General features: G+C 70.6%; 102 protein-coding genes, 1 pseudogene and 2 riboswitches (2 of these 105 running past the window's edge). Of the genes and pseudogenes, 33 read left to right on the forward strand and 70 right to left on the reverse strand.

The genetic code is table 11. The features are described 5' to 3' along the window. A protein-coding gene (locus tag ACQHII_RS15190) for a glycoside hydrolase family 3 protein (RefSeq protein ID WP_427919807.1) crosses the window boundary here: on the reverse strand, positions 1-1,323 show its 5' end (the start). It extends 1,689 nt beyond the left edge of the window; the window shows 1,323 of its 3,012 coding nt (coding positions 1-1,323); it begins with the start codon at positions 1,321-1,323; its stop codon lies off the left edge, out of view. Positions 1,324-1,457: 134 nt separating this feature from the next. Here ACQHII_RS15190 and ACQHII_RS15195 point away from each other — a divergent pair, with 134 nt between their 5' ends. Continuing rightward, a complete protein-coding gene (locus tag ACQHII_RS15195; RefSeq protein WP_427919808.1) occupies positions 1,458-3,326 on the forward strand; it encodes a ricin-type beta-trefoil lectin domain protein in 1,869 nt (622 codons plus the stop codon). An 8-nt stretch (positions 3,327-3,334) separates the two neighbouring features. Further along, positions 3,335-3,829 (forward strand): hypothetical protein, encoded by a 495-nt coding sequence (locus tag ACQHII_RS15200; protein WP_427919809.1) that lies wholly within the window; start codon positions 3,335-3,337, stop codon positions 3,827-3,829. A 12-nt stretch (positions 3,830-3,841) separates the two neighbouring features. On the opposite strand, the gene cimA is transcribed toward ACQHII_RS15200, so the two are convergent. The 11 genes from cimA to ACQHII_RS15255 all read right to left on the reverse strand — a co-directional run bounded on the left by cimA (position 3,842) and on the right by ACQHII_RS15255 (position 17,242). Beyond that, on the reverse strand, positions 3,842-5,446 hold the full coding sequence (gene cimA, locus ACQHII_RS15205; RefSeq protein WP_427919810.1) for a citramalate synthase: 1,605 nt from the start codon (positions 5,444-5,446) through the stop codon (positions 3,842-3,844). A 334-nt stretch (positions 5,447-5,780) separates the two neighbouring features. After that, positions 5,781-6,857: a hypothetical protein gene (locus ACQHII_RS15210; RefSeq protein ID WP_427919811.1), complete on the reverse strand. Its 1,077-nt coding sequence runs from the start codon at positions 6,855-6,857 to the stop codon at positions 5,781-5,783. After that, positions 6,854-8,128 carry a TolB family protein gene (locus ACQHII_RS15215; protein WP_427919812.1) on the reverse strand — a complete coding sequence of 425 codons (1,275 nt, stop codon included), beginning with the start codon at positions 8,126-8,128 and terminating at the stop codon, positions 6,854-6,856. The genes ACQHII_RS15210 and ACQHII_RS15215 overlap by 4 nt, the downstream gene beginning before the upstream one ends. A 121-nt stretch (positions 8,129-8,249) precedes the next feature. Beyond that, the gene (locus ACQHII_RS15220; RefSeq protein ID WP_427919813.1) at positions 8,250-8,849 is read right to left on the reverse strand and encodes a TetR/AcrR family transcriptional regulator; all 600 of its coding nucleotides are present in this window, start codon (positions 8,847-8,849) and stop codon (positions 8,250-8,252) included. Positions 8,850-8,874: 25 nt separating this feature from the next. After that, on the reverse strand, positions 8,875-9,888 hold the full coding sequence (locus ACQHII_RS15225; RefSeq protein ID WP_427919814.1) for an agmatine deiminase family protein: 1,014 nt from the start codon (positions 9,886-9,888) through the stop codon (positions 8,875-8,877). 17 nt (positions 9,889-9,905) lie between these two features. Next, positions 9,906-11,603, reverse strand: coding sequence for an urease subunit alpha (locus ACQHII_RS15230; protein WP_427925314.1), 1,698 nt, complete (start codon positions 11,601-11,603; stop codon positions 9,906-9,908). Then, on the reverse strand, positions 11,576-12,256 hold the full coding sequence (ureA, locus tag ACQHII_RS15235) for an urease subunit gamma (protein ID WP_427919815.1): 681 nt from the start codon (positions 12,254-12,256) through the stop codon (positions 11,576-11,578). The genes ACQHII_RS15230 and ureA overlap by 28 nt, the downstream gene beginning before the upstream one ends. Positions 12,257-12,347: 91 nt before the next feature. Next, on the reverse strand, positions 12,348-13,664 hold the full coding sequence (locus ACQHII_RS15240) for a KamA family radical SAM protein (RefSeq protein ID WP_427919816.1): 1,317 nt from the start codon (positions 13,662-13,664) through the stop codon (positions 12,348-12,350). A 16-nt stretch (positions 13,665-13,680) separates the two neighbouring features. Next, positions 13,681-14,751 carry a hypothetical protein gene (locus ACQHII_RS15245; RefSeq protein WP_427919817.1) on the reverse strand — a complete coding sequence of 357 codons (1,071 nt, stop codon included), beginning with the start codon at positions 14,749-14,751 and terminating at the stop codon, positions 13,681-13,683. A 95-nt stretch (positions 14,752-14,846) separates the two neighbouring features. Beyond that, positions 14,847-15,935, reverse strand: a complete 1,089-nt coding sequence (locus ACQHII_RS15250) for a branched-chain amino acid aminotransferase (RefSeq protein WP_427919818.1) — start codon at positions 15,933-15,935, stop codon at positions 14,847-14,849. A 263-nt stretch (positions 15,936-16,198) separates the two neighbouring features. Further along, on the reverse strand, positions 16,199-17,242 hold the full coding sequence (locus ACQHII_RS15255; RefSeq protein ID WP_399117121.1) for a 3-isopropylmalate dehydrogenase: 1,044 nt from the start codon (positions 17,240-17,242) through the stop codon (positions 16,199-16,201). A gap of 142 nt (positions 17,243-17,384) precedes the next feature. Between ACQHII_RS15255 and ACQHII_RS15260 the strand changes: the two genes are divergently transcribed. Then, positions 17,385-18,944, forward strand: a complete 1,560-nt coding sequence (locus ACQHII_RS15260) for a purple acid phosphatase family protein (RefSeq protein ID WP_427919819.1) — start codon at positions 17,385-17,387, stop codon at positions 18,942-18,944. Between the two features lie 58 nt (positions 18,945-19,002). On the opposite strand, the gene ACQHII_RS15265 is transcribed toward ACQHII_RS15260, so the two are convergent. From ACQHII_RS15265 to ACQHII_RS15285, 5 genes are all read right to left on the reverse strand, one after another. Continuing rightward, the gene (locus ACQHII_RS15265; RefSeq protein ID WP_019068673.1) at positions 19,003-19,134 is read right to left on the reverse strand and encodes a hypothetical protein; all 132 of its coding nucleotides are present in this window, start codon (positions 19,132-19,134) and stop codon (positions 19,003-19,005) included. Between the two features lie 267 nt (positions 19,135-19,401). Continuing rightward, positions 19,402-19,941: a GNAT family N-acetyltransferase gene (locus tag ACQHII_RS15270; protein WP_427919820.1), complete on the reverse strand. Its 540-nt coding sequence runs from the start codon at positions 19,939-19,941 to the stop codon at positions 19,402-19,404. An 89-nt stretch (positions 19,942-20,030) separates the two neighbouring features. Further along, the gene (locus tag ACQHII_RS15275; RefSeq protein ID WP_427925315.1) at positions 20,031-20,879 is read right to left on the reverse strand and encodes an alpha/beta fold hydrolase; all 849 of its coding nucleotides are present in this window, start codon (positions 20,877-20,879) and stop codon (positions 20,031-20,033) included. Between the two features lie 50 nt (positions 20,880-20,929). After that, the gene (gene pruA, locus ACQHII_RS15280) at positions 20,930-22,561 is read right to left on the reverse strand and encodes an L-glutamate gamma-semialdehyde dehydrogenase (RefSeq protein ID WP_427919821.1); all 1,632 of its coding nucleotides are present in this window, start codon (positions 22,559-22,561) and stop codon (positions 20,930-20,932) included. A gap of 50 nt (positions 22,562-22,611) precedes the next feature. Beyond that, positions 22,612-23,538 (reverse strand): proline dehydrogenase family protein, encoded by a 927-nt coding sequence (locus ACQHII_RS15285; protein WP_427919822.1) that lies wholly within the window; start codon positions 23,536-23,538, stop codon positions 22,612-22,614. A 154-nt stretch (positions 23,539-23,692) separates the two neighbouring features. Between ACQHII_RS15285 and ACQHII_RS15290 the strand changes: the two genes are divergently transcribed. Then, entirely contained in the window at positions 23,693-24,889 is a 1,197-nt protein-coding gene (locus ACQHII_RS15290) for a PucR family transcriptional regulator (protein WP_427919823.1), read from the forward strand. A 39-nt stretch (positions 24,890-24,928) separates the two neighbouring features. On the opposite strand, the gene ACQHII_RS15295 is transcribed toward ACQHII_RS15290, so the two are convergent. Continuing rightward, positions 24,929-25,216 (reverse strand): DUF6355 family natural product biosynthesis protein, encoded by a 288-nt coding sequence (locus tag ACQHII_RS15295; RefSeq protein WP_427919824.1) that lies wholly within the window; start codon positions 25,214-25,216, stop codon positions 24,929-24,931. Between the two features lie 119 nt (positions 25,217-25,335). Here ACQHII_RS15295 and ACQHII_RS15300 point away from each other — a divergent pair, with 119 nt between their 5' ends. Further along, a complete protein-coding gene (locus ACQHII_RS15300; RefSeq protein WP_427919825.1) occupies positions 25,336-26,571 on the forward strand; it encodes an MFS transporter in 1,236 nt (411 codons plus the stop codon). Positions 26,572-26,728: 157 nt separating this feature from the next. On the opposite strand, the gene ACQHII_RS15305 is transcribed toward ACQHII_RS15300, so the two are convergent. Further along, positions 26,729-27,304 (reverse strand): TetR/AcrR family transcriptional regulator, encoded by a 576-nt coding sequence (locus ACQHII_RS15305; RefSeq protein ID WP_427919826.1) that lies wholly within the window; start codon positions 27,302-27,304, stop codon positions 26,729-26,731. 110 nt (positions 27,305-27,414) lie between these two features. Between ACQHII_RS15305 and ACQHII_RS15310 the strand changes: the two genes are divergently transcribed. Then, on the forward strand, positions 27,415-28,977 hold the full coding sequence (locus tag ACQHII_RS15310; protein ID WP_427919827.1) for an MFS transporter: 1,563 nt from the start codon (positions 27,415-27,417) through the stop codon (positions 28,975-28,977). Positions 28,978-29,197: 220 nt separating this feature from the next. Here ACQHII_RS15310 and serA read toward each other — a convergent pair whose 3' ends face one another. The 6 genes from serA to ACQHII_RS15340 all read right to left on the reverse strand — a co-directional run bounded on the left by serA (position 29,198) and on the right by ACQHII_RS15340 (position 39,156). After that, positions 29,198-30,787: a phosphoglycerate dehydrogenase gene (gene serA / locus ACQHII_RS15315; RefSeq protein WP_019068661.1), complete on the reverse strand. Its 1,590-nt coding sequence runs from the start codon at positions 30,785-30,787 to the stop codon at positions 29,198-29,200. 229 nt (positions 30,788-31,016) lie between these two features. Continuing rightward, complete coding sequence (gene ilvC / locus ACQHII_RS15320) at positions 31,017-32,015, reverse strand: ketol-acid reductoisomerase (protein ID WP_019068660.1); 999 nt, start codon at positions 32,013-32,015, stop codon at positions 31,017-31,019. 111 nt (positions 32,016-32,126) lie between these two features. Then, positions 32,127-32,654 carry an acetolactate synthase small subunit gene (gene ilvN / locus ACQHII_RS15325; protein ID WP_019068659.1) on the reverse strand — a complete coding sequence of 176 codons (528 nt, stop codon included), beginning with the start codon at positions 32,652-32,654 and terminating at the stop codon, positions 32,127-32,129. Positions 32,655-32,674: 20 nt separating this feature from the next. Continuing rightward, complete coding sequence (locus ACQHII_RS15330; protein WP_427919828.1) at positions 32,675-34,528, reverse strand: acetolactate synthase large subunit; 1,854 nt, start codon at positions 34,526-34,528, stop codon at positions 32,675-32,677. A 237-nt stretch (positions 34,529-34,765) separates the two neighbouring features. Continuing rightward, on the reverse strand, positions 34,766-37,741 hold the full coding sequence (locus ACQHII_RS15335) for a putative bifunctional diguanylate cyclase/phosphodiesterase (protein WP_427919829.1): 2,976 nt from the start codon (positions 37,739-37,741) through the stop codon (positions 34,766-34,768). A gap of 455 nt (positions 37,742-38,196) precedes the next feature. Beyond that, positions 38,197-39,156 (reverse strand): 2-hydroxyacid dehydrogenase, encoded by a 960-nt coding sequence (locus tag ACQHII_RS15340; protein ID WP_427919830.1) that lies wholly within the window; start codon positions 39,154-39,156, stop codon positions 38,197-38,199. Positions 39,157-39,232: 76 nt separating this feature from the next. Between ACQHII_RS15340 and ACQHII_RS15345 the strand changes: the two genes are divergently transcribed. Further along, positions 39,233-40,231: an aldo/keto reductase gene (locus tag ACQHII_RS15345; RefSeq protein WP_427925316.1), complete on the forward strand. Its 999-nt coding sequence runs from the start codon at positions 39,233-39,235 to the stop codon at positions 40,229-40,231. 331 nt (positions 40,232-40,562) lie between these two features. Then, complete coding sequence (locus tag ACQHII_RS15350; protein ID WP_427925317.1) at positions 40,563-41,714, forward strand: PQQ-dependent sugar dehydrogenase; 1,152 nt, start codon at positions 40,563-40,565, stop codon at positions 41,712-41,714. On the opposite strand, the gene ACQHII_RS15355 is transcribed toward ACQHII_RS15350, so the two are convergent. The 17 genes from ACQHII_RS15355 to ACQHII_RS15435 form a co-directional block, all read right to left on the reverse strand. Beyond that, positions 41,671-41,892 carry a DUF6191 domain-containing protein gene (locus ACQHII_RS15355; protein WP_427925318.1) on the reverse strand — a complete coding sequence of 74 codons (222 nt, stop codon included), beginning with the start codon at positions 41,890-41,892 and terminating at the stop codon, positions 41,671-41,673. The two genes, ACQHII_RS15350 and ACQHII_RS15355, sit on opposite strands and share 44 nt — an antisense overlap. Before the next feature lie 46 nt (positions 41,893-41,938). Further along, the gene (locus ACQHII_RS15360) at positions 41,939-45,028 is read right to left on the reverse strand and encodes a helix-turn-helix transcriptional regulator (protein ID WP_427925319.1); all 3,090 of its coding nucleotides are present in this window, start codon (positions 45,026-45,028) and stop codon (positions 41,939-41,941) included. A 113-nt stretch (positions 45,029-45,141) separates the two neighbouring features. Then, entirely contained in the window at positions 45,142-45,327 is a 186-nt protein-coding gene (locus ACQHII_RS15365) for a hypothetical protein (RefSeq protein WP_427919831.1), read from the reverse strand. Positions 45,328-45,525: 198 nt separating this feature from the next. Further along, on the reverse strand, positions 45,526-46,173 hold the full coding sequence (locus tag ACQHII_RS15370; RefSeq protein WP_427919832.1) for a hypothetical protein: 648 nt from the start codon (positions 46,171-46,173) through the stop codon (positions 45,526-45,528). 35 nt (positions 46,174-46,208) lie between these two features. Then, positions 46,209-46,784 carry a GNAT family N-acetyltransferase gene (locus tag ACQHII_RS15375; protein WP_427919833.1) on the reverse strand — a complete coding sequence of 192 codons (576 nt, stop codon included), beginning with the start codon at positions 46,782-46,784 and terminating at the stop codon, positions 46,209-46,211. Next, positions 46,762-49,005, reverse strand: a complete 2,244-nt coding sequence (locus tag ACQHII_RS15380) for an MMPL family transporter (protein ID WP_427919834.1) — start codon at positions 49,003-49,005, stop codon at positions 46,762-46,764. The genes ACQHII_RS15375 and ACQHII_RS15380 overlap by 23 nt, the downstream gene beginning before the upstream one ends. Before the next feature lie 206 nt (positions 49,006-49,211). Continuing rightward, on the reverse strand, positions 49,212-49,505 hold the full coding sequence (locus tag ACQHII_RS15385) for a hypothetical protein (RefSeq protein ID WP_427919835.1): 294 nt from the start codon (positions 49,503-49,505) through the stop codon (positions 49,212-49,214). A gap of 181 nt (positions 49,506-49,686) precedes the next feature. Then, entirely contained in the window at positions 49,687-51,201 is a 1,515-nt protein-coding gene (gene gatB / locus ACQHII_RS15390) for an Asp-tRNA(Asn)/Glu-tRNA(Gln) amidotransferase subunit GatB (RefSeq protein ID WP_427919836.1), read from the reverse strand. Between the two features lie 15 nt (positions 51,202-51,216). Next, the gene (locus ACQHII_RS15395) at positions 51,217-51,459 is read right to left on the reverse strand and encodes a hypothetical protein (RefSeq protein WP_355920893.1); all 243 of its coding nucleotides are present in this window, start codon (positions 51,457-51,459) and stop codon (positions 51,217-51,219) included. After that, positions 51,456-52,958 (reverse strand): Asp-tRNA(Asn)/Glu-tRNA(Gln) amidotransferase subunit GatA, encoded by a 1,503-nt coding sequence (gene gatA / locus ACQHII_RS15400; protein ID WP_427919837.1) that lies wholly within the window; start codon positions 52,956-52,958, stop codon positions 51,456-51,458. Before gatA ends, ACQHII_RS15395 begins: the two co-directional genes overlap by 4 nt. 5 nt (positions 52,959-52,963) lie before the next feature. Beyond that, complete coding sequence (gatC, locus tag ACQHII_RS15405) at positions 52,964-53,260, reverse strand: Asp-tRNA(Asn)/Glu-tRNA(Gln) amidotransferase subunit GatC (protein ID WP_007384860.1); 297 nt, start codon at positions 53,258-53,260, stop codon at positions 52,964-52,966. Between the two features lie 202 nt (positions 53,261-53,462). Further along, on the reverse strand, positions 53,463-55,724 hold the full coding sequence (locus ACQHII_RS15410) for a putative bifunctional diguanylate cyclase/phosphodiesterase (protein WP_427919838.1): 2,262 nt from the start codon (positions 55,722-55,724) through the stop codon (positions 53,463-53,465). Positions 55,725-55,994: 270 nt separating this feature from the next. After that, on the reverse strand, positions 55,995-58,187 hold the full coding sequence (ligA, locus tag ACQHII_RS15415) for an NAD-dependent DNA ligase LigA (protein WP_427919839.1): 2,193 nt from the start codon (positions 58,185-58,187) through the stop codon (positions 55,995-55,997). Between the two features lie 15 nt (positions 58,188-58,202). Then, entirely contained in the window at positions 58,203-59,210 is a 1,008-nt protein-coding gene (locus ACQHII_RS15420; protein ID WP_427919840.1) for a methionine synthase, read from the reverse strand. Positions 59,211-59,333: 123 nt separating this feature from the next. Further along, entirely contained in the window at positions 59,334-59,747 is a 414-nt protein-coding gene (locus ACQHII_RS15425) for a hypothetical protein (RefSeq protein WP_427919841.1), read from the reverse strand. Continuing rightward, a complete protein-coding gene (locus ACQHII_RS15430) occupies positions 59,744-60,442 on the reverse strand; it encodes an SDR family oxidoreductase (RefSeq protein WP_427919842.1) in 699 nt (232 codons plus the stop codon). The genes ACQHII_RS15425 and ACQHII_RS15430 overlap by 4 nt, the downstream gene beginning before the upstream one ends. 7 nt (positions 60,443-60,449) lie before the next feature. After that, positions 60,450-60,989, reverse strand: a complete 540-nt coding sequence (locus ACQHII_RS15435; protein WP_427919843.1) for a TIGR00730 family Rossman fold protein — start codon at positions 60,987-60,989, stop codon at positions 60,450-60,452. 51 nt (positions 60,990-61,040) lie between these two features. Between ACQHII_RS15435 and ACQHII_RS15440 the strand changes: the two genes are divergently transcribed. After that, positions 61,041-61,364 carry a DUF427 domain-containing protein gene (locus tag ACQHII_RS15440; protein WP_427919844.1) on the forward strand — a complete coding sequence of 108 codons (324 nt, stop codon included), beginning with the start codon at positions 61,041-61,043 and terminating at the stop codon, positions 61,362-61,364. A gap of 51 nt (positions 61,365-61,415) precedes the next feature. After that, entirely contained in the window at positions 61,416-62,195 is a 780-nt protein-coding gene (locus tag ACQHII_RS15445) for an alpha/beta fold hydrolase (protein ID WP_427919845.1), read from the forward strand. A gap of 24 nt (positions 62,196-62,219) precedes the next feature. Here ACQHII_RS15445 and mnmA read toward each other — a convergent pair whose 3' ends face one another. After that, positions 62,220-63,350, reverse strand: a complete 1,131-nt coding sequence (gene mnmA, locus ACQHII_RS15450; RefSeq protein ID WP_427919846.1) for a tRNA 2-thiouridine(34) synthase MnmA — start codon at positions 63,348-63,350, stop codon at positions 62,220-62,222. 60 nt (positions 63,351-63,410) lie between these two features. Between mnmA and ACQHII_RS15455 the strand changes: the two genes are divergently transcribed. Both ACQHII_RS15455 and ACQHII_RS15460 read left to right on the forward strand, forming a co-directional pair. After that, a complete protein-coding gene (locus ACQHII_RS15455) occupies positions 63,411-64,082 on the forward strand; it encodes an N-acetylmuramoyl-L-alanine amidase (protein ID WP_427919847.1) in 672 nt (223 codons plus the stop codon). Between the two features lie 213 nt (positions 64,083-64,295). Beyond that, positions 64,296-65,861, forward strand: coding sequence for a multicopper oxidase family protein (locus ACQHII_RS15460; protein ID WP_427919848.1), 1,566 nt, complete (start codon positions 64,296-64,298; stop codon positions 65,859-65,861). Positions 65,862-65,978: 117 nt separating this feature from the next. Here ACQHII_RS15460 and ACQHII_RS15465 read toward each other — a convergent pair whose 3' ends face one another. From ACQHII_RS15465 to ACQHII_RS15475, 3 genes are read right to left on the reverse strand one after another with little or no spacing between them, the layout of a single operon-like run. Next, positions 65,979-67,142 (reverse strand): cysteine desulfurase family protein, encoded by a 1,164-nt coding sequence (locus tag ACQHII_RS15465; protein ID WP_427919849.1) that lies wholly within the window; start codon positions 67,140-67,142, stop codon positions 65,979-65,981. A gap of 52 nt (positions 67,143-67,194) precedes the next feature. Continuing rightward, complete coding sequence (locus tag ACQHII_RS15470; RefSeq protein WP_427919850.1) at positions 67,195-67,479, reverse strand: DUF4190 domain-containing protein; 285 nt, start codon at positions 67,477-67,479, stop codon at positions 67,195-67,197. Between the two features lie 44 nt (positions 67,480-67,523). Continuing rightward, positions 67,524-67,691 (reverse strand): hypothetical protein, encoded by a 168-nt coding sequence (locus ACQHII_RS15475; protein WP_019068631.1) that lies wholly within the window; start codon positions 67,689-67,691, stop codon positions 67,524-67,526. A 142-nt stretch (positions 67,692-67,833) separates the two neighbouring features. Between ACQHII_RS15475 and ACQHII_RS15480 the strand changes: the two genes are divergently transcribed. After that, complete coding sequence (locus ACQHII_RS15480; protein ID WP_427919851.1) at positions 67,834-68,466, forward strand: TetR family transcriptional regulator; 633 nt, start codon at positions 67,834-67,836, stop codon at positions 68,464-68,466. A gap of 78 nt (positions 68,467-68,544) precedes the next feature. On the opposite strand, the gene ACQHII_RS15485 is transcribed toward ACQHII_RS15480, so the two are convergent. Next, a complete protein-coding gene (locus ACQHII_RS15485; protein WP_427919852.1) occupies positions 68,545-68,907 on the reverse strand; it encodes a hypothetical protein in 363 nt (120 codons plus the stop codon). 140 nt (positions 68,908-69,047) lie between these two features. Next, positions 69,048-70,025 carry a helix-turn-helix transcriptional regulator gene (locus ACQHII_RS15490; protein ID WP_427919853.1) on the reverse strand — a complete coding sequence of 326 codons (978 nt, stop codon included), beginning with the start codon at positions 70,023-70,025 and terminating at the stop codon, positions 69,048-69,050. Between the two features lie 78 nt (positions 70,026-70,103). Between ACQHII_RS15490 and ACQHII_RS15495 the strand changes: the two genes are divergently transcribed. Next, positions 70,104-70,691 carry a TIGR03086 family metal-binding protein gene (locus ACQHII_RS15495; RefSeq protein ID WP_427919854.1) on the forward strand — a complete coding sequence of 196 codons (588 nt, stop codon included), beginning with the start codon at positions 70,104-70,106 and terminating at the stop codon, positions 70,689-70,691. Positions 70,692-70,995: 304 nt separating this feature from the next. On the opposite strand, the gene ACQHII_RS15500 is transcribed toward ACQHII_RS15495, so the two are convergent. Further along, a complete protein-coding gene (locus ACQHII_RS15500) occupies positions 70,996-71,859 on the reverse strand; it encodes a thioesterase family protein (RefSeq protein ID WP_427919855.1) in 864 nt (287 codons plus the stop codon). Between the two features lie 152 nt (positions 71,860-72,011). On the opposite strand from ACQHII_RS15500, the gene ACQHII_RS15505 reads away from it, so the two are divergent. Continuing rightward, positions 72,012-73,250 carry an alpha/beta hydrolase gene (locus ACQHII_RS15505; RefSeq protein WP_427919856.1) on the forward strand — a complete coding sequence of 413 codons (1,239 nt, stop codon included), beginning with the start codon at positions 72,012-72,014 and terminating at the stop codon, positions 73,248-73,250. On the opposite strand, the gene ACQHII_RS15510 is transcribed toward ACQHII_RS15505, so the two are convergent. Next, a complete protein-coding gene (locus ACQHII_RS15510) occupies positions 73,144-73,815 on the reverse strand; it encodes a trimeric intracellular cation channel family protein (RefSeq protein WP_427919857.1) in 672 nt (223 codons plus the stop codon). The genes ACQHII_RS15505 and ACQHII_RS15510 overlap by 107 nt on opposite strands. A gap of 23 nt (positions 73,816-73,838) precedes the next feature. Further along, positions 73,839-75,230, reverse strand: a complete 1,392-nt coding sequence (locus ACQHII_RS15515) for a M1 family metallopeptidase (protein WP_427919858.1) — start codon at positions 75,228-75,230, stop codon at positions 73,839-73,841. 281 nt (positions 75,231-75,511) lie between these two features. On the opposite strand from ACQHII_RS15515, the gene ACQHII_RS15520 reads away from it, so the two are divergent. Next, a complete protein-coding gene (locus ACQHII_RS15520; protein ID WP_427919859.1) occupies positions 75,512-76,033 on the forward strand; it encodes a hypothetical protein in 522 nt (173 codons plus the stop codon). 91 nt (positions 76,034-76,124) lie between these two features. Here ACQHII_RS15520 and ACQHII_RS15525 read toward each other — a convergent pair whose 3' ends face one another. The 8 genes from ACQHII_RS15525 to ACQHII_RS15560 form a co-directional block, all read right to left on the reverse strand. Next, positions 76,125-77,417: a dipeptide ABC transporter ATP-binding protein gene (locus tag ACQHII_RS15525; RefSeq protein ID WP_427919860.1), complete on the reverse strand. Its 1,293-nt coding sequence runs from the start codon at positions 77,415-77,417 to the stop codon at positions 76,125-76,127. Between the two features lie 17 nt (positions 77,418-77,434). Beyond that, on the reverse strand, positions 77,435-78,532 hold the full coding sequence (locus ACQHII_RS15530) for an ABC transporter ATP-binding protein (RefSeq protein WP_427919861.1): 1,098 nt from the start codon (positions 78,530-78,532) through the stop codon (positions 77,435-77,437). Next, positions 78,529-79,527, reverse strand: a complete 999-nt coding sequence (locus ACQHII_RS15535) for an ABC transporter permease (RefSeq protein ID WP_427919862.1) — start codon at positions 79,525-79,527, stop codon at positions 78,529-78,531. The genes ACQHII_RS15530 and ACQHII_RS15535 overlap by 4 nt, the downstream gene beginning before the upstream one ends. 111 nt (positions 79,528-79,638) lie before the next feature. Further along, positions 79,639-81,435, reverse strand: coding sequence for an ABC transporter substrate-binding protein (locus ACQHII_RS15540; RefSeq protein ID WP_427919863.1), 1,797 nt, complete (start codon positions 81,433-81,435; stop codon positions 79,639-79,641). Between the two features lie 69 nt (positions 81,436-81,504). Further along, entirely contained in the window at positions 81,505-82,512 is a 1,008-nt protein-coding gene (locus tag ACQHII_RS15545; protein WP_427919864.1) for an ABC transporter permease, read from the reverse strand. A gap of 570 nt (positions 82,513-83,082) precedes the next feature. Then, a complete protein-coding gene (locus ACQHII_RS15550; RefSeq protein WP_427919865.1) occupies positions 83,083-83,874 on the reverse strand; it encodes an enhanced serine sensitivity protein SseB C-terminal domain-containing protein in 792 nt (263 codons plus the stop codon). A gap of 152 nt (positions 83,875-84,026) precedes the next feature. Then, complete coding sequence (locus ACQHII_RS15555; protein WP_427919866.1) at positions 84,027-84,812, reverse strand: enhanced serine sensitivity protein SseB; 786 nt, start codon at positions 84,810-84,812, stop codon at positions 84,027-84,029. 64 nt (positions 84,813-84,876) lie between these two features. Further along, positions 84,877-85,566: an AAA family ATPase gene (locus ACQHII_RS15560; protein ID WP_427925320.1), complete on the reverse strand. Its 690-nt coding sequence runs from the start codon at positions 85,564-85,566 to the stop codon at positions 84,877-84,879. A 149-nt stretch (positions 85,567-85,715) separates the two neighbouring features. Next, a riboswitch (glycine riboswitch) is annotated at positions 85,716-85,815 on the forward strand. Continuing rightward, a riboswitch (glycine riboswitch) is annotated at positions 85,816-85,934 on the forward strand. A 34-nt stretch (positions 85,935-85,968) separates the two neighbouring features. Here ACQHII_RS15560 and gcvT point away from each other — a divergent pair. The 4 genes from gcvT (at position 85,969) to ACQHII_RS15580 (ending at position 90,371) form a co-directional block, all read left to right on the forward strand. Further along, entirely contained in the window at positions 85,969-87,111 is a 1,143-nt protein-coding gene (gene gcvT, locus ACQHII_RS15565) for a glycine cleavage system aminomethyltransferase GcvT (protein WP_427919867.1), read from the forward strand. A gap of 110 nt (positions 87,112-87,221) precedes the next feature. Beyond that, on the forward strand, positions 87,222-87,602 hold the full coding sequence (gene gcvH / locus ACQHII_RS15570; RefSeq protein ID WP_427919868.1) for a glycine cleavage system protein GcvH: 381 nt from the start codon (positions 87,222-87,224) through the stop codon (positions 87,600-87,602). A 14-nt stretch (positions 87,603-87,616) separates the two neighbouring features. Continuing rightward, on the forward strand, positions 87,617-88,891 hold the full coding sequence (gene glyA, locus ACQHII_RS15575) for a serine hydroxymethyltransferase (RefSeq protein ID WP_427919869.1): 1,275 nt from the start codon (positions 87,617-87,619) through the stop codon (positions 88,889-88,891). A 112-nt stretch (positions 88,892-89,003) separates the two neighbouring features. Beyond that, the gene (locus ACQHII_RS15580; RefSeq protein ID WP_427919870.1) at positions 89,004-90,371 is read left to right on the forward strand and encodes an L-serine ammonia-lyase; all 1,368 of its coding nucleotides are present in this window, start codon (positions 89,004-89,006) and stop codon (positions 90,369-90,371) included. A gap of 62 nt (positions 90,372-90,433) precedes the next feature. On the opposite strand, the gene ACQHII_RS15585 is transcribed toward ACQHII_RS15580, so the two are convergent. From ACQHII_RS15585 to fabG, 3 genes are all read right to left on the reverse strand, one after another. Continuing rightward, positions 90,434-90,673 carry a hypothetical protein gene (locus ACQHII_RS15585; protein ID WP_427919871.1) on the reverse strand — a complete coding sequence of 80 codons (240 nt, stop codon included), beginning with the start codon at positions 90,671-90,673 and terminating at the stop codon, positions 90,434-90,436. A 379-nt stretch (positions 90,674-91,052) separates the two neighbouring features. Beyond that, complete coding sequence (locus ACQHII_RS15590) at positions 91,053-91,376, reverse strand: hypothetical protein (RefSeq protein ID WP_427919872.1); 324 nt, start codon at positions 91,374-91,376, stop codon at positions 91,053-91,055. Between the two features lie 49 nt (positions 91,377-91,425). Then, positions 91,426-92,130: a 3-oxoacyl-ACP reductase FabG gene (fabG, locus tag ACQHII_RS15595; protein WP_427919873.1), complete on the reverse strand. Its 705-nt coding sequence runs from the start codon at positions 92,128-92,130 to the stop codon at positions 91,426-91,428. Between the two features lie 312 nt (positions 92,131-92,442). On the opposite strand from fabG, the gene ACQHII_RS15600 reads away from it, so the two are divergent. From ACQHII_RS15600 to ACQHII_RS15610, 3 genes are all read left to right on the forward strand, one after another. After that, positions 92,443-93,330: a helix-turn-helix domain-containing protein gene (locus tag ACQHII_RS15600; RefSeq protein WP_427919874.1), complete on the forward strand. Its 888-nt coding sequence runs from the start codon at positions 92,443-92,445 to the stop codon at positions 93,328-93,330. 27 nt (positions 93,331-93,357) lie between these two features. Further along, positions 93,358-94,329: an MBL fold metallo-hydrolase gene (locus tag ACQHII_RS15605; protein WP_427919875.1), complete on the forward strand. Its 972-nt coding sequence runs from the start codon at positions 93,358-93,360 to the stop codon at positions 94,327-94,329. Between the two features lie 769 nt (positions 94,330-95,098). Further along, positions 95,099-96,277: a cytochrome P450 family protein gene (locus ACQHII_RS15610; RefSeq protein WP_427919876.1), complete on the forward strand. Its 1,179-nt coding sequence runs from the start codon at positions 95,099-95,101 to the stop codon at positions 96,275-96,277. A 23-nt stretch (positions 96,278-96,300) separates the two neighbouring features. On the opposite strand, the gene ACQHII_RS15615 is transcribed toward ACQHII_RS15610, so the two are convergent. Beyond that, positions 96,301-96,948 carry a LysE family translocator gene (locus ACQHII_RS15615; RefSeq protein WP_427919877.1) on the reverse strand — a complete coding sequence of 216 codons (648 nt, stop codon included), beginning with the start codon at positions 96,946-96,948 and terminating at the stop codon, positions 96,301-96,303. A gap of 151 nt (positions 96,949-97,099) precedes the next feature. On the opposite strand from ACQHII_RS15615, the gene ACQHII_RS15620 reads away from it, so the two are divergent. The 3 genes from ACQHII_RS15620 to ACQHII_RS15630 all read left to right on the forward strand — a co-directional run bounded on the left by ACQHII_RS15620 (position 97,100) and on the right by ACQHII_RS15630 (position 101,810). Beyond that, positions 97,100-98,449: a PLP-dependent aminotransferase family protein gene (locus tag ACQHII_RS15620; RefSeq protein ID WP_427919878.1), complete on the forward strand. Its 1,350-nt coding sequence runs from the start codon at positions 97,100-97,102 to the stop codon at positions 98,447-98,449. Positions 98,450-98,478: 29 nt separating this feature from the next. Next, on the forward strand, positions 98,479-99,414 hold the full coding sequence (locus ACQHII_RS15625) for a LysR family transcriptional regulator (RefSeq protein WP_427919879.1): 936 nt from the start codon (positions 98,479-98,481) through the stop codon (positions 99,412-99,414). A 329-nt stretch (positions 99,415-99,743) separates the two neighbouring features. Continuing rightward, entirely contained in the window at positions 99,744-101,810 is a 2,067-nt protein-coding gene (locus tag ACQHII_RS15630; protein ID WP_427919880.1) for an eCIS core domain-containing protein, read from the forward strand. A 64-nt stretch (positions 101,811-101,874) separates the two neighbouring features. On the opposite strand, the gene ACQHII_RS15635 is transcribed toward ACQHII_RS15630, so the two are convergent. Together ACQHII_RS15635 and ACQHII_RS15640 are read right to left on the reverse strand one after the other, a co-directional pair. Beyond that, positions 101,875-102,162, reverse strand: a complete 288-nt coding sequence (locus ACQHII_RS15635) for a hypothetical protein (RefSeq protein WP_427919881.1) — start codon at positions 102,160-102,162, stop codon at positions 101,875-101,877. 53 nt (positions 102,163-102,215) lie between these two features. Next, positions 102,216-102,572 (reverse strand): PRC-barrel domain-containing protein, encoded by a 357-nt coding sequence (locus tag ACQHII_RS15640; protein ID WP_427919882.1) that lies wholly within the window; start codon positions 102,570-102,572, stop codon positions 102,216-102,218. Positions 102,573-102,704: 132 nt separating this feature from the next. On the opposite strand from ACQHII_RS15640, the gene ACQHII_RS15645 reads away from it, so the two are divergent. Further along, the gene (locus tag ACQHII_RS15645; RefSeq protein ID WP_427919883.1) at positions 102,705-103,595 is read left to right on the forward strand and encodes an aminoglycoside phosphotransferase family protein; all 891 of its coding nucleotides are present in this window, start codon (positions 102,705-102,707) and stop codon (positions 103,593-103,595) included. On the opposite strand, the gene ACQHII_RS15650 is transcribed toward ACQHII_RS15645, so the two are convergent. Beyond that, the gene (locus tag ACQHII_RS15650; protein ID WP_427919884.1) at positions 103,592-104,578 is read right to left on the reverse strand and encodes an LLM class flavin-dependent oxidoreductase; all 987 of its coding nucleotides are present in this window, start codon (positions 104,576-104,578) and stop codon (positions 103,592-103,594) included. The genes ACQHII_RS15645 and ACQHII_RS15650 overlap by 4 nt on opposite strands. A gap of 132 nt (positions 104,579-104,710) precedes the next feature. On the opposite strand from ACQHII_RS15650, the gene ACQHII_RS15655 reads away from it, so the two are divergent. The 4 genes and pseudogenes from ACQHII_RS15655 (at position 104,711) to ACQHII_RS15670 (ending at position 109,855) form a co-directional block, all read left to right on the forward strand. Continuing rightward, positions 104,711-106,882 (forward strand): McrB family protein, encoded by a 2,172-nt coding sequence (locus tag ACQHII_RS15655; protein ID WP_427919885.1) that lies wholly within the window; start codon positions 104,711-104,713, stop codon positions 106,880-106,882. Beyond that, positions 106,879-108,150 (forward strand): McrC family protein, encoded by a 1,272-nt coding sequence (locus tag ACQHII_RS15660; protein ID WP_427919886.1) that lies wholly within the window; start codon positions 106,879-106,881, stop codon positions 108,148-108,150. The genes ACQHII_RS15655 and ACQHII_RS15660 overlap by 4 nt, the downstream gene beginning before the upstream one ends. 69 nt (positions 108,151-108,219) lie before the next feature. Then, positions 108,220-109,261, forward strand: a pseudogene (locus tag ACQHII_RS15665) (phosphatidylinositol-specific phospholipase C domain-containing protein). A 36-nt stretch (positions 109,262-109,297) separates the two neighbouring features. Then, a complete protein-coding gene (locus tag ACQHII_RS15670; RefSeq protein WP_427919887.1) occupies positions 109,298-109,855 on the forward strand; it encodes a GH25 family lysozyme in 558 nt (185 codons plus the stop codon). Between the two features lie 7 nt (positions 109,856-109,862). Here the strand turns inward: ACQHII_RS15670 and ACQHII_RS15675 are convergent, their stop codons facing one another. The 4 genes from ACQHII_RS15675 to ACQHII_RS15690 form a co-directional block, all read right to left on the reverse strand. Continuing rightward, positions 109,863-110,312 (reverse strand): hypothetical protein, encoded by a 450-nt coding sequence (locus ACQHII_RS15675; protein WP_427919888.1) that lies wholly within the window; start codon positions 110,310-110,312, stop codon positions 109,863-109,865. 62 nt (positions 110,313-110,374) lie between these two features. Further along, the gene (locus tag ACQHII_RS15680; RefSeq protein WP_427919889.1) at positions 110,375-111,073 is read right to left on the reverse strand and encodes an NADPH-dependent F420 reductase; all 699 of its coding nucleotides are present in this window, start codon (positions 111,071-111,073) and stop codon (positions 110,375-110,377) included. A 34-nt stretch (positions 111,074-111,107) separates the two neighbouring features. Further along, on the reverse strand, positions 111,108-111,677 hold the full coding sequence (locus tag ACQHII_RS15685; protein WP_427919890.1) for a GNAT family N-acetyltransferase: 570 nt from the start codon (positions 111,675-111,677) through the stop codon (positions 111,108-111,110). 46 nt (positions 111,678-111,723) lie between these two features. Continuing rightward, complete coding sequence (locus ACQHII_RS15690; RefSeq protein WP_427919891.1) at positions 111,724-112,401, reverse strand: FadR/GntR family transcriptional regulator; 678 nt, start codon at positions 112,399-112,401, stop codon at positions 111,724-111,726. A 192-nt stretch (positions 112,402-112,593) separates the two neighbouring features. Here ACQHII_RS15690 and ACQHII_RS15695 point away from each other — a divergent pair, with 192 nt between their 5' ends. Together ACQHII_RS15695 and ACQHII_RS15700 are read left to right on the forward strand one after the other, a co-directional pair. Next, positions 112,594-114,192, forward strand: coding sequence for a 2-isopropylmalate synthase (locus ACQHII_RS15695; RefSeq protein ID WP_427919892.1), 1,599 nt, complete (start codon positions 112,594-112,596; stop codon positions 114,190-114,192). Then, positions 114,189-114,745: the 5' portion of an ABC transporter ATP-binding protein gene (locus tag ACQHII_RS15700; RefSeq protein ID WP_427919893.1), read on the forward strand. It continues 295 nt past the right edge of the window; only the first 557 of its 852 coding nucleotides appear in the window; the start codon lies at positions 114,189-114,191; the stop codon falls past the right edge of the window. Before ACQHII_RS15695 ends, ACQHII_RS15700 begins: the two co-directional genes overlap by 4 nt.

Genomic DNA, 114,745 nt, shown 5'->3' on the forward strand with positions numbered 1-114,745 from the left:
GCCGATGTTGTGCGGCATGATCGTGGCGCCGGCCAGGTTGTTGTGGCCGTGGACCGCGTCGACGCCGTAGATCAGCGGGATCTGGAACCGCGTTGCCTGCGCCCGGAGTTGGAACGAGTCGATCATCTTCGCCCAGGCCGCCGCGGTGTTGGGCGTCGGGGTCGAGCCGCCGCCGGAGAGCAGGGAGCCGAGGTCGTAGGTGGCGATGTCGGCGCCCGTGCCGATGCCGCCGCGTTCGGCCTGGGTCATCTGCCCGGCCTTCTCCTCCAACGACATGCGCTTGACGAGGTCGGCGACACGCTTCTTGATGGGCAACTTGCTGTCCAGGTACGGGAGTCCGTGCGCGTCGATGACGACCTGGGGTGTCTCGGCCGGGGCCTTGGCGCCGGTGACCGTGAGCTTCAGCGGGATCGTCTCGGCGTTCTCGGCGGACCTGTCCTTGAGGGTGCGGACCGTGACGGTCCGCGTGGTGCCGGACGCGGTGCCCGCCGGGAAGATGAGCGTGCCGGAGACCGGGGTGTAGTCCTTGCCGGCCTCCGCGGTGCCGCCGTCGGAGGTGTAGGCGACGGTCACCGGGTCGTCGATCGGGACGGCTCCGGTGGTGGCGACGGTGACCTTGACCGTGGCCGTACCGCCCTCCTTCACCGGGTAGACGGCCGAGTCGGTGACGACGGAGGCGCGCAGCGACTGATCCGCCCTGCCGTACAACTCGACGTCGTCCATGGCGAACTGGCTGTGGATGCCGACCGGGAGGGTGACCGCGTAGCCCCACATCTGGGTGAGGCCCAGGACGTGGTCGATGCCGCCGACGGGCTGGTAGTCCGTGCGGTAGACGAAGTTCGTGAACGGGATCTCGATCTGCTTCCACCCCGTGAAGTCGTCCGTGAAGGACGTCGTCCACAGCTCGGAGGCCTCGCCGTTCGCGCCGCCGTCCTTGATCTCGAAGTTGGTCGACTTGCCCGTGTTCTGGCCGTCCCACCAGAAACGGATGCCCTGGTGGGCGGACCAGTCGTGGGCGGGCTCGGTCGCGGCGAAGTCGTGGGTGAAGCCGCCGTAGCCGCTGATGTCGTAGGTGCCGCTGAGTACCTTGTCGCCCTCGGGGGCGTCCGGTCTCGCGGTCAGGGCCAGCTGGGGCGGGTCGTCGTTGTCGCTGCCCCAGGTGAAGATGCCCTCCGCGGGCTGGCTCGCGAAGGGCACCTCGCCCTCGAAGCGGTCGACGGGGGTGGGGGCGGGATCGGCGGCGGCTGCCGCCTGGGACACGGCGGCCGGTGACAGCAGCGCGGCGCACAGGGCGGTGGAAACGAGCAGGGCGGTTCTTGGCATGGACCTTCCCTCGGCTCTGGAGCTCTGGTTCACTCTGGGTTCGCACAGTTCACTCATGACTTAGATCACGCCGTGAGTTAACTAACGGCCCGCAGACCCGTCAAGACGTCTCGTCAGGAAGGGCTAACGCATCCATGTCCAGGAGAACCCCCCGCACGGCCCGGCTGCTGCTCGCCGGGCTGCTCTCCGTGGCCGGCTTCACCGCGGCCGTACCACCCGCGCACGCGGCCGGTGAGCAGGTCACGGCCTGGCTCACCACCACCGACGACGCCGCCGGACGCCATGTCACGCGCGGCCTCCAGGCCCAGACTCCGTTCGCCTTCTCGTCCGGGACGGGCGGCAGCGGCGAGAACATCACCGTCGACGAGAACACCCGCTACCAGACCTTCACCGGCGGCGGGGCGTCCTTCACGGACACCGCCGCCTGGCTGATGAACAGCAGCGGCGCACTGTCGGCGGCGACCCGCAACGCGACGATGACCAAGCTGTTCTCGCCGACGGACGGGATCGGGATGTCGTTCCTGCGCAACCCGATGGGCGCCTCGGACCTGGCGCGGTACGGGTACACGTACGACGACGTGGCCTCCGGCGCGACCGACCCGAACCTCACCTCCTTCTCGATCGCGCACGACCTGGCGGACGTCGTCCCGCTGACCAAGCAGGCGCTCTCCCTCAACCCCTCTCTGACTGTCATGGCCTCGCCATGGACGGCACCCGCGTGGATGAAGGACAGCGGCTCGCTCAACGGCGGCTGGCTGAAGGCGGAGGACTACGGCACCTACGCCGACTACTTCGTCAAGTACCTCCAGGCGTACAAGGACCAGGGCGTTCCGGTCTCGTACGTGACCGTCCAGAACGAGCCGACCTGCTGCTCCGGGTACCCGTCGATGAGCTGGAACGCGTCCGGGCTGGCGTACTTCACGAAGAGCGAGCTGCTCCCGAAGCTCAACGCGTCCGGCCTGACGACGAAGGTCCTCGCGCACGACTGGAACTGGGACGTCTACGACTCCTACGCGGCGGCGACGGTCGACGACGCGGCGGTGCGCTCGAACCCCAACTTCGGCGGGATCGCCTGGCACGGCTACGGCGGTGACGTCACCAAGCAGACCACCGTGCACAACCAGTACCCCACCCTCGACGCCTTCGGTACCGAGCACTCCGGCGGCACCTGGATCGCCAACCAGCAGCGCGAGGACATGAACAACATCATCGACTACACCCGCAACTGGGCGAAGTCGGTCACCAAGTGGTCGCTGGCCGTGGACCAGAACATGGGCCCGCACAACGGGGGTTGCGGCACCTGCACGGGTCTGATCACCGTGCACAACGGTGACGGCGCGAGCGGGACCGTCGACTACACCGTCGAGTACTACACGATGGGCCAGCTGACGAAGTTCGTCCGGCCGGGCGCGCAGCGGATCGCCTCGACGGCGTCCACGAACGTGCCGAACGTCGCGTGGCGCAACCCGGACGGCTCGAAGGCGCTGATCGCGTACAACGACGCGTCCACCGCGAAGACCGTCACCATCAACTGGGGCGGCCAGCACGCGACTTACTCCCTCCCCGGCAAGACGTCGGCGACCTTCACCTGGACGGGCACGCAGTCCGGCGGGGGCGCCCGGACCGGCGCGTTCGTGGGCCTGGCGAGCAAGTGCCTTGATGTGGCCGGTGCTTCGACCACCAACGGCACCGCCGTCCAGCTCTACGACTGCAACGGCTCGACCGCCCAGCAGTGGACCGTGGGCACCGACGGCACGGTGCGCGCGCTCGGCAAGTGCCTCGACGTGACGTCGGCCTCGACCGCCGACGGGGCGAAGGTGCAGTTGTACGACTGCAACGGAACCGCCGCGCAACAGTGGTCGTACAACTCCGCGACCGGTGATGTGGTGAACACGGCGGCCAACAAGTGCCTTGACGTGACGGGCAATTCGTCGACGAACGGGACGCGGGCGCAGATCTGGACCTGCACGGGAGCCGCCAACCAGAAGTGGCATCTTCAGTAGGGGAGTCCATGAAACGTACGCGGGGGACGGCGGCCGTGCTGGGCACGGTCGCCGGTGCGTTGGTGTTGAGCGGGTGCGGGGCCGAGGACCTGCCGCTGGTCGCGGTGGAGCGTGACGCGCACGGGGGCTACACGGCGGTGCTGCGGCCGTGCGGCGACGACCTCATCCAGGGGCTCGCGCTCGTAGGGGCCCCGGCCGGCACGGAGTCCGAACGGAACTACTCGGGCTGGCGTGTGCCCGGCAAGCGGCACGGCACCGACGCCGAGTTCCCGCTCTTCACACCGCCGTCCGCCTGGCGGGCCCGCGCCACGGGACCGCAGCGACTGGTGCCGGACTACATGTACCAACTCGTCTTCGGCAAGGCCGAGTTCAACTACGAGTACTCCGGCGTCGTCACGTTCACCGCCAGGAATCTGTCCGCCCTCGAACCCGGCCAGGTCTGGGCCGACGACAAGGCCATGAGCCTCGGCGAGTTCGAGAAGCTCGCCGAGGACTCCTGCTGAACCGGCCAAGGCCTACTTGGCGGGCTCGACGCCGGCGCGGAGGAGGCCGTAGGTGTACGCGTCCTCCAGGGCCTGCCAGGACGCGGCGATGACGTTCGCCGCGACGCCGACCGTCGACCACTCGCCCGAGCCGTCGGACGTGGAGATCAGGACGCGGGTGGTGGAGGACGTGCCGTGGACGCCTTCCAGGATGCGGACCTTGTAGTCGACGAGGTCGAGCTTGGCGAGCTGGGGGTAGATCTTCTCCAGCGCGACGCGCAGGGCGCGGTCGAGGGCGTTGACCGGGCCGTTGCCCTCGGCGGTGGCGACGATGCGCTCTCCCTTGGCGTACAGCTTGACCGTGGCCTCGTTGGCGTGGCTGCCGTCGGGGCGGTCCTCGACGATCGCGCGCCAGGACTCGACCTGGAAGTAGGAGCGGGCCTTGCCCTCCGCCTCGGCGCGAAGAAGCAGTTCGAAGCTCGCGTCGGCCGCCTCGTACGTGTAGCCCTTCAGCTCGCGTTCCTTGACTCGGTCCACCACCCGGCCGACCAGTTCGCGGTCGCCGCTGATGTCGACGCCCAGCTCCTTGCCCTTCAGCTCGATCGACGCGCGGCCGGCCATGTCGGAGACCAGCATCCGCATGGTGTTGCCGACCTGCTCGGGGTCGATGTGCTGGTACAGGTCCGGGTCGACCTTGATCGCGGAGGCGTGCAGGCCGGCCTTGTGCGCGAAGGCCGATACGCCTACGTAGGGCTGGTGCGTGGAGGGGGTGAGGTTCACGACCTCGGCGATCGCGTGCGAGATGCGGGTCATCTCGCGGAGCTTGCCGTCGGGGAGGACCTTCTTGCCGTACTTCAGCTCCAGGGCGGCGACGACAGGGAAGAGGTTGGCGTTGCCGACGCGCTCGCCGTAGCCGTTGGCCGTGCACTGGACGTGGGTCGCGCCCGCGTCGACGGCGGCGAGGGTGTTGGCGACCGCGCAGCCGGTGTCGTCCTGGGTGTGGATGCCGAGCCGGGCTCCGGTGTCGGCGAGGACGGTGGCGACGACCGCCTGGACCTGCGCCGGGAGCATCCCGCCGTTGGTGTCGCAGAGGATCACGACGGACGCGCCGGCCTCCGACGCCGTACGGACGACGGCCTTGGCGTACTCGGGGTTGGCGCGGTAGCCGTCGAAGAAGTGCTCGCAGTCGACGAAGACGCGGCGGCCCTGGGCGACCAGGTGGGAGACGGTGTCGCGGACCATCTCCAGGTTCTCGTCCAGGGTCGTGCGCAGGGCCAGCTCGACATGCCGGTCGTGGGACTTCGCGACCAGGGTGATGACCTCGGCGCCGGAGTCCAGGAGGGCCTTGACCTGCGGGTCCTCGGCGGCCTTGGCGCCGGCGCGGCGGGTGGCACCGAACGCGACGAGCTGCGCGTGCTTGAACTCGATCTCCTGCTGGGCGCGGGCGAAGAACTCGGTGTCCCGCGGGTTGGCGCCCGGCCAGCCGCCCTCGATGAAACCGACGCCGAAGTCGTCCAGGTGCCGGGCGATGGCCAGCTTGTCCGCGACGGTGAGGTTGATGCCCTCCCGCTGCGCGCCGTCACGCAGGGTCGTGTCGAAGACGTGGAACGCATCGTCGAGTGCGCTGGTTTCCGTCATGGTGTCTGGCTCCTGAGGATCTGAATCTCGGTCTGTACCGGAATGACCGGCTCCACCGTCCCTCAATGATCCCTCGCACTGCTTTCCCGGCTGAAGGTGGGCCAGAAAAGCGAAAAACCCCTCGCGGGTGCGAGAGGTCTGCGCGCGGGTCGAGAGACGACGGTGATCGCCCGTACCTGGTCGTACGAGGCGGTCACTGCGGACCGGCGCGCCTGCTGCCAATAATCGTGGCGAACGAGAACACGGGGGCAGTCTGGCACAGACCGCCCCCGCCCTCACCGTCCGTCTCATGATGCGAACAGTGTGCTGTTCGGCCCAGGCACCGGCTCGGCTGTCAGCCCAGGTGCCGTACGAACACGTCGGACGTGCCGTTGGTGTCGCCGGGCACCAGGTCGCCGGCGTCGGAAGTGAACACGACGGCCCGTCCATGCCGGGTGACGGAGCCCGGGACGGCGGTCGAGCCGGGCGGGGCGACGGTGTGCCGCGTGCCCGTCCCGGAGTCGAGCAGGACGAGCCCGGTGTCCTCGGCGAGCACGACGTACCGGAGCGAGAAGTCGGCGGCGTCGGCGCTCCCGGCGGCGATCGACCGCACCCGCCCGGTGCGCAGATCCCGCACGTACACGCCCGAAGTCCCGTCCTCCGAGGTGGAGTTGAACAGCACACGGCGGCCGTCGGCGGAGATCTGGACGAGACCCGTCGCGCCTCCCGTGTCGATCCTGGTCGTGACCCCCGAGGCACGGTCCTCGGCGTAGACGTGGACGGTCGTCGCCCGGTCGGTGCGGACGAGGACGCCGTACGCGACGGTGCGGCCGTCGGCGCTGAGCGAGGCGCCCGTGATCATGCCCTCGGGCGGGACCGGCGAGATCTGGTCGTCGGTGCCGGCGGCCAGGTCGCGGACGTAGAGGACGCGGGCGTACTGGTCCCCGTGCCGATTGCCGATCGTGTACGCCACCTGCCGGCCGTCGGCGCTGATCGCCGCGGCCTCGCCCAGCTCGTAGAAGGCGGTGTCGGGCGGCTGCGCGGGCCACAGCTGCCGGGTCTCGCCGGTCGCGCGGTCGTAGACGTACGGCTTCGGGTAGCGGTCGCCGTTCGAGTACGCGACACGGCGGCCGTTCGCGCTCAGCATCGGGTGGGTCGTGTACTGAAGGTCCTCGGGGACCTGGGTCAGCGCGCCGGTGCGCAGGTCCTTGACGTGGAGGCTGGTGTTGTAGCCGCCCGTGGGGTCCGCGGTCGCGAAGAGGACGTGCCGCCCGTCGGCGCCGACCGTGCCGCCGTACGACGCGGACGGCAGCTGGACACCTCCGCCGTCGGTGCTGACCCGGGCGGTGCCGGCGGGCGCGGCCTGCGCCGGGCCGACCGTCAGGGGGAGCGCCCCGGCCAGGGCGGCGCCGAGGAGCAGTCGTCTCCTCACTTCGCCTCCAGGTGTCGTACGAAGATGTCGGCGACGCCGTTCGTGTCGCGCCGGACGAGGTTCGTGGCCGTGGAGGAGAAGGCGGCGGTGCTGCCGTCCGCGTCCAGGGCCACGGCGTCCGAGGGGCCGTCGGCGGCGCCGGTCACCTGCTGGACCGCCCCGGTGCGCAGGTCCTTGACGAAGATGTCGGCGACGCCGTCCGTGTCGCCGGGGACGAGGTTCGTGGCGCTCGAACCGAACGCCGCGTACCGGCCGTCGGCGCTCAGGCTCACGCCGTAGCTGGCCCCGTCGCCCTGGGTGCCGTCGGCCGCGGTGCTGAGGCGGACGGTGGTCTGCTTGGCCCGGTCGAAGAGGAACACGTCGGTCGTCTTGTCGGTGTCGCCGGGGACGAGGCTGTCGACGTTGGAGGAGAAGGCGACGAGGCGGGTGTTCGCGCTGATGGACGGCCCGAACGAACTGCTCTTGTAGACGAAGCGGGTGGGGATGCTGATCTGCTCGGTGACGCCCTTGACCCGGTCGCGGACGTACACGTTCTGGGCGTGGGTCCAGTCGTGCGCCGGGTCCAGGTGGGCCGCGGTCGTGAACGCCACATAGCGGCCGTCCGTGCCCAGCGCGGGCTGGAGCGCGTCACCGTCGCCCTGGGCACCACTGGTGGTGAACTGGACCAGTTCGTCACGGCCGGTCCTGCGGTCGTGGACGACCACGTCCTCCCGGCCGTTGGTGTCGCCGGGCACGGTGTCCGGGGACGCGGTGACGTAGGCGACGTAGCGGCCGTTCCCGCTGATGGTGGGCGCGCTGTTGAGGTGGGGCGCCGGGGTGGACGGCGCGTGGCCGTGGCTGACGCGTTCGGTGCGGCCGGTCCGCAGGTCGCGGAGGTAGATGTCGTCGGCGCCGTTCGTGTCGCCCTTCGCAAGCGCGGCCGGAGTGACGAAGACGAGGTACCTGCCGTCCGCGCTGAACGCCGACCGGTCCACGATCGGTCCCTGCGCGACGCGCACGGTACGGCCGGTGCGCAGATCGCGGACGAAGAGGTCGGTAACGCCGTTCCGGTCGCCCGGGACGAGGTTGGTCGCGGCCGAGGCGAACGCCACATAGCGGCCGTCGGCGCTGATCGCGGGCGCGGTGGAGGCGCCGTCGGCCTGGCTGCCGCGGGCGCCGGTGCTGATCCGCTCCAGGCGGGGCGCGTGCGGTGCCGAGAGCGCCGGGGCGGCGGCGCCCAGCGCGAGGAGCAGCGCGGCTCCCACGGAAATGCTTGAGGTGCGTGTGGACATGAACATGGTTCCCCCCGAAACCTTGTCTTTCCCCCGGTCCCGCACCGGGGACTCACCAGGATGCAAGCGCACCGGGCACCCCGGGTCAATGCGCTCGTCTGCGTACAACCCGGGCGCACCTTCAGGCGTCCGCGAGAAGCCCTTCCTCCACGAACTCCCTTACGTGGCCGAGAACTTGTGCCCGGTCCGTGCCGCGCAGGCCGATCGCGACGTGGATGGAGAAGCCGTCTAGGAGGGCGCGGAGGCGGGTGGCGAAGCGGTCGGGGTCGACGGGGCGGAACTCGCCGCGCGAGATGCCCTCCGCGATGAGGGCGACGAGGTCGCGGTGCCAGACGCCCTCGATGGCGGCCTGGCGGTCGCGGGCCTCGTCGTCGGCGTTCTGCGAGCGGTTCCAGACCTCCAGCCAGAGCGTCCAGTGCGGGTCGCGGTGACCGTCGGGGACGTACAGGTCGACGTAGGCGTCCAGGCGTCGGCGCGCGGAGACCGTACGGGTCAGCAGGCGTCCGCGTTCCGCGCCGAGCCTGCCCTCGCTCCATTCCAGGGTCCGCAGGAGCAGTTCGTCCTTGGAGCGGAAGTAGTAGAGGAGATGACCGCTGCTCATGCCGACCTCGCGGCCGAGCGCCGCCATGGTGAGCTGTTCCAGGCCGCGTTCGGCGATCATGCGCATGGCTGCGGCGAGGACCTCCTCGCGCGGCGGCGCGTTCTTCCGCGCACCGGCCATCGCCCGACTCCCTCTCCCTCGGTCCTCAGACCTTCGGCTGCTGTTGTGTGACGCAGTGGATACCGCCACCGCCCGCGAAGATCGTACGGGCGTCCACCAGCGTCACCGTCCGCTCAGGGAAGAGGCCCCGGAAGATACCGGCCGCGATCTCGTCCTGCGGGTCGTCGAAGGCGCAGAGCACGACCCCGCCGTTGCAGAGGTAGTGGTTGATGTAGGAGTAGTCGACCCAGTGGCCGTCGGCCTCCAGCACTGTCGGCGCCGGAACCTCCACGACCTCCAACGGGCGGCCCTTCGCGTCGGTCTCGGCCCTCAGCAGCGCCAGGTACTCCTGGGAGCGGGCGTGGTCCGGGTGGGCCGGGTCGCGCTGGCTGTGGACCAGTACGGTGCCGGGGCGGGCGAAGGCCGCGACGATGTCGACGTGACCCTGGGTGCCGTAGACGCCGTAGTCACCGGTCAGGCCGTGCGGGAGCCAGATCGCCTTTGTGGTACCGAGGTTGGCGTGGATCTCCGCCTCGACCTGCTCGCGCGCCCAGCCGGGGTTGCGAGCGGCGCCGAGCTGGACCGTCTCGGTGAGCAGGACCGTGCCCTCGCCGTCGACGTGGATCGCGCCGCCCTCGTTGACGAGCGTGCTGCTCAGGGCCGGCACACCAGCCAAGTCCGCGACATGGCGCGCGACCTTGGAGTCGTGCTCCCAGCGGGCCCAGTCCTGGGCGCCCCAGCCGTTGAACGTCCAGTCCACGGCGGCCAGTCGAGAGCCGTCGGTGACGAACGTGGGGCCGATGTCCCGCATCCAGGCGTCGTCGAGGTCGCGCTCGACCAACTCGACGTCCGGGCCCAGCAGTTCACGCGCCGACCCGCCCTGGCCCGGACCGTGCACCATCGTCACCGGTTCGAAGCGGCGTACGGCACGGGCCACGGACGCCCAGGCGGCGCGGGCCTCCGTCAGCTCCTCCTCGGTGGCGAAGGTGGGGTTGGGTCCGGGCCAGGCCATCCAGGTGCGCTCGTGCGGGGCCCACTCGGGGGGCATGCGATAGGTCATGGGGAACTCCGGGGGGCCTAGAGGAAGTAGAAGCGGTTGAGGGAGACGGACTCGGCCGGCTCGGAGCGGATCGGCTCGCCGTCCAGGGTGACCAGACCGGTGCGCTGGTCGACGTCGACCGCTCCGGTACGGGAGTTGAGGCGCAGGTCGGCGGGGCCGATGCCGCGCGTGCCGCGAACTGCCACGCGTCGGCGCCGAGTCGGCATGGAGTCACCGCCCTGGTCCAGGGCGGCCTGTGCGACGAACGCCACGGAGATGTCGGCGGGGGTGCTGCCGTGGGCGCCGAACTGCGGTCCCAGGACGAGGGGTTCGCAGGTGTCGGTCGCCGCGTTCGGATCGCCGACCACGCCGTACGCCGGGAAGCCGGACTTCAGCACCAGCTGCGGTTTCGCGCCGAAGTACTCGGGCCGCCACAGCACGATGTCGGCGAGCTTGCCGACCTCCAGCGACCCCACCTCGTGCGAAAGACCGTGCGCGATCGCGGGGTTGATGGTCAGCTTGGCGATGTAGCGCAGGACGCGCTCATTGTCGTGATCAGAGGATGGCGCACCGAACTCCGCCTTCATCTTCCCGGCCATCGCGAACGTACGGCGGACCGTCTCCCCCGCCCTGCCCATGCCCTGCGCGTCGGACGAGGTGATGCCGATCGCGCCCAGGTCGTGCAGCACGTCCTCGGCGCCCATCGTCCCGGCGCGGATACGGTCGCGGGCCATCGCGGCGTCGCCGGGCAGGTCGGTCTTCAGGTCGTGGACGGAGACGATCATGCCGTAGTGCTCGGCGACAGCGTCCCGGCCGAAGGGGAGGGTGGGGTTGGTGGAGGAGCCGATGACGTTCGGAACTCCCGCCATTTTCAACACATTTGGTACGTGTCCGCCGCCGCAGCCCTCGATGTGGAAGGCGTGGATCGTGCGGCCCTCCAGCACGCGCAGGGTGTCCTCGACGGACAGGCACTCGTTCAACCCGTCGCTGTGCAGGGCGACTTGGACGTCGTGCTCCTCGGCGACCCGCAACGCGGTGTCCAGCGCGCGGGTGTGGGCGCCCATGTCCTCGTGCACCTTGAAGCCGGACGCGCCCCCTTCGGCCAGCGCCTCAACGAGCGGGGCCGCGTCGGACGACGAACCCCGGCCCAGGAAGCCGATGTTGACCGGCCAGGCGTCGAAGGCGTTGAAGGCGTGCCTCAGTGCCCAGGGCGAGTTGACTCCGACGCCCCACACCGGGCCGAACTCCTGCCCGATGATCGTGGTGACCCCGGAGGCGAGGGAGGCCTCCATGATCCGCGGCGACAGCAGATGGACATGGGTGTCGACGGCACCGGCGGTGGCGATGAGCCCCTCGCCGGAGACGATGGACGTACCGGTGCCGACGACGACGTCGACCCCGTCCAGGGTGTCGGGGTTGCCGGCCCGCCCGATCGAGCAGATCCGTCCTTCCCTGATCCCGATGGACACCTTCCGGACACCCTGCACGGCGTCGATCACGACCACATTGCTGACGACCACATCGCAGGTCTCGCGCACGGCGGCGGCCTTGAGGTGCAGTCCGTCGCGGGCCGTCTTGCCGAAGCCGGCGAGGAACTCGTCGCCGTAGCGCTGCGCGTCGGACTCCACGCGGATCGTCAGGCCCGAGTCGCCGAGGCGGACGCGGTCGCCGGCGCGGGGGCCGTGGGTGGCGGCGTACTCGTACGGGTTCACAGCTCGACTCCCAGGTAGCCGCAGGCGGTTGCCCGGCGCAGGGCTTCTTCCTTCGCGCCCGGCGCGTCCAGCGGCCCGTCGACCAGCCCGGCGAAGCCGATCGCGATCCGCTCGCCGCCGATCGGCAGCAGGCCCACCTCGGCGCTCTCGCCAGGGCCGAAGCGGACGGACGACCCGGCGGGTACGGCGAGCCGCATGCCGTAGGCCTCGGCGCGCGGGAAGTCGAGGCGCGGGTTGGCCTCGAAGAAGTGGAAGTGGGAGGTCACCGAGACGGGGACGGTCGCGGTGTTGGTGACGGTGACCCGGACGACCGCCTCGGGCTCGGCGTGCGCGGGGCCGGGGAGGAGCGCGCCCGGGGCCTCGCCCCCGAGTCCCCCGCCGATGGGATCGGAGACGACCGCGAGCCGCGAACCGTCGTCGAAGACGGCCTCGACATGCACCTCGGTGACGACATCGGCGACGCCCGGCAGGACGTCGTCGGGCCCCAGCACCGACCGGCCACGCTCGATCGCGAGAGCGAGCCTGAGGCCGTCCCGAGCCGCCTCGCACACCGTGTCCGCGATCAGCGCGGTCGCCTCCGGCACATTGAGCCGGAGCCCGCGTGCCTTGCGGGCACGGGCCAGCTCGGCGGCACCGAAGAGCAGCAGGCGGTCGCGTTCGGTGGGGGTGAGCCGCATGGGGGTCGTCCCTTCGTTTAGAGCAGCACTCTAAACTCGGGGTGCGGAAAAAGGAAACAGGTCCGTTTGAAGTGCTTAGATGCCTGCGATGTCAGCTTGTGCGGTGCTCTAGCCAGGGCAGCCCCGGCAGGAACTCGCTCGCCCCGAACGCCGGCCTCAGGTCCGTGAACCACGTCGCCGTCTCGTCGTAGGCCGCGAAGAACGGGCGGTCCACGAGGTCCGGGTTCCGGGCCTGGATCAGATGGAGGACGAAGACCTTTTCGCCGGCCACCTCGGCGACGCCGTCGACGCAGACCTTCCCGGGCATCGCGGACATGACCGGGCCGCGGACCGTGCGGGCCAGGCCGGAGACGCGGGCGTAGGCGTCGCGGAAGATCTGGTGGCCGCGGGCGAGCGGGACGCCGAAGTAGCCCTGGGGGCCGGTGTCGCGTTCCACGAACTGGTAGTACGGCACGGCGCCGAGCGTGGTCGTCTCGTCCCACAGTTCGGCCCAGGCCTCGGCGCTGTCGTTGATGCCGGCCACCAGCGGGCCCTGACAGCGGATCACCGCGCCCGTGCCGCGTACCCGGCGCATCGCCTCCCGTACGACCGGCGGGCGCAGCTCCTGCGGGTGGGTGAAGTGGGCCATCAGGGCGAGGTGACGGCCGCTCGCCACCACCTTCTCGAAGAGGCGCAGCAGGTCGTCGGCGTCGCGGTCGGTCGTGAAGCGGTACGGCCAGAACGCGAGGGACTTGGTGCCGATGCGGACCGAGCGGATCGTGTCGATGTCGAGGAGGGGGTCGACGTAGCGGCTCAGGACCTCGGTGCTCATGACCAGCGGGTCGCCGCCCGTGATGAGCGTGCTGGTGACCTCCGGGTGGGCGCGGAGGTACGCGGACGTGGTCGCGATGTCGTCGGTGGCGATGCGGAGTTCGGACTCGCCGACGAACTGGGGCCAACGGAAGCAGTACGTGCAGTAGGCGTGGCAGGTCTGGCCCTGGCGCGGGAAGACCAGCACTGTTTCCGGGTACTTGTGCTGAAGGCCCTCCAGCCGCTCGCCCTCGTGCACGGGCACGTTGGCGTCGAGCTGGCCCGAGGGGTGCGGGTTGAGCCGCATCCGGATCTCGTGGGCCGTGCGCAGGACCTCGGCCTTCGGCGCCTCCTGGGAGAGGAGGTCGGCCATCTGCTTGAGGTCGGGTTCGGGCAGCATCCCGGCCTGCGGGAACGTCAGCCGGAAGATCGGGTCGTCCGGGACCGCCGACCAGTCGATCAGCTCGTCGACGACGTAGCTGTTCGTGCGGAAGGGCAGGACCGAGGAGACGGCGCGGAGGGCGTGCCGTTCGGTGGCCGGGAGGGACACGCGCTGAAGCAGTCCGTCCAGGTCACGGGGCGTGAAGGCGCGAAAGCGGGGGTGGTGCGCTGAGCTCATGTGTGCCGGGGCCCTCTTATTCCGTGACCAGGACCGTAGGCGGCCGCAGTTCCACGAAGGCCGCCGCCTGCGCATCGTACTTCTCCGTGAAGTGGTGGATGAGCCGCCCGTGCAGCTCGCTGCGGTCGTCGACCACCATGACCTCGTACGCCTCGCCCGGGCCCAGCACCCCGCTGTGGGCGGAGAGTTGGTCGAGGCGGCGGCGCGCCAGGTAGGTGACGAGGTCGGGGGCCTCGACGTACAGGCGGTCCTCGACGTAGACGAAGCGGCAGCTGAACTCCCGCCGCCCGTCGGCCGCGTCGACCAGGGTCACCGGCAGATGGGTGAAGCGGTCCATCGGTTTGCCCTGCTGCCACAGCTCGTCGAAGCGCTGCTCGACGAAGGTGCCGAGCGGGGAGCGGACGGCGACCTCCAACTGGACGCCCTCGCCGGAGAGTCGGCCGACGGTGAGGAAGGAGACGAGACAGCGCTCGTCCCAGCGGTAGAGGGTGACACCGGGGGAGGTCGAACAGAGCCGTACCTCCAGCAGCGTCCTGGAGTGCTCGTCGAGCCGCTGCGCGAACCGGTCCAGGGTGCGCAGGTTGCGCATGATGTCGCGGCGGATGTCGGCGCTCTGCTCGCCGAGTTCGCGCCCGCGCAGGATCACCGCGAGGGAGTCGGGGTCCAGGAGCAGGATCTGCACCCGGGCGCCGTGTGCGGTGGCCGAGCGGACACCGCGGAAGAGGCGCTCGGAGAACTGCGGGCCGAAGAGGTTGGAGAAGGTGTCGAGGACCTTCACGTTGGACGTGGAGCCGTACACCTGCGCGGCGAACCACTCGTAGTCGAGCCGGGTGTGTTCGCGGACCCGGCCCTCCTGGGCGCGGGAGATCAGCGGGCCGATCACGAAGACGGTGACGACCACGCCGACCAGGTCGGTGCCCAGGTTGAGGGAGAGGTTCTCGGCGTAGCTGTCCATCGTGCCGGCCCGCCAGAGCAGGAGTCCGGCGACGGCGGCGAGCAGCGCGAGCACCGTGAGGCTCTGCGGGCGGCGCGGGGTGCGTAACGCGCGCAGCAGCCAGCGCAGCCGCGGTATCGGCCCACCACTCACCGCGTCCCCTCCCCCGTGTTCCCGTCTCCTGCGGAATCAGTGGATACCCGCACGGGGGAGGCGATACGCGTCGAACCGGTGTCCGGCCGCCGGGCTCAGCCCAGGGGGTGCATCCAGCCGTGCTTGTCGACCACGTCACCGCGCTGGATGTCGAGCAGCGCGCCGCGCAGGCGCAGGGTGACCTCGCCGGGCTCGCCGCCCGACTGCTGCCACTCGGCGCCGGTGCGCTTGACCGTGCCGACCGGGGTGATGACCGCGGCCGTGCCGCAGGCGAAGACCTCGGTCAGCGTGCCGTTCTCCGAGTCGCGCTGCCACTGGTCGATGGAGATACGGCCCTCCTCCGGCTCGTAGCCGAGGTCGCGGGCGAGGGTGAGGAGGGAGTCGCGGGTGACGCCCTCCAGGATGGAGCCGGTGAGGGTCGGGGTGACGATCCTGTTGCCGTACACGAAGTACAGGTTCATGCCGCCGAGTTCCTCGACCCACGTGCGCTCGACCGCGTCGAGGTAGCAGACCTGGGCGCAGCCCTGCTCGGCGGCCTCGGCCTGGGCGAGGAGGGAGGCGGCGTAGTTGCCGCCGGTCTTGGCGTCGCCCATGCCGCCGGGGACGGCGCGGACGTGGTCCTCGGAGACCCAGATGGAGACGGGCTTCACACCGCCGGGGAAGTAGGCGCCGGCCGGGGAGGCGATGACGAGGAAGAGGTACTCGTTGGCGGGCTTCACGCCCAGGCCGACCTCGGTCGCGATCATGAACGGGCGCAGGTACAGGGACTCCTCGCCGCCGTGCGCCGGGACCCAGTCGCGGTCCTGCTGGACCAGCACGTCACAGGCCTCGATGAACGTCTCGACCGGCAGCTCGGGCATCCCGAGGCGGCGGGCGGAGGTCTGGAAGCGGCGGGCGTTCTTCTCGGGGCGGAAGGTGGCCACCGAGCCATCGGCCTGGCGGTAGGCCTTGAGGCCCTCGAAGATCTCCTGCGCGTAGTGCAGGGTCATGTTCGCGGGGTCGAGGGAGAGCGGGCCGTACGGCACGAGCTGGCCGTCGTGCCAGCCGCGGCCCTCGGTCCACTTGATCGTCACCATGTGATCGGTGAAGTGGCGGCCGAACCCGGGGTTCGCCAGAATCGCGTCGCGCTCGGCGGCGGAAAGTGGCGAGGCCGAGGGCTTGAGCTCGATCGTGGGCGTCGTCATGAGTGGTTGTCCTTCACCGGTTGTGTGTGACGGGCCGCGCTCACGCCCTCGACTGCCAGTGGCCAGTGTTAGGACGTCCGAGCATTCCCTCATTCCGCGGCTCCGCGTTCGATTATCGCGCGTGGTGGACCGTGGACGAAAACGGCGTGAATGCGACCCAGGGATGATGGTGGCACCCGGCGGGGACGTAAGAAAAGCCGCCGGGTGCATGTGCGACCCGGCGGCTTCGAAATACTGCGAGAGATTTCTAGTGGTGCGGCGGGTCAGCCGGCTACTCGTACGGCGAGCGCGTCGCCGATCTCGGTGGTGCTGCGCGCGGGCTTGCCGGTGCGCTCCGCGAGGTCGGCGGAGACGGCCTCCTCGATGCGCACGGCCTCGGCCTCGTAGCCGAGGTGGCGCAGCAGGAGGGCGACGGACAGGACCGTGGCGGTGGGGTCGGCCTTGCCCTGGCCCGCGATGTCCGGGGCCGAGCCGTGCACGGGCTCGAACATCGAGGGGAACTCGCCGGACGGGTTGATGTTCCCGCTCGCGGCGACGCCGATGCCGCCGGAGACGGCCGCGGCGAGGTCGGTGATGATGTCGCCGAAGAGGTTGTCGGTGACGATCACGTCGAAGCGGGCCGGGTCGGTGACGAGGTAGATCGTCGCCGCGTCGACGTGGATGTAGTCGGTGGTGACCTCGGGGAACTCGGCCGCGACCTTGTTGAAGACGTTCGTCCACAGGTGGCCCGCGAAGGTCAGCACGTTGTTCTTGTGGACCAGCGTGAGCTTCTTGCGCGGACGGGCCTGGGCGCGGGCGAAGGCGTCCCGGACGACCCGCTCGACACCGAACGCGGTGTTGACGGAGACCTCGGTGGCGACCTCGTGCTCGGTGCCCTTGCGGATGGTGCCGCCGTTGCCGGTGTACGGGCCCTCGGTGCCCTCGCGGACCACGACGAAGTCGATCTCCGGCTCACCGGCGAGAGGGGTCGCCACACCCGGGAGCAGCTTGCTCGGCCGCAGGTTGACGTGGTGGTCGAAGGCGAAGCGGAGCTTCAGCAGGAAACCGCGCTCAAGGACCCCGGACGGAACACTCGGGTCACCGATCGCGCCCAGCAGGATCGCGTCGTGCGGCTTCAGCGCGGCCAGGTCGGCGTCGGTGAGGGTCTCACCGGTCGCGTGGTAGCGGCGGGCGCCGAAGTCGAACTCCTTGGTCTCCAGCTTCACGTCCTGCGGAAGGACGGCGGAGAGGACCTTGAGACCTTCGGCCACGACTTCCTGACCGATGCCGTCACCGGGGATCACTGCGAGATCGATGCTGCGAGACATGCCCGACACCGTACTCCGCGTCCCATGGGATGACACCGGGTGTCCATGATGCGGACGCGCCTCGGCCACCGGCGTCGGCCGTTCGACGTACGTTCACCCTTACGCATGGCGCCCGTTGGACTTGTGGGGGAGCTTCATCGACATGGAGACACCTGACGTCGGCATCCCGGAGCACCTCGCGGTCCGGATGAGCATGGCCGAGCAGTACGAGTACCTGCGCACGAAGCTCACCAGGCGCCGCACGCTGGTGACGGCGGGCGCGGTGGCGGCGGGCGGGTTGCTCGCGGGGTGCGCCGGCAAGAGCGGCACCGACGCAAAGGCAGCGAACCCCGCCACCTCGAAGGTGCCCGGCGCGGTCGTCACCCCCTTCGGCCGCCATCTCGCCTTCGGCACCGACCCGAAGACGGAGATGCGGATCTCCTGGCAGGTGCCGTTCGCGGTCAAAAAGCCCTACGTACGCGTGGGGTCGAAGCCCGACGACCTCAGCCGGAAGATCACGGCCGAGATCCGCGACCTGCACACCCCGGGCCTGACCGGCGTCCGCCCCGCCGTGGAGCAGTACTACGTCCACGCGGCCCTGGACGGCCTCCACCCCGGCACGACGTACTACTACGGCGTCGGCCACGAGGGCTTCGACCCGGCCGCCCCGGCCCACCGCTCGACGATCGGTTCGTTCCGTACGGCGCCGGGGAGCCCGGAGAGGTTCGTGTTCACGGCCTTCGGCGACCAGGGCGTGAGCAACGCGGCCGCCGCCAACGACCATGTGATCCTGCGCGAGAACCCCGCGTTCCACCTGCACGCCGGTGACATCTGCTACGCCGACACCAACGGGCAGGGCAAGACGACGGACGGCTACGACCCGACGTACTGGGACCTCTTCCTCAAGCAGAACGAGGGCGTCTCCCGGACCGTCCCGTGGATGGTGACGACCGGCAACCACGACATGGAGGCCTGGTACTCCCCCGACGGCTACGGCGGCCAGCTCGCCCGCTGGTCCCTCCCGGACAACGGCTTCGACCCGTCGCACGCGCCGGGCGTGTACTCCTTCGTCTACGGCAACGTCGGCGTCGTGGCCCTCGACGCGAACGACGTGTCGTACGAGATCACCGCCAACCTCGGCTACACGGGCGGGAGGCAGACGAAGTGGCTGGACAGCAGGCTGCGGGACCTGCGGGCGGCCAGGGGGGTCGACTTCCTCGTCGTCTTCTTCCACCACTGCGCCTACTCGACCTCCGCGCACGCCTCGGACGGCGGGGTACGGGCGGAGTGGCTGCCGGTGTTCGCTCAGCACCAGGTGGACCTGGTGATCAACGGGCACAACCACGTGTACGAGCGGACCGACGCGATCAAGAACGGCGCGGTCGGCCGGGCGGTACCCATCGGCACGTCCACCGATCCGACGAAGGACGGGATCGTCTACGTCACGGCGGGCGGCGGCGGCCGGGATCTGTACGGCTTCCCGGCGGGCGTCAAGGAGAGCTACGAGGGGCACGTCACCCGGCACGGGACGGTCGACACCATGCAGTGGGCGAAGGGCCAGCACAGCCAGGCCGAGACGGTGGAGTGGTCACGGGTGCGCTACCGGGGCTTCTCCCTCCTCTCGGTCGAGGCGGAGAGCGGCAGCACGCCGAGGCTCAGGGTGTCGGCGCTGGACCAGAACGGCAGGCGCATCGACCACTTCGAGGTGCGGCGCGGTCGCTGAGACCGCGCCGCACCCCGTGCGGGCGCGGCTCCCGGCTTTTAAGTGGTGTTACTGCGGCTCAGTGGCCGGTCTCGCCGCCGTTGTCCCGGCGGTCGAGGGCGCGCTGGAGGGCGGCGGCGGCGTTCTTGCGCTCGGACTCGCTGGTGCGGGTCACGTGGCGGACGCGGCGGCGGACGGTCGTCTCGGCCATGGAGAATCGACTCCTTCGATGATTCCTGGAGTGCTGAAGGGGGTTACGAGACGCCGGAGGGGGCGGGGAGCCACGGACCACAGGGGTTGCCTGCGCGGTGTCCGGCTCACGACCGCCATTCGCTTGGTCTAGCGAGACGTTCGGCTTCTACAAAGCTAGGACAGGACCGCGCATCTGTCTCCACAATTACTCGGACTTCCTACTATCTGAGACGGTGAAACGAGTCACGCGGCGTTGACCTGCGGTTTCGCAGAACGCGGCGAGGCGTCAGAGCACGTCCCCGTCCCGCCAGTCGAAGAGGAGATCGGCGTCGAGGTCGAGGGGCCCGGCGAGCGCGGGGCGGACGTAGGTGCTGTCCTCCTCCTCGGGCAGATGGACGATGCCGTCCGGGCCGAGCGCGGAGATCTTGCCGCCCCACAGCCGCCAGCCGCGCGCGGTGTAGAGACGGGCGCCGTCGTCGCTGGCGCCGAGCAGGCCGACGTCGTAGGCGTGGTCGACGATCCGCTCCAGCTCGGCCATGATCCGGCCGCCGTGGCCCCGGCGCCGGGCGTCGGGCCGTACGCCGACCCCCTCGACGTATCCGACCCGCAGCCAGCGCCCCCGATAGCGCACCCGGCGCATGACGACCGAGCCGTGCGCGACGAGCCCGTCCTCGTCGGCGAGCAGGGCGTGGAGGCCGCCGAGGCCGTGCTCGAAGTCCTGGTCGGTGAGGTCACCGGCGAAGGCGGCGTCCAGCAGCGCGCGGGCGGCGCGGAGGTCGGCCGGGGTGAGGTCGGCCGTGTGGGCGGTGCGCATACGGATGGTCACGGGGTCAGTATCGGAGACGCGGGGGCGGGGCGTGAACGTCATCGCCGCATCGCTGTCATGAGCGCGTTGACGCTATGAGCGCGTTGAGGTCATGAGCGCATTTCGCTCAGCACCGCCTCACGGAACCCGTGCGGGTCCTCGACCCACGGATGGTGCCCGGCGCCCGCCAGGGTCACCCGCCGCACCCGGGGCAGCGCCCGCTCCAGCGAGTCGACGGCCGAACGGGGGCGGATGTCCCGCTCTCCGTCGACGATGAGCACGGGGAGGTCGAGAGCCTCGCAGGCGGCGTACAGGGCGGGGGTGCCGGCGGTCTGTCTCGCCTCGGCGTTCAGGGCTTGGTTGCAAGGGGAGTTGATGGGGAACCACGGGTCGGCCATCCGCTCCGCGTACTCGACCGCCCGCTTCCGGTCCACGAACTCGGCGGACCACTGGAGCACGGCCCGTTCACGGCTGTCGCCGGGCAACTCCCGCCAGCGGGCGAGCCGCCCGGGGTCTTCGCCGAGGCGGGCGAGGAGGTTCGCCTCGTAGGCGCCGTGCCAGTCGGTGTCCGGTCCGATGCCGGTGCCGCTGACGTAGACGAGCCCGGCGACCCGGTCCGGGTGGGCGAGCGCGTGGTGCAGGGCGAGCGAGGCGCCCCAGGAGTGGCCGAGCAGCACCGGCCGCTCCAGCACGAAGTGCCGTCGTACGGCGTCGAGATCGGCCACGAACCGTTCGGTGGTCCACGGGCCCGCGCACTGCCCGGACCGCCCGCAGCCGCGCTGGTCCCAACGGACCACCGCGGTAAGGGAGTCGAACATCCCGGCCACGTCCTCGGACATGTCCCAGAGTCCGGGTCCGCCGTGGCACAGCACCAGGGGCGGGGTGTTGGGCGTGCCACGGCCGGACCGGGAGGCCCACAGCCGTACTCCGTCGTCCGCCACAACCGCCGTTTCCTGCATACGGGTTGGGGTCATGACGGGGAGTCTGCCGGTTGCGGGCGCCCTGTGGGTCAGCCCATGTGCGGGTAGGTGTAGTCGGTCGGTGCCACCAGGGTCTCCTTGATGGCGCGGGTCAGGGTCCAGCGCATCAGGTTCTGCGGGGCGCCGGCCTTGTCGTTGGTGCCGGAGGAGCGGCCGCCGCCGAAGGGCTGCTGGCCGACGACGGCGCCGGTGGACTTGTCGTTGATGTAGAAGTTGCCGGCCGCGTAGCGCAGCTTCTCCATCGTGTAGGCCGCCGCCGCACGGTCGTTGGAGATGACCGAGCCGGTGAGGGCGTAGTCGGACACCGACTCCATCTGGGTCAGCATCTCGTCGTAGTTCTCGTCCTCGTAGACGTGCACGGCGAGGAACGGGCCGAAGTACTCGGTGGTGAACACCTCGTTGGCCGGGTCGCTGCACTCCACGACGGTCGGGCGGACGAAATAGCCCACCGCGTCGTCGTACGAACCGCCCGCGACGATCGTGCAGTTGGGGTCCGCCTTCGCGCGGTCGATGGCCGCCTTGTTCTTGGCGAAGGCGCGCTCGTCGATGACCGCGCCGATGAAGTTCGACAGGTCGGTGACGTCACCCATGGTCAAGTAGTCGACCTCGGCGGCGAATTCCTCCTTGAAACCGGAGTTCCAGATCGACGCGGGGATGTACGCGCGGGAGGTCGCGGAGCACTTCTGGCCCTGGTACTCGAAGGCGCCGCGGGTCAGCGCCGTCTTCAACACCGCGCGGTCGGCGCTCGGGTGGGCGACGACGAAGTCCTTGCCGCCGGTCTCGCCGACGAGGCGCGGGTAGGAGCGGTACTTCTCGATGTTGGTGCCGACCGTCTTCCACAGGTACTGGAAGGTCTTGGTGGACCCGGTGAAGTGGATGGCGGCGAGGTCGCGGTGCTCAAGGGCCACCTTCGACACCTCGATGCCGTCGCCGGTGACGAGGTTGATGACACCCTTGGGGAGCCCCGCCTCCTCCAGCAACTGCATGAGCAGCACGGCGGAGTGGGTCTGCGTCGGCGACGGCTTCCAGACCACGACATTGCCCATCAGCGCGGGCGCGGTCGGCAGGTTGCCCGCGATGGCCGTGAAGTTGAAGGGCGTGATCGCGTAGACGAAGCCTTCGAGCGGGCGGTGGTCGAGGCGGTTCCAGACGCCCGGGGAGTTCGCCGGGGGCTGCTCGGCGAGCAGGTCGCGGGCGTACTTGACGTTGAAGCGCCAGAAGTCGACGAGCTCGCAGGGACAGTCGATCTCAGCCTGCTGGGCGGTCTTGGACTGGCCGAGCATGGTGGAGGCCGCGAGAGTCTCGCGCCAGGGGCCGGAGAGCAGTTCGGCCGCGCGCAGGATGATCGCGGCGCGGTCGTCGAAGGACATCGCGCGCCAGGCGGGCGCGGCGGCGAGGGCCGCGTCGATCGCGTCCTGGGCGTCGTCCTGGGTGGCGTTGGCGTAAGTGCCCAGCCGCGCCTTGTGGTTGTGCGGCTGGACGACATCGACGCGCTCGCCGCCGCCCATCCGCCGCTCGCCGCCGATGGTCATCGGCAGGTCGATCGGGTTCTCGGCAAGCTCCTTGAGCTTGACCTCCAGACGGGCGCGCTCGGGCGAACCGGGCGCGTAGCCGTGCACCGGCTCGTTGACGGGGGTGGGGACCTGGGTCACAGCGTCCATGGGATCCGTAACTCCTTTTACGTGAGCGGGTGTTGGGGTCGATCCCCGGGTCAGCCCTTGGTGAGGGTCGAGCGGGCGAAGAAGAGGAGGTTGGCCGGCTTCTCCGCGAGACGGCGCATGAAGTAGCCGTACCAGTCGGTGCCGTAGGCGGTGTAGACGCGCATGCGATGACCCTCGGCGGCGAGTCGGAGGTGCTCGTCGCTCCTGATCCCGTAGAGCATCTGGAACTCGTACTCGTCGAGCTTGCGGCCGGCTCGCCGGGCCAGTTCCTGCGCGATGGAGATGAGGCGCGGGTCGTGGGACCCGATCATCGGGTAGCCGGAACCCTCCATCAGGATCCGCAGAATCCGGACGTACGCCTTGTCGATCTCGTGTTTCTGCTGGTAGGCGACCTCGGCGGGCTCCTTGTAGGCGCCCTTCACGAGCCGGACGCGGCTGCCTGCCCCGGCGAGGCGGCGGGCGTCGGACTCGGTGCGGAAGAGGTAGGCCTGGATGACGCACCCCGTCTGCGGGAAGTCCTTCCGCAGCTCCTCGTGGATCGCGAACATCGAGTCGAGGGTGGTGTGGTCCTCGGCGTCGAGCGTGACGGTCGTACCGATGGCGGCGGCGGCCTCGACGACGGGCCGGACGTTGGCGAGAGCCAGCTCGTGACCGCCGTCCAGCGCCTGCCCGAACATGGAGAGCTTGACGGACATCTCGGCCCGGGTACCCAGTTCGAGCTCCGCCAGCCGGCCGACGAGCGTCAGATAGGCGTCACGGGCGGCGGCGGCCTGCTCGGGGGTGGTGATGTCCTCGCCGACGACGTCCATCGTCAGCTCCAGGCCCTTGGCGGTCAGGTCCTGGACGATCGGCACGATCTCGTCGACGGTCTCGCCGGGGATGAAGCGGTCCACGACCTGCTTGGTCACCGGCGCCGCCGAGATCAGCCGACGCATCTGTTCGCTGCGCGAGGCGGCGAGAATCACGGGACCCAGCACGGGGAACCTCCAAGCGGTCGGACATAAGGGGAACCACCGTGAAACCTAGGGTTGTCTCCGATCGTCGGCCATCGACAGCTGTCACGCATCCGTGCCGCAGATCTCAGACAGATGTATGAAGGCGGCACAGGACCGGCACGGATTCGGCGGGGGAATGCGCGAGAATGCCCGGGTGACATCCGATTCCAGAGGCGACTACCAGGAGCTCGTCGACGAGATCTCCGAACTGCTCGGCGCCCCGGCGACCCTGGAGAACCGCGACTTCGAGCTGATCGCCTTCGGGGCCTACGACGGCGAGGGCGACCTGGACCCGGCCGCCCTGGACCCGGTCCGCACCCGCTCGATCCTCACCCGGCGCTCCACGGCGGCGATCCGCACCTGGTTCGAGGGCTTCGGCATCACCCGGGCGACCGGCCCGGTCCGGATCCCGCCCACCCCCGAGGCGGGTGTCTACCGGGGCCGTATCTGCCTCCCGGTCCGCCATCGGGGCGTCGTCCTCGGCTACGTCTGGCTCCTGGCCGACGACCCGGGACCCACCGCCGCGCAGCTGGACGCGGCCATGGAGGTGACGTCCCGGATCGGCGCGCTGCTCGCGGACGAGGCGCAGCACGGGGCGGATCTCAGCCGGGAGCTGCGGGCGGTGCTGACCGCCGAGCGCGGCTGGCAGGGCGACATGGCGGTGGCGGCCCTGCGCACGGCCCTCGGCACCCGCGGCGACGGCCCGTACACGCTGGTGTGCGTCGCCCCTTGGCCGTCCGCCGACCCGGACGACGCCCCGTCCGCCCGCACGGTGCCGCACGCGACGGCGCTGTGCACGATCCCGTGGGGCCCGGCGGAGCAGCAGTGCCTGGCGGTGCTGGTACGACTGCGGTCGACGGACGCGGGGAGCCCGGCGGAGGCGGCGGCGGCCCGCCTCCTCAAGGACGGCCCGCCCGGCGCCCACCGCGCGGCGGGCGTCGCCCGTCCCCGCACCGGCCTCACCGACCTCGCCACCGCCTGGCAGGAAGCCACGGCGGCGGCCCGCACCGCCCTCGCGGAACCCCGCTTCGCCCCGGTCGCCGACTGGTCCCGCATCGGCCCGTACCGCCTCCTGACCAGCCTCCCCCCGGACTCCGCCCACGACCCCGCCGTGGCCCCCCTCCTCTCCCCCGCCCACCACGAACTCGCCCGCACCGCCGAGGTGTACCTCGACCGCGCGGGCCAAGCGGGGCGCACGGCGGCCGAGTTGGGGATCCACCGCCAGACGCTCTACTACCGCCTGTCACGGGTAGAACAGCTGACGGGTCTTGACCTGGACGACGGGGAGGACCGGTTGTTGCTGCACATGGTGTTGAAGGGGGCTCGGCTGTAAGGCAGTTGGGGGCAACCGGCTACTGGGCGACGCGACGCGTCAGCAGGTCCGCCCGACGTAGTACGCGCCCTGGATCCTGCGGGCGGAGCCCAGCCAGGTCGTACCGGGCCTGACGCACGCCTCGTGGTCGCGCGCCCGGGCGACCCGGACCTTGATGACGACATGCGAGCCGTCCCTGGTGCAGTGGCGGTAGTAGGCGTCGGTACTGGTCTTGTAGAAGCCGCAGGGGGCGGGGGACGCGGGGGGGGCGGCGGCCACCGTGCCGACCGAGGTGAGCACGAGGGCGCCCCACGATCGCCGCGCCGGCCGGTGCGGTTGCTCGAACATGGCCCCACATCGCCGACCGCGGCGGGAGGTGCTGTCCGGCGGAACGCGGCCGGCCGACCAGTCCACCCGCCCCGGATTGGAGCTGCCGGGCACCCCGGCCGGATTCTAGTGTCGATGCCATGACCACCGGCCAGACCTCCGGCTCCCCGACCCCCGCGACACCCAACTGCCCCTCCTCCAAGGCCACTTCGGGCAGTCGTCCCCCACTCCTCACCCGACCCCTGCTCCTCCGCTTCGTCAGCGTGGTCGGCGCCAGTCTCAGTTTCTTCCTGCTGCTCTCGGTCGTACCGGCGTATGCCGCCGAGCGCGGCGGCGGGGGCGCGGCGGGGCTCGCGACCGGGTCGTTGATGCTCGCGACGGTGCTGGGTGAGCTGGTCACGCCCCGGCTCGTCGACCGCTTCGGGTACCGACTCACCCTGATCGCAGGGCTGTTGCTGCTCGGCGCCCCGGCCCTGGTGCTGACCGTCTCCGACAACACCGCGTGGGTCGTCGCGGTGTGCTTCGTCCGCGGGCTCGGCTTCGCGCTGACGATCGTCGCGGGCGGCGCCCTGACCGCGTCGCTGATCCCGGACCAACGCCGGGGCGAGGGGCTCGCGTTGGTGGGCCTGGTGTCCGGCGTACCGTCACTGGTCGCGCTGCCGCTGGGCCTGTGGCTGGCCGAACACCTGGGCTTCGGGCCGGTCGCCGTCGCCGGGGGCCTCGCGGCACTGACCGCGGTCCCCTTCGTCACCGGCCTGCCGGACCGGGCGAGCGGGGCCGACCGCCCCGATGAGCCGATGGGTGTCGTACAGGGCCTGCGAACAGCCGCTCTGCTACGGCCGGTTGTGGTCTTCGCGGCCACCGCGACCGCGGCCGGAATCATCGTGACGTTCCTGCCGCTGGCCGTACCGTCGGCGTCCGCCGGAGTCGTCGCGGTGGCGCTGTTCACGCAGACCGCGGCCTCCACGGCGACACGCTGGCTGGCGGGCCGCCACGGCGACCGGCACGGCAGCGGCCGGCTCGTGCTGCCCGGGCTGCTCCTGTCGGCGGCCGGCGTCCTGGTCATCGCCCCGACCGCGGACCCGGTCGCCGTCGTCACGGGCACCGCCCTGTTCGGCGCGGGCTTCGGCATCACCCAGAACGCCACGCTGACCCTGATGTACGCCCGTTCTTCCGCCGCCTCGTACGGCACGGTCAGCGCGCTGTGGAACCTGGCCTACGACGGCGGAATGGGCGCTGGCGCGGCCGGCTTCGGCATCACGGCCGACCTGACCGGCTACCCGTGGGCCTTCGCACTGACCGCGCTGCTGATGCTGGTGGCGGTGGCACCGGCGGTACGGGACCGGCGGCGCGAGGGCCCGGCCGCGGCCGGATGACCCACCAGGTCGGCGCGCCTCGCGCACGCCCTCCGGCGCCGGCCGGAGCCCCACGGAGAGCGCCCCCATCGGGCCGAGCGTCCGGCGGGCGGCGGGCGGCGGGCGGCGGGCGGCGGGCGGCGAGACCGGCGCTCCGGGCCGACGAACAACCAGCGCATCAACCCACCCTCCGCGCCCCCTCCAGCAGTTGGCGAAGCCCCTCCGTGAGCCTGTCCGCATCCGGCGCCGTCTTCGGGTCGAAGGTCCACTGCATGATGAGCCCGGACATCACGACCATGTAGAACGAGCCGAGCGTGTCGGCGGTCTCGTCCGAGACCTCCTCCTCCGGCACGCCCATGAGCAGGGAGACCAGCCCCCGGCCGCCCTCGCGCTGTGCGAGCGCCAACTGGTCGCGGGCCTCCGGCAGTTGGTCGCCCATCGCCATGATCTCCCCGCTGAGCCGCCACATCGAGCCGGGCCGGCGGAGGGAGTCGACGACGTTCGACCACACCTCCCGGAACCGCTCCAGCGAGCCGGGCGCCCCTTCGAGTCGGTCGCCCCACTCGAAGGACATGTCGTCCACCAGCGAGACGTAGGCCTGCGCGAGCAGCGCGTCCTTCGAGCCGTAGTGGTAGCCGATGGACGCGAGGTTCGTCCCCGACTCCTTCACGATGTCGCGCGCCGTGGTGCGCGCGAACCCCTTCTCCAGCAGGCAGCGCTTCGCGCCTTCGAGCAGATCCTCACGGTGTCCCATGCCCGCCACCCTACCGTCGATTCATACAACCGTCCCATACACATGACTTACACGACCGTTCTATACAAGCGTTCTAGACAACCGTTTAATACGCGCGTACATTCACCGTCATGACGAACTCACCGAGCTCGACGAACCCCGCGAGCACCTCCAACTCCCGTGCCGGGCGCCGCGAATGGACCGCCCTCGGCGTCCTGATGCTCCCGCTGCTCCTCGTCTCCATGGACGTCTCCGTCCTCTACTTCGCCATCCCGGCGATCAGCGCGGACCTGGAGCCGAGCGGCACCCAGCAGCTGTGGATCTTCGACATATACGCCTTCGTCCTGGCCGGCCTGCTGATGACGATGGGCTCGATCGGCGACCGCATCGGCCGCCGCCGGCTCCTCCTGATCGGCGCGGCGGCGTTCGGCGCCGCGTCCCTCATCGCCGCCTACGCGAACAGCGCCGAGACCCTGATCGCCGCCCGCGCGGTCCTCGGCATCGGCGGCGCGACCCTGATGCCCTCGACGATGGCGCTGCTGCGCACGATGTTCACCGACCCCGGCCAGCGCGCGAAGGCGATCGGTCTGTGGTCCGGCGTGATGACCGCCGGTGTCGCGCTCGGCTCGGTGCTGAGCGGGGTGCTGGTCCAGTACTTCTGGTGGGGCTCGGTCTTCCTGATCAACCTGCCCGCGATGGCCCTGCTCCTGCTCATCGGCCCGTTCCTGCTCCCCGAGTCGAAGAACCCGTCCCCCGGCCGCTTCGACTGGCCGAGCGTCCCGCTGTCGCTCGCCGCGGTCCTGCCCGTGATCTACGGCCTCAAGGAGATCCCGTCCGAGGGCTGGCACGTGCAGTACGTCGTCTCGATCACGGTCGGCCTGCTCTTCGCGACCCTGTTCGTCCACCGCCAACGCACGACGGCGTCCCCGATGATCGACCCCACCCTGTTCCGGGCCCGAGGCTTCGCCCCCTCGGTCATCCTCAACCTGGTCTCCGCGTTCGGGATGATGGGCTCGGCCTTCTTCACCACGCAGTACCTGCAGTCGGTGCTCGGCAAGAGCCCGCTGGAGGCGGCCCTGTGGGCACTGCTCCCCTCGGTGCCGATCGGCATGGCGGCCCCGCTCGCAACGACCCTCGTCCAGAAGGGAGTCGACCGCGCCTACGTCGTCGCGGCCGGCTTCGCGACCGCCGCCTGCGGCTACGGCATGCTCGCCGTCACCGGCACCGACGCCCTCTGGCCGGCCCTGGCCGCCGCCGGTGTCCTCGCCTCCGGGATCGTCATGGTGATGTCCCAGATCATGGACCTCGCGATGGGCAGCGCACCGGTGGAGAAGGCGGGCGTCGCGTCCTCGCTGATGGAGACGGGCGCGGAGTTCGGCGGCGCGCTGGGCATGGCGGTCCTCGGCTCCATCGGTACGGCCGTCTACCGCCACGGCATCCCGGCCTCGGCCCCCGCCCCGGCCCACGAGACCCTCGGCGGCGCACTGGCCGTCGCCCGCCGGCTGCCGGGGCACGCGGGAGATGCCCTGACGGCGACCGCACGACAGGCCTTCACCGACGGCATGCACGGCGCGGCGATCGCGGGCGCGGCCCTGCTCCTGGGCGCGGCCTTCGCGGCGGCGCGGACCCTGCGGGGACTGCGGGTGCAGGAGCCGGAGCCGGTGGCGGCGAAGCCGCAGGAAGCACAGGCGTGATGCCCCAACACACAGAAACGCCGGGCGGGTTGAGGATCCTCTCCTCGACCCGCCCGGCGTTCACGTACAAACACGACCGGCACGACTCAGCCCGTCCGGCGCCTTCTCAACACGGGCCGGCAAAATCCAGCCCGTCCGGCGTTTGAGGACGAGGCCCCTTCAGGGCCGATCGGGGGTCTGGGGGCGGAGCCCCCAGCACCACCTCAACACCAGACCAGGATCAGACGAGGTTCACCGAGCGAGCCGACGTCGCGCCGATCTCCTCGGCCACCTCCGCCAGCACACCCGCGGCAACCGTGTCGTCGACCGTCAGAACCGCCAACGCCTCGCCGCCCGCGACCGACCGCGACACCTGCATCCCGGCGATGTTGATCCCGGACTCACCGAAGATACGACCGACCGTGCCGACAACCCCGGGACGGTCCTCGTACCGCAGCACCACCATGTGGTCGGCGAGCGCGAGGTCGACGTCGTAGTCGCCGACCGCGACGATCTTCTGGAGGTTCTTGGGACCGGCCAGCGTGCCGGAGACCGCGACCTCCTCGCCGCTGCTCAGCGTGCCGCGCACGGTGACGACGTTGCGGTGGTCGGCCGACTCGGAGCTGGTCGTCAGCCGTACCTCGACGCCGCGCTCCTGCGCGAACAGCGGGGCGTTGACGTACGACACGGTCTCGTCCACGACGTCCTCGAACACGCCCTTGAGCGCGGAGAGTTCGAGCACCTTGACGTCGTGCTGGGTGATCTCGCCGTAGACCTCGACGTCGAGGCGGACCGCGACCTCGCCCGCGAGCGCGGTGAAGATGCGGCCGAGCTTCTCGGCGAGCGGGAGGCCGGGCTTGACGTCCTCGGCGATGACACCACCCTGGACGTTGACCGCGTCGGGGACGAGTTCACCGGCGAGCGCGAGGCGCACCGACTTGGCGACCGAGACACCGGCCTTCTCCTGGGCCTCGTCCGTGGAGGCGCCGAGGTGCGGGGTGGAAACGACCTGGTCGAACTCGAAGAGCGGGGAGTCCGTGCAGGGCTCCTTCGCGTACACGTCGAGGCCGGCGCCGGCGACGCGGCCCTCCTTGAGCGCGGAGTACAGCGCCTCCTCGTCGACGATCCCGCCGCGGGCCGCGTTGACGATGCGGACGGTCGGCTTGACCTTGCGCAGCGCCTCGTCGCCGATCAGACCGACCGTCTCGGGGGTCTTGGGCAGGTGCACGGTGATGAAGTCGGAGACTTCGAGCAGCTCGTCCAGCGACAGGATCTTGACGCCCATCTGGGCGGCGCGCGCGGGCTGGATGTAGGGGTCGTAGGCGACGACCTTCATCCCGAACGCGGACATGCGCTGCGCGACGAGCGCGCCGATACGGCCGAGGCCGACGACGCCGAGGGTCTTCTCGGCCAGCTCGACGCCCGTGTACTTGCTGCGCTTCCACTCGCCGTTCTTCAGCGCGGCGTTGGCCTGCGGGATGTGGCGCGCGGTCGCCAGCAGCAGACCGCAGGCCAGCTCGGCGGCGGTGACGATGTTCGAGGTGGGGGCGTTGACGACCATCACGCCGGCCTTGGTGGCGGCGGAGACGTCCACGTTGTCCAGGCCGACGCCGGCTCGTGCGACGACCTTCAGCTTCCGTGCGGCGGCGACCGCTTCGGCGTCGACCTTGGTGGCCGAACGGATCAGGATCGCGTCCACGTCGGCGATCGCGGGGAGCAGCTCGCCCCGGTCGGCGCCGTTGCAGTGCCGGATCTCGAAGTCCGGGCCGAGGGCGTCCACCGTCGCGGGCGACAGCTCTTCAGCGATGAGTACGACAGGTTTCGAGCTCACGTGAGTCCTCACAAGTCCATTGCGTGCGGACGGCCGTCCCGACGGCCGCAGGCGGTGGAGGGGCTAGCCGCGGAGACGCACGACGCTGTGGGCCTGACGCGTATTAGTACGGCAGTGTAGTGGCGCGGCGAGGGTCGTCTTACGCCTCTGCGGAAGGATCACCCGTCCGTGACCGGACGGGTTGGACAAAGGGGCCGGAGCACTCGCTCCGGCCCCTCGGCCTCAGGACTTACGCCTCTTCGTCGACCCAGCTCATCAGCTTGCGGAGCTGCTTGCCGGTGGTCTCCAGCAGGGACTCGGCGTCCTTCTGCTTGTACTCGTTGTACTTCTTCAGGCCGCCGTGGTACTCGGCCATCCACTCGCGCGCGAAGGTGCCGTCCTGGATCTCGGCGAGGACCTGCTTCATGGTGGCCTTGGTCTCGTCCGTGATGATCCGCGGGCCGGTGACGTAGTCGCCCCACTCGGCGGTCTCGGAGATCGACCAGCGCATCTTCTCCAGGCCGCCCTCGTACATGAGGTCGACGATGAGCTTCAGCTCGTGCAGGCACTCGAAGTACGCGATCTCGGGCTGGTAACCGGCCTCGGTCAGCGTCTCGAAACCGGCCTTGACCAGCGCGGCCGTACCACCGCAGAGAACGGCCTGCTCACCGAACAGGTCGGTCTCGGTCTCCTCGGTGAAGGTGGTCTTGATGACGCCGGCGCGGGTGCCGCCGATGCCCTTGGCGTACGACAGCGCGAGCGCGAAGCCGTTGCCGGTCGCGTCCTGCTCGACGGCCGCGATACACGGAACGCCGCGGCCCTCCTCGTACTGGCGGCGCACGAGGTGGCCCGGGCCCTTGGGGGCGACCATGCAGACGTCGACGCCGGCCGGCGGCTTGATGAAGTCGAAGCGGATGTTCAGGCCGTGACCGAAGAACAGCGCGTCGCCGTCCTTGAGGTTGTCCTTGATGGACTCCTCGTAGACCTGGGCCTGGATCGGGTCCGGGACGAGGATCATGATGACGTCGGCCTCGGCGGCGGCCTCGGAGGGCGTCACCACGCGCAGGCCCTGCTCCTCGGCCTTCGCCTTGGACTTGGAGCCCTCGTGCAGACCGACTCGGACGTCGACACCCGAGTCACGGAGCGACAGCGCGTGGGCGTGGCCCTGGCTGCCGTAGCCGATGACCGCGACCTTGCGGCCCTGGATGATGGACAGGTCGGCGTCGGCGTCGTAGAACAGCTCGGCCACTTTGGGTTCTCTCCTTGGTGTGCAGGTGTTGCGTCCCACCGTATGACGGCGGGCGGAATCGAAGTTCGGGGGTCTCGGAATGCGGGCGGCCGGGGCCGCCCGCAGACGGTGCTACGCGGAGCGGTCGAGCGCGCGCAGCGAGCGGTCGGTGATGGAGCGGGCGCCGCGGCCGATCGCGATCGTGCCGGACTGGACCAGCTCCTTGATGCCGTACGGCTCCAGCATCTTGAGCATGGCGGTCAGCTTGTCGCTGGAGCCGGTGGCCTCGATGGTGACGGCCTCCGGGGAGACGTCGACGGTCTTGGCGCGGAACAGCTGGACGATCTCGACGATCTGGGAGCGCGTCTCGTTGTCGGCGCGCACCTTCACCAGAACGAGTTCGCGCTGAACGGCGGAACCCGGCTCCAGTTCGACGATCTTCAGCACGTTGACGAGCTTGTTGAGCTGCTTGGTGACCTGTTCGAGCGGGAGTGCCTCGATCACGTTCACCACGATCGTGATGCGGGAGATGTCGGGGTGCTCGGTGACGCCGACGGCGAGGGAGTCGATGTTGAAGCCGCGCCGGGAGAACAGGGCGGTGATCCGGGCGAGGACACCCGGCTTGTTCTCGACCAGGACGGAGAGCGTGTGCTTGGACATTTCTCTGTGGTCTCTCTCGCTCAGTCGTCTTCGTTGTCGCCGAAGTCGGGGCGGACGTCCCGGGCGAACATGACCTCGTCGTTGGAGGTGCCGGCGGCGACCATCGGCCACACCATGGCGTCCTCGTGGACGATGAAGTCGATCACGACGGGGCGGTCGTTGATCGAGTTTGCCTCCTCGATGACCTTGTCGAGGTCGTCGGGGGACTCGCAGCGGATCGCGTAACAGCCCATCGCCTCCGACAGCTTGACGAAGTCGGGGATGCGGGTGCCCGCGCTCGGCTGCTTGCCGTCCGCCTCCGGGCCGCTGTGCAGCACGGTGTTGGAGTAGCGCTGGTTGTAGAACAGGGTCTGCCACTGACGGACCATGCCGAGGGCGCCGTTGTTGATGATGGCGACCTTGATCGGGATGTTGTTCAGGGCGCAGGTGGTGAGTTCCTGGTTGGTCATCTGGAAGCAGCCGTCGCCGTCGACCGCCCAGACCGTGCGGTCCGGGGCGCCGGCCTTGGCGCCCATCGCGGCCGGGACCGCGTAGCCCATCGTTCCGGCGCCGCCGGAGTTGAGCCAGGTGGCCGGCTTCTCGTACTGGATGTAGTGCGCGGCCCACATCTGGTGCTGGCCGACGCCCGCCGCGAAGATCGTTCCCTCCGGGGCGAGTTGGCCGATGCGCTCGATGACCTGCTGGGGGGAGAGCGAGCCGTTGTCGGGCTGCTCGTAGCCGAGCGGGTAGGTCTCGCGCCAGCGGTTGAGGTCCTTCCACCAGGCGCTGTAGTCGCCGGTGTGGCCCTCGCTGTGCTCCTTCTGGACGGCCTGCACCAGGTCGGCGATGACCTCGCGGGCGTCCCCGACGATCGGCACGTCGGCGGCGCGGTTCTTGCCGATCTCGGCCGGGTCGATGTCGGCGTGGACGATCTTCGCGTACGGCGCGAAGCTGTCCAGCTTGCCGGTGACGCGGTCGTCGAAGCGGGCGCCGAGGGCGACGATCAGGTCGGCCTTCTGCAGCGCGGTGACGGCGGTGACCGCACCGTGCATGCCCGGCATTCCCACGTGCAGCTCGTGGCTGTCGGGGAATGCGCCGAGCGCCATCAGGGTGGTGGTGACGGGCGCTCCGGTGAGTTCGGCGAGGACCTTCAGCTCGGCGGTGGCGTGGGCCTTGATGACGCCGCCGCCGACGTAGAGGACGGGCCGCTTCGCGGCGGTGATCAGCTTGGCGGCCTCGCGGATCTGCTTGGCGTGCGGCTTGGTCACCGGGCGGTAGCCGGGCAGGTCCATGACCGGCGGCCAGGAGAAGGTGGTCTTCGCCTGGAGGGCGTCCTTCGCGATGTCGACCAGCACCGGGCCGGGGCGGCCGGTGGAGGCGATGTGGAAGGCCTGCGCGATGACGCGCGGGATGTCCTCGGCCTTGGTGACCAGGAAGTTGTGCTTGGTGACCGGCATCGTGATGCCGACGATGTCCGCCTCCTGGAAGGCGTCCGTACCGATCGCCTTGGACGCGACCTGCCCGGTGATCGCCACGAGCGGCACCGAGTCCATGTGCGCGTCGGCGATCGGCGTCACCAGGTTGGTGGCACCGGGGCCGGAGGTCGCCATGCAGACGCCGACCCTGCCGGTGGCCTGCGCGTAGCCGGTGGCCGCGTGACCCGCGCCCTGCTCGTGCCGGACCAGGACGTGACGCACCCGCGTCGAGTCCATCAGCGGGTCGTACGCCGGAAGGATCGCACCGCCGGGGATGCCGAATACCGTGTCGGCCCCGACTTCCTCAAGAGAGCGGATGAGGGACTGCGCGCCCGTGACGTGCTCGGGGGCGGACGGCTGTCCTCCGGATCGGGGCCGCGGCTGCGGATGGGCCCCGGTGGCCTGCTCGGTCATCGTCATTCTCTTCTCGATGCTGAGGGTTTTTGCGAGGTTTGTGCGGGGTTCTACTGCTGCACGACTCGATCCTGTGCAACAAAAAACCCCTCGTGCCGTGAGGCAAGCGAGGGGAGCGCGCCGGGTGCGGTCGCTGGGAGTTCCGGGTCCGTCCGGACGTCACCAGCTTCAGCCGACGCGCTTTCCAAGTACGAGAATTCGGGTGCGCATGGCATTGACCCTCCCCCCGGCACGCACCGACTGTCAAGTGGGTGGGACGGGAGTCTCATTATGTGAGCGGAGGGCTGTTCCGCCCCCGAAAACGACGGGCACACCACTGGTGTACACCCCCGCGGCGCCGCCCGCGAACGCGGGCTCCGCCGGGCCGTGCGGCACCGGATAGTGGCCGCAGGACAGGGCCCGGCGCAGCCGGTACTCGTCGAGCGGTCCGGAGAAGGCCATGCCCTGCCCGTGCGTGCAGCCCATCGCGCGCAGGGCGACCACCTGTTCCGGCAGGTCGACCCCGTCGGCCACGGACTGGAGCCCGAGGTCCCCGGCGATCCGCAGCAGCCCGCTGGTGATCTTGTGCAGCCGCGCGGACTCGACGACTCCCTCCACCAGACTGCGGTCCAGTTTCAGTACGTCGACGGGGAGCCGCCGCAGCGTCGTGATGGTCGCGTAGCCGCTGCCGAAGCCGTCCAGGGCGATCCGGACGCCGAGCCGCCGCAGGGCGGTCAGGCGTCGCTCCAGCTCGTCCAGGGAGACCCTCGGGTCGGTGTCGGACAGCTCGACGACCAGGGAGCCGGACGGCAGCCCGTGCCGGGTCAGCAGGGCCTCGATCGAGCCGAGCGGCATCGACTTGTCCAGCAGCCGCCGGGCGCTCATCCGCACGGCCACGGACACGGCGGGCCCGGCCGCGAGACGCTCGGCGGCCTGCTCCACGGCCTCCTCCAGCATCCAGCGCCCCAGCTCGGCGGTCTTGTCGCTGTCCTCGGCCACCCGCAGGAACTCGGCCGGCGTGAACAGCACCCCTTGCGAGGACCGCCAGCGCGCCTGCGTGGAGACCGACGTGATCCGGCCGTCCGTCAGCGACACCACGGGCTGGTGCAGCAGCGCGAACTCGCCGTCGTGCAGCGCGGCCCGCAGCCGCGTGGCCAGCTCCGCCTTCCGTACGACGTCCTGCTGCATCTGGGGGGCGTACAGCTCGACCCGGCCCTTGCCGGCGCCCTTCGCGCGGTACATCGCGAGGTCGGCGTTGCGCAGCAACTCCCCCGCGCCCAGGCCAGGTTCGGCGAAGGCGACGCCGATGGAGGCGGCGACACGGACATCGTTGCCGTCGATCAGATACGGCTGGGACAGGGTGATGCGCAGGCGGTCGGCGAGTTCCATGATGTGCCGCTCGCGGGCGGCCCGGTCCCGGGTGCCGTCGCCGACGATCAGGGCCGCGAACTCGTCGCCGCCGAGCCGGGAGGCGGTGTCGCCGTGCCGGACCGCGCCGTCGAGCCTGCGGGCGGCCTGGATGAGGAGTTCGTCGCCGGCCTGGTGGCCGATGGTGTCGTTGACGGCCTTGAAGCCGTCGAGGTCGATGAAGAGGACTGCCGTGCCGCGGTCGGTGGAGCGGCGGCCGGACAGGGCCTGCTGGACGCGCCGGGTGAACAGGGCGCGGTTGGGCAGGTCGGTGAGCGGGTCGTGCTCGGCGTTGTGCTGCAACTGCGCCTGGAGGCGCACGCGTTCGGTCACGTCCCGGCTGTTGAAGATCAGGCCGCCGTGATGGCGGTTGACCGTCGACTCGACGTTCAGCCAGCCGCCGTCGCCGGAGCGGAAGCGGCACTCGATACGGGTGTTGGACTCCTCGAAGGGGCTGGCGGCGAGGAAGCGGCGCACCTCGTGCACCACACAGCCGAGGTCCTCGGGGTGGATGAGCGAGGCGAGCTCGTTGCCGACGAGCTCCTCCGCGGCCTTGCCGTAGACACCGGCGGCGGCCGGGGAGACGTAGCGCAGGATGCCGTTCGGGGCGGCGATCATGATGACGTCGCTGGAGCCCTGGACCAGGGAGCGGAAGTGGTTCTCCTTCTGGGCCAACTCCTGGGTGAGGGTGATGTTGTCGAGCAGCATGATGCCCTGGCGGACCACGAGGGCGAGCACCACACAGCCCGCGGTGATGAGCACCACGCGATCGGGGCTGCGGCCGTTGAGGACGTTGTAGAGGATCCCCAGCGTGCAGACGGCGGCGGCGAGATACGGGGTGAGCGCGGCCAGCGAACCGGCGATGGGCCGGGTGGCCGGATAGCGGCCGTGGTCGGCGCCCGGCGCGGCTGCCGGGTGCTGGACGCCGGTGCGCTGTCCGGGCCGGTGTTCGTGCACCACGCGCGTGTGCCCGTCGTCCTCGGGCCGGGTGTGCCGGGGCGCGGCCCACGGGGCGTAGGCGAGGAGCAGCGAGCCGGCGAACCAGCCCGCGTCGAGCAACTGGCCCGAGTGGTAGTTGTTGTGGAGCAGCGGCGAGGTGAACAGGGCGTCGCACATCACGGTCAGGGCCAGCGCGCCGATCGCGGTGTTCACGGCGGTCCGGTTGACCGAGGAGCGCCGGAAGTGCAGCGCGAGCACCATGCTGACCAGGGCGATGTCGAGCAGCGGGTACGCCAGGGAGAGCGCGGTGTGGGCCACGCTCGGCCCGTCGAACTTGGCGGCCTGGGCCAGCGCGAGGCTCCAGGACAGGGTGAGCAGCGAGCCGCCGATCAGCCAGGCGTCCAGCGCCAGACAGACCCAACCGGCCTTGGTGACGGGCCGTTTGGCCAGCACCAGGAGGCCTACGATGGCGGGCGGCGCGAAGCACAGGAAGAACAGGTCGGCGAAGCTGGGGCTGGGCACGGTGCGCTCCAGGACGACCTCGTACCACCCCCAGACTCCGTTGCCCAGTGCCGCCATCGCCGAGGAGAGCGAGAACAGCAGCCAGGCGGGTCGAAAGCGGATACGGCGGTTTCGCGCGTAGAGGAAGCAGGAGACGGCGGCGGTACCGGCCGCCGCGCTGAGCCCGAAGTCGCCCATGATCAGGGCGACTTGGTGCGATCCCCAGTCGAGCGCGGAACCGACGGCGTATCCCGCGCACACCAGGGCCAGGACGAGTTGCTGGACCAGGCCCCAGCCGCCGGAGGACGGCGGTCGTGGCGGCCGCGCTCCCGGTGAAGTCCGGTCCCGGAGCGCCCCGTTGAGGGTGGTCGTCGCAGACGGTGGCGCACTCACCGGGCCCTCCCGGTCCGTGTCGCTCCCCGGTCCCGCGGGCCCCGGTGCGCTGGATGGGCGTGCCTGCGGCGGCTGTTGTGCCTGCGGTGGTGATGACTGGGGTGACTGTGCCGACCACCCTGATCGCTGCGGCTGCCGTGACCGCCGTGGTTGTCGTGACAGCCGTGGTGGCCGCGTCTGCGCGCGGCGGTGCGCCAGGGTCGCCGTCGGCGGCCCCGCCGCGTCGGATCGCTCGTCCATAGGCCGTGCATCGCCCGTCGCCCCCCTCACAGTCTGAAATGTCCGTCCCCGGCGCCGAACGGTGCGCGGCGCAGCCCCTGCCGGGACGATACACCAGTCTCGTCACTCAGGGACATAGTTCCTCTACGCTCCGTGACGACCAGCGGAGATGCGTGCACGCCCCGCTTCCGGAAGGTTGCGGAGGGTACCGGAAGCGGATTGCACGCCTGTTGCGACTACTCAGTTGGTCCTGTCGTAAGGATCACGTTCCGCAGCGGCTCCTGGTTCACGAACCGTCCCAACTGCTCCACAACCAGACGCTTCGCACGCGGCAGGAACGCCGACGTGGGCCCGCCGACGTGCGGACTGATCAGCACGCCGGGCGCCTGCCACAACGGGTGCCCCTGGGGCAGCGGTTCGGGGTCGGTGACGTCCAACGCGGCGGTGATACGGCCGCTTTCCAGCTCCGCGAGCAGCGCCTTGGTGTCCACGACGGGACCGCGGGCCACGTTGACCAGCAGCGCCCCGTCCTTCATCCGGGCCAGGAACTCGGCGTCGACCAGGTGACGCGTGGTCTCCGTGAGAGGCGTGGACAGGATGACGACGTCCGCGTCCGGGAGCAGGGCGGGCAGTTCGGTGAACGGGTGCACCGGTCCGCGCTCCGTGGTGCGACCGGAGCGCGCCACGCGCGCCACCCGCGCGAGCTCGAAGGGAGTGAGCCGGTCCTCGATGGCCGCGCCGATGGCGCCGTAGCCGACGATGAGGACGGAACGGTCGGCGAGCGCCGGGTGGAAGTCGCCCTGCCAGCGCTCCTGTTGCTGGGCCCGCACGAACTGCGGGATGCCGCGCAGCGAGGCGAGGGTCAGCGCGAGCGCGAGTTCGGCGGTGCTCGCCTCGTGCACGCCGCGGGCGTTGCACAACCGCACTCCCGGGACGATGGAGGAGAGGCTCGAGGTCATGTCGTCGACACCGGCCGTCAGCGTCTGGATGACCTGGAGATTCCGCATGTGCGCCAGTGGCCGCGTCTTCACGGGGTGACGCTTCATGTACGGCACGACGTACAGAACGCAGTCCGCCGGGTCGCCGGGGAACTCCTGATCGCCCTCCTCACCCCCGTCCCAGAACAGGTAGTTGGGCCCCTCGGGGAGCCCTTCGATCTCCTCCGGCGGGATGGGCAGCCACACGTCGACAGTCATGGTCAGGAGGCTATGTCAGGGCCACGCGCGCGCAGAGGTTAGGTTGGTGGGCCAGGAGAGGGAGGGTCACGAGCAGGTGGAGCGCAGGACGATCGGCGCGGGGGCGCTCTCGATGGGGGCCGTCGGGCTCGGCTGCATGCCGATGAACTGGGCCTACAGCGGGTCGCGGCAGCGGGGCGACGAGTCGGTCAGGGCCGTGCACCGGGCGCTCGATCTGGGCATGACGCTGCTGGACACCGCCGACATGTACGGCCCGTTCACCAACGAGCTTTTGTTGGGGCGGGTGTTGAAGGAACGGCGGCGGGACGCGTTCGTGTCGACCAAGGTCGGCCTGCTGGTCGGCGAGCAGCACATCGTGGCCAACGGCCGCCCCGGCTATGTGAAACGCGCCTGCGACGCCTCGCTGCGCCGCCTCCAGACCGAGGTGATCGACCTCTACCAACTGCACCGCGCCGACCCCGAGGTACCGGTCGAGGAGACCTGGGGCGCGATGGCAGACCTCGTACAGGCAGGAAAGGTAAGGGCGTTGGGCATGTGCGCGGTCGGCGCCCGCTCGGCGCGCCGGCCCGGGGCGCGCCTGCATGACGGAACGATCCGCCAACTCCAGCGTGTACAACAGGTGTTCCCGGTGACGGCGGTGCAGGCCGAGCTGTCGGTGTGGTCGACGGAGGCGCTGGACGCGCTGCTGCCGTGGTGCGCGGCGCGCGGGGTCGGTTTCCTGGCCGCGATGCCGCTCGGCAACGGCTTCCTCACCGGCACCCTGACCCCGGGCGAGGGCTTCGAACCGGACGACGTGCGCGCCCGCCACCCCCGCTTCACCGCCGAGATGACCGCCGCGAACCAGCCGATCGTGGCCGGGCTGCGCAGGGTGGCCCGCCGCCACGGCCCCGAGGTCACCCCGGCCCAGGTGGCCCTGGCCTGGGTGCTGGCGCAGGGCCCGCACGTGGTGCCCGTGCCGGGCACCAAGCAGGAACGCTGGGTGACGGAGAACGCGGGAGCGGCGGAACTGCGCCTCACTCCGGAGGACCTCACGGAGGTGGCGGAACTGCCGGCGGCACAGGGCTCCTGGGACTGACCGGGCGTACGCGGGAGAGGCGCTGCCTGAGGCGCTCGCCCCCTGGGACTATCGGGCAGACACGGGACAGAGACAGCCCAGGCGCTCGCCCCCTGAGACTGGCCGGGCATACGCGGAACAGGGACTGCCTCAGGCGCCCGCCCCCTGGGACTGGCCGTCGTACACATGCCAGGGACCGCCGGCGGACGGGCACCCCTGCGCCCCGGAACCAAGCGCGTGACAGGGCTCGATCCTGCGTCGGTCGTCGGTGATCGGGAACCCGTCCGGCGTGAGCGGTGTATGACAAGTAGAACCCGCCCGTCGAAGGGACCTGATCGTGCAACGTCGAGTCGTGTCGGCCGCCCTGGCCGTGACCGCGCTCCTGCTGACGGCCGGCTGCTCCTCCGGCGGCGAGGACCCGCGCTACGGCACACCCACGCCCTCGGGCAGCGCCAGTACGGCCACGGGGTCGTCGTCCTCCGGACAGCCCGCCGCGCGGATCCCGCCCGCCAAGGGCACCGTGAAGGTGCTGCGCACGGTCACCGAGGGTCTGAACACCCCCTGGGGCCTGGCCCCGCTGCCCGACGGGAACCTCCTCGTCTCCTCCCGGGACAACGGCACGATCACCCGGATCACCGAGAAGACGGGCCAGAAGACCGAGCTGGGCACGGTCTCCGGGTTCTCCCCCGCGGGCGAGGGCGGTCTCCTCGGCATCGCGCTCTCCCCGGACTACGCCTCGGACCACATGGTCTACGCCTACTTCACCTCGGCCTCGGACAACCGCATCGTCCGCATGCTGTACGACCCGAAGAAGCCGGCCGGTGAGCAGCTGGGCGCCCCGGACACGATCTTCAAGGGCATCCCCAAGGGCTATATCCACAACGGCGGCCGGATCGCCTTCGGCCCGGACGGCATGTTGTACGCGGGCACGGGCGAGAGCGGTCAGCGGGGCCTGGCGCAGGACAAGAAGTCCCTGGGCGGCAAGATCCTGCGGCTGACCCCGGAGGGCGACCCGGCGCCGGGCAACCCGTTCCCGGACTCGCCGGTGTACACCTACGGCCACCGCAATGTGCAGGGCCTGGCCTGGGACTCCAAGCAGCGGCTGTTCGCCTCGGAGTTCGGCCAGGACACCTGGGACGAGCTGAACGCGATCACTCCGGGCGACGACTACGGCTGGCCGAACGCGGAGGGAAAGAGCAGCGACTCCAAGTACCACAACCCGATCACCCAGTGGCACACCGACGACGCCTCCCCCAGCGGTATCGCCTACGCCGAGGGCTCCATATGGATGGCGGGCCTGAAGGGGCAGCGCCTGTGGCGCATCCCGCTGGACGGCACCAAGGCGTCGGCCGCCCCGCAGGCCTTCCTCACCGGCGAGTACGGCCGTTTGCGCACGGTGGTCTCGGCGGGCGGCGACAAGCTGTGGCTGGTGACCAGCAATACGGACGGGCGGGGCACGCCTAAGTCGGGGGACGACCGGATTCTGGAGCTTCAGGTGTCGTAGCGGGCGCGTCGGCGTCATCGGCCGAGGGGTCCGGCAGGCGGACGACGACCTTGCCGGACTCCAGGTCTATCGGCCCGCGTCCGGGGTCGCCGTCGGCGACGTCGACCCTGGTCATCTCCAGGCGGTTGCGCTCGTCCTCGGTGTGCTTGCGGCCCGGTGAGAACAGTTCCTCGAACATGTTGAACACGGCGCCTCCCCTGGCCCGGTCTCCTACAGCGTACGACTCATCCGGCCGAACGCACGGTGAGCGGGTCGGGCGGGAACAGCCCCAGCCGGTGGGCCACGGCCGCCGCCTCGCCCCGGCCGGAGACGCCGAGCTTGCCGAGGATGTTCGAGACGTGGACGCTCGCGGTCTTCGGGGAGATGAAGAGTTCCTCGGCGATCTGCCGGTTGGTGCGGCCGGCGGAGACCAGGCGCAGGACGTCGCGCTCCCGGCTGGTGAGGCCGAGTGCCTCGACGGGGTCGGCGGAGACGGCTCGTGGCGCCGGGACCCTGGTCAGCGTCAGCCGGGCCCGCTGGGCGAGCAGGGCGACGGAGTCGGCGAGCGGGCGGGCGCCCAGGTGCTCGGCGACGGCGCCGGAGAGCCGGAGGAGTTCGGTGGCGCGGTCACGCCGGTCGTCACCGCTGCCGCCGTCGGTGCCGGATTCGCCGCCTCCGGTTTCGGACAGGAGCGCCTCGGCCAGGCGGTGGCGGACGCGGGCGAGGTCGTAGGGGCGGTCGAGGCGCTCGAAGGCGGCGACCGCCTCGGACCAGTCGTCCGGGGTGGAGCGGCCCTCGGCGCGCAGCAGTTCGGCGCGCAGCCAGCGTTCGTGGGCCTGCCAGACGGGCGCATTGGTGGCGACGCGTTTGGCGGCCTCCCGGATGCGTTCGAGGATCTTGGGGCGGCCGGGGTCGGCGGCGGGCAGGCCGATGGCCTGGGCCTCGGAGACGGCGGCGGCCACCAGCAGGGGCCAGGTCTCGAAGTGGGTGCCGGGCCGGAAGCCGGAGTCCAGGACCTGTTCGAGGGTGGCGCGGGCGTCGAGGAGGCGGCCCTCGGCGGCGGCGACCTGGATCTCGATCCGCTCCAGGGGCTGGTGGTGCTGGGGTGCGACGTCATGGGTGCCGAAGTGCTCGCGGGCGGCGGCCAGTTGGCGGCGGGCCTCGGTCACCTCGCCCCGGGCGAGGGCGAGTTCGGCCCGAAGGCGGGCGTGGAAGCCGCGGGGCTTGGAACTCTGGCCCACCCGCTCGGCCTTGGTCGCGGCCTCGGCGGCCTCGTCCCAGCGGCCCAGGGTGAAGAGGGACTCGGCGAGGTTGCCCCAGATCCAGGCCTCCTTGTCGAACTGGCCGAACTTCTTGGCGAAGGCGAGCCCGGTCTCCAGGATCGGCACGGCCTCGCGGGAGCGGCCGACGGTTTCGAGGGAGGACGGGAGGTTCACATAACTGCGGCCCGCGACACTGGAGATGCCCTCGGCGACCGTCCGTTCGTTCACCTCGACCAGCTCGGCGAGGCCCGCCTCGACATCGCCGGAGGCGACCATGAGGCCGGCCAGGGTGAGGCGGGCGTCCATCTCGATCTCGCGGGCGCCCACCATGCGCGCGTACTCGACCGCGCGCTCGGCGGCCACATAGGCGTCCGGTCCCGGCACGTGCACCATCGACCAGCCGGCGACCTTGGCCAGTACCTCCGCGTGCACCTCGGAGGGCGGCAGACCGCGTACCAGTTCCTGCGCGGAGGCGAGTTCCGACCAGCCGTCGCCGCGTCCCTGGTGCCGGATCAGGACGGAGCGCTGCACCCAGAACCAGGCGGCCCGCAGCGGGTCCCCCTCGTCGTCGATGAGGTGCAGGGCCCGCTTGGTGATCTTCAGGGCGCGTTCGCGCTCCCCGCTGAGCCGCCCGGCCACGGCGGCCTCCGCCATCAGGTCGAGGTAGCGCAGGGGTGTGGTCTCCGGGTCGCAGCCGCAGGCGGGATACACCTCGGCGTAGTCGACGGGCCGCAGTCCGGCGCGCACCTCGTCGGGGACGGTGTCCCACAGCTCCATCGCCCGCTCCAGGAGCCGCAGTTGCTCGGAGTGGGCGTGCCGGCCGCGGGCCGCCACGGAGGCGTCCAGGACGGCGGGGAGGGCCTTTGCGGGGTCGTGGGCGTGGTACCAGTAGCTCGCCAGCCGCATGACGCGCTGGTCGGCCGGGACGAGCGTCGGGTCGGCCTCCAGGGCTTCGGCGTAGCGGCGGTTGAGGCGGGAGCGCTCGCCGGGCAGCAGGTCGTCGCCGACCGCCTCGCGGACCAGGGAGTGGCGGAAGCGGTAGCCGTCGCCGCCGGGCGCGGCCTGGAGGATGTTGGCGCCGACGGCCGCCCGCAGCGCCTCGATGAGGTCGTCCTCGGCGAGCCGGGCGACGGCGGCGAGCAGTCGGTACTCGACGGTGGAGCCGCCCTCGGCGACGATCCGGGCGACCCGCTGGGCGCTCTCGGGCAGTGACTCGACCCGGACGAGGAGCAGGTCGCGCAGGGAGTCGGTGAGGCCCGTGCGGCAGCCGTCGTCGGCGGCGACGGCGAGTTCCTCGACGAAGAACGCGTTGCCGTCGGAGCGCCGGAAGATCTCGTCGACCTGGGCCTGGTCGGGCTCGGCGGCGCGGATGCCGGCGATCTGGCGGGCCACTTCCTGCCGGTTGAAGCGGCCGAGCTCGATCCGGCGGACCGTGCGGAGCCGGTCGAGTTCGGCGAGCAGGGGGCGCAGCGGGTGGCGGCGGTGGATGTCGTCGGCGCGGTAGGTGGCGAGGACGAGGAGGCGGCCGGTGCGCAGGGTGCGGAACAGGTAGGCGAGGAGGTGGCGGGTGGAGGCGTCGGCCCAGTGCAGGTCCTCCAGGGCGACGACGACCGTGCGCTCGGCGGCGACACGCTCCAGGAGGCGCGCGGTGAGTTCGAAGAGGCGGGCCATGCCCTCCTCGTCGCCGCGGCGGGCCCGGTGCGCGGTGGGGGTCTCCGCCAGCTCGGGGAGCAGCCGGGCGAGTTCCTCCTCCTGGCCGGCGGCGGCCCTGGACAGTTCGGCGGGCAGTTCGCGGCGCAGGGCGCGCAGGGCCGTGGAGAAGGGAGCGAAGGGCAGTCCGTCCGCGCCGATCTCGACACAGCCGCCGAGCGCGACGACGGCGCCCCGGCGGCAGGCGGCCGTGGCGAACTCCTCGACCAGCCGGGTCTTGCCCACGCCGGCCTCGCCGCCCAGCAGCAACGCCTGCGGCTCGCCCGCGGCAGCGCGGGCGAGCGCGTCGTTCAGCGTGTCCAGTTCATCGGCCCGGCCGACGAAGACCGGACTGACGGACCTGGTCTCCACGGTCCCGAGGATGTCACGCGGGTCTGACAACGCGGCACTCGTTTTCGGGAGGGCGGTCGCGGGGAGGAGCGCCCCGCCGGCCCGCCGGGCGGGCGCCGTGCGGCCGCCCTCCCGTGTCCGTCCGGTCACGAGGCGCGGGCGAACAGGTGCCTGCGCGGGCGTTCGGTATGCACCTCGCTCTCGGTGACCTGCCCGGCCTGCTCGCGACGGGCGGCACGGGCGCCGCGCACGGCCTCGCGGGCCAGCCGCTCGTTGGCCGCCTGCCGGCGGAGTTCGGCGGAACGGAGCTGGTGCATCTCGTACTCGTACATCTCAAGTCCCTTGGTGGAGGCGGTTTTTCGGGCTTCGCTTTCTGCGATGCCTCAACCTTCGTCTCCAAGGGGGGTCCGCCACATCGGGAGAGTTCCGCATCTTGCGGGACCGGGAGGGCCTTAGACGTGCGTAAGGGGCCCCAGGTCCTCCGTAAGGTGCTTACGGAGGACCTAGGACCCCTGATGAACTGCGGTGACTCAGCTGCTCGCGGAGGGCAGGCTGAGCAGGACGTCGGTGTACTTCAGGACGGCCAGGAGCAGGCCTACGACGCCGAGCGCGACGCCCGCCCAGGAGACCGACTTGATCCAGGTGGCCTGCGGCTTGCCGGGGGCACCGAAGGCGGGCCGGACGAGGGCGCCGACGCCGACGAGCAGGCCCACCAGGGCGAAGATGCCGGCCCACAGCGCGGTGGTGTGCCAGGCGTCGCCGTAGACCTCCTTGATCTGCGTCGCGACGCTCGCGGTGGAGGAGGTCGAGAGCTGGCCCTTGAGGGTCTCGCGGGCGGCGGCGACGGAGCCGATCCAGCCGCCGGAGAGCGAGATGAAGCCGAGCGCGGCGGACACGACGGCGGCGGCACCCTGGCCGACGCCGGCGGAACCTTCCGGTTCCTCCAGTCCGAGCTTCGCGAGCTCGGCCGCGTACTCCTCCTCGGTGAGGTCGTCCTCGTCCTCGGAGGCCTCGGCCTCGGTGGCATCCGCGTCGGCGGACTCCTGCTCGGTCACTTCCTCGTCGGTCTTGGTGACATCGGTCTTCGTCACATCGGTCTTGGTGACGTCGACGGTTTCCGCGTCGCTCTTCACCTCGGGGGCCTCGTTCGCGGCCTCGTCAACAGTCTTGGTACCCATGGTGCGCACGGTAGGGGTGGTTTCTGAGAAGTTCCTTAAAGATCGGCCCCCGCCGCACGCGCGCGTGCCTCGCGCCACTCGGGTGCGAGCACGGACCACACCTCGGTGTCGTGCCGCAGGCCCCCGTGGGGGTGTGACTGGCGAAGGATCCCGTCCCTGGTCATGCCCATGCGGCGGGCAACATTCAGGCTCTTCTCATTGCCTGCGGCGGCATGCCATTCGACCCGGTGGATACCGCGCTGTTCGACGGCGAAGTCGATAAGAATCCGTATCGCGCGCGTGATCAGTCCGCGCCCGGCAGCGGCGGGTTCGAGCCAGCAGCCGACCTCGCAGTTGCCCTGGTCGGCGTGGAAGTTGAGGAAGAGGACACCGCCGACGAGCTTGCCGTCCAGCCAGATGCCGTGCAGGGACGCGCTGTCGGCGGCGCGCAGGTCGGCGTAGCGCTGGAGCATGGCCCGCGCGGACTCGACGTCCGTCTCCTTGGAGCCGAAGGAGATGTACTGGCCGATGAACTCCCGGCCGCGGTCCAGGTGGGCGAGGAACTCCTCGGCGTGCCAGGGCTCCAGGGGACGCAGTTCGGCCCCGTCGTCACCCAGGGATATCGCGTACATCCTGCTCCCGCTCCTTCGCCAGTACGTCCGCCACCTCGGCGTCCGTCGCAGCGGCCAGCCTCTCATGGGCGGCGCGGCACTCGGGGGGCTCGATGCTGATGCGGGGCAGGACGCGGTCCAGGCGGCGCGGCAGCCACCAGTTGGCGCCGCCGAGCAGGTGCATGAGGGCGGGCACCAGCAGCGTACGGAGGACGAAGGCGTCCAGGGCGACGGCGGAGGCGAGCGCGATGCCGAACATGGCGATCACGCGGTCGCCGCTGAGCACGAAGGCGAGGAAGACCGAGATCATGATGACGGCGGCCGAGTTGATGACCCGGCTGGTCTCGGCGAGGCCGACGCGGACGGCCCGGCGGTTGTCGCCGGTTTCCAGCCATTCTTCGTACATCCGGCTGACCAGGAAGACCTGGTAGTCCATGGAGAGCCCGAAGAGGACCGACACCATGATCACGGGGAGGAAGGGTTCGATGGGCCCGGCCCGGCCGAGGCCGAGGAACTCGCTCCCCCAGCCCCACTGGAAGATCGCGACGACGACTCCGAAGGCGGCCGCCACGGCGGCGACGTTCATCGCGGCGGCCTTGAGCGGGATGCCGACGGACCGGAAGGCGAGCAGGAGCAGCACACAGCCGAGCGAGATGACGACCCCGACGAACAGCGGGAGCTTGCCGACGATCACGCCGGCGAAGTCGTCGTAGCTGGCCGTCACCCCGCCCACGTGGATGTCCAGCGAGGTGCCCGTCTCGGCACGGGGCAGTACCTCGGTGCGCAGCCGGTCGACGAGATCGCTGGTCCGCCGGGACTGCGGTGCCGAGTCCGGTACGACGGTGAAGTACCCGGTGGAGCCGCCGGCGTCGTAGGTCACCGGGGTCACGGAGGCGATGCCCTCGGTGGTGCGGAGGGTGGCGTCGAGGTTGTCGAGGGCGAGCTTGTCCTCGGCGCCGTCGATCTTCGTGACGAGCGTGAGCGGGCCGTCGACGCCGGGGCCGAAGCCGTCCGCGAGGAGGTCGTAGGCCTGGCGGGTGGTCGACGTCTTCGGGTCGTTGCCCTGGTCGGAGGTGCCCAGGTGGAGCGAGAGCGTCGGCAGGGCGAGGACGGTGATGACGGCCAGGGCGAGGGCGCCGAGGAGTTTGGGGTGGCGTTCGACGAACGCGGACCAGCGGGCGGCGAGCCCGGTGGGCAGCTCCGGCTCGGGTCCGTGTTCGGCCAGCCGGCGCCGTTCGCGGCGGCTGAGGGCGCGCGGTCCGATGAAGGACAGCAGGGCCGGGAGCAGGGTCACGGAGGCCGCGACGGTGAGCATCACGGTCAACGAGGCGGCGATGGCGACCCCGTTGAGGAAGCCGAGCCGCAGGATCAGCATGCCCAGGAGGGCTATGCACACCGTGGCGCCCGCGAAGACGACCGCGCGTCCGGTGGTGACGACCGCGTTGGTGACCGACTCGGTGACGGACAGTCCGCGTTTCAGTCCGCGCCGGTGCCGGGTCACGATGAACAGGGCGTAGTCGATGCCGACGCCGAGCCCGACCAGCATTCCGAGCATGGGCGCGAAGTCGGCGACGGTCATGGCGTGTCCGAGCAGCACGATCGCCGCGTAGGCGGTGCCGACGCTCACCAGGGCGGTGCCGATGGGCAGCAGCGAGGCGGCGAGCGAGCCGAAGGCGAGGAACAGCACGAGGGCGGCGACGGCCACCCCGACGATCTCGGCGGTGTGCCCGCTCGACGACTCGGTCAGCCCGATGGCGCTGCCGCCCAGTTCGACCTGGAGCCCTTCGGTCTCGGCGGCCTTCGCGGCGCGGACGACCGCCTGCGCCTCGGACTTGTCGATGTCCTCGGCCTGGTGCGCGAAGGTGACGGTGGCGTACGCGGTCCGCCCGTCGGCGCTGATCCGGCCGGTGCCCTGCCCGTCGTACGGGCTGACTACGGAGGCGACTCCGGGCAGACCGGAGATCTTGTCCAGGGCCTCGGTCATGGTCTGTTCGACGTCGGCGGCGCGGACGGAGCCGGGCGAGGTGCGCCAGACCACGGTGTCGCTGTCGCCGCCGAGGCCCGGGAAGCTCTCCTTGAGCAGCTGAGTTGCACGGCCCGACTCGGTGCCGGGGGCCTCGTAGTCGTTCGAGTACGCCGAGCCGGTGACGGCGGCGGCAGCGGTGACCCCGCCGAACGCGAGGAGCCACAACAGGACGGCGGCGAGGCGGTGCCGAACACACCAGCGGGCAAGGGCTGCCACGAACGTGCTCCCGGGGATGGCGAATTGTGGATCTTTGACCGGGAGAAATCGTTCAAGGGATGAACAGCCCGCAAAGAACGCATGAGCAATACGCGGCCCACTCTCGCAGCCGAAAGTGATCGTTGATGACGTTCGAGGGCTTCATCGCCGGAGTGGGAGCGAGATCACAGGACAGTAACGGCGACTCTGTCACCCCGGAAGGCGCCTCAGTCGAACTGGTCCCCCAGCGCCATCACCATCGCGCCGACGACCAGCAGCCACAGCGCCCGTCTGGTACGGCCACGGGAGCCGAGCACCGACGCGAGCGCGCACAGCGCGGCCCCCACCGCATAGGCGGCCGGGACCAGCACCGGTTCGGAACCGGTGGCCCGGAGCACCGCCGCGGCCACACCGGCCAGGGCCAGCACGGCACCGGTCAGGGCCGCCGTCCAACGGGCCCGCCGCGCGTCCAGTGCGGGATCGTCGAAGTCCGGTGTCTCGGATTCTCCGCGTCCGTCCATGGCGGGCGAGAGTAGCGCGTCCTCCTGAGAGACCTCGTGCACGGCCAACCGACGTCCTCCACAATCTCGTTGCTCTCCCACAGGAAGCTACGCAGAACCGGAGGGGCCCGTTCACCGAACATCCCCGGGGGACGCATCTCACTCGATGCGTCCCCCGGGGATGTCGATTTCCTACGGCGGCTCAGCCCTCGCTGACGCCCAGCTGCTCAAGGACGAGTTCCTTGACGCGGGCCGCGTCGGCCTGACCGCGGGTCGCCTTCATGACGGCGCCGACCAGGGCACCGGCCGCGGCCACCTTGCCGCCGCGGATCTTGTCGGCGATGCCCGGGTTGCCGGCGATGGCCTCCTGGACGGCGGTGGTGAGGGCGCCTTCGTCGGAGACGACCTTCAGACCGCGCTTCTCGACGACCTCGTCCGGGGTGCCCTCGCCGGCGAGAACGCCCTCGATGACCTGGCGGGCCAGCTTGTCGTTCAGCTCACCGGCGGTCACCAGCGCGGTGACCCGGGCGACCTGCTCCGGCGTGATGGGCAGCTCGTCGAGCGCCTTGCCCGACTCGTTGGCGCTGCGCGCCAGTTCACCCATCCACCACTTGCGCGCGGAGGCCGCGTCGGCACCCGCGTCGATCGTGGCGACGATCGGGTCGATGGCACCGGCGTTGAGGATCGACTGCATGTCGAACGCGGAGATCCCCCACTCCTCGGTCAGCCGGTTGCGGCGGGCCAGCGGCTGCTCGGGCAGCCCGGCGCGGATCTCCTCGACCCACGCGCGCGAGGGGGCCACCGGCACCAGGTCGGGCTCCGGGAAGTACCGGTAGTCCTCCGCCTCCTCCTTCACGCGGCCCGAGGTCGTCGACCCGGTGTCCTCGTGGAAGTGGCGGGTCTCCTGGATGATCGTGCCGCCGGAGTTCAGCACCGCGGCGTGGCGCTGGATCTCGTAACGGGCGGCACGCTCCACGGAGCGCAGCGAGTTGACGTTCTTGGTCTCGCTCCGCGTGCCGAACTTCTCGCGGCCGTGCGGGCGCAGCGACAGGTTCACGTCGCAGCGCATCTGCCCCTGCTCCATGCGGGCCTCGGACACCCCGAGCGCCCGGATCAGCTCGCGCAGCTCGGCGACGTACGCCTTCGCGACCTCGGGAGCGCGCTCGCCCGCACCCTCGATCGGCTTGGTGACGATCTCGATGAGCGGGATGCCGGCGCGGTTGTAGTCCAGCAGCGAGTGCGAGGCGCCGTGGATACGGCCCGTCGCGCCGCCGACGTGCAGCGACTTGCCGGTGTCCTCCTCCATGTGGGCGCGCTCGATCTGCACCCGGAAGGTCTCGCCGTCCTCCAGCTGGACGTCGAGGTAGCCGTTGAAGGCGATCGGCTCGTCGTACTGGGAGGTCTGGAAGTTCTTCGGCATGTCCGGATAGAAGTAGTTCTTCCGGGCGAAGCGGCACCATTCGGCGATCTCGCAGTTCAGCGCGAGGCCGATCTTGATCGCGGACTCGACGCCGATCGCGTTGACGACCGGGAGCGCGCCGGGCATGCCGAGGCAGGTCGGGCAGGTCTGCGAGTTCGGTTCGGCGCCCAGTTCGGTCGAACAGCCGCAGAACATCTTGGTCTTGGTGCCGAGTTCGACATGGACCTCAAGGCCCATGACGGGGTCGTACGACGCGAGAGCGTCCTCGTACGACTCCAGGTCGGTCGTGGTGGTCACGGTGAACTTTCCCTCTCAGCCCAGCAGGACGTCGTCGTCGCCCAGCCGCTTCAGCTCGCGGTACAGGATGGCGAGGCCGGTGACGATCGCGACGGCGGAGACCGTGGCGTCGATCAGACGGAGCGTGTCGTGCTCGGTGCGCGCCTTCTTGATCTGCTTGGCGACACCCAGCGCGCCGAACGCGGTGGTGGCCATCGACACATAGGTGCCGGACTTGGACTTCTTGAAGCCCTTGGCCTTCGACAGTGCGTTGCTCACAGCGACGGTGCCTCCTCAAGCAGCGGGTGGCCCCACTTTTCCACGAAGGCGGCCTCTACGGCGGCGCCGACCTTGTAAAGCCGGTCGTCCTTCAGCGCCGGGGCGATGATCTGGAGCCCGACCGGCAGGCCGTCCTCCGGCGCGAGACCGCAGGGCAGCGACATGGCCGAGTTGCCCGCCAGGTTCGTCGGAATGGTGCACAGGTCCGCGAGGTACATCGCCATCGGGTCGTCGGCACGCTCGCCGATCGGGAAGGCGGTGGTCGGCGTCGTCGGCGACACGATCACATCGACGCTCTCGAACGACTTCTCGAAGTCGCGGGTGATGAGCGTACGGACCTTCTGGGCGGAGCCGTAGTAGGCGTCGTAGTAACCACTCGACAGCGCGTACGTGCCGAGCATGATGCGGCGCTTGACCTCGGGGCCGAAGCCCGCCTCACGGGTGAGGGAGGTGACCTCCTCGGCGGAGTGCGTGCCGTCGTCGCCGCTGCGGAGGCCGTAGCGCAGGCCGTCGAAACGGGCGAGGTTCGACGAACACTCGGACGGCGCGATCAAGTAGTACGCCGACAGGGCGAGGTCGAAGGACGGGCAGTCCAACTCGACGATCTCGGCGCCCAGTTCCTTGAGGACCTCCACGGCCTCGTCGAAACGCTGGATGACACCGGCCTGGTAGCCCTCGCCGCGGAACTGCTTGACGACACCGACGCGCATGCCGGCGACACTGCCGTTCCGGGCGGCCTCGACGACCGGCGGGACCGGGGCGTCGATGGACGTGGAGTCCAGCGGGTCGTGCCCGGCGATGACCTCGTGCAGCAGCGCCGCGTCCAGGACCGTACGGGCGCAGGGCCCGCCCTGGTCGAGGGAGGAGGAGAACGCGACCATCCCGTAGCGGGACACGGCCCCGTACGTCGGCTTGACGCCGACCGTGCCGGTGACGGCGGCCGGCTGGCGGATGGACCCGCCGGTGTCGGTGCCGATCGCGAGGGGCGCCTGGAAGGAGGCGAGCGCGGCGGAGGAACCGCCACCGGAACCGCCGGGGATCTTGGTGAGGTCCCACGGGTTGCCGGTGGGCCCGTACGCACTGTTCTCGGTGCTGGACCCCATGGCGAACTCGTCCATGTTGGTCTTGCCGAGGATGACGACGTCGGCGGCCTTGAGCCGCTTGGTGACCGTCGCGTCGTACGGCGGGATCCAGCCTTCGAGGATCTTGGAGCCGACGGTCGTCGGGATGCCCTCGGTGGTGAAGATGTCCTTGAGCGCGAGCGGAACGCCTGCGAGGGGGCCGAGTTGCTCACCCCGGGCGCGCTTCTCGTCGACGGCGCGGGCCTGCGCGAGGGCACCCTCACGGTCGACGTGCAGGAAGGCGTGCACCTTCGCGTCGACCTCCTCGATCCGCGCGAGGTGGGCCTCGGTGACCTCCACGGCCGTGAGCACGCCGGACGCGATGTTCGCGGCGGTCTCGGCGGCGGTGAGCCGGATGATGCTGCTGTGGTCCGTCATGGTGATTAGTCCTCCCCCAGGATCTGCGGCACCTTGAAACGCTGCTGCTCCTGGGCCGGGGCGCCGGAGAGCGCCTGCTCGGGGGTGAGCGAGGGACGGACCTCGTCCGCGCGCATGACGTTCGTCAGCGGCAGCGGGTGAGAGGTCGGCGGTACGTCTTGGTCGGCGACCTCGCTGACGCGGGCGACCGCGCCGATGATGTCGTCCAGCTGTCCCGCGAAGTGCTCGAGCTCTTCGGGCTTCAGCTCCAGACGCGCCAGCCGGGCGAGGTGGGCGACCTCCTCGCGCGTGATGCCAGGCATGCAGCGTTCCTCTGGGGTGAGTGTGTGTGGTTTGGGGCCAATCCTATGGGGCAACACCGGGTACCCGGTAAACGGTTTGATCGGCCACATCACAACAGGGCTAAGGGGCAACCCCCTAGGGGCGCGGGGAACTGCGCGACCGGCCACGACGCGCCCGCAGCCGCGAACGGACAGAAGCCCCCACCCCTGTAGGCGCAAGCAGTCAGCCGATCCGCTCAGGATCGTCCGCCGCGGCCGCCGGCAGCGCCGCCCGCGGCCGCTGCCACCCCCGAGACCCCCGCGCCAGCAACCACGCCGTCATGTCCTCCGGAGGCATCGCCGCGGCGACCAGCCACCCCTGTACGGCGTCGCAGCCCAGGTCCCGCAGCCGCTCCCACGTCTCGTCGTCCTCGACACCCTCCGCGACGACGAGCAGCCCGAGCGAGTGCGCGAGATCCACCGTGCACCGCACGATCTCCGCGTCCTCCGTGTCCACCGCGAGCCGCGCCACGAACGACCGGTCGATCTTCAACTCGCTGACGGGGAGCCGCCGTAGATGCACGAGGGACGAGTACCCCGTGCCGAAGTCGTCGAGGGACATCTTGACGCCGTGGCCGGTGAGGCCGTTGAGCGTGTCGGCGGCGCGCTGGGGGTCCTCCAGGAGGACGTGTTCCGTGATCTCCAGCTGGAGCGACCCCGCCGGGACCCCGTGCCGGGCGAGGCGCGCGGCGACCGAGCCCGCGAAGCCGGGGGTGTGCACATCGCGCGGGGAGACGTTCACCGCGACCGGCACGAACAGGCCCTGGGCGCGCCATCGGGCGACCTGGGCGAGGGCCGTGTCGAGGACGTACTCCGTCAGATGGGGCATCAGTCCGGACGACTCGGCGATCGCTATGAACTCGTCCGGCGGCACCTTCCCGCGCTCCGGATGCACCCATCGCACCAGTGCCTCAAGACCCGCGACCTGGCCGTCGAAGCGGACCTTGGGCTGGTAGTGGACCTGCACCTCGTGCGCGTCGAGGGCACGGCGCAGATCGCCGAGGAGGCCGAGCCGGTCGGGGGTGTTGGAGTCCCGCTTGGACTCGTAGACCTCCACACCCGTACGGTCCCGCTTCGCCTGGTACATCGCGACGTCCGCCCGGCGCAGCATGCCCTCGGCGTCGAGGGCGTGGTCGGGGAAGACGGCGACGCCCGCACTGGCCTCCAGGACGAGCGTGAGCCCGTCGAGGTCGAGCGGGGAGCTGAGCGCGGCGACGAGGTTGCGGGCGACCCGGGTCGCGGACGTGGTGGAGTCGGCGACGGGCAGCAGGACGGCGAACTCGTCGCCGCCGAGCCGCGCGGCCTCCGCCCCGCGCGGCAGCGCCACCCGCAGCCGGTCGGCTATCTGCAACAGCAGCCGGTCACCGGCAAGATGACCGAGAGTGTCGTTGACCGATCGGAAGCGATCGAGGTCGATCAGCATGAGCGCGGCCTTGGCGCCGATGCGTTCGGCGTCGTCCAGGGCGGTCCAGATGCGCTCCAGGAGCCACTGCCGGTTGGGCAGCCCGGTCAGCGGGTCGCGCAGTTGCTCCTCGGCCCGGGCGCGGGCCATCCACAGGGTGGAGTCGAGGGCGATGAGCGGGATCGAGAAGAGGGGCAGCAAGACCGGCTGGGCGATCGCGACCACACAGATCAGCGGGGCGATGCCGAGCAGGGCGACCGCGACAAGGCCCTGTCTGAGCAGGGCGGTGCGGGCGACGGTGGGCAGTCCGCCGTGGCGCGGGGCGTGCAGGTACCAGAGCAGGGTGCGGGTGACGGCCAGATAGGCCAGGGCGACCAGGATCACTTCGGGGGCGGTGTAGACCGTCCAGGTGTCCGGGTTCCAGGGCTTCTCGACGGACGGCACCCGGCCGAACGCGCCGAGCACGAGCGCTCCGGCGGCTATGCCGAGGATGTCGACGGCGCCGTGCAGTACGCCCTGTCGCCAGCGGTTGCGGCGGGCTATGCCGACCAGGACGACGACGGTGAGGCTGACCATGCCGGCGGCGACCCAGCCGTAGAGCAGCAGGACACCGAGGGTGAGGGCGGCGCCCGAGCCGGTGCCGCCCCACCAGCGGGCGCGGCCGAGGGCGACCAGGTGGCCGACGATGATGCCGGTGAGGACCGCCAGCGACCAGCCGACGGTGCCGGACGGGAAGAGCGCGTGGTCGCCGGTGAACGCCCGGAAGAAGCCAGCGCCCAGGACGAAGCCGGCCGCGGCCACGACCGCCGTGGGCAGCGCGGGCCAGTTGAGATGGCGTCCGGTCTCGCCGCCCGGCAGTGGGGAGGCGTGGCCGGCGGAGAGTGGTGCGTCGTGGCGCGCGTCCGGTGTGGAGTACTGTCCGGTGGCGCGCGGCTGGGCTCTGCCCGGACGCTCCACGGGGCGCGCTCCCGGGCGGCTCCCCCGCCAGGCGCCGGTGAGCCGGCGCAGGAGTGAGTCCGGGGGGGCGCTCTCGGTCGGTTCCATTCCCGTCCCTCTCACAGCCGGCGGTGCCCACGCCACGCGGTCCGATGCCCGACTTCCATCACCGGTACCGCGTTTGGAAAACCCTTCCCCTTGCTCACCAAGAGCAGGGGGTTGCCCCAACCGCAGCTGGGCACGGCAGGTGCACACCTCAACAGTAGGCCGCAGAAGGCTTCCACGGGCAGCGGTCGTAGACGGTTGCCCGAATGCGACCCGGCCACCCGTATGCATCTGGTATGCGCCGATCGGGTGGCCTTCAACCGCTGCTCCTCGCTACTCCTCGGCCGGAAGCGCGACTTCGGCGGCCGCCTCGGGGCCCTGTTCCAGCAGAACGGTGAAGCCGTCCTCGTTCAGAACCGGCACCTTGACCTGCATCGCCTTGTCGTACTTGGAACCAGGATTGTCACCTACGACGACGAAAGACGTCTTCTTCGAAACAGAACCGGTCACTTTCGCTCCCCGGCTCTGCAGGGCGTCCTTCGCCCCGTCCCTCGTGAAGTGTTCGAGTGTGCCGGTCACGACGACGGTCAGCCCTTCGAGCGGACGCGGGCCCTCGTCCTCGGCGGAACCCTCGTCCTCCATCCGGACCCCGGCGGCCCGCCACTTGCGGAGGATCTCCTGGTGCCAGTCCTCGGCGAACCACTCCTTGAGCGAGGCGGCGATGATCGGGCCGACGCCCTCGGTGTTCGCCAGCTCCACCTCGTCGGCCTGCTCGATACGCTCGATCGAGCGGAACTCGCGGGCCAGCGCCTCGGCGGCGACCGGGCCGACATGACGGATCGACAGCCCGGTGAGGATGCGGGCGAGCGGGCTCTCCTTGGCCGCCGCGATGGTCTCCAGCATCGCCAGCGCGTTCTTCTTCGGCTCGCCCTGCTGGTTGGCGAAGACCGTCGCGATCTTCTCCTCGCCGGTCTTCGGATCGCGCTTGGGCAGCCCGCTGTCCTGGTCCAGGACGTACGCCTTGATGGGCAGCAACTGCTCGATGGTGAGGCCGAACAGGTCGCCCTCGTCCTTCAGCGGCGGGTCGGCCGGCTCCAGCGGCTTGGTGAGGGCGGCGGCCGAGACATAGCCGAAGTGGTCGATGTCCAGCGCCTTGCGGCCGGCGAGGTAGAAGAGCCGCTCCCTCAACTGGGCAGGGCAGGTACGGGCGTTGGGGCAGCGGAGGTCGATGTCGCCCTCCTTCATCGGCCGCAGCGGGGTCCCGCACTCGGGGCACTCGGCGGGCATCACGAACTCCCGCTCGCTGCCGTCGCGCAGATCGGCGACCGGGCCGAGGATCTCCGGGATCACGTCACCGGCCTTGCGCAGCACCACCGTGTCACCGATGAGGACGCCCTTGGCCTTGACGACCTCCTGGTTGTGCAGCGTCGCGAACTCGACCTCCGAGCCGGCCACCGTCACCGGCTCGACCTGGGCGTACGGCGTGACCCGGCCCGTACGGCCCACGCCCACCCGGATGTTGACGAGCTTGGTGTTGACCTCCTCGGGCGCGTACTTCCACGCGATCGCCCAGCGCGGGGCGCGGGAGGTGGAACCGAGGCGTCCCTGGAGGGGAATCTCGTCGAGCTTGACGACCACGCCGTCGATCTCGTGCGCGACGGAGTGGCGGTTCTCGCCGTAGTACCTGATGAACTCCCGTACGCCGTCGAGGTCGTCGACCACCCTGTTGTGCGTGGACGTGGGCAGGCCCCAGGTATGCAGCAGGGCGTACGCCTCGGAGAGACGGGTGAGGGGGTCGAAGCCCTCCAGGGCTCCGATGCCGTGCACGACCATGTGCAGGGGGCGGGAGGCGGTGACGCGCGGGTCCTTCTGGCGCAGTGAACCCGCCGCCGCGTTACGGGGATTGGCGAAGGGCTTGTCGCCGGCCTCGACCAGGCGGGCGTTGAGCTCCTCGAACTTCTCCATCGGGAAGTAGACCTCGCCGCGGATCTCCACGAGGTCGGGCACGCGGTCGCCGGTCAGCCGGTCCGGGATCTCCGCGATCGTCCGCACGTTGGGCGTGATGTCCTCGCCCGTACGGCCGTCGCCGCGGGTCGCCGCGCGCGTGAGGCGGCCGTGCTCATACGTCAGGTTGACGGCGAGGCCGTCGACCTTCAGCTCGCACAGGAAGTGGTGGTCGGAGGCGCCGACGTCCTTGTGGACACGCTCGGCCCAGGCCGCCAGCTCCAGGTCGTCGAACGCGTTGTCCAGGGAGAGCATGCGGGAGGGGTGGACGACGGAGGTGAACTCCGTCTCGTACGCCCCCGCGACCTTCTGCGTCGGGGAGTCCGGCGTGCGCAGCTCCGGATACTCCTCCTCCAACGCCTCCAGAGAGCGCAGGAGTTTGTCGAACTCCGCGTCGCTGACGACCGGAGCGTCGTTCACGTAGTAACGGAAGCGGTGCTCCTCGATCTGCTCAGCGAGGTGCGCGTGCTTCTCCCGTGCCGCTGCGGGCACCGCCGTCTCCGCTTCCTTGTCGCCGGCCACCGTGTTGTCCTTCCGTCACTCAGGGTTGTCCGCGAGGGATCTCGCCGCCCGGACGCAGTGGGCGAGAGCCTTGCGCGCGTACTCGGGGGAAGCCCCCGCGAGTCCGCACGCCGGGGTGATGGTGACCGCCTCCGCGAGCAGTCCCGGTCGCAGCCCCAGCCTGCGCCACAGCGTTCTGACACCCATGACGCTACCGGCAGGGTCTGACAATGCGGTGTCCGTGCCCGGCACGACACCGGCGAAGAGCCGGGTGCCGGCCTCGACCGCCTCGCCGATCACGTCGTCGTCACGCTCGGTGAGGAGCGAGAAGTCGAAGGAGACGCCGGCCGCGCCCGCCCGGCGCAGCAGGGCGAACGGCACGTCCGGCGCGCAGGAGTGGACGACGACCGGGCCGTCCGCGTGCACCCCGACGACCTCGCGGAGGGTGCTCTCGACGAGTTGGCGGTCCACGGCGCGGTAGGTGCGATAGCCGCTGGCGGACCTGACCTGTCCGCGCAGCACGCCGATCAGGGACGGCTCGTCGAGTTGCAGCACGATCTGGGCGCCCGGGACACGGCGTCGGACCTCGGCGAGGTGGTTGCGCAGGCCTTCGGCGAGCGAGCCGGCCAGGTCCCGGCAGGCGCCGGGGTCGGAGAGCACGGCCTCGCCGTTCCTCAACTCCAGCGCGGCGGCCAGTGTCCAAGGCCCCACGGCCTGCACCTTGAGCGGCCCCTCGTACCCCTGCGTGAACTCCTCGAACGCGTCGAGGTCCTCCCCCAGCCACGCCCACGCCCGCTTGGTGTCCCGCCCCGGCCGGTCCCCGATCCGCCAACCGCTGGGCTCCACGCGCGCGTACACGTCGACGAGCAGCCCGGCGGTCCGCCCGATCATGTCCGCACCGGGCCCCCGCCCGGGCAGCTCGGGCAGAAACGGAAAGTCCTCGAAGGCCCCGGCAGCGGTCTTCGCGGCCTCCCGGGCATCGCTGCCGGGCAGGGAACCCACACCGGTGGCCGGACCGAAGCTGAACTGGCTGTTGTTGCTCACCCCGGAAGACTACGGAACCCTCCGGGGGCCGGGCTCACCCCTGGGGGCTCCGCCCCCAGACCCCCGGAACCTTGCCCGCCCACCACCCGACTCGGTTGCTTGAATGGTTCACAGGTCCGGACTTCAGCGCATCCGGACCCCGTACCGTTCCAAGAACCCGACCAGCCCCTCCGGATCCGCCACCTCCAGGTTGTTCCAGAATCGGCGGCGCTCCCAAGAGACGTCCGTCAGGCCGTGCACACTGCCCGCGCCGATGAACTCGCCCTCGGCGTCGAGCAGGGCGATGGTCACGCTGCCGAAGCAGCGGCAGATGCCTTCTATGAACGTGCCGGTCGTGGTGAGAGCGCGCAACTCCGCGAGTCCCTCGGCGTCGAACACCTCACCGATCAGGCCGCGTTCGGAGAGCGGCCCGCCGTTGTCGCCGCCTTCGAGGACCACCGCGGCCTCCGTGCGCCCCCACACCTCGTCGAGCCAGCCCCGGACCTCCGCACCTTTCTCCCCGCGCGATCGCTCCGGCCCGGTCGCCTTCCTGGTCACCTTCCCGGCCGCACCGTCAGGTCGTTGACCTCCGCGTCCGCCGGCAGGTCGATCGCCATGAGGATCGTCGTGGCGACGGACTCGGGGTCGATCCACTGGGCGGGGTCGTAGGCCTTGCCCTCCTGCTGGTGGACCTTGGCCTGCATGGGGCTGGCGGTGCGGCCGGGGTAGACCGAGGTGACGCGGACGCCGCCCGGGTGTTCCTCGTGGCGGAGGGAGTCCGCCAGGGCCTTCAGGCCGTGCTTGGAGGCGGCGTACGCGGACCAGTCGGCGCTCGCCCGCAGTCCCGCGCCGGAGTTGACGAAGAGCACGTGGCCGCGGGCCGCGCGGAGTTGGGGCAGGAAGTGGCGGGTCAGTTCGGCGGGGGCGACGAGGTTGACGTTGAGCTGGTGGTGCCAGGTCTTCGGGGTCAGCTCGCCCACCGGGCCCAGGTCGACCACCCCGGCGATGTGCAGGAGCGTGTCCACCCGGTCGGGCAGGCTCTGGTGGGAGAACGCCCAGCTGAGCCGGTCGGGGTCCGCGAGGTCACCGACCAGGGTGCGCGCCCCGGGATACGTCGCCGCCAGTTCCTTCGCGCGGCCCGCGTCGCGCGCGTGGAGCACGAGGTCGTCCCCACGCGCGTGCAGACGGCGGGCGACGGCCGCGCCGATGCCGGAACCGGCCCCGGTGATCACATGTGTAGCCATGCCCGCCATGCTCGCATCACCCGATGCCCTGACTCTCCTCCAGGTAGGCCAGCGCCCCCACCGGCTCCTCCGCGAAGAACACCAGGTCGGTGAGCGGGACGGGCAGGAACCCCTCGTCCTCCATGCGCCGGAACTGGGTCTTCAGGCCGTCGTAGAAGCCCGCCGTGTTGAGCAGGACCACCGGCTTGTCGGTGTGGCCGTGTTTCTTCAGCTCCAGGATCTCCGTCGCCTCGTCCAGCGTCCCGGTGCCGCCCACCATGACGACCACGGCGTCGGCCTTCTCCAGCAGCAGCTTCTTTCGTTCGGCGAGGTCGGCCGCGATCACCATCTCGTCGGCGCCCGCGCGGGTCTTCGCGGCCAGGAAGGTCACCGAGACGCCCACCAGCCGTCCGCCGGCGGCCTGTACGCCGTCTGCGACCACCTTCATCAGGCCGACGTCCGAACCGCCCCAGACGAGGGTGTGCCCGCCTTTGCCGACGAGTTCCGCGAACTCCCGCGCGGGGCGCGTGTAGCGCTCGTCCAGGTCGGCGGCGGAGAGAAAGACACAGATCTTCATGTCCGTCACCGTACGCGGGAAGAACCGGGGGCCCGCGAGTGCTTTTCCGGTATGGCTGACGGACACACGATCACGATCGAGCAGGGCGACCAGCGGGTACGCGTCGTCCACGGCGACCAGGTGCTGGCGGAGAGCGACCGCCCCCTCGTCCTGAAGGAGACCGGCTGTCCCGTGCGCTACTACCTCCCCCCGGAGGACGTACGCCTGGATCTCCTGACCCCCTCCGAGACCCACACCCACTGCCCCTTCAAGGGCGACGCCTCCTACTGGTCGCTCCCGGACGCGACCGACCTGGTGTGGGCGTACCCCGACCCCAAGCCCGACGTGGCGCAGATCAAGGACCACCTCTGCTTCTACGAAGTAGAAGTGTTGTGAGCGGAAGTGTTGTGACCGATTAGTCCGGCGCCCTGCGGCAGTCTCCAGGGCATGGACAAGAAGACTGTTTCGCGCGACGGCACCGCCGTCGCGTACGAACGCATCGGTGCGGGCCCGCCCGTCGTCCTGGTAGGTGGCGCGATGACGACGGGCGACGGCCTGCTGCCGCTGGCCGCGCAGCTCGCGCACCGGTTCGGGGCCGTCCCGTACGACCGCCGGGGCCGGGGCTCCAGCGGCGACACGGCGCCCTTCGCGGTGGCCCGGGAGGTCGAGGACCTCGCGGCGCTGATCGACGCCGTGGGCGGCGGTGCGGCGCTCTACGGCCACTCGTCGGGCGGTGCGCTGGTGCTGCACGCGGTGGCGAGCGGCCTGCCCGTCACCCAAGTCGCCCTCTACGAGCCGCCGTTCGCCCTCGACGCGTCCGGCGCCAAGGAGCGCGCCGAGTACACCGGGCGGCTGACGGAACTGCTCGCCGAGGGGCGTAACGGCGACGCCGTCGAGCTGTTCATGGCGCTCACCGGCGCGCCCCCGGAGATGGTCGAGGGCGCCCGCCGCTCCCCCATGTGGGCCGGCATGGAGGCCATCGCCCCGACCCTCGCCTACGACGACGCGGCCATGGGCGACGGCCTGGTCCCGGTGGACCGGCTGGCGTCGCTGTCCGTCCCGGTCCTCACGATCGCGGGCGGCGCGAGCGCGGAGTGGATGCGGGAGGCCGCGCGGGCGGTGGCGGACGCGGCGCCGGACGGGACGTATCGCACGCTGGACGGCCAGACCCACATGGTGGACCCGACCGTCCTGGCGCCGCTGCTCACGGAGTTCTTCGCACAGTGACCGGCGGGGCGACTCCCCGAAGGGTCAGGCCATCGCCGTCGCCGCGCGCGTGGTCGTCGCGATCGTCGCCGAGCCCACCACGCGCGTGTCGTCGTAGAGCACGATCGCCTGTCCGGGGGCCACGCCCCGTACCGGCTCGGTGAACGTCACCTCCAGGGTGCCGTCGACGAGTTCGGCGGTGACCTCGGTCTCGCCGCCGTGGGCGCGGAGCTGGGCGGTGTAGGTGCCGGGGCCCGAGGGGGCCGTGCCGCACCAGCGCGGCTTGATCGCCGTCAGCGCGGCTACGTCCAGGGCGGCGGCCGGGCCGACCGTCACCGTGTTGTTCACCGGGGAGATGTCCAGGACGTAGCGCGGCTTGCCGTCGGCGGCCGGGGTGCCGATGCGCAGGCCCTTGCGCTGGCCGATGGTGAAGCCGTAGGCGCCCTCGTGGGAGCCGACGACCGTGCCGGACTCGTCGACGATGTCGCCCTCGGCCTTGCCCAGGCGGTTCGCGAGGAAGCCCTGGGTGTCGCCGTCGGCGATGAAGCAGATGTCGTGCGAGTCGGGCTTCTTGGCGACCGCGAGGCCGCGGCGCTCGGCCTCCGCGCGGATCTCGTCCTTCGTGGTGACGGTGTCGCCGAGCGGGAAGAGGGCGTGCGCCAACTGCCGCTCGTCCAGGACGCCGAGGACGTAGGACTGGTCCTTGGCCATGTCGGAGGCGCGGTGCAGTTCGCGGGTGCCGTCCTCGTTGACGATGACCTGGGCGTAGTGGCCGGTGCAGACGGCGTCGAAGCCGAGGGCGAGCGCCTTGTCGAGGAGCGCGGCGAACTTGATCTTCTCGTTGCAGCGCAGGCAGGGGTTCGGGGTGCGGCCGGCCTCGTACTCGGCGACGAAGTCCTCGACGACGTCCTCGCGGAAGCGGTCGGCGAGGTCCCAGACGTAGAACGGGATGCCGATGACGTCGGCGGCGCGGCGGGCGTCCCGTGAGTCCTCGATGGTGCAACAGCCACGCGCGCCCGTGCGGAACGATTGCGGGTTCGCGGAGAGCGCGAGGTGGACGCCGGTCACGTCGTGGCCGGCTTCGGCGGCGCGGGCGGCGGCGACGGCGGAGTCCACGCCGCCGGACATGGCGGCGAGTACGCGAAGGGGGCGGGGGCGCTGCGAGGTCTCAGTCATAACCCTTCCAGGGTACGGGTCGCCGGGAACCGGGACCCGCGAGTATCCGTTGAAGATCGCATGGGGGAGACACAGGGCGGGCACACGGAGACGGCGCGGGGGGTCACGGGCCGGCGGGCGCTGCTGATCGGCGGCGCCGCGGCCGCCGTGGGGACGGCGGCGCTGGCGCGGGACGAGCTGGCGCGGCTGTGGTGGCGGCTGCCCGGGGTGGAGAAGCCGCGGGTGGCGGGCGCGGTGGACTTCCGGGGCGCGCAGTGGGTGGCTGCGTCCCCGGCGAACTACCGGCGGGCGGACCGGCCGGACGACTACGGGATAGACATGGTGGTCGTCCATGTGACCCAGGGCAGTTTCCGCGGCGCGGTGAAGGTCTTCCAGGATCCGGCGCACGGGGCGGCGGCGCACTACATCGTGCGCAAGGACGGGCACATCACGCAGATGATCCGCGAGATGGACGTGGCCTTCCACGCGGGCAACCGGGAGTACAACGAACGCAGTGTCGGCATCGAGCACGAGGGCTTCGTGGAGGAGGCCTCGTCGTTCACCGACGCGATGTACGCGTCCTCCGCGCGGCTGACGGCGGGGATATGCCGGCGCTACGGAATCCCGGTCGACCGGAAGCACGTCATCGGGCATGTGGAGGTGCCGGGGACCGATCACACGGACCCCGGAAGGTACTGGGACTGGGACCGGTACATGGCGCTCGTAAGGCGGGCACACCGGACAGGCGTGTGACTCGGGTCACACTTGCTTTGGCTATGAGTCGTTTCAGTTACGACGGTGTCCGATGCGTCCCCTGCTCGGGATGTGACCTGGGGTACGCCAACTCGCCTTGTGTTGCAGGGGAGTTGTGAAGGGATCGGGCGCGCTTACCTTTCACAGATTGCTGTGCTGACTGCTAACTACCCCTCAGTTTTTACACAGGCCTTAGGTCAAATCTCTGGCGCCATGACACACACCAGCGAGCCCGCGTCCGAAGCGGGCAACGACACCAAGGGCAACCACCGCAAGTCAACGGCCGAGAAGCGCGAGCACAGCAAGGGCGGTGCGGCCCGGGGCAAGGGTGTGCACCGGCGCAAGTTCCTCGGCGGGATGGCCGGGGCCGGCATCGCGGCGGTGGCCGCCGCCGGAGGTGCCTTCTCCCTGCTGAACGACGCGGCGAAGAACAAGGCGTCCGCGGCGGACACCACCCTCACCATCCCGGACCTGCTGGAGGGCACCACCTCCGACGGCACCACCACCTTCACGCTGGAGGCGAAGACCGGCACCCACGAGGTCATCTCCGGCGTCACCAGCAGCACGATGGGCTACAACCAGGACTTCCTGGGCCCGACCATGAAGTGGACCAACGGCGACGTGGTCCTCCTCAACATCACCAACGACATCGGCGAGGACACGACGGTCCACTTCCACGGCGCCCACGTGCCCGCGAAGATGGACGGCGGCCCGCAGGTCGCCTTCGCGGACGGCGAGACCTGGTCCCCCACGTTCACGGTCAAGGACCCGGCCACCACGCTCTGGTACCACCCGCACGCCCTGGGCACCACCGCCAAGCAGGCCGTGCACGGCCTCGCCGGGATGATCATCGTCGAGGACTCCACGGACGCCTCGGCCGCGCTGCCCAGCGACTACGGCGTCGACGACATCCCGCTCATCTTCCAGTCCCTGGCCGTCGACACCGACGGGGACATCAAGTACGACGCGGCCGGCTACCGGCTGAGCACGACCACCTTCCCCCTCCTGGTCAACGGCACCAACGTGGACTCCACCACGCTCGGTTTCACCGCCACCAAGACCCGGACCCGGTTCCGCGCGCTGAACGCCTCGCCGTCCGACATCATCGTGATCCAGCGCAGCGACGGCGGCACGCTCACCCAGATCAGCACCGACCAGGGCTATCTGACCGAGGCCACCGAGGTGACCACGATCCGCCTGGTGGCCGGCGCCCGTGCCGAATTCACCATGGACCTCACCGCTGACGCCACCCTCCAGGCCGTCATCACCACCGGCTGGATCCGCGGCGGCAGCGGCACGTACGACTTCCTCGCGATCACGGCCAGCGGCTCCGACACCCCGGACGACCTGCCCAGCACCCTCAACACCATCGACCGCTACGACACGAGCGACTTCACCGCCCGGACGATCACCCTGGGTCAGAACGGCGCGACCATGCTGATCAACGGGTCGGCGGGCACGACCATGGCCGCGATGGCGATGATCAGTACGACGGTCGGCTCGAAGGAGATCTGGACGATCCAGAACTCCACCCAGCTGGAGCACTCGTTCCACCTGCACGACGTGCCCTATCAGCTGATCTCGATCAACGGCGAGGATCCGACCGGGGTCCAGCTCGGCTGGTACGACACCTACGAGGTGGTCGGTGGCGGTTCGATCAAGATCGCCATGGAGTTCACCGACTTCTCCGACGACACCTATATGTACATGCTCCACTGCCATCTGCTGCAGCACGAGGACGAGGGCATGATGGCCTCCCTCATGGTGACGGACTCCTAGTTCCGCAGGGAGCGCGGTTCCCCGGTGTCCCGCGTCGGCCTCCCCCGTGGACGCCGGACACCTGTTGCCGGGGAGAGTCGGCGGACTCTCCCCGGTTCTTCGCGTGTGCGGGTCGGATCAGGTCAGCCCGGCGGCGCGGGCCCGTTCCACCGCCGGGGCGATCGCCTTCGCCACGGCCTCGACGTCGGCCTCCGTGGAGGTGTGGCCCAGCGAGAAGCGCAGGGTGCCGCGGGCCAGTTCCGGGTCGGTGCCGGTGGCGAGCAGGACGTGGCTGGGCTGGGCGACGCCCGCGGTGCAGGCCGAGCCGGTGGAGCACTCGATGCCCTGGGCGTCCAGCAGGAGCAGCAGGGAGTCGCCCTCGCAGCCGGGGAACGTGAAGTGGGCGTTGGCCGGCAGCCGGTTCACCGGGTCGCCGCCGAGGATCGCGTCGGGGACCGCCGTGCTGACGGCCGTCACGAGGTTGTCGCGGAGGGCGCCGATCTCGTGGGCGAACCACTCGCGCTGCTGCGCGGCGAGCCGGCCGGCGACGGCGAACGAGGCGACGGCGGGGACGTCGAGGGTCCCGGAGCGGACATGGCGCTCCTGGCCGCCGCCGTGCAGGACGGGTACAGGGGTGTACTCGCGGCCCAGCAGCAGGGCGCCGATGCCGTACGGGCCGCCGATCTTGTGGCCGGAGACCGTCATCGCGGCGAGGCCGGAGGCGGCGAAGTCGACCGGGACCTGGCCGAAGGCCTGCACCGCGTCGGCGTGCAGCGGTACGCCGAACTCCTGCGCCACGTCGGCGAGTTCACGGACCGGCAGGACCGTACCGATCTCGTTGTTGGCCCACATCACGGTGGCCAGGGCGACGTCGTCGGGGTTGCGGGCGATGGCCTCGCGCAGCACCTCGGGGTGGACACGGCCGTAGGAGTCGACCGGGAGGTACTCGACGGTGGCGCCCTCGTGCTCGCCGAGCCAGTGGACGGCGTCCAGGACGGCGTGGTGCTCTACGGGGCTGGCCAGTACCCGGGTGCGGGCCGGGTCGGCGTCGCGGCGGGACCAGTACAGGCCCTTCACCGCGAGGTTGTCGGCCTCGGTGCCGCCGGAGGTGAACACCACCTCACTGGGGCGGGCGCCGAGCGCTTCGGCGAGGGTCTCCCGGGACTCTTCGACCGTACGGCGGGCCTTGCGGCCGGCGGCGTGGAGGGAGGAGGCGTTGCCCGTGGTGCTCAGGTGGGCCGTCATCGCCTCGACTGCCTCGGGAAGCATCGGGGTGGTCGCGGCGTGGTCGAGGTATGCCATGGTGCCGCCGATTCTACGGTCCCCGGCAGGCACCCCGAAGGGGCGGGCAGGGCTAGAAGTTCCAGGAGACCGTGCTGTCGAGCTGCATGAAGGCGACGAGGACCAGCAGATCGGCGATGCCGAGTCCGAGGCCGAGGAGGGCCCGGCCGCGGCGGGTGGTGCCGCGCCAGAGGGCCGCGCCGGCCAGGGCGATGGCGATCGGGCCGAGGAAGACGTTGAGGACGAGCAGACCGACGAGGCCGAGGATGAAGGACGCGACGGCCATCCCGTCGGCGTCACGGCGGCCGGTGGCCTTGAAGTCGGTGCTGCTGCTGGTTGCCGGTGCGGTGAGTTGCATGGTGGTTCGGCTCCCGAGGATCGGGTGGGCGGATGGGCGGGCGGTCAGTTGGCGGACGTACGGCCGCGGCGGCCGTGCCGCTCGCGGAGCGCGAAGATGCCCAGCCAGACGGCGATGACGGTGGCGGCGACGGCGGTGAAGGCGAACGACGCGTGGGCCACGGTGCCCATCACGACGCCGAACAGCAGAAGTGCTGCGACGAGGACCAGCATGGGATGACTCCCCCTCCGAGACGACTTGAGCAGACTCTCGTTACGTTTCGGTGAACGGTTGTAGTAACACTTGTTCACTGACTTTGAGTCTAGCGTCTCCGACGGCTTTTCAATTCCGGAGAACAGTTGTTAACTGGATGACATGAGTCACACCCTCGGCATCCGGCAGGTACAGAAGCAGAAGACCCGACAGGCGTTGCTGGACGCCGCGTTGGGGCTGCTGGAGGAGCAGAGCCTGAGCAGCCTGGGCCTGCGCGAGGTCACCCGAGCCGTGGGGGTCGCCCCGACCGCCTTCTACCGGCACTTCCGCTCCACGGCCGACCTCGGGGTGGCGCTCGTCGAGGAGGCGCTCGGCAGTCTGCATCCGATGATCCGGCAGACGGTGGCGACGGCGGAGGACAGCGACCAACGCATCGTGCGCGCCGTCCGGTTGATCGCCGACCACGTGGACGCCCACCCGGCCCATGTCCGCTTCCTCGCGCGCGAGCGGCACGGCGGGGTGCAGCCGGTGCGGGAGGCCATCCGGGACCAACTCGCCCGGTTCGCCGAGGAGGTGAAGGCCGAACTCGCCAAGGACCCGGAGTCCGACGGCTGGAACGACTCGGACCTGCTGATGCTGGCCCACCTCTACGTCGACCAGATGCTCATCACGGCCTCGCTCTTCATGGAGGCGCGGGAGACGGCCGACGACGAGCACGAGCGCGAGCGGGTGACCCGACTGGCCACCCGCCAGATGCGGTTGATCAGCGTGGGCCGCCGGCACTGGCTCGGCTGAGCCGTTCCGGCCGCGGGCATACGACAGGGGCGGCGCTCCCGGTGTACGGGTGCGCCGCCCCTGTCGTGCGGAGAGCGGTCAGCCCTGCTGCGGGGCCCCGCTCATCTGGCCGCCGCCCGGGCCTCCGCCGCACCCGCCGCCAGGACCGCCGCCCTGGCCGCCGCCACCGGGACCGCCGCTCGGCATGCCGGAGGCGTTGCCGGTCGGCATGCCCGTCGGCCGGCCCGAGGCCGCGGCGCCCGTGGGCGCACCGGAGGGGGCGCCGGACGGGGCACCGCCGGCCCGCGCCGTGGCGTTGCCGGTCGGCGCGGAACAGGACTGTGTGGAGCCGGAGTTGGCGCTGCCGGAGGACGACGAGGAGTCGCTCGACCCGCAGGCCGCGAGGGCCAGGGGCGAGAGCGCCAGCAGGGCCACTGCGGGGAGGAGACGCGCACGCTTCATGAGAAACAGCTCCAAAAACGATGAGGATGCCTTGTGGCGGGAACTCAACCAACGCCGCTTAGGGCTTCCTTGTCGGCGCCCTGTCCTCACCCTGTGCGCGGAGTAAAGGACAACCCAAGTCAACGCTCTGACCTGCTGGTTCACGAGGACGGCTCGCCTACTCGCTGGTACAGCTCCGTGACAGAAGCAGCCGCCGCGGCCACTTCCGCGCGCGCCTCGGGCGGCGACACGACCTCCAACGCGTCGGCGAACTGGAGCAGTTGACGCGCTTCGCGGACGAAGCCGTACGTCAGCCTGACCGTCACCCACTCGTTCTCCCCCTCGTCGTCGGGGAGTTCGGCCAGCGAGGAGGCGTTGAGGCGCAGGAACATGTCGAGGCGGGAGCGGCGGACCCGGACCGTGACGTCGAGTCCGCCGGGGCGTTCCTCGACCTGGCGGCGCAACTCCTCCCAGGCGTCGGCGAGTTCGACGCCCGGGCGGCGCTGCACCGGGTCGGGCAGGAGGGTGGCCGAGTGCACACGGTCGGCGCGGAAGAGGCGGGGGCTCGCGCGGCGGTCGGCGACCAGGTACCAGACGCCGGCCTTGGAGACGAGACCGTACGGGTCGACGGTGTAGGTGCTCGGCTCCTTCGCGCCGCTGTGCCGGTAGCGCAGCCGCAGCCTCCGGTCGGTGAACACCGCGTCCTGCAACACGTCCAGCTCCACGGCGGGTTGGGGCCCGCCCTTCCAGCGGGTGGCGTCGACGAGGATGCGCCGGGAGGTCACCTCGGCGGCCGGGCGGTACGGCGCCGGCAGCGCGGCCATCACCTTGCGCAGCGCGGAACCGAGCGCGGCGTCGAGGCCGAGCGCCGCGTGGGCGCCCTGCGCGGCCAGGATGAACAGGGCGCGCGACTCGTCGGCGGTCAGTCCCGTGACGTCGGTACGGAACCCGGCGAGCAGTTCGATCCCGCCGTGCCGCCCGCGCTCGGCGTACACCGGCACGCCCGAGGCGGAGAGCGCCTCGACGTCCCGGTAGATGGTCCGCACCGACACCTCCAGCCGGTCGGCGAGTTCGTGCGCGGGGACCCGGCCCCGGGTCTGAAGGAGCAGCAGGATCGAGAGGAGTCGGTCGGCCTTCACACCCTCAGGATCCGCCGCTTGGAAAGGCGGCGCAAATGTTGACGGAATCTGTCAGGTTATTGATCGACCATCGGTGCCATGAACACAGACACCACGGACCCTCGCCCCCTCTACACCCGAGCCACCGAGCAGGCCGCCGCGCTGATCAGGACGGTACGGCCGGAGCAGCTGACCGGTCCCACTCCGTGCGCGGAGTTCGACGTACGGACCCTGCTGAGCCATCTCGTCGGCGGCACCCTGCGCATCGCAACGATCGGCGAGGGCGGCGACGGGATGGCCGTACACCCCTTCGTGGACGGAGTCGCCGACGAGGGCTGGCCGGCCGCGTACGAGGAGGCCCGCGTCCAGGTCCTCAACGCCTGGGCGGACGACACCCGGCTGGACGCGCCGGTCCGGGTCCCGTGGGGCGAGGCACCGGGCCGCGCGGCCCTCTCCGGCTACCTCATGGAGAACGTCACCCACACCTGGGACCTCTCCGAGTCCCTCGGCCACCCCCTCCAACTCGACCCGGAACTCGCCGAGTTCGCCCTCACGATCGCCCACCGCGTCCTGCCGGACGAGCAACGCGACGCGGACACCCCCTTCGACACGGCCCGGCCAACACCCGAAAAGGCGGACGCCTACGGCGAGTTGGCGGCCTGGCTGGGGCGGAAGCCGCTCGGCTGAGCCGGGCGCGGGCAGGGTGGCGGGCCCCACGAAGGCCGCAGCGGATCGCATACGGCGTCACGGAGATCGCGACCCGCGCCCGGGGGCCCGGCGAGTCACCGGCCGCACCTTCGGGCTCGATCCGGAACCGGCCCAGGCCGCCTGCCGCCCAACGCAAGCCCGACACATCCCGCGCCCCCGCGCCCTGCGCCCGAAGGACCCGATGTCCAGCGGCAGTTGTGGCCGGGCGCGGGCAAAGGGCCGGTCGGCCGAGCCCGGCGCGGCCAGAAGTCCGACAGCCGAACTCGGCGCGGGAGCGAGCCCCTCAGCCCAGCCGCGCCCGTGCCAACTGCCGTGACTGCGCGACCAGTCGGTCCGCGCTGTCCCAGACCTCCGCGTCCTCCTCCAGGAAGCCGCCGGCCAGGTTGCGGGTGGTGATCGAGATCCTCAGTGGTCCTGGTGCGGGGCGGGAGCGGACGTGGACGGTGAGTTCGACCGTGGGGACCCAGCCCTTGAGGCCGATCTCGAAGGCGGTCGGGGGGAGCGCGTCCACCGCGAGGAGGAGGGAGAGGGGGTCCGCGTCGCGGCCGTCGGCGAGGCCGAACCAGGAGCGCATCTCGCCCTTGCCGGAGGGGGCACCCAGGGCCCAGCCGAGGGTGGAGGGGTCGAGCTTCAGCATCAGGCGGTCGGTGATGGCCGAGCTGCCGGAGACCGGAGCAGGCCCGTCTTCCGGGCCGAAGCACTGGTCCATGGGCGGGAAAGCAGGCGGCTTCGCCGTCGTGCGGACGTCGTCCGGGAGTGCGTCCAGGTCGCCGTAGGAGGCGAGGACGCGGATGCGTTCCACCTCGTGGCCCTCGTCGTCGTACTGGAGGAGGGACGCCTGGCCCGTCGAGAGGGTGCGGCCGGTGCGGATCACGTCCGTGCGGACGACCGCCGGGCCGGGCTGGGACGCCGTGAGGTAGTGCGCGGAGATCGTGAACGGGTCGGGGTGCGGGAGCGCGTCCGCCAGGGCCCGGCCCAGGACGGACAGGAGGTAGCCGCCGTTGACCGCGTTGATGATCGTCCAGCCGGCCGAGAGGTCGATGTCGTAGACGCCCTGGGCGCGACGGGTGACCGCCGTGTCGCGGTCGAACTCGCTGTCACCGATCGTGGCCCGCGTGGCCGTCGGTGCGGATGCTGCTTCTCGCATGGATGAACCGTACAACAGTTGATTACTAAGCGGTAGCTTTGTTGTTGCGGGCATATGAAAACACCGGCCACTCGGGTGAGCGCCCGGCAATTTCTTGGTAAGTGTCCGCACTCGTCCGTGACCCACGGCCCGTGATCCCCCTCTTTGGGGACATGAGCCTCACCGGGACTCCGTTCCTCTACACCGCCGTCGTGCTGACGATCGTCGCCCTCATACTGCCGCTCGTGCTGTGGTCGCGGATGCGCGGCCCCAAGGCCGTACGGGTGGCGACACGGGCCCTGATGCTGCTGTTCGCGCAGGCCACTGCCGTCACCCTGGTCTTCGTCATGGTCAACAACCAGAACAACCTCTACGACAACTGGGCCGACCTCCTCGGCACCGGCAACCACGTCCAGCAGGCCGCGAACCTCGGCAAGAACGGCACCGGCAACATCTCGCTGAACCGGCTGCCCAAGGTCAAGCAGGACTTCTCCCCCGCCACCGGTCCCGGCATGAGCTCCGCGGGCCAGGTGGAGGTCACCCAGCTCAAGGGCCGGGTGTCGGGCGTGAACGCCGAGGTCTACGTCTGGACCCCGCCGCAGTACAAGGAAGCGGCCTACCGCCACAAGAAGTTCCCCGTCGTGGAACTGCTGCCGGGCTGGCCCGGCTCCGCCAAGGCCTGGTTCGGGTCGATGCACGTGACCCAGCAGCTGGAGCCGCTGATGAGGAGCGGGCGGATCGCGCCCTTCATCCTGGTCGCACCGCGCTACAACCTGCTGGCCGGCGTGGACACCGGGTGCGCCAACATCCCCGGCACGGTCAACGCCGACACCTGGCTCAGCGTCGACGTGCCGAAGATGGTCACGGACAACTTCCGCGCCCAGCCTGCGCCCAAGGGCTGGGGAGTCGCCGGCTACTCGGCCGGCGCGCACTGCGCGGTCAAGCTCGCCGTCGCCCACCCCGACCGCTATCAGGCCGCGGTGAGCATGTCCGGCTACAACGACCCGATCGGCGAACGCAATTCGCTGGCCGCGCAGAGCGTGGCCCTGCGGGAGGCGAACAACCCCTACCTGCTGCTCAAGAAGGCGGCCACACCGCCGCCGATCGCGCTGTACCTGTCCGGCGAGTCCGGCGACGGCTACGAGGCGGGCGTGGCCCTCGAACAGATCGCGAAGGCGCCGACGAGCGTGCACGTCGTGTTCCTGCCGCGCAGCGACGGCGGGCACACCATGGCGCTGTGGCGGCCCCAGGTGAAGACGGTGTTCCGCTGGCTGACCCTGGAGCTGGGCCAGAACCACCCGCGGATCACGAAGTCGTCGTCGGATCCTCTCGGGCGTTCGACCTCCGGTTCCACGCACGCGGAGCTCGCCAGTGGAACCGCATCGCGAGCAGGCGCAACACGAAAGCGGTGACGATCGCGAGCCCACTGGTGAGCGGGGTCAGCGCGTCGTAGCGGATGCAGAGCACGGAGATGGTGGCACCGACGATCGCCGGGACCGCGTACAGGTCGCGGTCCCAGCGGAGCAGGGACGGGGTCTCGTTGGCGAGGACGTCCCGCAGCACACCGCCGCCGACGGCGGTGGCGAGACCGAGGGCGGCCGAGGAGGTGAGGTTCAGCCCGTAGTCGTACGCCTTCACCGTGCCCGAGACGCAGAACAGGCCGAGGCCGGCCGCGTCGAAGACGTTGACGCCGGCCTGGATCCGCTCCACGTGCGGATGGAGGAAGAAGACGAGGAGCGCGGCGAAGAGCGGGGTGATGAAGTACCCCAGGTCCGTGAAGGCGGCCGGGGGCACCGCGCCGATCATGAGGTCCCGGAACAGCCCTCCGCCCAGCGCGGTGACCTCGGCGAGCACGGCGATGCCGAACACGTCGAAGTTCTTGCGGACGGCCAGCAGCGCGCCGGAGATGGCGAACACGAAGATGCCGACGAGGTCGAGCGTGTGCTGGACGGAGGGGCTGAACAGTTGCTGAAGCACCCCACATTGTTACCCGTGGGTCGTCAGAGGGTGGGCTTGCCCGTCGTGTAGAGCCAGGTCTGGAAGAGGTCGTCGAGCTGCTGGCCGCTGATCTTCTCGGCGAGCGCGATGAACTGCTCGGTGCTCGCGTTGCCGTAGCGGTGCAGCTTCGTCCAGGTGGGCAGCAGCTTGAAGAACGCGGTGTCGCCGATGCGTTCGCGCAGCATCTGGAGGGTCATCGCGCCGCGCTGGTAGACCGCGGAGGCGAACATCGTGTCGCGCTGCGGGTCCGCCACGACCGTCTGCCAGAAGGCGCTGTCGGCGGGACGGGCGTTGTAGCCGGCCAGGAACGAGTCGTGCGCGGTGCGGGTGCCCTGGTGCTCGGCCCACAGCCACTGGGCGTAGGTCGCGAAGCCCTCGTTGAGCCAGATGTCCTTCCAGTGCGCGACCGACACGGAGTCGCCGAACCACTGGTGGGCCAGCTCGTGCACGATCGTCGTCTCGCTGCGCACGGCCGAGTAGGCGGGCTTGCTCTGCACCTCCAGCGAGAACCCCGCCTCCGGCATGTCGTCGACGATCGCGCCGGTCTCCTCGAAGGGGTACGGCCCGAAGACCTGCGACCAGTAGTCGGTGGCGGCGGCCGTCACGGCGTACACGTCGACGCTGTTGCTGTTGGCGAGGACCGGGTCGATCGCGACGTAGATCGGGGTGCCGCCGGGCGTCGTCCCCGTCTTCACGTCGAACTTCCCGATGGTGGCGGTGGCGAGATAGGTCGCCATCGGCTTGCTCTCGCGCCAGTGGGTGTACGTCGAGTCGCCCTTGTCGTACGTCGAGACGAGGCGGCCGTTGGAGACTCCGGTGAGGCCCTTGGGGGCCTTGATGCGGATGTCGTAGGTGGCCTTGTCGGACGGGTGGTCGCTGGAGGGGAACCAGGTGGAGGCGGCGTTGGGTTCGCAGGCGACGAAGACTCCGTCGGTCGTCTTCATCCAGCCGTAGTCGGAGCCGAACACGATGGGTCCGTTGAGGGGTTCGGGCACACCGCCGTAGGTGACGGAGACCGTGAAGTCCCTGCCCTTGCGGAGGAAGTCCCGCGGTGTGATGCGCAGTTCGTCGCCGGTGCGGGTGAACTGGGCCCGTCTGCCGTTCACTTCGACCTTGGTGACCTCCAGTTTCTGGAGATCCAGGTCGAAGGAGGAGAGGTTCTGGGTGGCGCGGGCGGTGAGGGTCGTACGGCCGTCGAGGCGGTCGGTGTCGGGGTTGTAGGCCACGTCGAGGGCGTAGTGCCGGGCGTCGAAGCCGCCGTTGCCCAGCTGGGGGAAGTAGCTGTCACCGATGCCGTCGGCGCCGGGGGTGGGGGCGGAGGAGGCGGCTATGACAAGAAAAGAGGCCGCCGCGGTCGCGAGGGCCCCCAGACGTGCCGAACGGGAGAGTGCCATGAAGTCGTCCCTTCGGTGCGTGTTTCCGATCAGTCGGACACGCAGGACTCTGCCCTTGGCTCACACGTCATGTACATGACTTTACCAACTTGTCATGTGTCACAGGGTAGTTGACCGTGACGGGCGGCGGGTTTTTTCGACATCTTTGCCAGAGATTTCACTGCCCAAAAGGGCAACCTCAATTCTTCCTCAACGCTTTTTTTATCGATTGACCTGCCTCTGTCAACGTCCCTAGGCTCGGCCGCGCTTGAGGTTTTCGGAAGAACTCACAGGGGGAATTCATGCGCACGAGAGCCAAGCTCGCCACGCTCATTCTGGCCGGTACGCTGCCCGTCGTCGCCGGTGCGGCTCCGGCATCCGCGATCGTCACGCCGAAGAGGTCCTGCCCCATCACCTACGGGGTCCTGATCACGTCCCACTCGCACTACCGGCTGCCGGCGAAGGGCCAGTACTACCACGACGGCCCGGGCGGAACGATGTCGGTCCACGTCACCAAGGCATCCACCATCTCCTACAGCCTCTCCACCTCCCTCGAGGTGAGCGCGAGCTACCTGTTCGCCTCGGCCAAGGCGTCCGTGGGCGGCTCCGTGACCAAGTCCGTGGCGGTCACCACCGGGCACACGTACACGCACAACATCAGCGCCCACAAGTTCGGCAACATGCAGTACGGCTCCTACGGCTTCAAGGTCGGCTGGGAGTCGAACAAGACGAACCCGAACTGCAGCACCACGGTGCTGGCCAAGGGGACGGCAAAGCTTCCGGTGAACTCCGTCGGCTGGTATTACTGGGAAACCAAGTCGTGAATTGAGAACACCCGGTAAAACCCCGGCAGGACATGGAAATGCCCCGGCAGCCTTTTCGGCCGCCGGGGCATTCCCCGTGCTCGAATTCCCGCTACTTCTCTCCGTCGGCCTCCGGCTCGGCGGATTCCGCGACCGGTTCGGCAGCGTCGGCCACCGGCTCGGCAACCTCGGCCACCGGCTCGGCAACCTCGGCCACCGGCTCGGCCGCCTCCTCGGAGAGCGTGGCCGCCACCGCCGCCGACGTCTCCGCCGACTCCTGGAGCGCCGTCTCGCCGAGCAGCTTCTCGGCCTCCTTCGCGACCGTCAGCAGGACCGTGTCCTGCGGAGCCTGGTCCGCGAAGTTCTCCGGGTGGTGGCAGGCGACCTGCTGACCGGGCACCAGCTCCAGGAGCGGCGGCTCGGTGGTGGTGCAGATCTGCGTCGCCTTCCAGCACCGGGTGTGGAAACGGCAGCCGCTCGGCGGCGAGATCGGCGAAGGAACGTCGCCCTGGAGCAGGATGCGGTCGCTCTTCGCGTTCTTCCGCCGCGGGTCCGGGATCGGCACCGCCGACATCAGCGCCTTGGTGTACGGGTGCATCGGCGCCTTGTACAGCAGCTCGCGGTCGGCCAGCTCGACGATCTTGCCGAGGTACATGACCGCGATCCGGTCCGAGACGTGCCGGACCACCGAGAGGTCGTGCGCGATGATCACGTACGTCAGGCCGAGCTCCTGCTGGAGGTCGTCCAGCAGGTTCACCACCTGCGCCTGGATCGACACGTCGAGCGCGGAGACCGGCTCGTCCGCCACGACCAGCCGCGGGTTCAGGGCGAGCGCGCGGGCGATGCCGATGCGCTGGCGCTGACCGCCGGAGAACTCGTGCGGATAGCGGTTGTAGTGCTCGGGGTTGAGACCGACCACCTCGAGCAGCCGCTGCACTTCCTTCTTGATGCCGCCCTCGGGCTCGACGCCCTGGAGCTTGAAGGGAGCGCCGACGATCGTGCCGATGGTGTGGCGCGGGTTCAGCGACGAGTACGGGTCCTGGAAGATCATCTGCACATTGCGGCGCAGCGGACGCATGCCGCTCACACCGAGGTGCGTGATGTCCTTGCCCTCGAACTCGATCTTTCCGCCGGTCGGCTCCAGCAGCCGGGTGATCAGCCGGCCCATCGTCGACTTGCCGCAGCCCGACTCGCCGACGACGCCCAGCGTCTCGCCGGACCTGACCTCGAAGTCGAGGCCGTCGACCGCGTGCACGGCGCCGACCTGCCGCTGCAGCAGGCCCTTCTTGATCGGGAAGTGCTTCTGCAGCCCGGTCACCTTCAGCAGGACCTCGCCGGGGGCGGTCCCCTTGGTGAGGGTGTCGCCCTGCTTCTGCGGCTCGTCGGCCTGAGCGGGAATCGTCACCGCTTTCTCGTCGTCACTCACAGCTTCGGCGCAATCTCTTCGGTCCAGATACGCTCCCGCTGTTCCTTGCCCAGGTGGCAGGCGGCCCAGTGCCGGGTGCCGACCTCGGCCAGTTCGGGGCGGACGGTGCGGGTGACGTTGTCCTTCGGGAGGTCCGCGTACGGGCAGCGCGGGTTGAAGGCGCAGCCGGACGGGATGTTGATCAGCGAGGGCGGGGAGCCCTTGACCGGGATCAGCCGCTCCTGCTGCTCACGGTCGAGCCGCGGCATCGAACCGAGCAGACCCCAGGTGTAGGGGTGGCGGGGCTGGTAGAACACGTCCTCGGCCGGTCCCCGCTCGACGCAGCGGCCGCCGTACATCACCAGGATGTCGTCGGCCAGTTCGGCGACGACGCCCAGGTCGTGGGTGATGACGATGACCGCGGAGCCGAACTCCTTCTGGAGGTCCCGGATGAGGTCGAGGATCTGCGCCTGGACGGTCACGTCCAGGGCGGTCGTCGGCTCGTCCGCGATCAGCAGCTCGGGGTTGTTGACCAGCGACATCGCGATCATCGCGCGCTGGCGCATACCGCCGGAGAACTCGTGCGGGTAGCTGTCCACCCGCTTGTCCGGCTGCGGGATGCCCACCCGGTCGAGCATCTCGACCGCGCGCCGCTTGGCGGTCTTCTTGTCGACGTCGTGGTGGATCCGGTACGCCTCCACGATCTGCGCGCCGATCGTGTAGTACGGGTGCAGCGCGGAGAGCGGGTCCTGGAAGATCATCGACATCTGCCGGCCGCGCAGCTTGCGCACGTGGTCGGGGTCGGCGGACAGCAGTTCGGTGCCGTCCAGCCAGATCTCGCCGGAGATCTGCGCCTTGCGCTTGCCGTACTGGCCGGCGGTGTGCAGGCCCATGATGCCGAGCGAGGTCACCGACTTGCCGGAGCCGGACTCGCCCACGATGCCGAGGGTCTTGCCCTTCTCCAGCGAGAAGCTGAGGCCGTCGACGGACTTGACGAGGCCGTCGTCGGTGGGGAAGTGCACCTTGAGGTCGCGCACTTCGAGGAAGGCCGTGGGCGCGGGAGAGGCGTCCGTGGGTTCGCCCACGGCGGCCCCGCTCTTGCTGAGTTCCGTCATGAGAGCCTCACTCGGGGGTCGATCACGGCGTACAGGATGTCCACCACGAGGTTGGCAAGCAGCACCGCGAGAGAAGTGATCAGGGTGACGCCCAGAATAATGGGCAGGTCCTGGTTCTTGATGGCGGTGAGCACCGCCTGGCCGAGGCCGGGCAGGCTGAACGTCGTCTCGGTCAGGATGGCGCCACCGATGAGGGCACCGAGGTCCATGCCGAGCATGGTGAGGATCGGCGTCATCGTGGAGCGCATCGCGTGCTTGCCGATGACGACCTGTTCCTTGAGGCCCTTGGCGCGTGCCGTGCGGATGTAGTCCTCGCCGAGGATCTCCAGCATGGTGGCGCGGGTGATACGGGCGTACATCGCGGCGTAGAGGAAGGCGAGGGTGATCCAGGGCAGGATCATGCCGCCCAGCCAGCCGGAGAAGCTCTGCTCCAGCGGCACGTACTGGCCGTTGATCCAGTTCAGCCCGTAACTGAAGATCGCCAGTGAGAGCAGACCCGTGAAGTAGATGGGCAGGGACACGCCACCGAGCGCGATGACCATCGCCGACCGGTCCCAGATCGTGCCCCGCTTGAGCGCGGAGAGCACACCCGCCGCGACACCGAAGACCAGCCACAGCACGGCGGCACCGAGCGCGAGTCCCAGGGTCACCGGGAAGCGGTCGGTGAGCACCGGCCATACGGACTGCTCGCTACGGAAGGAGTAGCCGAAGCACGGCGCGGCACAGTGGGTGACGTCGCCGCCGGCCGAGTAGGTCCGGCCGACGAAGATGCCCTTGAAGAAGTGCCAGACCTGGACGAAGATCGGGTCGCTCAGACCCAGCTTCTCCCGCACCGCCGCTACGGCATGAGGGTCGGCCTGCTTGCCCACGAAACTCGTGGCGATGTCCACGCCCGCCCACTTGGGGACGAGGAAGAAGATGCTGAAGACCACCAGGATGATGACGACCAGCATCACTGCGGCGGCGAACAGCCGCCTGATGAGGTAAGCGAGCACAGCTAACGGCCCGCCGCGGGACCGCGGGCCACCGGAGGTCGTCCGGTGGCCCGCGGTCCCGCCGCGCCGGCCTTCACCTGCCTTTCGTGCCGTACGGCGGGTGTGCCGGGATTACTTCGTGGACTTCAGACCGATGTTGACGAAGTCGTAGTAGCCGCTGTACGCGTTCGTCGTGTACACGTTGGCGATCCGCGAGGAGCGCCAGTTCAGGAGCCGCTCGAAGGTGAAGGGCAGGTAGTACGCGCCCTCGCTGACCTTGTGGTTGATCTCCGTGGCGATCTGCGTCTTCTTCGACTCGTCCAGCGAGGTGGTGTACTGGTCGAACAGCCCGTCGATCGTCTTGTCCTTGATCAGGGCGAAGTTGTTGTTACCGCTCTGGAGGATGTAGCGGCTGTCCCACAGCGGGGCGCCATAGCCCTGGACGGTCGGGAAGTCCGCGCCCCAGCCCATGATGATGATGCCGAGCTTCTTCTTCGCGACGTTCGAGGGGGAACCGATGATGCCGGAGCTCTGCGAACCGTCGTACTGGTAGATGTCGGCCTGGATGCCGACCTTCTTCAGCGCCGCCTGGAGGGACGTGGCCGTGGCCACCTCCTGCTGCTTGTTGTTGCGGACGGCGATCGTGGTCTTGAAGCCGTTCGGCTGACCGCAGGCCTTCAGCGCCTTCTTGGCCAGGTCGTCGTTGCCGGTCTTGTTGGCACCGGAGATCCCGTACGGGTCGTACTTCTGGCCCTCGCCACCGGCGATGGCGGGCGGGAGCATGTTGGTACCGATGTCACCACCGGCGATCGGGCCACCGCGCGCGGTCTGGAGCGACACGTGGTCGGCCGCGTAGATGACCGCCTTGCGGCACTCGATGTTGTTGAACGGCGCGACGCTCTGCGGGAAGACCGCGTACCGGATGAACCCGGAGATCGGGTTGTCCAGGTTGGCCTTGTGCTCCTTCAGGGCGATGGTGCGGCCCTGCGGACCCAGACCCGTCTGGCCGGCGTCGATGTCGTAGTCGCCGTTGATCAGACGCTGGTCCATGTCGGACTGGTTCGAGGAGATGGTCAGCGAGATCTTGTCCGGGTACGCCTTGCGCACCGGGTCGGACGACGCCTTCCAGTTGGTGTTGCGCACCAGCACCAGCTTCTTGCCCGGGCTGTACGACTGGAACTTGTACGGGCCGGAGGAGAAGGGGTGCAGCGTGTACTTCGCCTTGGTGTCCTTGTCCTGGCGGACCGGGGACGCCGTGACCATGGCGAGGACCTGCTTGAAGTCCGAGTTCGCCTTGGGCAGGTGGAAGACGATCGTCTTGGCGTCGGGCGTGGAGATCGCCTTCAGGCCGAGCTTGTCCTTCGAGGTGTCCTTGTAGGGACCCTTGTAGGTGTTGTTCGGGTCGAGCATCTGCTGGAGGTAGATCGGACCGCCGGACAGCACGTCCTGCGCCCAGACGCGCTCGATGCCGTACTTGATGTCCTGGGAGGTGATGGCCTTGCCGTCCTCCCAGGTGATCCCGTCACGCAGGTGGAAGGTGTAGGTCTTGCCGTCGGCCGAGACCTGGCCCATGTCGGTGGACAGGTCGGGCGTGAGCTCGGCGCCCGCGGCACCCGGCTCGGTCTTGAAGGTGAGCAGCTGACGGCTGTAGTACCGCGAGAAGTCCCACATGAAGCCGTAGTAACCGCGCGTGGTGTCCCAGAAGTCGGCGTCCTGGGCGGAGACGAACTTCAGCTCGCCGCCCTTCTTGACCAGCGAGGCCTGGGCGACCTTGTTGTTCGCCGCGTCGAAGCCGGCGGCGCCGGTCTTCGAACCGCCGTCGTCCTTGCTGTTGCCGCCGCCGCACGCTGCCAAGGCCAGCATGCCGGCGACCGCGGCAGCAGCGGCAAAGGCCTGCCTACGCCGCCCTGAGGTGCGTTGGGTAGTCACGATCTCGGATCCTCCGGATTTGATGAGAGACCCCGTGTAGATGGCACGGGACGCTTGAGGCAATGCGGTTCAGCGGGAAGCCTTCGGGTCCAGCGCGTCCCGCACGCCGTCGCCGAAGAGATTGAAGGCCAGAACGGTGATGAAGATCGCCACACCCGGAATGACCATGTACATGGGGTCCGAGTCGTAGTAGTCGATCGCGGTGGAGAGCATCTGTCCCCAGGAGGAGGTGGGCGGCTTGACGCCGACGCCCAGGAAGCTGAGTGCCGCCTCGGTGAGGATGTTGGTGGGGATCATCATCGTCGTGTACACGATGATCGGCGCGACCAGGTTGGGCAGCAGTTCCTTGAACAGGATGTAGAAGCGTCCGGCGCCCAGCGAGCGGGCGGCCTCGACGTACTCGCGCTCACGCATCGACAGGGTCTGTCCGCGCACCACGCGTCCGATGTACGGCCAGCCGAAGAAGCCGATCACCAGGATCATCACGAAGACCCGCACGCTGGAACCGCTCAGGCCCAGCATCTCGTTCGGCATCACGGAGACCAGCGCGATGATGAAGAGCAGCTGGGGGAAGGCCAGCAGCCCGTCCATGACACGGCTGATCAGGGAGTCGACCCAGCCGCCGAAGAAGCCGGCCAGGATACCGAGCACGGTGCCGAGCACGACGGCGACGATCGCGGACAGGAAGCCGACAAGCAGCGAGATCCTGGAGCCGTAGAGGATGCGCGCGAAGATGTCGCGGCCGTTGACGGGCTCGACCCCCAGCAGGTGGTCACCGCTGATGCCACCCAGCGACCCCTTGGGGGTGCCGAACAGCGGGTCGATCAGGGTCTCGTGGAACGTGTCCGGATCCTGCCCGATCAGGCTGGCGATCATCGGGGCGAAAACCGCGACCAGAATGAGGACGACCACGACGATGCCGCCCGTGAGGGCGAGTTTGTCGCGCTTGAGGCGCTCCCAGGCGATCCGGCCCAGGGAACGTCCCTGCACGACCTTGTCACCGGCGTTGGCGATCGCCGCTTCCTCGGCTGCGCTCGGGGCCGCTTCCGCGGTCGGCTCGTGCAATGGTGCCGTCATCTGGCAGGGACCCCTCTCAACCGGCGGTAGCCGGCCCACACTTGCCGCTGTGGCGGCCATGATCAGTCCGTCGTACATCGGGGCGCACGGCCCCTGGTGCGGGAGTCTTCAACGCTTTGGTGATCTGTTGCCAGACTTGGCGGTGAATGGATGCGTAAACGTGATGCGGGCTGGAGGGTTCCGTTATACGGACAACGGGTAACGCCCCCCGGACGCCGGGCAGTTGGGACAGAACACCGATCCGGTGACTTTTTAGGGCATCGGACCGCGATCTACGCGCGAAGAAATGTGTCGTCGGCGTAAAACCTGCGGAGGAGCGGGGAAGAGGACTCGCCGGGCAAGTATCCACCACGGCCGGATGAGCACCGGCACCCACCCGCCCCCGCGGGCACTCGCCGACGGCCGCAGCACCACACCGGACGGCCGCGGGGTGGGTGCGGGGAGGAATTCGAAGGGGCGCGGTCGCCCTGGCCGCCGCCGTCGGCGCGGCGACATCCGCGCCCCGAGCTTCTGCTTCACGCCGGAAAGCGATGGGGCCCGCTCTTTTCGAAGAGCGGGCCCCATCGTCTTTCAGTACCTCGGCGGCGGATAGCCGTATCCACCCGGCGTCGACACCTGCGCCGGCGCCGCGTGGGCCTCGCGGTCGTAGAACGGGCGGGCGTTCGCCCGCAGCCACAGCGCCACCGGGTCGTAGTCGTCGGACATCGCCACGGTCGACACCGGCAACCCGTCCGGGACCGCGCCGATCGACTGCTGCATCATCGCGCGCACCGAGTCCACGGCGGACGGACTGGTGTCGTACACATCCAGACCGATCGCGAGATACGGCGCCCCGAGCGCGGGCTGCACCCAGGCGCGGCGGAGGGTGCGGACGGCCGGCGTACGGTGGGCGTTCTGCGTGAGCAGGCCGTAGAACTGCGGGACCTCGATCGCCGGTTCCGTCAGGCGCAACGGCCCCGCGGGCTGGCGCTCCAGGCCGGTGGCGATCCGGCGCAGGTCGAGCCACGGGATGCCGACGCCGCCGCCGGGAGCGTGCGGGTTGAGCCAGAGGCCGAAGTGGTCGGGATAGAGGGTGCGGGCCACGTCCAGGCCGTCGACCACCTCGTACGAACGGTTCCAGCCACTGGCCGAGAGCTCCTGGGCGGAGGTGACGCAGGGGGCGTAGCCGTAGCCCTCGACGTGCATGTTTCCGTACTGGGCGTCCGGGGAGCCGGACTGGCCGTGCCACAGGAGCATCCAGATCTGGCCGGAGTGGGGGGTCGCGAGGGCGCGCAGGAGCGCCTCGTAGGCGTCGTAGCGCCCGGGCGTCACCTGGCGCAGCATGTGCTCGACCTGGCCGGTCGCGGTGCCGCTGGCGCTCACGTGTACCGCCCCTTCTGGTGGTTGGCCTGCGTTGGGGTCCAGCTTAAGCGCCCAAGGGGTGGGGGCTCGGTGTCCGTTGGCGAGTGCGGGTGCGTCTCGGCTGGGCGCGCAGTTCCCCACGCCCCTGAGGGAGTCGCCCCTTGGGGAGTTTCCTAGTGACCCTGTGTATAGAAAGGACGTACCGTCTGCCGCATCCACTCCGCCACCGGGTCCTGTGTCACGTCCAGGAGGACCAGGTTGACCGGCCACTTGACCTCGGTCCTGGTGAGGGCGCGGGACAGGGCGCCCATGGGGGCCGCCCTCAAGTCGCCGTCCCAGTTGGTGAGTTCGACGCCCACGAACATCACCGGATCGGCGGTCTCGATCGCGGCCAGGCAGCGGCGGGCCGTGCCGACCACGCCGATGGCGGCGAACTCCGCGGAGGCCGCGGCGAGGAAGTCGACCGGGTCGTCCTGCCAGTCGGGCTCGAAGAGGCGGACCCGGCCACCGCTGGTGGGGCCGTCCAGGACGGTACGGCCGATGCGGCACAGCTCGGCCACGGCGGCGGGCGGGAGGGGGATGCCGACCACGCCGTCCGGATTCACCGCGATACCCACCTGCGGGGGCAGTCCGCGGGCGAACTCCACCGCGGGCGCGATGGTGAACGACAGATGCGAGCCGACGACCTTGCGGAACTGCTCCTCGGAGCTGAAGACCGGCACGAAGGCCTGACCCTCGATGTCCAGCGTGGGCAGGTCCAGGGGTCCGCTGTGCGGGCCGCCGCCGCTGGGCAGCGGGACCCAGACGAAGCTGCGGGACAGCACCTCGATGATCCGGCCGCCGGCCGAGGGCAGGCCGAGGGAGACCGAGAGCACCTCCTCCAGCTCGTTGCCTGGCCATCCGCCGTGCGGATGCGGGTGGGGGTACGCCTGACCGGGGAAGTCCGCCGGGAAGTCCATCTACCTACCGCCTGCTGGTGAAACCGCCTGCTGTAAACGTGCTGTGACGGAAAAGGCTAGCGGCTCAGTCCGCGAAGTCGATCCGCCGCAGCACGTCCGCCGCGTCCCGGTCCAGCAGGACCGCCGAGCCCACGCCGTGCGGCAGGTCGCCGCGCTCCACGGCGCGCAACAGCCGGGCGGCGGCCCGGCGGTGGCGCAGGAACGCGTACCGCGAGACGCCCCGGCCGCGCTCGCGCTGGCCGTCGAGCGCGGTGTCCGGGCTGACGTCGAGGAACACCAGGTGCAGAGTGCCGCCGCGGCGGTGCGCGGCGCGGGCCAGCCAGCCGCGCACCCAGGTCTGGGTGCCGCAGTCGTGCACGACGGCTCCGGACGCGGAGCGCAGGGTGCGGTGCAGTCCGGCGTAGTGGGCGAGGCGGACCAGGGGGCGGTAGACCGCGTACGGGAGGAGGCCCGATACACGGGACACCCGGGTCTCCCAGCGGTCCCTGGCGTCCTGGCTGTCGACGCGGACGCCGTCACCGGTCACCGCGCGCCGCATCAGCGTGGACTTGCCGCTGCCGGGCAGGCCGGTGACCACGACCAGGTCGCGGGGGCCGAAGCGGAGGCCGTGCGGGCTGCGGCCGGCGCGCTCGCGGAGGTCGCGGACGACCGGTGCCGGGCGGGCCGGGCATGCCTCCCTGGCCGGGGCCGAGCGCTGTTCGGGCAGCGCTACGGCCGAGGTCGTGGCGTACACCGTGGTCCTTGTCACCGTGATCGTCCTCCCTGCGGGGTCAGGAAAGGTTCTCCCCAACTAACGTAAAGAGAAGGTAATGCACGGTGTCTCGCGGTTCCGTTCGCTTCCGGCCACAGGCCTGTTACAAAGCCTGTGCGATGATGTGCGCGCCTAACTGCATACCGGCCGCTTGAATCCGCGCGGGAGAGTCCCCGGTCGTACGACCTCCGGGGCGCCGAAGGAGCAAGTCCCTCCCTTGAATCTCTCAGGCCCAGTTACCGCGCGGGCGAGGCACATCTGAAAAGCGGGCCGCCGTCGCCGGCGGTCCCACCCAAGGTGCAACCCATGGCCCGTGCGTGTCCCGCGCGGTCATGGCGAACCTCTCAGGTTCCGATGACAGATGGGGAGGAACGACCTCGCCGTCATGCCTTGGGAGACCGACCGATGAGCAGTACCGCCACCCCTGAGAAGCGCCGCACCGCGCTGGACGCGCTGCACCGCTCGCTCGGTGCGACGATGACCGACTTCGCCGGCTGGGACATGCCGCTGCGCTACGGCTCCGAGCGCGACGAACACCTCGCCGTCCGCACGAAGGCCGGCCTCTTCGACCTCTCCCACATGGGCGAGATCACGGTCACCGGACCGGACGCGGCCGCGCTCCTCGACTACGCGCTGGTCGGCAACATCGCCTCCGTGGGCGTCGGCCGCGCCCGCTACACCATGATCTGCCAGGCCGACGGCGGCATCCTGGACGACCTGATCGTCTACCGGCTGGCCGGGACCGAGGCTGCGTTTTCCACATACATGGTCGTCGCCAACGCGTCCAACGCCCAGATTGTCCTGGACTCGCTGGTCGAGCGGGCCGCGGGCTTCGACGCGGTCGTCCGTGACGACCGTGACGCGTACGCGCTGCTCGCCGTCCAGGGCCCCGAGTCCCCCGGCATCCTCGCCTCGCTCACGGACTCCGACCTCGACGGCCTCAAGTACTACGCCGGGCTGCCCGGCACGGTCGCGGGCGTACCCGCGCTGATCGCCCGCACCGGCTACACCGGCGAGGACGGCTTCGAACTGTTCGTCGCCCCCGGTGACGCGGAGAAGCTGTGGGAGGCGCTGACCGAGGCAGGGGCGTCGGCGGGGCTGATCCCGTGCGGCCTGTCCTGCCGGGACACGCTCCGCCTGGAGGCGGGCATGCCGCTGTACGGCCACGAACTGTCGACCTCGCTCACCCCGTTCGACGCCGGGCTCGGCCGGGTCGTGAAGTTCGAGAAGGACGGCGACTTCGTCGGACGTACGGCCCTTGCGGCCGCCGCCGAACGGGCCGCCGCACAGCCGCCGCGCGTCCTGGTCGGCCTGATCGCCGAGGGCCGCCGCGTCCCGCGCGCCGGGTACTCCGTGGTCGCCGACGGCCGGGTGATCGGCGAGATCACCTCCGGCGCCCCCTCCCCCACGCTGGGCAGGCCCATCGCCATGGCCTACGTCGACGCGGCGCACTCCGCGCCGGGCACGGCCGGTGTCGGTGTGGACATCCGGGGCAGTCACGAGCCGTACGAGGTCGTGGCGCTGCCGTTCTACAAGCGCCAGAAGTGACAGTCGTCGTAGCGTCGGGTCCGTGACCGGGGCGGATCGCCCCCGCTCGACGATTCCCTCCGCATTCCCCCCTTCACCAGCACTCCCCCGCGTACAGGAGAATTCACGCCATGAGCAACCACCCCGAGAATCTGCGGTACAGCAAGGAACACGAGTGGCTGACGGCCGCCGTCGACGGTGTCTCGACGGTCGGCATCACCGAGTTCGCGGCGAACGCGCTCGGCGACGTCGTCTACGCCCAGCTGCCCGAGGTCGGCACGACGGTGACCGCGGGCGAGTCCTGCGGCGAGCTGGAGTCGACCAAGTCGGTGTCGGACCTGTACGCGCCGGTCAGCGGTGAGGTCGTGGAGATCAACACGGCCGTCGTGGACGAGCCCGCGCTGGTCAACTCCGAGCCCTTCGACGGCGGTTGGCTCTTCAAGGTGCGGATCACGGACGAGCCCGGGGACCTGCTCTCCGCCGACGAGTACACCGCCTTCACCGCCGGCTGAGGAGTCGTAGAACCATGTCCGTCCTGAACACGCCCCTGCACGAGCTCGACCCGGACATCGCCGCCGCCGTCGACGCCGAGCTGCGCCGTCAGCAGTCCACGCTGGAGATGATCGCCTCGGAGAACTTCGCTCCGGTCGCGGTCATGGAGGCACAGGGCTCCGTCCTCACCAACAAGTACGCCGAGGGGTACCCGGGCCGTCGTTACTACGGCGGCTGCGAGCACGTCGACGTGGCCGAGCAGATCGCGATCGACCGGGTCAAGGAGCTGTTCGGCGCCGAGTACGCCAACGTCCAGCCGCACTCGGGCGCCTCCGCCAACCAGGCCGCCCTGTTCGCGCTGGCCCAGCCCGGCGACACGATCCTCGGCCTCGACCTGGCGCACGGCGGCCACCTCACCCACGGGATGCGGCTGAACTTCTCCGGCAAGCAGTTCGACGTGGTCGCCTACCACGTGGACGCCCGGACCGGTCTGGTCGACATGGCCGAGCTGGAGAAGCTCGCCAAGGAGCACCGCCCGAAGGTCATCATCGCGGGCTGGTCGGCGTACCCGCGGCAGCTGGACTTCGCCGAGTTCCGCCGGATCGCGGACGAGGTCGAGGCGTATCTGTGGGTCGACATGGCGCACTTCGCCGGGCTGGTGGCGGCCGGCCTCCACCCGAATCCCGTCCCCTACGCGGACGTCGTCACGTCCACCACCCACAAGACGCTGGGCGGCCCGCGCGGCGGCATCATCCTCGCCAAGCAGTCCTTCGCGAAGAAGCTCAACTCCTCCGTCTTCCCCGGCTTCCAGGGCGGTCCGCTGGAGCACGTGATCGCCGCCAAGGCGGTCTCCTTCAAGGTCGCGGCGGGCGAGGAGTTCAAGGAGCGCCAGCGGCGTACCGTGGAGGGCGCGCGGCTGCTCGCCGAGCGGCTCGTCCGGGACGACGTGAAGGCCGTAGGCGTCGACGTCCTGTCGGGCGGTACGGACGTGCACCTGGTCCTGGTCGACCTGCGGAACTCCGAGCTCGACGGCCAGCAGGCCGAGGACCGGCTCCACGAGGTCGGCATCACGGTCAACCGGAACGCCGTCCCGAACGACCCGCGGCCCCCGATGGTCACCTCCGGCCTGCGCATCGGCACGCCGGCGCTGGCCACGCGGGGCTTCGGCGCGGAGGACTTCGCCGAGGTCGCGGACGTCATCGCCGAGACGCTGAAGGCGCCCTCTCCCTTCGAGGGGTCCGACGTGGCGGGTCTGAAGGCCCGGGTCACGGCGCTGGCGGAGAAGTACCCGCTGTATCCGGGCCTGTAGTCGGCCCGCCCGGCCGTAGTCGGCCACCGGGGCACCGCCGCACACTGAGAGGTGTACGGCGGTGCCCACCCCCTCGCACCACCCCGCACGTCCTGCGTTCTGAGGAGTCACCGTGGCCATCTCGGTCTTCGACCTGTTCTCGATCGGCATCGGCCCGTCCAGCTCCCACACGGTCGGCCCGATGCGGGCCGCCCGCATGTTCGCGCTCCGGCTGCGCAACGAGGAGCTGCTGGACTCCGTCGCCTCCGTCCGCACCGAGCTGTACGGCTCGCTCGGCGCGACCGGGCACGGGCACGGCACCCCGAAGGCGGTGCTGCTCGGCCTGGAGGGCGAGTCGCCGCGCACGGTGGACGTGGAGGGGGCCGACGAACGGGTCGAGCAGATCAAGGCGGCCGGACGCATCCGCCTCCTCGGCGAGCACGAGATCCCGTTCGACTTCGACGCCGACCTGAAGCTGCACCGCCGTAAAGCCCTGCCGTACCACGCGAACGGCATGACGCTGTGGGCGTACGACGCGGCGGGCGGCGAGCTGCTGTCCAAGACGTACTACTCGGTGGGCGGCGGATTCGTCGTCGACGAGGAGGCGGTGGGCGCCGACCGGATCAAGCTGGACGACACGGTCCTCAAGTACCCCTTCCGCACCGGCGACGAGCTGCTGCGCCTCACGCAGGAGACCGGTCTGTCGATCTCCGCGCTGATGCTGGAGAACGAGCGCGCCTGGCGCACGGAGGAGGAGATCCGGGCCGGGCTGCTGGAGATCTGGCGGGTGATGGGGGCGTGCGTGTCGCGGGGCATGTCGCGGGAGGGCATCCTGCCCGGCGGCCTGCGGGTCCGCCGCAGGGCCGCCATGTCGGCACGCCAACTCCGGGCGGAGGGCGACCCGTTGGCGCACGCGATGGAGTGGATCACGCTCTACGCGATGGCGGTGAACGAGGAGAACGCGGCGGGCGGCCGGGTGGTCACCGCCCCGACCAACGGGGCGGCCGGCATCATCCCGGCGGTCCTCCACTACTACATCAACTTCGTGCCGGGCGCGGACGAGGAGGGCGTCGTCCGCTTCATGCTGGCCGCCGGCGCGATCGGCATGCTCTTCAAGGAGAACGCCTCCATCTCCGGCGCGGAGGTCGGCTGCCAGGGCGAGGTCGGCTCGGCCTGCTCGATGGCGGCGGGCGCGCTGGCCGAGGTCCTGGGCGGCAGCCCGGAGCAGGTCGAGAACGCCGCCGAGATCGGCATGGAACACAACCTCGGCCTCACCTGCGACCCCGTCGGCGGCCTCGTCCAGATCCCCTGCATCGAACGCAACGGCATGGCCGCGGTGAAGGCGGTGACCGCGGCGCGCATGGCGATGCGGGGGGACGGGTCCCACAAGGTGTCCCTCGACAAGGTCATCAAGACGATGAAGGAGACGGGGGCGGACATGAGCGTGAAGTACAAGGAGACGGCTCGGGGCGGGCTTGCGGTGAACATCATCGAGTGTTGAGGGAGCGCCCCTCGGAAGCGCTCAGCCGGCCTCGGCGAGGCGGGTTAGGCGGGTGAGCTGGGCTACCGCTGCCCGGACTGTTCCCCGGCGCCGGTGACGGCGTCGACGTACTCGGACCAGACGGCCGGGACGTCGTAGTGGCAGCCTACGAAGCTGTGCTCGCCCCAGAGGGTGAGCAGGGGCTGGGTGAGGCGGCGGCCTGCTGTCGCGTCCTCCTCGTCGTGGACCAGGTCGATCGAGCCGGCCGCGCGGTAGTCCTCGCAGGCGGCGCGGATCGCGGCCGGGTCGGAGAAGCAGCGCACGTACTCGGCCTGGGCGTCCGGGGCGAAGGGGGTGCCGGGCGCCCATCCGGGCCCGGATCCAGAACTCCGGGTCGCCGCCGATCAGGTGCTCGGGGTTGCCGTTGCCGGCGGTCAGGAAGAACCAGTGGTAGTAGCCGCGCCCGAAGTCGGCGTCGGAGTGCAGGTAGGCGTGCCGGGTCGGCACGATGTCCAGGACCGCGAGCGCGGAGACCGCGCGCTGCGGATTCCAACGGATTCCGGGCATGCGGCGCGGGGCGGGACATCGGGCGGGGGCCGGTAGGCTTCCCTCCTGCCGGCCGGCCCCCGCCCGGGACATGCGCTCCCGGCGGCTTCAGGGCTTCGCGGGAAAGCCCGAGCACTTCCTTCCGAGAATGGTCGGTCAGGCCGGTCCGGCGGGGCCCTCGAGAGTGCTGCTGAAGCGGTCGTACAGCCGCTGGCGCGCCCGGCCGCCGACCCGGCGGATGCCGGCGCGTGTGTGGTTGAGCGCCCGGGAGACCTCGGCGACCAGTTGCATGGACTCGGCCATCTGATCGAAGAGACCGGTGGTGGACGGAACCCAGGTTCCTTCCGGCGCGTGCTGCTGCCCCACCGACGCGCATTTCGTCAGCAGCTCGCTCATCAGACGGTGGAATTCGGCGACGTCCTCGTCGGTGAAGTCGTCGACGGTCAGGTGATACATATTCCGCGCAGTCGGCCCGCGCATACGCAAAACTCCTTGGCGGTGGGTGAGGAAGGAACAGATGAATGCGGCGCTAATGCCCCATCCCGGCTCCCCCGTCGACCGGCAGGACGGCACCGGTGATGTAACCGGCGTCGTCGGAGGCCAGGAACGCGACGGCCGCGGCGACCTCTTCGGGCCTGGCGAGGCGGCCGAGGGGAATCTGGCCGGTCAGATGTGTGCGCTGTTCCTCCGTGAGGTTCTCGCTCATCGCGGTCTCGGTGAGGCCGGGTGCGACCACGTTGAAGGTGATCCCGCGCACGCCGAGTTCCCTGGCCATCGAGCGAGCGAATCCGATCAACCCCGCTTTGGAGGCCGCGTAGTTGGCCTGTCCGCTCTCGCCCCGCAGCGCGACGGCGGAGGAGATGAACACGACCCGGCCCTTCTTGGCGCGCAGCATTCCCCGGCCGGCTCGTCCGACCACCCGGAAGGCGCCGGTGAGGTTGGTGTCGACGACCTCGGTGAAATCCGCTTCGGACATGCGCAGCAGCAACTGGTCCCTGATGATTCCCGCGTTGGATATCAGGACCTCGACCGGACCGTGCTCCGCCTCGACCTGTTTGAAGGCGACGTCGACCTGGTCGGTGTCGGTGATGTCGCACCGCACCGCGAGCAGACCCTCGGGCGGCTCGCCGGTCCGGTACGTCACGGCGACACGGTCACCGGCGGCCGCCATACGACGGGCGACGGCAAGGCCGATACCGCGACCGCCACCGGTGATCAGGACTGAACGGGACACAGAATGCCTTTCCGGTCTGAAAAGCGCGGCCGGTGAGCGACGGCAATCTGGCCAGTACTCGACTGTAAGGAGATCAGTCGAGCCGTCACTCTAGGTGATGAATGGCGTCGGATCGGCCACCGCACGTCGAACAACGCCCCCTCGCGGTCAGGGACTTCACGTCCCCAGCAACGCGAACGACCCGGTGAGTGATCTTTCTGCATCGGCGTCGAGCACACCAGGGTCTGTTTTTTCCGGTTCCGGATTTTCCTGAAAAGGGTTTTCCGGTAATTGAGTCGGCGGCCCGGCGGGCGCCACGGGAGAGGTTCCGAGTTGGACAACAAGGAGGCGCTGCAGAGGCTGCTGCGCTGGAAGCGGGCCCAGATAGACCCGGTGGAGCTCGGGTGGCCGCAGCGCAGCGGACGGGGGCGCCGTTCCACGGGGCTGTCGCAGGCCCAGGTGGCACAGGTGCTGTACGTCTCCGAGCGCACCTACGCCGACCTGGAGCGGGGTGAAATGCCGTCGCCCACCGCGGAGTTCCTCGACAACGTCGCCCAGGCCCTGCGGATGGAGGAGCGCGAGCGCACCGCGCTGTACGTCTACGCCCTGGGCTACGAACCGCCGTTCCCCATGGACCCACTGGCGGGCAGCAGCGTCGCCCCGGCCTGGCAGACGGCGATCGAGCGCGTTTCCGGCCAGCCCTGCTACGCCAATGACGTCGCCTGGAACGTCCTGGCGGCCAACGACGATTTCATCCGGATGTTCCCGCAGGAACCGGGCAAGCCCGCCCGCCTGCCCGAGCAGAACCTGATCCGCTGGATGCTGCTGCGCGAGGACGCCCGCGAGCACCACCTGGTGCAGTGGGAGAAGCGGTGGGCCGAGCCGGTCGCCGCCCAGCTCCGCACGGCCGTTGCGTCGCACCCGGACAACAAGGACCTCCAGCAGCTGGACCAGGAGGTCAACGACGACCCGGTCGCGGGTCCCGTCTACCGCAACCACAAGATCGCCTACGTCCATCCTGACGGTGACTCACGTCTCATGCGCCACGCGGGATTTGTCGCCCCGGAAGGTGAGGAGGACCGGCGGGACCGCTGCTGCGAGCACCACGAGGTGTCCCAGCTGGGGGTGGTGACGATGTGTGCGGCGCAGCCCTTCGGCTCGCCCGGGGCCCGGTTCCTGTTCCTCGTCTTCGAGCCCTCGCAGCGCCCCGTTGCCGCCTGACATTCCGTCCGGGAAGAATGCGTCCCCATGACTGACGCAACCCAGCTCCACGAGATCGCGGCCGGCGTGCACATGTGGGCCCCCGACGGCGTGGACACCTGGGGTCTGGCCAACTGCGGCCTGGTCCACTCGGACGGCGAGGCCCTCGTCGTCGACACGCCGTACACGCCCGCCCTGACCGAGACCTTCCTCACCGCGGCCCGCCGGGTGACGGGCGGCACCGCGCCGGGCACCGTGGTGGCGACCCACGCCAACGGTGACCACACCTGGGGCAACCAGTGCCTCACCGGCAGCGAGATCCTCGCCACGGAAGCGGCACTTGAGCACCAGTGCGTGGAGCCGACGCCTCAGGAACTCCACGCGCTGGTGTGGGAGAGCGATCCGGGCCAGCCGCTGGGCTGGTACTTCCGCCGCCACTTCGGGAAGTTCGACTTCTCGGGCATACGGGTCCTGCCGCCCACCAAGACCTTCACCGGCCGCCACGACCTGACGGTCGGGCGGATCCCCGTCGAACTCCACGAGGTCGGCCCCGCCCACACCGTGGGCGACCTGGTCGTCCATCTCCCCGAGCAGCGGGTCGTGTTCGCCGGCGACATCGTCTTCTCCGGCGACCACCCCTGCCACTGGGCCGGCCCGCTCGACCGGATCGCGGCGGCGGCCGAACGCGTCCTCGCATTCGACCCCGAGTGGATCGTGCCCGGCCACGGCCCACTGCTGACCCCCGCCCAACTGCGCACGTACATCTCCTACTTGGACGACCTCTCCGACCAGGCACTCCTGCTGCACGGCCAGGGCAAGACCCCGATCGAAGCGGCCCGCATCCTCATCGACGAGAACCGCTACCCCGGCCTCGGCCTCCCGGAACGCCTCGCCATCACCCTCTCCACGGAGTTCCGCCACCTCAACCAGGACCACTCCCGCCCGAGCCTGGTCGAACCGTTCGCACTCGCCGCGCGAATCGCCTGGCGACGGGCGTCGGACACGGCGGCGTCGGCCTGATTGTCAACTCGCGTACAGGTGGAGGGAATTGGACTCTCACTGCTCTAGGGCCGGGCCCACCCCCGATGGGGCCGGGGCCAGGCCCTTCATCCGGCTCCAGCGCCGACGCCGACAGACACGGCCGTACGCGGCGCTTGGCCCCCTCCGGCAGGACATCTCCGGCGCCATGCCCGAAGTCGCCCTGTCCGCGCCGGAGTTGACGGATGGAAACGCGGACGACTCCGACCGCCCCCTCCCAGCAGGTGCGGGAGAGCACCGAACAGGGCGTCACCGCACGGGGCATGACGGGCATCCCAAAGTAGGGCGACGCGCTCGCGGAGGCCGCAGTGCCGCGGGCCGCGGTACAGGCGAAGAAGGCCGGGAGCGAGCCGCGGGCCGAAGCCGCGGTGCCGCCTCCCACTGCGGCATCCCGGGCGGACAGCCTCCGCACCGACACCGACGGCTGCTCCTCGTCGCCCGCGCCCACGCTCAGCGGATCCGGCCGGGAGCGAGCCGCCGGCCTGAGCCGTACCGCCACCCCACTGGCGCCTCCCGGACGGACAGCCACCGCACCGACACCGACCAGCTGCTCCTCATCGCTCACGCCCACGCTCAGCGGATCCGGCCGGGAACGAGCCGCCGGCCGAAGTCGTACCGCCGCCCTGGCGCCTCCCGGGCGGAAGCCTCCGCACCGACCCCGACCGGCCGCTCCTCATCACCCGCGCCCGCGCCCAGCGGATCGCGGGTAGCGTCGACGACGAACTGCCCCCGCAGGAACGGACCCGCAAGCGTGACCGACCCGTTGCAGGACCCCCTGTTCTTCGCCGACCCCTATTCGACCTACGCGCGGCTACGGAACGCGGCGCCGGTGCAGCAGGTGCCGACCGGTTCGGCGGGGCGCGTCGGCTATCTGGTCACGGGCTACACGGAGGCCCGGGAGGCGTTCGCCGACCCACGGCTCTCGAAGGACACCGCGCGGTTCTTCGCGGGCCGGCTGTCCGACCGCGATCTCCATCCGGCGGTCTCGCGGAACATGCTGGCCACCGATCCCCCGGAGCACGCGCGGCTACGGGCCCTGGTGACCAAGGCGTTCAGCACCGGGGCCGTGGCGAAGCTGCGCCCCTACATCGCGGGGCTCGTCGACGAACTCCTCGACGCCTGGCCGGAACACGGACCGGTGGACCTCGTCGCCGGCCTCGCGGTACCGCTGCCGGTCACCGTCATCTGCGAGATGCTCGCGGTGCCCGAAGCCGACCGCGGGTCGGTGCACGCGTGGTCCGGCGAGTTGTTCGCCGCGGGAGACCCGCGGCGGATCGACGCCGCCTCGCAGGCCGTCGGCACCTACATGACCGACCTCGTCGCCGCCCGGCGCGCCTCCCCCGGCGAGAGTCTGCTCGACGATCTCATCGCGGTGCGTGACGGTCAGGACCGGCTGACCGAGGACGAACTCGTGTCGCTCGCCGTGCTGTTGCTCGTGGCCGGGCACGAGACCACCACCAACTTCATCGGCAACGCGGCCCTGGCGCTTCTCCAACACCCGGAATCCCTCGCCCGGTTGAAGGCCGAGCCGGAGCTGTTCGGCACCGCCCTCGACGAGTTGCTGCGCTTCGACTCGCCGGTCGGGATCGCCACGTTCCGCTACAGCACCGAGGCGCTCACCCTCGGCGGGACCGACATCCCCGCGGGTGTTCCGGTGCTCATCGCACCCGGCGCCGCCAACCGCGACCCCGCGCGGTTCCCCGGCCCCGACCGCCTCGACCTCGACCGCGCCGCCACCGGTCACCTCGCCTTCGGCCACGGCATCCACCGCTGCCTGGGCGCACCGCTCGCGCGGGCGGAGGGCGAACTCGCGCTCCGGGCCGTCTTCGCCCGCTTCCCCGACGTACGGCTGGCACGTCCCGTGGAGCAACTGGATTGGCGGCACACGCGGTTGACGCGCGGACTCACGTCCCTGCCGGTCGTCGTATGACGCGGTGACGTGGTGACGTTGTGTCAATTCGCCCTGGCCGGGCCCGAGTTGTCGATGGCAAGGGAGACCGCCAGCGTGCCCAGCACCGTACCCATCGCGTAGCGCTGCACCTTGAGCCAGGAGGGGCGGCGTTCGAGGAAGACGGCGATCGCGCCGGCCGCCAGGACGATGGCGAGGTTGACCGCGATGCTGACCACGATCTGGACCGAGCCGAGGACGAGGCCCTGGAGGAGAACGTGCCCCTTGTCCAGGTCGATGAACTGGGGGATCAGCGAGAGGTACATGATGGCGATCTTCGGGTTGAGCAGGTTCGTCATCAGGCCCATCGTGAACAGCTTGCGCGGTGAGTCGTGCGGTACGTCCTGCGGGGCGAAGACGGAGATCCCGCCCGGCTTCAGGGCGTTCCAGGCCAGGTAGGCGAGGTACCCGGCGCCCGCGAGCTTCACCGCGAAGTACAGCTCGGGCACGGCGACGAAGAACACCGACAGGCCCAGGTTCGCCGCGAGCAGGTACACCATGAAGCCGAGTGCGACCCCGCCGAGGGAGACCATCCCGGCGCGCCTGCCCTGGGTGATGCTGCGGGAGACGAGATAGATCATGTTCGGGCCGGGGGTGAGCACCATTCCCAGAGCCACCGCCGTCACACCCAGTATGCCGCTCAGTTCGACCATGTTCGGAGCGTATTCGAGACCCACACCTCGATGCAATGTTCATTTTGCACTCGGTGCAATTCAATGATTGGATTGACACCCGATCGAGAAGCCAAGAAGCCAAGAAGCCAAGAAGGCCAGAGACCAAGAGGGCGAGAAGGGCGGGAGAGCCGTGCGGGACTACCAGAGCGTCGCCGACGCCGTGGCCGGGGAGATCAGGTCCGGCGCGCTCCGTCCCGGCGACCGGCTCCCCCCGCAGCGCGAGTTCGCCCGGCGGCACGGCATCGCCAACTCCACCGCCACGCGCGTGTACCGCGAACTGGCCCGCCGGGGCCTGACCGTGGGCGAGGTGGGCCGCGGCACCTTCGTCCGCGCACTGTCCGCCGACCCGGCCGGCTCCGCCCCCGCGCTCACCGAACCCGCCGAGGGCCGGCGCGTCGACCTGGAGCTCAACTACCCGGTCGCACCCGGGCAGAACGCGCTCCTCGCCGAGGGCCTGGGCAGTCTCCTACGGCCCGACGCCCTCGGGGACGCCCTGCGGCCGGTCGGCACCTCCGGCTTCCCGGCCGCCCGGGAGTCCGCCGCCGACACGCTCGCCCGGGGCGGCTGGCGCCCGGACCCGGCGCGGATCCACTTCGCGGGCAACGGACGGCAGGCCATCGCGGCCGCAGTCACCGCCCTCGTACCGCCGGGTGCCCGGCTCGGCGTCGAGGAGCTGACGTACCCCGTCGTCAAGGCCGTCGCCGCCCGCCTCGGCATCACCCTCGTCCCGCTGGCCATGGACGACGCCGGACTCGTCCCGGAAGCGGTGGAAGAGTCGCACACCGCTGCCCCGCTGCACGCCGTCTACGTCCAGCCGAGGCTGCACAACCCGCTCTCGCTCACCATGCCCGCCGAACGCGTCGAGCGGCTGGCCGAGGTACTGCTCGCGCTCGGGATCCCCGCGATCGAGGACACGATCTGGGCCTTCCTCCGTGACGAACTGCCGCCGCTCGCCGCGTACGCCCCCGAGCGGACGGTCCTGATCGACAGCCTGTCCAAGCGCGTCGCCCCCGGCCTGACGCTCGGGTTCGCGGTGGCGCCCGAGGCCCTGACGGGCGGGATCGTCGCCGCCCTGCGGTCCGGCGGCAGCGCCCCGGGCCGGTTCGCCCTGGAGGTGGCCCACCGCTGGCAGCAGGACGGCACGGTGAAGACACTGGTGGCGGCCAAGCAGAAGGAAGCGGCGGTACGGCAGGGGATCGCGGCCCGGCAGCTCGCCGGGTTCGCGGTGCGGAGCGATCCGCGCTCCCTCCACTGCTGGTGGCGACTGCCCCGCCCGTGGCGCGCGGACACCTTCGTCGCGGCGGCCGCACGGCACGGCATCGGGGTGGTACCGGCCGCCGCGTTCACCGTCGGCTCCCACCACTCCCCCAACGCCGTCCGCCTGGGCCTCGCCACCCCCGCCCCGGAGACCCTCTCCCGGGCGCTCGGCACGCTCGCCGAACTCGCCCGCTCCACGCCGGAGGACCTCGTCACCGACTGAGGTGGTGGTGTTCCCTAAGGTGGGTCGCCGTGGATCTCGAAGCAGTACGCACTTTCGTCGCCGTCGCGGAAGCGGGTCAGTTCCAGAAGGCCGCCGCCGACCTGTCGATCAGCCAGCAGGCCGTCTCCAAACGCGTCGCCGCGCTGGAACGCGCCCTCGGCGTACGGCTGTTCACCCGTGCTCCGCGCGGCGCCGAACTCACCATCGACGGGCAGGCGTTCCTGCCCCACGCGCGCGAACTGCTGCGCGTCGCGGAGCGCGCGAGCGCGTCCGTGCGCCCCGGCCGCCGTCCGCTGCGCGTCGACGTGATCGCCTCGCGCGTCGCACCGTCGGCCCTGATGCGCGACTTCCACCGGGCGCACCCGGAGATCGACCTCGACGTGGTGATGCTGTCCGACATCGATACGGCCGTCGCCGCGATCCGCTCCGGCGCGATCGACGCGTCCTTCCGCGCGGTCGCCGTGCCGGGGCACCCGCTCCCCGAAGACATCGAATCCGTCCGGGTGCTCGACGAACCGCACCAGCTCCTCACCGGCCCCGCCCACGCCCTGGCGGACGCCCGCTCGGTGACCCTCGCCGAGCTCACCGGGCACCGGATCTGGATGCCCGGCCTCGTCCCCGGAACCGAGTGGACCGCCTACTACGACGCCCTCGTGGCCGAGTTCGGCCTCACGATCGAGGCGACCGGCCCCAACTTCGGCTCCGACGTCCTCCTCGACACCATCGCCGACACCCCGGCCCTCGCCACCTTCACCACCGCACGGACCCGCCTCGTCTGGCCCCCCGACCACGACCTCCGCCGCATCCCGGTGACCGACCCGACCCCCGTCTACCCCCACTCCCTCCTCTGGCACCACGACAACCCCCACCCGGCCCTGCCCACCCTCCGGTCCCACCTCGCCACGACGACGGCCGACCGCCGGCCCACCGGAACCTGGACACCGACCTGGGCAACTCCGCGCTGACCGAGCGCACCCCGCCCCACAATCACCCGCCCACCACACCGGACAGTCCGTCCTGACGACTCCGCCACCCCCCACCATCCGTCCAGCAAGACCACGGCACCCCGACGACGCCGCCCACCCACCGCACCCACCTCACCACCACGACAGCCGACCGCCAGCCCACCGGAACCTGGACACCGACCTGGGCAACTCCGCGCTGACCGAGCGCGCCCCACCCGCGCCCACAACTCCGGAAAGTCTGCCCCCGGTTCTGCCCCCGCGGACTCCCCTCCACCCGCCCCCCGTCCGGTAAGAGGGAAGGGCACCCGTCGAGCGAAGGGCAATCGCGCATGCGCATCCAGGGAGAGAACCACTCCGGCGCCGACCGGGCCGGCGGACGCCCCGCGTCCCGGCCGGCCGCCGCGCTGCCTCCCCTCGCCGCGCTCCAACGGGCCGCCGGAAACGCCGCGTTGACCCTCGCGATCCAGCGGGCGCGGGACGAGGAGCGCGCCGTAGAGGCGGAGCGTACGGGGACCGGGGCGGGCGGGTCGGTGCAGCGGCGATCGTCCGTTCCGGATGCCGTCGGATCGCCCGGCCGCCCCCTGGAACCCCGTATCCTCCAGCGTGCCGAGCAGGCCTACGGCATGGGCTTCGGGCATGTACGTGTGCACAGCGGGCCGGTCGCCCGGCGTTCGGCCGAGGAGCTGGGCGCGCTCGCCTACACCACCGGTTCCCACATCGTGCTCGGCGGCGGCCGGGTCGACGACGAGGTGATGTACGAGGAGGTCGACCATGTCAGGCAGCAGGCTCTGGGGCCCGTGCCCGGCACGCTCAACGGCACGGGCGAGAAGGTCTCCCACCCGGACGACCCGTTCGAGCGGAGCGCCGGCGCCAACGGCCGGAAGCTGGCCCGCGGCGCCGCCCCCGACCTCGCCCTGCCCGGAGCCGCCGTAGCGGGCGGGGCGGTGCAGCGCAGCGTGGACGGCGAGGTCGCCGTGCAGCGGGCGGACCGGCCGGGGCCCGCGACGGCGACCGCTCCCTCACCCGCCCCCTCGCCGCCGCCCTCCGCCTCTCCCCCGGCCATCGCCCGGCTCGCGCGGCTGCTCGTCGGGGGGAATCAGGAGCTCCGGAACAAGGACGTACGGAACGTCATCCACAGGCGGGTGCGCAGTGGCCCGAGTTTCTCGGAGGCCGAGCTCGATGCGATCAGGGCGGCGGAGGCCGAGGACCCCAAGTGGCTGAAGACGGTGGGGATGTGCACCCATGCCGAGGCGCTGGCCTACATCAAGGCGGGTGACTTCCGCAGCTGGCTCCAGCAGCCGGAGGGCAAGCGGCTGCTCGTGGCCACCCTGCGCTGGCAGCAGAGCGTCGAGGAGCGCGGCGAGGGGAAGCCGCCGGACAAGCCCACCCGCTCGGACTACCAGCTCGGCCGCCACATGGCCATGCACGCCGAGGGCACCCCGCAGGAGGAGAAGGACCGGCTCACGGGGGAGCGGAACGAGCAGATCTTCCAGACCTTCGTCAGCACCATGCTCCCGCCCGGCATCAGCGACACCGTCCCGGACGCGGGCAAGCACCGGGAGCGGGTCCAGCGCGGTACCGAGGTGCTGACCAAGATCTTCCTGATCCTGAAGGAGGGGCTGAAGGTCTTCAACCCGGAGGCGGGCATCCACGAGGACTTCGAGGACGACGTCGCCCACGCCCTGGCCTACGGCGGACGCGTCAACATCCGCATCCCGCAGCTCGCCGACGGCCAGCACGGCTACGAGCTGCCCCAGTGGCTGCACATCACCAAGGAGAACCGCAGGCCCTGGGAGCCGCAGTCGACTCCGGAGGAGCCGGTGTACCGGCGCGCGTTCGGCACGCACCACATGACGATCGGAGACAACAGCGCGGACGGCACGCGCGGCGACTTCGTGGAGAAGGGCGAGATCGGCGCCACCCTGCGGAACTGGGGCGATCCCCACAGCCACCTCTACGGCCTTCCGATGGCCATCGGCGGCATGGGCAACACCGACTACCACGGCGACACCATCCTCCCGAACGAGTCGTACGGGCACATGTTCATGGGGTACAAGCCGCCGACGCACGAGCGCGACGGGGCGTTCCAGGTCGGTATCGAGACCGCCGGACCGAGCGGCCGGACCCCCGACGGCTACAAGCACGGCATCACGAGCAGCGAGAAGAACAACAACCCGGTGAGCCAGTTCGGCGGGCACAAGGACGACAAGATCGGTGCGAACGCTCCCCTCGACAAGAACCAACGCCTCGTCGATCTCAAGGAGTTCGGCGACTGGGTGAAGAAGCTCAAGGACCTGGAGCAGGCCTGGAAGACGGAGCTGGCCAAGGCGCAGACCCACGAGGAGCAGGCGGCCCTGTACCGGGACCTGATCGGCAGGCGCGGCGGCGGCGCGTAGACGCCCCGCCGGTGTTCGTCGAGGACGGGGAACTCGCCCTGGGCCCGCCCGAGCACGCGGGGGTCTAATCCCGGGTGACGCCGGCGGCCACCGCGTGGCCGATGAAGAGGTAGACCAGCGCGGGCAGGCCGTAGTTGACCACCGTGCGCCAGTCGGCCGAGTGGATGGTGAACAGGTTGTGCGACCAGCCGGAGAGCCAGTCGGCCGCGTGGTGGACCCGGTCGACCGTGCTGTTCGCGGTGTTGGCGTCGAACAGGTAGAGACCGATCCACAGGATCAGGATGAGTGCCGCGATGTCCGCGAGGACGGAGACGACCGTCCCCGCGGGGCTTCCGCCGTAGCGTGTGGACATGCTCAACGGGTGGCCCGGAAAGCCGGGTTGAAACCTCCCGGCGCCAGATGGCGTCAGCGGCGCGCCAGTTGGCGTTCCCCACCCGCGCCGGGGCTGTAGGGCAGGCCGTAGTGCTTGAAGATCGCTTCCTCCTGGTCGGCGGGCAGGACGTCGTCGGTGCCGATCGAAGGGGCCTGTTTCACCAGGGCCTTGGGGTAGTCGACCTTGACGTAGTCCGGCCCGAGGATCGCCTCGTCCAGCGGGACGAAGGTGAGCCGGTGCCGCGTGGGCAGTCCGGTGCGGACCGTGGCCATGGCCGGCTCGTCGGTGGCGGTGTTCACGTACACGGCCTCCAGCACACCGATCTTGTGGGACTCCGCGTCCACGACATCGCGCTCGCGCCACTCCCGGACATCCGCTGCGTGCAGCATGGTTCCCACTCCCTCTGTACGTTTCCCGTGCTCCGGGTACCCGCGACGGGATCCGTCATGGCTCCCGGTTGCCTCCGTCGAGTCGATCGGTAACGTGAGGCGATCAACCGGCACTTGGCACTCGGGGGAAAGATGACCATCGATTCCGCACTCGTCGGCCGGCTGCTCGCCACGCAGTTCCCGCAGTGGGCCGGCCTGCCCCTGACCCTGGTGGAGCAGGGCGGCGCGGATCACGTCATCCACCGCCTCGGCGAGGCGATGTCCGTACGGCTGCCCCGCAGCGACTGGGCGGACGGAGAGGCCGCCAAGCAGCACACCTGGCTCCGGCAGCTGGCCCCGCGCCTGCCGCTGCCCGTCCCGGAACCGCTGGGGCTCGGCACACCGGGCTGCGGCTACGAGTGGCACTGGTCCGTCACCCGCTGGCTGGACGGGACCACGGCGAGCGTCGACGACCTCGCGGATCCGGACCAGACCGCCCGTCAACTCGGCGCATTCTTGCGGGCGTTGCACGAGATCCCGCCCGCCGGGGAGCTCGTCCCCGGTGTCCACCCCGAGCTGGCCCGCGCCCCGCTGGCCGACCGCGACGAGGCGACCCGTGCGGCGATCGACGCGGTGGCCGGGGTGTTCGACGCCGCCGCGATGACCGAGGTCTGGGACAACGCGCTGAGCGCGCCCGCGTGGGGCCGCGAACCGGTGTGGTGCCACGGGGACTTCCACACGGGCAACCTGCTCACCGTCGACGGCCGGCTCTCCGCCGTCATCGACTTCGGCGGCGTGGGCATGGGCGATCCGGCCTGCGACCTGGTCATCGCCTACACCCTGCTGTCGGCCACCACCCGCCCGGTCCTCCGCTCCGTCCTCGGCCTGGACGACGCCACCTGGACCCGCGGCATGGGCTGGGCCCTGACCACCGGCCTGAACGCCTACACGAGTTACGCGGCCACCGAACCCCGCGTCGCCCGGCAGACGACCCGCCAGCTCACCGAGGTCCTCACCGAACACACCGCGCCCCAGGCCTTTTAGCCGAAGGCAGGCAGCACCTCCCGCTCGAACAACCGCAGACTCGACCACGCCAGCTCCATCGGCATGCCCCCGCACAGCGGATGGAACTGGGTGAACGGCCTTGGCGCGGCCTTGAGTTCACGTACGAACGCCTCGGGCGTCAGCACCCGGTACTGCTCGCCGCGCCGCAGCTCCGCCAGCCCCTCGGCCGTACGGAAGGGTGCCGCCACGTCGTCCTGGGCCTGCCAGACCCCGTAGGCGTTGGTCTCGTGCAGGAAGTACGGCGCCATCCGCTGCCAGCCCGCGTCGGGGTCCTCGGCGAGGGCGACGACCCGGTTCGGCCCGATCGGGCTGGGGCCGGGGTCGGGGCGGCCCAACTTGCCCACCTCGTCCCGGTAGTGGTCCCACACCTCGGGCACCGAGGGCACGAACCCGTCGGCGATACGGGCCGCCCGCCGCGCCGCCGGTTCACTGCTGCCGCCGAGCAGCACGGCGGGGCCGCCCGGCCGGTACGGCGCGGGCGTGACGCGCACCGTGCGGCCCCGGTAGGTGAACGGCTCCCCGGTGAACGCCGACTTGAGGGTGGTCACCACCTCGGTGACCCGCCTGGCGCGCTCGTTCATCGGCACGCCGAACATCGCGAACTCCTCGCGCACATAGCCGCCCGCGACGATCAGATCGACGCGCCCCCGGCTGATGTTGTCGAGGACCGCCAACTCCTCGGCGAGGCGCAGCGGATCGTGGAACGGCGCGATCAACGCGGCGACCAGGAACCGGACTTGCTCCGTGCGGGCGGCCATCGCCGCGAGCATCTGGACCGGGCTGGGCAGATAGCCGTCCGGCGAACCGTGGTGCTCGGACACGGTGATCCGGGTGCAGCCGAGCCCGTCGGCCCACTCGGCCATGTCCAGGGCCGCCGCGTACCGGTCCGCCATGGACGTGCCGGCCGACTCGGGGTTGCGGAAGTCGAAGCGAAGCGCGAACTCCAGGCCAGGACGATCCATCCTTCGAGGATATGATTCTCGTCAAGCGAAATGCAATACGCCTATCACGATAACCACATTCTCTCCAGCCGTCGGTCCACCCCACCGAACCCCCTTCTACTGTGGGCAGTTCAAGCACAGGGGGTGGACGTCGTGGCAGCAGGACCCGAGGGCGCCGAGGTCGTGGCGGCGGTGCAGCACGTGTTCCGGGACGGGCTGCTGAGCGGCAAGTCCGCGTTCGCGCCCGAGTGGGAGGCGTGGACCGAGCCGACGGCCGCCGATCTGCGCGCCCGTTTCGTGGACCAGCCGGACGAGTCGTCGGACACGTTCCTGGTGAAGTTGCGCCGCCAGCTCGACGGCGCGCCGGACGGCACGATCGCCCTGGCGGCCGAGCTGCTGTACGTGAACATGGCGCCGCTGGTGCCCGAGCAGATAGGGCTGCCCAAGAAGCGGGAGATCATCGGCGAGGTGCTGTCCTGGGCCGGCCGGCCGGTGTCGGTCCCGGCGGAGCTGGAGAGCGGGCTCGGCGGGTTCATCAACGGCGGACAGGGCTTCCTGAACTACCGCTGGGCGCAGTTCCAGATCCTGGTCCTGCTGGTGGAACGCCTCGCCGGACTGCCGCGCCCGGAAAGGGAGTCGATACTCGCCGACCCCTGGCGGTTCCGCGCCGAGTGCCTCGCGATCCAGGAGGCGGAGGGGCACAAGAAGGGGCGCGCGCAGATCCACATCCTGCTGTACCTGCTCTTCCCGGACGTGTTCCAGCCCATCGCCAGCGTCCATCACAAGCAGGAGATCCTCCAGGCCTTCGCCGCCGACCTGCCCGAGCCGACCGGCGACCAGGACAAGGATCTGTTCGCCCTCTGCCGGGTCCTGGAGGCACGGTCGGGTGCGCCGGTCGACTTCTACGCCGAGCCCTGGCAGGGGAGTTGGCGCCGGCGCGCGGCCGAGCACGCGCAACGCGGCTGGCTGGTGCGCGGCTACAACGTGGACGGCGCCAACCTCGTACCGGCCTGGCTCGACCGGGGCTACTGCTCACTGGCCTGGCGGGACGTCCCGGAGATCCCCGCCGACGCCACCAAGACGCAGGTCCAACGGGCGGTCGCGGAGGCGATGCCGGACGCCAGCGCCCAACTGCGCGGCCAGGCCACCTACCAACTCCACGCGTTCCTCTCCGTGATGAAACCCGGCGACGTGATCGTCACCGTCACCCCGCACGACGTCCACGTCGGCACCCTCCAGGGCCCGCCGACGTACGACCTCTCCGACGGACCCGACAACGCCCGCCGCCGTACGGTGCGTTGGGCCACGACCGGGCGGCCCCTGGAGCGGGCACGGCTGCCCGAAGCCGTGCAGGCGCAGTTGACCCGGCCGCCGGCGGTCTACGACATCAGCAGCGTCGCCGCCGAACTCGCCGAGCAGGCGGGCCTGGAGAACGCGGTGGCGGAGAAGCTGATCGAGGCCGATGTCACGAAGCCGCTCGAACTACCCTCCGTCACCGAGGAGTTGGCGGCACAGCTGCTGATGCCGCTGGACTGGCTGCGGGAGACGGCCGAACTGCTCCAGGAGCAGCGGCAGTTGGTCTTCCACGGCCCGCCCGGCACCGGGAAGACCTACCTCGCCCGCGCGCTGGCCCGCCATCTGGCCGGCCCCGACCGGGTGGAGCTCGTACAGTTCCACCCCTCCTACACCTACGAGGACTTCTTCGAGGGGTTCCGTCCCGGCAAGGGCGAGAACGGCTCGGTGGTGTTCGACCTCCAGCCGGGCCCCCTGAAGCTGCTCGCCGAGCGGGCCCGCCAGGACCCGTCGAACCCGTACGTCCTGGTCGTCGACGAGATCAACCGGGCCAACCTCGCGAAGGTCTTCGGCGAGCTGTACTTCCTGCTGGAGTACCGCGAGGAGCCGGTGACCACGCAGTACAGCCCGCTCGACCCGTTCCATCTCCCGGGCAATCTCCTCGTCATCGGCACCATGAACACCGCCGACCGCTCGATCGCGCTCGTGGACGCGGCGATGCGCCGCCGCTTCGCGTTCCGCCGGCTCTCCCCCGAACTGCCGCCGGTGCGCGGCCTGTTGGAGCGCTGGCTGCACGCCCGCGGCCTGCCCGACACGGCGGCCCGGCTGCTGGACGCGCTCAACTCCCGCCTGGGCGACGCCGACCGGGCCATCGGACCGTCGTACCTGATGAAGCCGTCCGCGGCCCGCCCGGAAGGCCTCGGCCTCATCTGGCGCACCCAGATCCTGCCCCTCCTGGAGGACCAGCTCTACGGCACCGGCGTCGACGTCGAGGAGGAGTACGGCCTCGCCGCGCTGCTGGAGGAGCGGTGAGCGCCGAGCCCCTGAGGCTCACCGTCGACGAGACCGGCCCCGGCATCGTGCGCGAGCTGACCGGGGACCAGCTCGCCGCGCTGCTCGGTGTGCCCGGTCTGGTGCGGCTGAGCCCGGCCGCCGGCGGGCGGTGGCGGCTGGCCGGCAACCAGAAGACGGGCCTGGTGCGGCTGCGCACCCCCTCAGGCGCCACGGTCCAGCTCCGGCTGCGCCCCAAACTCCCGGTCCGCAACCTGCTGTTCCTGCTCGGCCACTCCCCCACCGACCCCTGGCTGAACGAGACCGTCGAGGCCGCCGAGGCGGACGATCTGCTGCCCGCCCTCGCCGACCTCCTCGCCCGCGTCACCCGCCGCACCCTGGACTCCGGCGTCCTGCACGGCTACCGCACGGTCGAGGAGGAACTGCCCCTGATCCGCGGCCGGATCCGCACGGCGGACCAACTGCGCCGCGTCGGCCTCCCCCTCCCGGTCGCCGTCCGCTACGACGACCACACCCCGGACATCGCCGAGAACCGCATCCTGCTGGCGGCCCTGCACCGCGCCGCCCGGCTGCCCGGACTCCCCCCGCGCACCGGCCTCGCGCTGCGCCATCTCGCCCACCACCTCGACGGCGTCCACCCGCTGCCGCCCGGCGCGCCCCTCCCCCGCTGGACCCCCAACCGCCTCAACTCCCGCTACACACCGGCTCTCCGGCTCGCGGAACTCCTGCTGGCCGACCGCTCACTCGACGCGGACGACGGCCAACTCCCCACCACCGCCGACGGATTCGTCCTCGACATGCCGGCCGTCTTCGAACGGTTCCTCACCACGGCGCTCACCACCGCCCTGGCCCGGCGCGGAGTCCGCTGCGCCGCCCAGGAACAGCACCACCGCCTCGACCGGGCGGGACAGGTCCGGCTGCGCCCCGACCTCGTCCTGTACCGGGCGGGCCGTACCGTCTCCGTAGTCGACGCGAAGTACGCGGCCCGGCACTCCCCCGCGCCGCCCACCGAACACCTCTACCAACTCCTCGGCTACTGCGTGGCGTTGGGACTCCCGCACGGGCACCTCGTCTACGCCGCGACGAGCGGGGACGGGCAGGGTGGGAACGGCCCGTCGGAGCACGCCGTCCGCCGCGTCGGCATCACCGTCACGGCCCACGCCCTGGACCTCGGCCGGACACCCGCCCAACTCCTCACCGAAGTCTCCGACCTGGCCGACCGAATCACGGCCGCAGCGGTGCCGGACGGTGCGGAAGCCGATGTTCCTCCAGGGGCTACCCGGGAGTAACCGCTTCGCCCTACGCTGCTGCCGCCACCAAGGCTCCAACCAGGCCACGGCAAAGGGGACTTGAGACTCATGAAGGCGACAAGACGGCTGGCGGCGCTGCTCGCCGGGACGGCCCTGCTGCTGACGGGGGCGGTCGGCAACGCCCACGCGGCGGCGCCGAAGTTCTCGGAGACGACGACGATCGGCACGCACAACGCGTACGAGAAGGACAAGTACACGTACTGGGCGCAGGCGCTGGACTCCGGGGGCCTCGCTGCTCGAACTGGACGTCTACGTCGACAGCCTGAGCAAGCGGTGGCGGGTCAGCCACAGCGACCTGTTCGCCAACGACAACAACTGCGAGTACGCGAGCACCCCCGCCGACCTGTACAGCAAGGACCGCAACCAGGATCTCGGCAGCTGCCTGGACAACATGGCCGCCTGGAACACCCTGCACCCGGACCACGCGCCGATCATCGTCAAGGTGGAGATGAAGGTGGGCTTCAACCAGACGATCGGTCTCGGCCCGACGGCGTTCGACACCCTGGTCTCGCAGAAGCTCGGCAGCAGCGTCTACAAGCCGTCCGACCTGCTCGGCTCCTCGTACTCCACGCTCGACGCGGCCGCCAGGGCGAACGCGTGGCCCTCCCGTGACGACCTCAAGGGCAAGTTCATCTTCGAACTGATCCCGGGCACGGTCGAGCAGGCCAACCCCTTCGACCACTACTGGACCGACCAGGAGTACGGCGACCATCTGCGCGACCTGTACGCGGCCGGCACGATCTCCCAGGCGCAGGCCTTCCCGGCCGTACTCGGCGCGGCGAACGGCGATCCGCGGTCGACCCGTTGGACCTCTGACACCTCGATCCGCCCCTGGTTCGTCTTCTTCGACGGTGACGCGGCGACATACGTCAACAACGGCTACGACACGTCGTTCTACTCCGCGAACCACTACATCCTGATCATGACGGACGCGTACGCGGTGGCCCCGGCGATCTCCTCGACCGCCCCCACGGACGCGGAAGCAGCCGCCAAACTGGCACTCCTGGCCGCCGATCACGCAAGTGTGATCACCTCTGACTGGTCGGCGAAATCGGCGGCGGTACTCGGTTCGGTGACCACCAGAAGCTGAGGTTCCGGATGCCGGGGAGGGGGCACAAGTCCCCCTATGTTGCATGGCATCGACGTAAGCGCGTACCAGTCCACGGCGTACAGCACGACCGGCTCCTCCTTCGTCTTCATCAAGGCGACGGAGGGCCGCTCGTACGTCAACCCGAGACTCACCGCCCAGACGAAGACGGGCCGTGACGCGGGACTGGTCGTCGGCTTCTACCACTTCCTCTGGCCCGGCGACATCACGGCCCAGGCGGAGTACTTCGTGAGCAAGGCCCCCGAAAAGGCGGGCGACCTGCTCGCCGTCGACTGGGAGACCACCGGCGACGGCACCCACGCCTCCAACGCGGAGAAGGACAGCTTCATCCGCAAGGTGAAGGCACTGCGGCCGGACAACCGGGTGGTCCTCTACTGCAACCGCACGTTCTGGCTGACCGTCGACAAGACCTCCTACGCGGGCGACGGCCTGTGGATCGCCGACTACACGACGGCGGGCAAGCCCCGCATCGAGGCCGACTGGGTGTTCCACCAGTACACGTCCGACCCGCACGACAAGAACGTGGCCGACTTCGCGAGCAACGCGGCACTCCGGTCGTGGGCCACGAGCGCCTGAGGCCGACTCACTCGGCCCGGCGGCGGATCCCGGCCAGCAGGCGGCGCACACCGGCCGCGTGGCCGCCGCTGCCGATGACGAGAAGGCGGTAGACGGCGCCGGCCGGGCCCGGGAACACCGCCCGGGTCTCGGCCCGCAACCGGGTTCGCCCCGGGGCGAGTTCGTCGAGCCGGAAGACGAACGCGTAGACCGAGAACCGATGGGAGCCACGCAGCACCAGCTCCTCGCCCGGAACCGCGCCGACCACCCGGAAGCCGGGGAACGCCGAGCCCTCGGCCAGTGGTCGCGGCCCTGCGACCGCCCGGTCGACGCACCCCACCAACCGCGCGTAACGGGCCGCCCCCGGGCGGGAGCAGGTTCGGTCCAGCGTCTCGGTCAGGGCGCGCCAGACCTCGTCGACGCCCGCCGCGACCACCGTCGCGTGCTCGTCGACACGGGGCAGGGCATCGACCTCCACCAGGGCCTCCCTCGGGCTCCGAGCCGCGGTCCGGCAACAACCGTAGAGGACAAGGGGAGTTGTCAGCCCCCGAGGTCCCCCGTCCGCTCCGGCGAAGCCTCCGCCAGAGCCTTCGTGACTCCGTCCACGCCTTCCCTCAGGCCGTAGACCGGCGTCCCCGGCTCCTGGCGCCAGGACTCGTCCAGGCTGCCCGCGTCGACCGTGTCGAAGCCGAGCTCGTCGATGAGGGCCCTGACCACGCGCTTCGCGGCCTCGTCGTCGCCGGCGACCGGGAGCGCGAGGCGGTCGGGGGCGCCGGCGGGGCGGTGCCGGTCCAGGATGTCCTGGGCGTAGGTGCCGTTGAAGGCCTTGACGACGGTGTGGCCGATCCGCTCCGACGTCCAGCGGCTCCCGGTGAGGCCGTCGTCGAGGATGGCGGCGATCCGGCCGTCCCGGCCGATGTAGTAGTTGCCGGTGTCGATGACGGCGAAGTTCTCCGCCGCGTCGTCGAACAGCCCCTTCGGCAGGTTCGGTACGGCCTTCAGCGGGACGGCGATCACGACGACCTCGGCCCCGCGCGCCACCTCCTCCACCGGTACGGGCGTCGCGCCCGTCTCCTCGGCCAGCGCGGTGAGCGTCCGCGGGCCGCGCGAGTTGGCGACGGAGACGTCGTGCCCGAGTGCGGTGAGCCGCCGGGCGAGGTTGCCGCCGATGTGTCCCGCGCCGATGATGCCGATCTTCATGACAGACCCTTCGCCGATCCGGAATCCATGCACGCGCATGCTTCCGGTCGCGAGAACCCCGGCCGCCCGCCCGCTATTCCGGACCGCCGCCGTCCGAGTGAAGGGGCGGGGCGGCCGGGGGCCGCATGCCGAGCCACTGCTCGGCACCCCAGGCCTCGAACCGCTCCACCTCCACGAATCCCAGCCTCGCCGCGAGCCGCATCGAACGGGCGTTGGCGGTCTGGGTGGTGAGCACCACCGGCTCGCCCGGAAGCACGCCGGCGAGCCAGTCGAGTGCCGCCGCGCACGCCTCGGCCGCGTACCCGAACCCCCACGCCCGCGGCAGGAACATATAGCCCAGATCGGCCTTCCCCACGGCGGCCGGCCGGCTGTGCCCCGTCGCGGTCGTCCTCCTGAGCAGGATGTGCCCGATCATCGCCCCGTCGAGCTCGACGACCAGACCCCCCGGCCACCGGGCGGGGATCGCGGGCACCTCTTGCTCCAGCTCGGCCCGCGGCCGGGCACCGCCGAGATAGGTGTGCACCTCGGACGAGGCGAGCAGTTCGACGAACACCGCCCGGTCCCGCGCCTCGGACTCACGGAGCAGCAGCCTCTCGGTCCGGATCGGCTCGGGCGGCCAGGCCACGCTTCCAAGATCTTCCATCGGCGCACGCTAACAGTCGGCCGAGCGGGCCCACCAGGGAATGCGCCTACTCCCCGAACGGATCCTCCAGCTCCGCCCGCAGCACCTCCGCCGCCGTCTCCGCGTCCCCCTCCGCGACCGCCCTGACCAGGGCCTCGTGCGCCCCGTCCCCGGTGTTCGGATCGCGCTCGCGCAGCCCGGTGAGGGCCAGCAGTTCCACCAGCCCCTCGCGCAGCACCGGCCTGAACTGGCCGAAGAGATCGGCGAGTACGGGGTTGTGCGCGGCGGCGACCACGGCCGCGTGGAACGCGATGTCCGCGTCGACGAACGCCGTGTCGTCGGCCCCGGCGGCGGCCCGCCGTCCCTCCAGCGCGCGCTCGATCGCCGTCACGTCCTCGGGCGTACGGCGGCGGGCCGCGAGCCGGGCCGCCTGGACCTCGACGCCCATCCGCACCTCGTAGACGTCGGTCACCGCGGCCCGCCGCAGCCGGGTCGGCCAGTCCTCGGCGGGTTCGGTGGCGATCACGAACACGCCGGCGCCCTGCCGGGGCCGGACCAGCCCCGCCCCGGCGAGCGCCCGCAGGGCCTCGCGGACCGTGGAGCGGCCCACGCCCAACTCCGTGGCGAGGGTGGTCTCGCCGGGGAGTCTGGTGCCGACCGGCCACTCACCGGCGGCGATCTGCGCGCGCAGCCGGGCGGCGGCCTGTTCGACGAGGGGACTGGGGCGGACGGGGCCCAGCGGCACGGCGGTTCACCAACCCGGTTGAGGAGATTCTCACTTGTCTGAGGACCTGAGGTGTGGATAGCGTACCGGCATGACGCTTCGCGGTCTCCTTCTTCTCGGCTGCCGCGGCGGGGCCTGACGCGACCGGCACCCCGCCGCGGGTCGCCGTGCTGCCGGTCACCGTCCGACCGAGCCGAGAGCAGTCAGCCGACGATGACCATCGCCCCATCCTTCCGCTGGAACCCCCAGCGCCCGAGCCCGATGCCGTACGACCGCTACCGCCCCTTCCATGACCGCGTGAACGTCCCTGTCGGGGACCGGAGTTGGCCCTCCGCCCGGATCGAGCGCGCGCCTCTCTGGGTCCCCGTCGATCTGCGCGACGGCAACCAGGCCCTCGCCGAGCCGATGGACACGTCCCGCAAGCGCCGGCTGTTCGACCTGCTGGTGGCGACCGGGTTCAAGGAGATCGAGGTCGGCTATCCCTCCGCGAGCCGCACCGACTTCGACTTCGTACGGCATCTGGCGGCCGGCGGGGCCGTGCCGGACGACGTCACTCCCGTCGTGTTCACCCCGGCCAGGCGGGAGTTGATCGACCGGACCTTCGACGCGATCGAGGGGCTGCCGCGTGCGGTGGTGCACCTGTACATCGCGACCTCCCCGGTGTGGCGGGAGGTGGTCCTCGGCCGCGACCGGGGCGAGTTGTGGGGGACCGTGCGCGCGGCGGCCGAGCACATGGCGCGCCGGGCCGGGGACGCGCCCGGGGTCCGTTTCCAGTTCTCCCCGGAGACCTTCAACCTCACCGAGCCCGACTTCGTCCTCGAACTGTGCGACGGGCTCACGGAGTTGTGGGACGCGAGCCCCGACCGCCCGGTCACGCACAACCTCCCGGCCACGGTCGAGATCGCGACGCCGAACGTCTACGCCGACCAGATCGAGTACGCCCACCGGAACCTGTCCCGGCGGGAGTCGGTGATCCTCTCGGTCCACCCGCACAACGACCGCGGTACGGGCGTGGCCTGCGCCGAACTCGCCGTCCTGGCCGGTGCGCAGCGCGTGGAGGGCTGTCTGTTCGGCAACGGGGAGCGCACCGGGAACGTCGACCTGGTGACCCTCGCCCTCAACCTGTTCGCCCAAGGAGTGGACCCCATGGTCGACTTCGGGGACATCGACGCGGTCCGGGAGACCGTCGAGCACTGCAACCGGCTGCCGGTGCACCCCCGGCACCCGTACGCCGGCGATCTGGTCCACACGGCGTTCTCGGGCACGCACCAGGACGCGATCAGCAAGGGCTTCGAGGAACACGCCCGCAGGGCGGCCGAGTCGGGGGTGTCCGAGGCGGCGGCTCCCTGGTCCGTCCCCTATCTGCCGATCGACCCGGCCGACGTGGGCCGTTCCTACGAGGCGGTGATCCGCGTCAACTCGCAGTCGGGCAAGGGCGGAACGGCGTATCTGCTGCGCGTGCACCACGGCCTCGACCTGCCGCCGCGCCTGCGGCCCGACTTCTCCCGGGTCGTCCAGGAGGCGACGGACGCGAGCGGGCGGGAGGCGGCGCCGAAGAAGCTGTACGAGCTGTTCCGGGAGACGTACGTGGTGGAAGGCCCCCTGGAACCGGGCGCGTACCCGGACCCGGCCGCCGTGGTCGACGCGCTCGCGCGCAGCGGGCACACCGTCGACGTCCTGGAGCTCGTCGAGGACGGCACGGCCGCCTATGCCGAGTGCCGGGTGGACGGGGTCACGGTGTGGGGCGCGGCACAGGGCCCGGCGGCCTCCGTACCGGCCGTCCTCTCGGCGGTGAACCGGGGGCTGCGGTGACCGGCGTACCGACCGACGCGCGGACCGAAGTACTGCGTGCCGAGGACGTACGGGTCGTCCGCGACGGGCGGCCCATCCTCGCGGAGGTGTCCCTCACCGTCCGGGCCGGCGAGCACTGGGCGCTGCTGGGCGCCAACAGGGCGGGAAAGTCAACCCTGTTGAGCCTGCTCGGGGCGGTCGTCCATCCGACCGGCGGGACGGTGGAGGTGCTCGGCCGCCGGCTGGGCCGGGTCGACGTACGGGAGTTGCGGTCGTACGTGGGGCACGTCGACCCCCGGCATCCGCTCGCCGAACCGCTGCGGGTCCGCGAGGTGGTGCTGACCGGGCTGACCAACTCCGTGGCCCTGCTGCCGCGTTGGCGGCCGACACCGGAGCAGGAGGCGCGGGCGGAGCGGCTCATCGGGACGCTGGGGCTGGCGGAGCTGCGGGACGCCCGCTGGCCGACGCTCTCCCAGGGGCAGCGCGGCCGGACCCTGATCGACCGGGCGCATGGGGGTACCTCCCGGTTCGAGCGCAGCCGAGAACTGGGGGAGCCCGAGCCCCGGCTCCTGCT

Origin of the sequence: Streptomyces sp. cg40 (assembly GCF_050320165.1) — a bacterium.
Taxonomy (GTDB): Bacteria; Actinomycetota; Actinomycetes; order Streptomycetales; family Streptomycetaceae; genus Streptomyces; species Streptomyces hokutonensis.

Excerpts from the sequence above, each read along its gene's own strand:
- ACQHII_RS15520 (WP_427919859.1), top strand. The coding sequence starts at position 75,512 with ATGCGCACGAGAGCCAAGCTCGCCACGCTCATTCTGGCCGGTACGCTG.
- ACQHII_RS15370 (WP_427919832.1), bottom strand. The coding sequence starts at position 46,173 with ATGGGTACCAAGACTGTTGACGAGGCCGCGAACGAGGCCCCCGAGGTG.
- ACQHII_RS15645 (WP_427919883.1), top strand. The coding sequence starts at position 102,705 with ATGACCATCGATTCCGCACTCGTCGGCCGGCTGCTCGCCACGCAGTTC.
- ACQHII_RS15680 (WP_427919889.1), bottom strand. The coding sequence starts at position 111,073 with ATGCGCGTGCATGGATTCCGGATCGGCGAAGGGTCTGTCATGAAGATC.
- ACQHII_RS15605 (WP_427919875.1), top strand. The coding sequence starts at position 93,358 with ATGACTGACGCAACCCAGCTCCACGAGATCGCGGCCGGCGTGCACATG.
- ACQHII_RS15330 (WP_427919828.1), bottom strand. The coding sequence starts at position 34,528 with ATGACGATGACCGAGCAGGCCACCGGGGCCCATCCGCAGCCGCGGCCC.
- ACQHII_RS15590 (WP_427919872.1), bottom strand. The coding sequence starts at position 91,376 with ATGCGCGGGCCGACTGCGCGGAATATGTATCACCTGACCGTCGACGAC.
- ACQHII_RS15685 (WP_427919890.1), bottom strand. The coding sequence starts at position 111,677 with ATGGAAGATCTTGGAAGCGTGGCCTGGCCGCCCGAGCCGATCCGGACC.
- ACQHII_RS15440 (WP_427919844.1), top strand. The coding sequence starts at position 61,041 with ATGGCTGACGGACACACGATCACGATCGAGCAGGGCGACCAGCGGGTA.
- ACQHII_RS15495 (WP_427919854.1), top strand. The coding sequence starts at position 70,104 with ATGAACACAGACACCACGGACCCTCGCCCCCTCTACACCCGAGCCACC.
- ACQHII_RS15460 (WP_427919848.1), top strand. The coding sequence starts at position 64,296 with ATGACACACACCAGCGAGCCCGCGTCCGAAGCGGGCAACGACACCAAG.
- gatA (WP_427919837.1), bottom strand. The coding sequence starts at position 52,958 with ATGACGGACCACAGCAGCATCATCCGGCTCACCGCCGCCGAGACCGCC.
- ACQHII_RS15615 (WP_427919877.1), bottom strand. The coding sequence starts at position 96,948 with ATGGTCGAACTGAGCGGCATACTGGGTGTGACGGCGGTGGCTCTGGGA.
- ACQHII_RS15500 (WP_427919855.1), bottom strand. The coding sequence starts at position 71,859 with ATGCGAGAAGCAGCATCCGCACCGACGGCCACGCGGGCCACGATCGGT.
- ACQHII_RS15635 (WP_427919881.1), bottom strand. The coding sequence starts at position 102,162 with ATGTCCACACGCTACGGCGGAAGCCCCGCGGGGACGGTCGTCTCCGTC.
- ACQHII_RS15375 (WP_427919833.1), bottom strand. The coding sequence starts at position 46,784 with ATGTACGCGATATCCCTGGGTGACGACGGGGCCGAACTGCGTCCCCTG.
- ACQHII_RS15365 (WP_427919831.1), bottom strand. The coding sequence starts at position 45,327 with ATGTACGAGTACGAGATGCACCAGCTCCGTTCCGCCGAACTCCGCCGG.
- ACQHII_RS15220 (WP_427919813.1), bottom strand. The coding sequence starts at position 8,849 with ATGGCCGGTGCGCGGAAGAACGCGCCGCCGCGCGAGGAGGTCCTCGCC.
- gcvH (WP_427919868.1), top strand. The coding sequence starts at position 87,222 with ATGAGCAACCACCCCGAGAATCTGCGGTACAGCAAGGAACACGAGTGG.
- ACQHII_RS15215 (WP_427919812.1), bottom strand. The coding sequence starts at position 8,128 with ATGTCCACACGCACCTCAAGCATTTCCGTGGGAGCCGCGCTGCTCCTC.
- ACQHII_RS15195 (WP_427919808.1), top strand. The coding sequence starts at position 1,458 with ATGTCCAGGAGAACCCCCCGCACGGCCCGGCTGCTGCTCGCCGGGCTG.
- ACQHII_RS15265 (WP_019068673.1), bottom strand. The coding sequence starts at position 19,134 with ATGGCCGAGACGACCGTCCGCCGCCGCGTCCGCCACGTGACCCGCACC.
- ACQHII_RS15340 (WP_427919830.1), bottom strand. The coding sequence starts at position 39,156 with ATGACTGTCGACGTGTGGCTGCCCATCCCGCCGGAGGAGATCGAAGGG.
- cimA (WP_427919810.1), bottom strand. The coding sequence starts at position 5,446 with ATGACGGAAACCAGCGCACTCGACGATGCGTTCCACGTCTTCGACACG.
- ACQHII_RS15305 (WP_427919826.1), bottom strand. The coding sequence starts at position 27,304 with ATGGGACACCGTGAGGATCTGCTCGAAGGCGCGAAGCGCTGCCTGCTG.
- ACQHII_RS15295 (WP_427919824.1), bottom strand. The coding sequence starts at position 25,216 with ATGTTCGAGCAACCGCACCGGCCGGCGCGGCGATCGTGGGGCGCCCTC.
- ACQHII_RS15250 (WP_427919818.1), bottom strand. The coding sequence starts at position 15,935 with ATGACGACGCCCACGATCGAGCTCAAGCCCTCGGCCTCGCCACTTTCC.
- ACQHII_RS15505 (WP_427919856.1), top strand. The coding sequence starts at position 72,012 with ATGAGCCTCACCGGGACTCCGTTCCTCTACACCGCCGTCGTGCTGACG.
- gatC (WP_007384860.1), bottom strand. The coding sequence starts at position 53,260 with ATGCCTGGCATCACGCGCGAGGAGGTCGCCCACCTCGCCCGGCTGGCG.
- ACQHII_RS15515 (WP_427919858.1), bottom strand. The coding sequence starts at position 75,230 with ATGGCACTCTCCCGTTCGGCACGTCTGGGGGCCCTCGCGACCGCGGCG.
- ureA (WP_427919815.1), bottom strand. The coding sequence starts at position 12,256 with ATGCGGCTCACCCCCACCGAACGCGACCGCCTGCTGCTCTTCGGTGCC.
- pruA (WP_427919821.1), bottom strand. The coding sequence starts at position 22,561 with ATGGACGCTGTGACCCAGGTCCCCACCCCCGTCAACGAGCCGGTGCAC.
- ACQHII_RS15485 (WP_427919852.1), bottom strand. The coding sequence starts at position 68,907 with ATGAAGCGTGCGCGTCTCCTCCCCGCAGTGGCCCTGCTGGCGCTCTCG.
- ACQHII_RS15670 (WP_427919887.1), top strand. The coding sequence starts at position 109,298 with ATGTTGCATGGCATCGACGTAAGCGCGTACCAGTCCACGGCGTACAGC.
- ACQHII_RS15640 (WP_427919882.1), bottom strand. The coding sequence starts at position 102,572 with ATGCTGCACGCAGCGGATGTCCGGGAGTGGCGCGAGCGCGATGTCGTG.
- ACQHII_RS15470 (WP_427919850.1), bottom strand. The coding sequence starts at position 67,479 with ATGCAACTCACCGCACCGGCAACCAGCAGCAGCACCGACTTCAAGGCC.
- ACQHII_RS15480 (WP_427919851.1), top strand. The coding sequence starts at position 67,834 with ATGAGTCACACCCTCGGCATCCGGCAGGTACAGAAGCAGAAGACCCGA.
- ACQHII_RS15410 (WP_427919838.1), bottom strand. The coding sequence starts at position 55,724 with ATGGAACCGACCGAGAGCGCCCCCCCGGACTCACTCCTGCGCCGGCTC.
- ACQHII_RS15260 (WP_427919819.1), top strand. The coding sequence starts at position 17,385 with ATGGAGACACCTGACGTCGGCATCCCGGAGCACCTCGCGGTCCGGATG.
- ACQHII_RS15530 (WP_427919861.1), bottom strand. The coding sequence starts at position 78,532 with ATGACGGAACTCAGCAAGAGCGGGGCCGCCGTGGGCGAACCCACGGAC.
- ACQHII_RS15255 (WP_399117121.1), bottom strand. The coding sequence starts at position 17,242 with ATGTCTCGCAGCATCGATCTCGCAGTGATCCCCGGTGACGGCATCGGT.
- mnmA (WP_427919846.1), bottom strand. The coding sequence starts at position 63,350 with ATGACTGAGACCTCGCAGCGCCCCCGCCCCCTTCGCGTACTCGCCGCC.
- ACQHII_RS15200 (WP_427919809.1), top strand. The coding sequence starts at position 3,335 with ATGAAACGTACGCGGGGGACGGCGGCCGTGCTGGGCACGGTCGCCGGT.
- ACQHII_RS15385 (WP_427919835.1), bottom strand. The coding sequence starts at position 49,505 with ATGGACGGACGCGGAGAATCCGAGACACCGGACTTCGACGATCCCGCA.
- ACQHII_RS15225 (WP_427919814.1), bottom strand. The coding sequence starts at position 9,888 with ATGACCTATCGCATGCCCCCCGAGTGGGCCCCGCACGAGCGCACCTGG.
- ACQHII_RS15695 (WP_427919892.1), top strand. The coding sequence starts at position 112,594 with ATGACCATCGCCCCATCCTTCCGCTGGAACCCCCAGCGCCCGAGCCCG.
- ACQHII_RS15455 (WP_427919847.1), top strand. The coding sequence starts at position 63,411 with ATGGGGGAGACACAGGGCGGGCACACGGAGACGGCGCGGGGGGTCACG.
- ACQHII_RS15310 (WP_427919827.1), top strand. The coding sequence starts at position 27,415 with ATGACGAACTCACCGAGCTCGACGAACCCCGCGAGCACCTCCAACTCC.
- ACQHII_RS15275 (WP_427925315.1), bottom strand. The coding sequence starts at position 20,879 with ATGCAGGAAACGGCGGTTGTGGCGGACGACGGAGTACGGCTGTGGGCC.
- glyA (WP_427919869.1), top strand. The coding sequence starts at position 87,617 with ATGTCCGTCCTGAACACGCCCCTGCACGAGCTCGACCCGGACATCGCC.
- ACQHII_RS15435 (WP_427919843.1), bottom strand. The coding sequence starts at position 60,989 with ATGAAGATCTGTGTCTTTCTCTCCGCCGCCGACCTGGACGAGCGCTAC.
- ACQHII_RS15240 (WP_427919816.1), bottom strand. The coding sequence starts at position 13,664 with ATGAGCTCAGCGCACCACCCCCGCTTTCGCGCCTTCACGCCCCGTGAC.
- ACQHII_RS15630 (WP_427919880.1), top strand. The coding sequence starts at position 99,744 with ATGCGCATCCAGGGAGAGAACCACTCCGGCGCCGACCGGGCCGGCGGA.
- ACQHII_RS15555 (WP_427919866.1), bottom strand. The coding sequence starts at position 84,812 with ATGGACTTCCCGGCGGACTTCCCCGGTCAGGCGTACCCCCACCCGCAT.
- ACQHII_RS15430 (WP_427919842.1), bottom strand. The coding sequence starts at position 60,442 with ATGGCGGGCATGGCTACACATGTGATCACCGGGGCCGGTTCCGGCATC.
- ACQHII_RS15545 (WP_427919864.1), bottom strand. The coding sequence starts at position 82,512 with ATGACGGCACCATTGCACGAGCCGACCGCGGAAGCGGCCCCGAGCGCA.
- gcvT (WP_427919867.1), top strand. The coding sequence starts at position 85,969 with ATGAGCAGTACCGCCACCCCTGAGAAGCGCCGCACCGCGCTGGACGCG.
- ACQHII_RS15355 (WP_427925318.1), bottom strand. The coding sequence starts at position 41,892 with ATGTTCGAGGAACTGTTCTCACCGGGCCGCAAGCACACCGAGGACGAG.
- ilvN (WP_019068659.1), bottom strand. The coding sequence starts at position 32,654 with ATGTCCAAGCACACGCTCTCCGTCCTGGTCGAGAACAAGCCGGGTGTC.
- ACQHII_RS15290 (WP_427919823.1), top strand. The coding sequence starts at position 23,693 with ATGCGCGAGAATGCCCGGGTGACATCCGATTCCAGAGGCGACTACCAG.
- ACQHII_RS15650 (WP_427919884.1), bottom strand. The coding sequence starts at position 104,578 with ATGGATCGTCCTGGCCTGGAGTTCGCGCTTCGCTTCGACTTCCGCAAC.
- ACQHII_RS15475 (WP_019068631.1), bottom strand. The coding sequence starts at position 67,691 with ATGCTGGTCCTCGTCGCAGCACTTCTGCTGTTCGGCGTCGTGATGGGC.
- ACQHII_RS15445 (WP_427919845.1), top strand. The coding sequence starts at position 61,416 with ATGGACAAGAAGACTGTTTCGCGCGACGGCACCGCCGTCGCGTACGAA.
- ACQHII_RS15465 (WP_427919849.1), bottom strand. The coding sequence starts at position 67,142 with ATGGCATACCTCGACCACGCCGCGACCACCCCGATGCTTCCCGAGGCA.
- ACQHII_RS15300 (WP_427919825.1), top strand. The coding sequence starts at position 25,336 with ATGACCACCGGCCAGACCTCCGGCTCCCCGACCCCCGCGACACCCAAC.